The 115343-nt window shown below is 65.7% G+C and carries 95 protein-coding genes, 1 tRNA gene, 14 pseudogenes and 2 riboswitches (1 of these 112 running past the window's edge); of the genes and pseudogenes, 77 read left to right on the top strand and 33 right to left on the bottom strand.

Translation table 11 applies throughout. The annotated features are described in order from the left end of the window. Nucleotides 1-97: 97 nt before the first annotated feature. Complete coding sequence (locus OR16_RS45450) at nt 98-358, bottom strand: flagellar cap protein FliD N-terminal domain-containing protein (RefSeq protein ID WP_337459818.1); 261 nt, start codon at nt 356-358, stop codon at nt 98-100. 750 nt (nt 359-1108) lie between these two features. On the opposite strand from OR16_RS45450, the gene OR16_RS06715 reads away from it, so the two are divergent. Next, nucleotides 1109-1372, top strand: a complete 264-nt coding sequence (locus OR16_RS06715) for a hypothetical protein (protein WP_006157207.1) — start codon at nt 1109-1111, stop codon at nt 1370-1372. A gap of 19 nt (nt 1373-1391) precedes the next feature. Here the strand turns inward: OR16_RS06715 and OR16_RS06720 are convergent, their stop codons facing one another. Further along, nucleotides 1392-1856 carry a hypothetical protein gene (locus OR16_RS06720; protein WP_006157208.1) on the bottom strand — a complete coding sequence of 155 codons (465 nt, stop codon included), beginning with the start codon at nt 1854-1856 and terminating at the stop codon, nt 1392-1394. Between the two features lie 393 nt (nt 1857-2249). Here OR16_RS06720 and OR16_RS06725 point away from each other — a divergent pair. The 8 genes and pseudogenes from OR16_RS06725 (at nt 2250) to OR16_RS06755 (ending at nt 9886) form a co-directional block, all read left to right on the top strand. Continuing rightward, nucleotides 2250-3450, top strand: a pseudogene (locus OR16_RS06725) (alpha/beta hydrolase). Between the two features lie 79 nt (nt 3451-3529). Next, nucleotides 3530-3985, top strand: a pseudogene (locus tag OR16_RS45455) (AMP-binding protein); the annotation flags it as partial. A gap of 199 nt (nt 3986-4184) precedes the next feature. Further along, entirely contained in the window at nt 4185-4994 is an 810-nt protein-coding gene (locus OR16_RS45460) for an AMP-binding enzyme (RefSeq protein ID WP_237716968.1), read from the top strand. A gap of 1 nt (nt 4995) precedes the next feature. Then, entirely contained in the window at nt 4996-5868 is an 873-nt protein-coding gene (locus OR16_RS06735) for a VOC family protein (RefSeq protein ID WP_006157209.1), read from the top strand. Between the two features lie 8 nt (nt 5869-5876). Beyond that, nucleotides 5877-7034, top strand: coding sequence for an FAD-dependent monooxygenase (locus tag OR16_RS06740; RefSeq protein ID WP_006157210.1), 1158 nt, complete (start codon nt 5877-5879; stop codon nt 7032-7034). An 87-nt stretch (nt 7035-7121) separates the two neighbouring features. Beyond that, nucleotides 7122-7667, top strand: a complete 546-nt coding sequence (locus OR16_RS06745; protein ID WP_006157211.1) for a hypothetical protein — start codon at nt 7122-7124, stop codon at nt 7665-7667. Between the two features lie 112 nt (nt 7668-7779). Continuing rightward, nucleotides 7780-8963, top strand: a pseudogene (locus tag OR16_RS06750) (MFS transporter). A gap of 95 nt (nt 8964-9058) precedes the next feature. Further along, nucleotides 9059-9886: a TetR/AcrR family transcriptional regulator gene (locus OR16_RS06755; protein ID WP_006157212.1), complete on the top strand. Its 828-nt coding sequence runs from the start codon at nt 9059-9061 to the stop codon at nt 9884-9886. A 57-nt stretch (nt 9887-9943) separates the two neighbouring features. Here OR16_RS06755 and OR16_RS06760 read toward each other — a convergent pair whose 3' ends face one another. The 6 genes and pseudogenes from OR16_RS06760 to OR16_RS06785 form a co-directional block, all read right to left on the bottom strand. After that, nucleotides 9944-10390 carry a MarR family winged helix-turn-helix transcriptional regulator gene (locus tag OR16_RS06760; protein WP_006157213.1) on the bottom strand — a complete coding sequence of 149 codons (447 nt, stop codon included), beginning with the start codon at nt 10388-10390 and terminating at the stop codon, nt 9944-9946. Beyond that, complete coding sequence (locus OR16_RS06765; protein WP_006157214.1) at nt 10387-10605, bottom strand: hypothetical protein; 219 nt, start codon at nt 10603-10605, stop codon at nt 10387-10389. The genes OR16_RS06760 and OR16_RS06765 overlap by 4 nt, the downstream gene beginning before the upstream one ends. Nucleotides 10606-10619: 14 nt before the next feature. Next, on the bottom strand, nt 10620-12278 hold the full coding sequence (locus tag OR16_RS06770) for an FAD-dependent oxidoreductase (protein ID WP_006157215.1): 1659 nt from the start codon (nt 12276-12278) through the stop codon (nt 10620-10622). Between the two features lie 116 nt (nt 12279-12394). Next, nucleotides 12395-12826 (bottom strand): rubredoxin, encoded by a 432-nt coding sequence (locus OR16_RS47210; RefSeq protein ID WP_081488704.1) that lies wholly within the window; start codon nt 12824-12826, stop codon nt 12395-12397. A gap of 64 nt (nt 12827-12890) precedes the next feature. Further along, complete coding sequence (locus OR16_RS06780; protein ID WP_006157217.1) at nt 12891-13595, bottom strand: alpha/beta hydrolase; 705 nt, start codon at nt 13593-13595, stop codon at nt 12891-12893. Nucleotides 13596-13634: 39 nt separating this feature from the next. Next, nucleotides 13635-14464 (bottom strand): annotated as a pseudogene (locus OR16_RS06785) (dioxygenase). 162 nt (nt 14465-14626) lie between these two features. On the opposite strand from OR16_RS06785, the gene OR16_RS06790 reads away from it, so the two are divergent. Then, nucleotides 14627-15523, top strand: coding sequence for a LysR family transcriptional regulator (locus tag OR16_RS06790; protein WP_043418795.1), 897 nt, complete (start codon nt 14627-14629; stop codon nt 15521-15523). 130 nt (nt 15524-15653) lie between these two features. After that, complete coding sequence (locus OR16_RS06795) at nt 15654-16196, top strand: MarR family winged helix-turn-helix transcriptional regulator (protein ID WP_006157219.1); 543 nt, start codon at nt 15654-15656, stop codon at nt 16194-16196. A gap of 34 nt (nt 16197-16230) precedes the next feature. Here the strand turns inward: OR16_RS06795 and OR16_RS06800 are convergent, their stop codons facing one another. Further along, a complete protein-coding gene (locus OR16_RS06800) occupies nt 16231-17454 on the bottom strand; it encodes an IscS subfamily cysteine desulfurase (RefSeq protein WP_006157220.1) in 1224 nt (407 codons plus the stop codon). Between the two features lie 408 nt (nt 17455-17862). On the opposite strand from OR16_RS06800, the pseudogene OR16_RS06805 reads away from it, so the two are divergent. The 19 genes and pseudogenes from OR16_RS06805 (at nt 17863) to OR16_RS06890 (ending at nt 39058) form a co-directional block, all read left to right on the top strand. After that, a pseudogene (locus OR16_RS06805) lies at nt 17863-18410 on the top strand (flavin reductase family protein). Nucleotides 18411-18473: 63 nt separating this feature from the next. Beyond that, nucleotides 18474-19195: pseudogene (locus tag OR16_RS45470) on the top strand (4-hydroxyphenylacetate 3-hydroxylase N-terminal domain-containing protein); the annotation flags it as partial. Between the two features lie 75 nt (nt 19196-19270). Next, nucleotides 19271-19924, top strand: coding sequence for a 4-hydroxyphenylacetate 3-hydroxylase C-terminal domain-containing protein (locus tag OR16_RS45475; RefSeq protein WP_237716976.1), 654 nt, complete (start codon nt 19271-19273; stop codon nt 19922-19924). A 46-nt stretch (nt 19925-19970) separates the two neighbouring features. Continuing rightward, nucleotides 19971-20351: a cupin domain-containing protein gene (locus OR16_RS06815; protein ID WP_006157222.1), complete on the top strand. Its 381-nt coding sequence runs from the start codon at nt 19971-19973 to the stop codon at nt 20349-20351. Nucleotides 20352-20353: 2 nt separating this feature from the next. Then, nucleotides 20354-23242 (top strand): heavy metal translocating P-type ATPase, encoded by a 2889-nt coding sequence (locus OR16_RS47215; protein ID WP_081488705.1) that lies wholly within the window; start codon nt 20354-20356, stop codon nt 23240-23242. Continuing rightward, nucleotides 23239-23732, top strand: a pseudogene (gene cueR / locus OR16_RS06825) (Cu(I)-responsive transcriptional regulator). The gene OR16_RS47215 and the pseudogene cueR overlap by 4 nt, the downstream one beginning before the upstream one ends. A gap of 50 nt (nt 23733-23782) precedes the next feature. Continuing rightward, nucleotides 23783-24730 (top strand): alpha/beta hydrolase, encoded by a 948-nt coding sequence (locus tag OR16_RS06830; protein ID WP_043418832.1) that lies wholly within the window; start codon nt 23783-23785, stop codon nt 24728-24730. A 170-nt stretch (nt 24731-24900) separates the two neighbouring features. Then, entirely contained in the window at nt 24901-26613 is a 1713-nt protein-coding gene (locus OR16_RS06835) for a GMC family oxidoreductase (RefSeq protein WP_006157226.1), read from the top strand. Nucleotides 26614-26946: 333 nt separating this feature from the next. Then, on the top strand, nt 26947-27723 hold the full coding sequence (locus OR16_RS06840; RefSeq protein ID WP_006157227.1) for an ABC transporter ATP-binding protein: 777 nt from the start codon (nt 26947-26949) through the stop codon (nt 27721-27723). Between the two features lie 9 nt (nt 27724-27732). Further along, nucleotides 27733-28458, top strand: coding sequence for an ABC transporter ATP-binding protein (locus OR16_RS06845; protein WP_006157228.1), 726 nt, complete (start codon nt 27733-27735; stop codon nt 28456-28458). Nucleotides 28459-28553: 95 nt separating this feature from the next. Next, the gene (locus tag OR16_RS06850) at nt 28554-29762 is read left to right on the top strand and encodes an ABC transporter substrate-binding protein (protein WP_006157229.1); all 1209 of its coding nucleotides are present in this window, start codon (nt 28554-28556) and stop codon (nt 29760-29762) included. 190 nt (nt 29763-29952) lie between these two features. Beyond that, nucleotides 29953-30837 (top strand): branched-chain amino acid ABC transporter permease, encoded by an 885-nt coding sequence (locus OR16_RS06855; RefSeq protein ID WP_006157230.1) that lies wholly within the window; start codon nt 29953-29955, stop codon nt 30835-30837. 8 nt (nt 30838-30845) lie between these two features. Beyond that, nucleotides 30846-31822, top strand: a pseudogene (locus OR16_RS06860) (branched-chain amino acid ABC transporter permease). A 322-nt stretch (nt 31823-32144) separates the two neighbouring features. Next, a complete protein-coding gene (locus tag OR16_RS06865; protein ID WP_237716969.1) occupies nt 32145-32663 on the top strand; it encodes a hypothetical protein in 519 nt (172 codons plus the stop codon). A gap of 78 nt (nt 32664-32741) precedes the next feature. Then, complete coding sequence (locus OR16_RS06870; RefSeq protein WP_006157234.1) at nt 32742-33500, top strand: sulfite exporter TauE/SafE family protein; 759 nt, start codon at nt 32742-32744, stop codon at nt 33498-33500. Nucleotides 33501-33896: 396 nt separating this feature from the next. Continuing rightward, nucleotides 33897-35048 carry an ABC transporter substrate-binding protein gene (locus OR16_RS06875; protein ID WP_006157235.1) on the top strand — a complete coding sequence of 384 codons (1152 nt, stop codon included), beginning with the start codon at nt 33897-33899 and terminating at the stop codon, nt 35046-35048. 419 nt (nt 35049-35467) lie between these two features. Beyond that, nucleotides 35468-36498, top strand: a pseudogene (locus tag OR16_RS06880) (branched-chain amino acid ABC transporter permease). A gap of 10 nt (nt 36499-36508) precedes the next feature. Further along, nucleotides 36509-38296 carry an ABC transporter permease subunit gene (locus tag OR16_RS06885; protein WP_006157236.1) on the top strand — a complete coding sequence of 596 codons (1788 nt, stop codon included), beginning with the start codon at nt 36509-36511 and terminating at the stop codon, nt 38294-38296. An 18-nt stretch (nt 38297-38314) separates the two neighbouring features. Next, the gene (locus tag OR16_RS06890; RefSeq protein WP_006157237.1) at nt 38315-39058 is read left to right on the top strand and encodes an ABC transporter ATP-binding protein; all 744 of its coding nucleotides are present in this window, start codon (nt 38315-38317) and stop codon (nt 39056-39058) included. A 340-nt stretch (nt 39059-39398) separates the two neighbouring features. Here the strand turns inward: OR16_RS06890 and OR16_RS06895 are convergent, their stop codons facing one another. Beyond that, nucleotides 39399-40346, bottom strand: coding sequence for a LysR substrate-binding domain-containing protein (locus OR16_RS06895; RefSeq protein WP_043418801.1), 948 nt, complete (start codon nt 40344-40346; stop codon nt 39399-39401). Nucleotides 40347-40474: 128 nt separating this feature from the next. On the opposite strand from OR16_RS06895, the gene OR16_RS06900 reads away from it, so the two are divergent. From OR16_RS06900 to OR16_RS07000, 22 genes and pseudogenes are all read left to right on the top strand, one after another. Beyond that, entirely contained in the window at nt 40475-41470 is a 996-nt protein-coding gene (locus tag OR16_RS06900) for a tripartite tricarboxylate transporter substrate binding protein BugE (RefSeq protein ID WP_006157239.1), read from the top strand. Nucleotides 41471-41475: 5 nt separating this feature from the next. Beyond that, nucleotides 41476-42336, top strand: coding sequence for an N-formylglutamate amidohydrolase (locus tag OR16_RS06905; RefSeq protein ID WP_006157240.1), 861 nt, complete (start codon nt 41476-41478; stop codon nt 42334-42336). Nucleotides 42337-42555: 219 nt separating this feature from the next. Next, nucleotides 42556-44415, top strand: coding sequence for a tRNA uridine-5-carboxymethylaminomethyl(34) synthesis enzyme MnmG (mnmG, locus tag OR16_RS06910; protein ID WP_006157241.1), 1860 nt, complete (start codon nt 42556-42558; stop codon nt 44413-44415). Then, a pseudogene (gene rsmG, locus OR16_RS48120) lies at nt 44416-45108 on the top strand (16S rRNA (guanine(527)-N(7))-methyltransferase RsmG); the annotation flags it as partial. Beyond that, a pseudogene (locus OR16_RS48125) lies at nt 45106-45567 on the top strand (ParA family protein); the annotation flags it as partial. The pseudogenes rsmG and OR16_RS48125, both read left to right, overlap by 3 nt. Before the next feature lie 52 nt (nt 45568-45619). Continuing rightward, on the top strand, nt 45620-46522 hold the full coding sequence (locus OR16_RS06920; RefSeq protein ID WP_006157243.1) for a ParB/RepB/Spo0J family partition protein: 903 nt from the start codon (nt 45620-45622) through the stop codon (nt 46520-46522). A 435-nt stretch (nt 46523-46957) separates the two neighbouring features. Further along, nucleotides 46958-47458, top strand: coding sequence for an ATP synthase subunit I (locus OR16_RS06925; protein WP_006157244.1), 501 nt, complete (start codon nt 46958-46960; stop codon nt 47456-47458). A 245-nt stretch (nt 47459-47703) separates the two neighbouring features. Then, nucleotides 47704-48567: a F0F1 ATP synthase subunit A gene (gene atpB, locus OR16_RS06930; protein ID WP_006157245.1), complete on the top strand. Its 864-nt coding sequence runs from the start codon at nt 47704-47706 to the stop codon at nt 48565-48567. Between the two features lie 62 nt (nt 48568-48629). Further along, nucleotides 48630-48896 carry a F0F1 ATP synthase subunit C gene (gene atpE / locus OR16_RS06935; protein ID WP_006157246.1) on the top strand — a complete coding sequence of 89 codons (267 nt, stop codon included), beginning with the start codon at nt 48630-48632 and terminating at the stop codon, nt 48894-48896. Nucleotides 48897-48995: 99 nt separating this feature from the next. Beyond that, nucleotides 48996-49466 carry a F0F1 ATP synthase subunit B gene (locus tag OR16_RS06940; protein ID WP_006157247.1) on the top strand — a complete coding sequence of 157 codons (471 nt, stop codon included), beginning with the start codon at nt 48996-48998 and terminating at the stop codon, nt 49464-49466. 2 nt (nt 49467-49468) lie between these two features. Next, nucleotides 49469-50008: a F0F1 ATP synthase subunit delta gene (locus tag OR16_RS06945; RefSeq protein ID WP_006157248.1), complete on the top strand. Its 540-nt coding sequence runs from the start codon at nt 49469-49471 to the stop codon at nt 50006-50008. A gap of 49 nt (nt 50009-50057) precedes the next feature. Then, complete coding sequence (atpA, locus tag OR16_RS06950) at nt 50058-51599, top strand: F0F1 ATP synthase subunit alpha (RefSeq protein ID WP_006157249.1); 1542 nt, start codon at nt 50058-50060, stop codon at nt 51597-51599. A gap of 74 nt (nt 51600-51673) precedes the next feature. After that, nucleotides 51674-52549, top strand: a complete 876-nt coding sequence (atpG, locus tag OR16_RS06955; RefSeq protein ID WP_006157250.1) for a F0F1 ATP synthase subunit gamma — start codon at nt 51674-51676, stop codon at nt 52547-52549. 33 nt (nt 52550-52582) lie between these two features. After that, nucleotides 52583-53986, top strand: coding sequence for a F0F1 ATP synthase subunit beta (gene atpD / locus OR16_RS06960; RefSeq protein WP_006157251.1), 1404 nt, complete (start codon nt 52583-52585; stop codon nt 53984-53986). A 145-nt stretch (nt 53987-54131) separates the two neighbouring features. Beyond that, nucleotides 54132-54548 (top strand): F0F1 ATP synthase subunit epsilon, encoded by a 417-nt coding sequence (locus OR16_RS06965; protein ID WP_006157252.1) that lies wholly within the window; start codon nt 54132-54134, stop codon nt 54546-54548. 734 nt (nt 54549-55282) lie between these two features. Beyond that, a complete protein-coding gene (locus tag OR16_RS06970; protein ID WP_423739637.1) occupies nt 55283-56308 on the top strand; it encodes an RsiV family protein in 1026 nt (341 codons plus the stop codon). A 5-nt stretch (nt 56309-56313) separates the two neighbouring features. Next, entirely contained in the window at nt 56314-56736 is a 423-nt protein-coding gene (locus OR16_RS06975) for a CoA-binding protein (protein ID WP_043418836.1), read from the top strand. A 59-nt stretch (nt 56737-56795) separates the two neighbouring features. Then, nucleotides 56796-57752, top strand: coding sequence for an alpha/beta hydrolase (locus OR16_RS06980; RefSeq protein ID WP_006157255.1), 957 nt, complete (start codon nt 56796-56798; stop codon nt 57750-57752). Nucleotides 57753-57800: 48 nt separating this feature from the next. Further along, complete coding sequence (gene hemE, locus OR16_RS06985; RefSeq protein ID WP_043418803.1) at nt 57801-58898, top strand: uroporphyrinogen decarboxylase; 1098 nt, start codon at nt 57801-57803, stop codon at nt 58896-58898. Nucleotides 58899-59460: 562 nt separating this feature from the next. Continuing rightward, nucleotides 59461-61734 (top strand): primosomal protein N', encoded by a 2274-nt coding sequence (locus OR16_RS06990; RefSeq protein ID WP_043418839.1) that lies wholly within the window; start codon nt 59461-59463, stop codon nt 61732-61734. 162 nt (nt 61735-61896) lie between these two features. Next, nucleotides 61897-65898: a trifunctional transcriptional regulator/proline dehydrogenase/L-glutamate gamma-semialdehyde dehydrogenase gene (gene putA / locus OR16_RS06995; RefSeq protein WP_006157259.1), complete on the top strand. Its 4002-nt coding sequence runs from the start codon at nt 61897-61899 to the stop codon at nt 65896-65898. A gap of 145 nt (nt 65899-66043) precedes the next feature. Next, the gene (locus tag OR16_RS07000) at nt 66044-67195 is read left to right on the top strand and encodes a branched-chain amino acid ABC transporter substrate-binding protein (protein ID WP_006157260.1); all 1152 of its coding nucleotides are present in this window, start codon (nt 66044-66046) and stop codon (nt 67193-67195) included. A 135-nt stretch (nt 67196-67330) separates the two neighbouring features. Here the strand turns inward: OR16_RS07000 and OR16_RS07005 are convergent, their stop codons facing one another. After that, nucleotides 67331-68563 carry a hypothetical protein gene (locus OR16_RS07005; RefSeq protein ID WP_006157261.1) on the bottom strand — a complete coding sequence of 411 codons (1233 nt, stop codon included), beginning with the start codon at nt 68561-68563 and terminating at the stop codon, nt 67331-67333. Nucleotides 68564-68941: 378 nt separating this feature from the next. Between OR16_RS07005 and OR16_RS07010 the strand changes: the two genes are divergently transcribed. From OR16_RS07010 to OR16_RS07020, 3 genes and pseudogenes are all read left to right on the top strand, one after another. Next, nucleotides 68942-70855: a tetratricopeptide repeat protein gene (locus tag OR16_RS07010; protein ID WP_006157262.1), complete on the top strand. Its 1914-nt coding sequence runs from the start codon at nt 68942-68944 to the stop codon at nt 70853-70855. A 164-nt stretch (nt 70856-71019) separates the two neighbouring features. After that, a complete protein-coding gene (locus tag OR16_RS07015) occupies nt 71020-72234 on the top strand; it encodes a cation:proton antiporter (RefSeq protein ID WP_006157263.1) in 1215 nt (404 codons plus the stop codon). Then, nucleotides 72234-73263, top strand: a pseudogene (locus tag OR16_RS07020) (glutamate--cysteine ligase 2). The gene OR16_RS07015 and the pseudogene OR16_RS07020 overlap by 1 nt, the downstream one beginning before the upstream one ends. Here OR16_RS07020 and OR16_RS07025 read toward each other — a convergent pair. The 9 genes and pseudogenes from OR16_RS07025 to OR16_RS07065 all read right to left on the bottom strand — a co-directional run bounded on the left by OR16_RS07025 (nt 73264) and on the right by OR16_RS07065 (nt 82297). After that, complete coding sequence (locus tag OR16_RS07025; RefSeq protein ID WP_006157264.1) at nt 73264-73743, bottom strand: OsmC family protein; 480 nt, start codon at nt 73741-73743, stop codon at nt 73264-73266. A gap of 77 nt (nt 73744-73820) precedes the next feature. Further along, complete coding sequence (locus tag OR16_RS07030; protein WP_006157265.1) at nt 73821-74558, bottom strand: MBL fold metallo-hydrolase; 738 nt, start codon at nt 74556-74558, stop codon at nt 73821-73823. 53 nt (nt 74559-74611) lie between these two features. Next, on the bottom strand, nt 74612-74935 hold the full coding sequence (locus tag OR16_RS07035; RefSeq protein ID WP_006157266.1) for an EthD family reductase: 324 nt from the start codon (nt 74933-74935) through the stop codon (nt 74612-74614). Nucleotides 74936-75016: 81 nt separating this feature from the next. Next, a pseudogene (locus tag OR16_RS07040) lies at nt 75017-76322 on the bottom strand (L-serine ammonia-lyase). 31 nt (nt 76323-76353) lie between these two features. Next, nucleotides 76354-76896, bottom strand: coding sequence for a DUF421 domain-containing protein (locus OR16_RS07045; RefSeq protein ID WP_006157269.1), 543 nt, complete (start codon nt 76894-76896; stop codon nt 76354-76356). A gap of 112 nt (nt 76897-77008) precedes the next feature. After that, a complete protein-coding gene (gene gcvP / locus OR16_RS07050) occupies nt 77009-79930 on the bottom strand; it encodes an aminomethyl-transferring glycine dehydrogenase (protein WP_006157270.1) in 2922 nt (973 codons plus the stop codon). Nucleotides 79931-80031: 101 nt separating this feature from the next. Then, nucleotides 80032-80412, bottom strand: a complete 381-nt coding sequence (gene gcvH / locus OR16_RS07055; protein ID WP_006157271.1) for a glycine cleavage system protein GcvH — start codon at nt 80410-80412, stop codon at nt 80032-80034. 110 nt (nt 80413-80522) lie between these two features. Continuing rightward, the gene (gene gcvT, locus OR16_RS07060; protein WP_006157272.1) at nt 80523-81650 is read right to left on the bottom strand and encodes a glycine cleavage system aminomethyltransferase GcvT; all 1128 of its coding nucleotides are present in this window, start codon (nt 81648-81650) and stop codon (nt 80523-80525) included. Between the two features lie 99 nt (nt 81651-81749). Further along, nucleotides 81750-81889: riboswitch (glycine riboswitch) on the bottom strand. 21 nt (nt 81890-81910) lie between these two features. After that, nucleotides 81911-81998: riboswitch (glycine riboswitch) on the bottom strand. Nucleotides 81999-82066: 68 nt separating this feature from the next. After that, nucleotides 82067-82297, bottom strand: coding sequence for a glycine zipper 2TM domain-containing protein (locus tag OR16_RS07065; RefSeq protein ID WP_006157273.1), 231 nt, complete (start codon nt 82295-82297; stop codon nt 82067-82069). A 227-nt stretch (nt 82298-82524) separates the two neighbouring features. On the opposite strand from OR16_RS07065, the gene OR16_RS07070 reads away from it, so the two are divergent. Continuing rightward, entirely contained in the window at nt 82525-84630 is a 2106-nt protein-coding gene (locus OR16_RS07070; RefSeq protein ID WP_006157274.1) for a UvrD-helicase domain-containing protein, read from the top strand. A 262-nt stretch (nt 84631-84892) separates the two neighbouring features. Here OR16_RS07070 and OR16_RS07075 read toward each other — a convergent pair whose 3' ends face one another. Together OR16_RS07075 and OR16_RS07080 are read right to left on the bottom strand one after the other, a co-directional pair. Next, nucleotides 84893-85678, bottom strand: a complete 786-nt coding sequence (locus OR16_RS07075; RefSeq protein WP_043418842.1) for a protocatechuate 3,4-dioxygenase — start codon at nt 85676-85678, stop codon at nt 84893-84895. Continuing rightward, nucleotides 85668-86309: a hypothetical protein gene (locus OR16_RS07080; RefSeq protein ID WP_006157276.1), complete on the bottom strand. Its 642-nt coding sequence runs from the start codon at nt 86307-86309 to the stop codon at nt 85668-85670. The genes OR16_RS07075 and OR16_RS07080 overlap by 11 nt, the downstream gene beginning before the upstream one ends. Before the next feature lie 429 nt (nt 86310-86738). On the opposite strand from OR16_RS07080, the gene OR16_RS07085 reads away from it, so the two are divergent. Continuing rightward, the gene (locus tag OR16_RS07085) at nt 86739-87311 is read left to right on the top strand and encodes a response regulator (protein ID WP_043418806.1); all 573 of its coding nucleotides are present in this window, start codon (nt 86739-86741) and stop codon (nt 87309-87311) included. Further along, a complete protein-coding gene (locus OR16_RS07090) occupies nt 87283-88455 on the top strand; it encodes an ATP-binding protein (RefSeq protein WP_006157278.1) in 1173 nt (390 codons plus the stop codon). The genes OR16_RS07085 and OR16_RS07090 overlap by 29 nt, the downstream gene beginning before the upstream one ends. A gap of 42 nt (nt 88456-88497) precedes the next feature. Here the strand turns inward: OR16_RS07090 and OR16_RS07095 are convergent, their stop codons facing one another. Then, the gene (locus OR16_RS07095; protein WP_006157279.1) at nt 88498-89640 is read right to left on the bottom strand and encodes an ABC transporter substrate-binding protein; all 1143 of its coding nucleotides are present in this window, start codon (nt 89638-89640) and stop codon (nt 88498-88500) included. A 399-nt stretch (nt 89641-90039) separates the two neighbouring features. Here OR16_RS07095 and hemN point away from each other — a divergent pair, with 399 nt between their 5' ends. Beyond that, complete coding sequence (gene hemN / locus OR16_RS07100) at nt 90040-91320, top strand: oxygen-independent coproporphyrinogen III oxidase (protein WP_237716978.1); 1281 nt, start codon at nt 90040-90042, stop codon at nt 91318-91320. A 134-nt stretch (nt 91321-91454) separates the two neighbouring features. Here hemN and OR16_RS07105 read toward each other — a convergent pair whose 3' ends face one another. Further along, nucleotides 91455-92339 (bottom strand): c-type cytochrome, encoded by an 885-nt coding sequence (locus OR16_RS07105; protein WP_006157281.1) that lies wholly within the window; start codon nt 92337-92339, stop codon nt 91455-91457. 388 nt (nt 92340-92727) lie between these two features. Between OR16_RS07105 and OR16_RS07110 the strand changes: the two genes are divergently transcribed. Next, nucleotides 92728-92803, top strand: a tRNA-Arg gene (locus OR16_RS07110). A gap of 172 nt (nt 92804-92975) precedes the next feature. Here OR16_RS07110 and OR16_RS48130 read toward each other — a convergent pair. Continuing rightward, nucleotides 92976-93125 (bottom strand): annotated as a pseudogene (locus OR16_RS48130) (helix-turn-helix domain-containing protein); the annotation flags it as partial. A 128-nt stretch (nt 93126-93253) separates the two neighbouring features. Here OR16_RS48130 and OR16_RS07115 point away from each other — a divergent pair. The 9 genes from OR16_RS07115 to OR16_RS07155 all read left to right on the top strand — a co-directional run bounded on the left by OR16_RS07115 (nt 93254) and on the right by OR16_RS07155 (nt 98488). Further along, nucleotides 93254-94501, top strand: coding sequence for a replication initiation factor domain-containing protein (locus OR16_RS07115; protein ID WP_081488708.1), 1248 nt, complete (start codon nt 93254-93256; stop codon nt 94499-94501). Beyond that, nucleotides 94498-94779, top strand: a complete 282-nt coding sequence (locus tag OR16_RS07120; RefSeq protein WP_006157284.1) for a hypothetical protein — start codon at nt 94498-94500, stop codon at nt 94777-94779. The genes OR16_RS07115 and OR16_RS07120 overlap by 4 nt, the downstream gene beginning before the upstream one ends. Before the next feature lie 68 nt (nt 94780-94847). After that, nucleotides 94848-95048, top strand: coding sequence for a major capsid protein (locus OR16_RS07125; RefSeq protein WP_006157285.1), 201 nt, complete (start codon nt 94848-94850; stop codon nt 95046-95048). A 3-nt stretch (nt 95049-95051) separates the two neighbouring features. Continuing rightward, nucleotides 95052-95381, top strand: coding sequence for a hypothetical protein (locus OR16_RS07130; protein WP_006157286.1), 330 nt, complete (start codon nt 95052-95054; stop codon nt 95379-95381). An 11-nt stretch (nt 95382-95392) separates the two neighbouring features. Beyond that, entirely contained in the window at nt 95393-95575 is a 183-nt protein-coding gene (locus OR16_RS07135; RefSeq protein ID WP_237716971.1) for a hypothetical protein, read from the top strand. Between the two features lie 179 nt (nt 95576-95754). Next, nucleotides 95755-96786, top strand: a complete 1032-nt coding sequence (locus tag OR16_RS07140; protein WP_006157288.1) for a virulence factor TspB C-terminal domain-related protein — start codon at nt 95755-95757, stop codon at nt 96784-96786. Then, complete coding sequence (locus OR16_RS07145; protein ID WP_006157289.1) at nt 96786-97052, top strand: DUF2523 family protein; 267 nt, start codon at nt 96786-96788, stop codon at nt 97050-97052. Before OR16_RS07140 ends, OR16_RS07145 begins: the two co-directional genes overlap by 1 nt. Next, the gene (locus tag OR16_RS07150) at nt 97049-98131 is read left to right on the top strand and encodes a zonular occludens toxin domain-containing protein (RefSeq protein ID WP_006157290.1); all 1083 of its coding nucleotides are present in this window, start codon (nt 97049-97051) and stop codon (nt 98129-98131) included. The genes OR16_RS07145 and OR16_RS07150 overlap by 4 nt, the downstream gene beginning before the upstream one ends. Nucleotides 98132-98227: 96 nt before the next feature. After that, the gene (locus tag OR16_RS07155; RefSeq protein ID WP_006157291.1) at nt 98228-98488 is read left to right on the top strand and encodes a hypothetical protein; all 261 of its coding nucleotides are present in this window, start codon (nt 98228-98230) and stop codon (nt 98486-98488) included. Nucleotides 98489-98687: 199 nt separating this feature from the next. Here OR16_RS07155 and OR16_RS43435 read toward each other — a convergent pair whose 3' ends face one another. Next, nucleotides 98688-98960: a hypothetical protein gene (locus tag OR16_RS43435; protein WP_141639850.1), complete on the bottom strand. Its 273-nt coding sequence runs from the start codon at nt 98958-98960 to the stop codon at nt 98688-98690. 78 nt (nt 98961-99038) lie between these two features. Here OR16_RS43435 and OR16_RS07160 point away from each other — a divergent pair, with 78 nt between their 5' ends. Beyond that, nucleotides 99039-99638 (top strand): tyrosine-type recombinase/integrase, encoded by a 600-nt coding sequence (locus tag OR16_RS07160; protein ID WP_006157292.1) that lies wholly within the window; start codon nt 99039-99041, stop codon nt 99636-99638. A 275-nt stretch (nt 99639-99913) separates the two neighbouring features. On the opposite strand, the gene OR16_RS07165 is transcribed toward OR16_RS07160, so the two are convergent. Next, nucleotides 99914-100111, bottom strand: a complete 198-nt coding sequence (locus tag OR16_RS07165) for a DUF3562 domain-containing protein (RefSeq protein ID WP_006157293.1) — start codon at nt 100109-100111, stop codon at nt 99914-99916. 587 nt (nt 100112-100698) lie between these two features. Here OR16_RS07165 and arfB point away from each other — a divergent pair. Beyond that, complete coding sequence (arfB, locus tag OR16_RS07170; protein WP_006157294.1) at nt 100699-101103, top strand: alternative ribosome rescue aminoacyl-tRNA hydrolase ArfB; 405 nt, start codon at nt 100699-100701, stop codon at nt 101101-101103. A 16-nt stretch (nt 101104-101119) separates the two neighbouring features. On the opposite strand, the gene OR16_RS07175 is transcribed toward arfB, so the two are convergent. Further along, nucleotides 101120-102496 carry a sensor histidine kinase gene (locus OR16_RS07175; RefSeq protein WP_006157295.1) on the bottom strand — a complete coding sequence of 459 codons (1377 nt, stop codon included), beginning with the start codon at nt 102494-102496 and terminating at the stop codon, nt 101120-101122. Further along, nucleotides 102493-103161 (bottom strand): response regulator, encoded by a 669-nt coding sequence (locus OR16_RS07180; RefSeq protein ID WP_006157296.1) that lies wholly within the window; start codon nt 103159-103161, stop codon nt 102493-102495. Before OR16_RS07180 ends, OR16_RS07175 begins: the two co-directional genes overlap by 4 nt. A 246-nt stretch (nt 103162-103407) precedes the next feature. Here OR16_RS07180 and OR16_RS07185 point away from each other — a divergent pair, with 246 nt between their 5' ends. The 3 genes from OR16_RS07185 to OR16_RS07195 are packed head-to-tail and all read left to right on the top strand — an operon-like array spanning nt 103408 to nt 106162. Beyond that, a complete protein-coding gene (locus tag OR16_RS07185) occupies nt 103408-104412 on the top strand; it encodes an ABC transporter substrate-binding protein (protein ID WP_006157297.1) in 1005 nt (334 codons plus the stop codon). Between the two features lie 59 nt (nt 104413-104471). Further along, nucleotides 104472-105269, top strand: coding sequence for an ABC transporter ATP-binding protein (locus tag OR16_RS07190; RefSeq protein WP_006157298.1), 798 nt, complete (start codon nt 104472-104474; stop codon nt 105267-105269). Between the two features lie 47 nt (nt 105270-105316). Further along, entirely contained in the window at nt 105317-106162 is an 846-nt protein-coding gene (locus OR16_RS07195) for an ABC transporter permease subunit (RefSeq protein WP_043418812.1), read from the top strand. 247 nt (nt 106163-106409) lie between these two features. Here OR16_RS07195 and OR16_RS07200 read toward each other — a convergent pair whose 3' ends face one another. The 3 genes from OR16_RS07200 to OR16_RS07205 all read right to left on the bottom strand — a co-directional run bounded on the left by OR16_RS07200 (nt 106410) and on the right by OR16_RS07205 (nt 108535). Continuing rightward, entirely contained in the window at nt 106410-107534 is a 1125-nt protein-coding gene (locus OR16_RS07200) for a porin (protein WP_006157300.1), read from the bottom strand. Nucleotides 107535-107715: 181 nt separating this feature from the next. Then, nucleotides 107716-107841: a hypothetical protein gene (locus OR16_RS47220; protein WP_272942832.1), complete on the bottom strand. Its 126-nt coding sequence runs from the start codon at nt 107839-107841 to the stop codon at nt 107716-107718. Nucleotides 107842-107863: 22 nt separating this feature from the next. Beyond that, nucleotides 107864-108535, bottom strand: coding sequence for a TetR family transcriptional regulator (locus OR16_RS07205; protein ID WP_006157301.1), 672 nt, complete (start codon nt 108533-108535; stop codon nt 107864-107866). Nucleotides 108536-108779: 244 nt separating this feature from the next. On the opposite strand from OR16_RS07205, the gene OR16_RS07210 reads away from it, so the two are divergent. The 3 genes from OR16_RS07210 to OR16_RS07220 all read left to right on the top strand — a co-directional run bounded on the left by OR16_RS07210 (nt 108780) and on the right by OR16_RS07220 (nt 114502). Next, entirely contained in the window at nt 108780-112076 is a 3297-nt protein-coding gene (locus OR16_RS07210; protein ID WP_006157302.1) for a bifunctional cytochrome P450/NADPH--P450 reductase, read from the top strand. A gap of 108 nt (nt 112077-112184) precedes the next feature. Further along, the gene (locus OR16_RS07215; protein WP_043418818.1) at nt 112185-113399 is read left to right on the top strand and encodes an MFS transporter; all 1215 of its coding nucleotides are present in this window, start codon (nt 112185-112187) and stop codon (nt 113397-113399) included. Between the two features lie 62 nt (nt 113400-113461). Then, nucleotides 113462-114502 carry a GlxA family transcriptional regulator gene (locus tag OR16_RS07220; RefSeq protein ID WP_050982912.1) on the top strand — a complete coding sequence of 347 codons (1041 nt, stop codon included), beginning with the start codon at nt 113462-113464 and terminating at the stop codon, nt 114500-114502. Here OR16_RS07220 and htpX read toward each other — a convergent pair. After that, nucleotides 114492-115343, bottom strand: the 3' portion of a protein-coding gene (gene htpX, locus OR16_RS07225) for a protease HtpX (RefSeq protein ID WP_006157305.1). It continues 27 nt past the right edge of the window; 852 of the gene's 879 nt are visible here — the last part of the coding sequence; its start codon lies beyond the right edge, outside the window; its stop codon occupies nt 114492-114494. The two genes, OR16_RS07220 and htpX, sit on opposite strands and share 11 nt — an antisense overlap.

Genomic DNA, 115343 nt, shown 5'->3' on the forward strand with positions numbered 1-115343 from the left:
CCGGTCAGCGTGTTGTTGGTGCCGTTGATGTTGATCGAGGCGGGCTTGGCGGTGCCGGGCGTGAAGACGGCGCCCTCGGTGGTCCCGAATTCGATCGTTATCTTGGCGCTGCCCAGCAACTGGCCCGTGCTGTGCCCAGCAACTGGCCCGTGCTGTCGGCGATGCCGTTGGACACCAGTGTTTGCGACTGCGCCAGCTGCGACACCTTGACCGCATAGCTGCCCGCCAACGCGGACTTGTCGGCCACCACGCCCAGCACGCCGGTGTTGCTGGATGTGGTGGTGCTGCTGTTGTACAGGCTCGCCGTGCCAAGCGCGCTGGCAGCATTCTGGAACGAAGCCAGCGCCCCTTGCAGCAGACCATAAGCGCGGAGAGCTTGGTGGTGTGGACGGTGGCCTTCTTGGTCAGGGCAGTGAGCTTGGTCTCTTCCGCCTTTTGCAGATTGTCCAGCAAGGTGCTCAGGTCCAGCTGGGACCCGACTCCTATCGAGGAAATAGCCATGGTTGCAATCCCTTAATTGCGTGTTGGAGGAGGTCGGCCCGCCGAAGCGGCCCGGCTAGTCAGGAGAGCCAGTTGCGCGCGGATGGTACGGCCGGCACGCAGGGCTTCCTCGGGCGAGGTACTGATCGATGGCGTCGCCATAGGCGTGCGCTGTATTGCGACAAGCCGCTGGTTCCTGGCAGGAAATCCGGTGCCCGTCGCCTGGCTGTCGCGTCGCCCTTGATGCTGTCGACACGAGGGTAGATACGGGTACGCCGGGACAGCCATGGGACATCACCGGCCATTAAGATGTTGCTGACTTCACCCCGGATCGCTGATCTGTCGGCTGTGTGCGCCGATCTTGTCCTCGTGTCGCGCAGAAGAGGTGCGCATCGACCGAAAACCAGGGGGTAGTCCCGATCGTGTGCTTCACTCTTCACGCTCAAGATCGTAGCGGCGTGAGTCTAGGGCCAATTGAAAGAATAAGAGGTGAAATTCCGCGCATATCGTTTGGGTCGGCGCCGCGCCCCCGCGCGTTGCCAGCCACCGCGAAACCCATCGCCGGGCCTGCAGAAAAAGCACTGCGGGGCCGTTCATTTGCCATTAAGTTCGAGAGGGAGATGCCGATATGAACCGCAAGGGTTTGCTCGACGCAGCGGCGGTACTGGAAGACCTGGCTGCCGGCCTCGAGCCGGATCGCGGCCGGATCGTGGCCGGCGCGCAGGCGCTTGAGGCCATGCACGCCGATCACCCGTCGTGGCGCGACATGACCGACGCCGCGTTCGGCCTGCAGGCGCTGGCCGCGGGCGGGGCGCTTGACCTGGACGCGAAAGGGTGCGCCCGCGCTGCCCGCCTGGCGGAGATTGTCCGCAGCCTCGCCGACTCTCTGTAGGGCGCCCGGCGTCGCTCGCCTAAGCCAGCGACAGTACGATGACTGCGGCGCCGGCAACGGCAACCAGGTCTTCTATCACCGCCGCAGGCAGGTCTTGGCCAAAGATCGCCGCAAGGCGCGCGCGCGCAGCCGCGCCGCCAAGCGTGCCGATCACCGCGCCCGCGGCGCCAAGGATGCCCCCTCCCACCAGCATGCCGCCACCCGCCCCGATCGTGGCCCCGCAGAGCGCCCCCGAAAGGATGCGCGCGCCGAACTGCTGCGGCACCTTGCGGCTCGGCGTGCCGGGCAGCTTGTCGGTGATGAGTTCCACCGCCGCCAGCAGGCTGAAGATCCAGGGCGTGAACCGATATCCCATGAAGGCAAGCCAGCTACCCGACAGGTCCAGCAAGCCTGCGTGGACCGCCCAACTGACAGCGGCGGGTGCCGTCATGGCGCGCAGGCCAGCCACGATTCCGATTAAAAGCGAGAGCAAGTACAGGGTCATGGCGGCTGTTCTCAATCAAGGCTGGCAAAGGTGGCGCGCCTGACGCAGTGAGCTTAGCCCTGTGCCATGCGCGGGCACGTGCGCTAACCCACACGGCGGGTATGCCAGCGGCGCCTGCCGTGCTTGTCACCGGGCACACCTGGCACTTCCCCTTGCGGCTAACACCAATACCTGGCGGCTGCCCGTCGATATGACGGTGCGGCCACTTTTCTTGCTCATGACCGGGTGGCGGCCGCGTTGTGACTGGACAAGGTTTACCATTAATTGACATGCACTCAAATAACGCCTAGATTATTGAGACGGTAGCATTTAGACAAAGGAGACGCCGTGACGGAGCAGAACAAGGCACAGGTAACAGCGGGCATGCGTGGCGCGTCGTGGGATGCACGGCTGATGACGCGCCATTACCAGATGGTTCCCTATACGCTGGGTACCGCGGACGGCCAGCGCACGCTCGGCTTTCTCTTCACGGCGACCGGCACGGAAAGGACTGTCGTCTCCATCATGCACCCCCGCGAGATGGCGATCACGCACTATCTCGTGCCGTTCATTCTCGACGCCGGCTGCGCCTGCTCGCTGCGCCTGCTGGGTGCAGGGCCCCCGGTCGATCGGCAACGACCTGCGGCTGGAGCATGAGATCGCGCTGTTCGACGTGGCGGCAGGCATGACACACCTGCGCGAGCTGGGTTTTGAGCGCATCGTGCTGCTGGGCAATTCCGGCGGCGCTTCGCTGTACACCTTTTACAACCAGCAGGCGCTCGCGCCCGCAGCGCAGCGCATCGCCCGGACCCCGGGCGGGCGTCCGACCAACCTGGCCGCGCTGCGGATGCCCGCGGTCGACGGCATGATCCTGGTCTCTCCCCATCCGGGGCAAGGCAAGCTGTTGATGACCGGGCTCGATCCCTCGGTTGTCGATGAGAACGACCCGATGCAAACCGATGCGTCGCTCGATCCGTTCTCCGCGGCGAACGGCTTCGACGCCGCCAGCGGGCGCGGCAGCTATGCGCCGGACTTTGTCGCGCGCTACAGCACCGCGCAGCAAGAGCGGGTGAAGCGGATCGACGAGCACGCCAGGCAGTTGCTGCGCAGCAAGCAGGCCGCCCGCCAGCGTATCAAGGCAGGCGCCGGCAGCGAGTTGGACCGGCGCGTGGCCGCGCATGCGCCCATCTTCCACGTCTGGCGCACGGACGCCGACCTGCGGTCCTGGGACATCGCCCTGGACCCGTCGGACCGCCAAACGGGCACGCTGTGGGGCAAGGACCCCTTTGTTTCCAACTGGGGCAGCGTCGGCTTCGCACGCGTGGTGACGCCGGAGTCCTGGCTGTCGACCTGGTCGGGCCTGAGTTCCAACGCGTCGCTGGACAAGACCATTGGCGCGGTGCACCAGCCCACGCTACTGCTGGAATATACCGGCGACCAGTGCACGTTCCCGGCCGATATCGAGTCCATCTACGCGCAGATCGGCAGTACGGAAAAGCGCCACGTCCGCGTGCGCGGCAATCACCATGGCATGGCACTGAGCCCCGACGAGGAGCCGGGCCAGCGTATCGCCGGGGCGCATATCGTCGAATGGCTGCGCGAGCTGATGGTGTAGGAAAAGTCATCCCGCACGTCGCAGGCCAATGTGGCGCGCAGACAAAAAACAGACAACAGACAAGCAAGGGTAGACAGACATGGTGCAATCCCAATCGGTACGGCCCCCGGAATTGCTGGCGGGCGTCAGGTACCCCGACGAAGACCGGCTACGGCGCTACGTTGCCGACGGCGTGCTGACGCAAGAAACGCTGACCGGGGCCTTTCGCGCGTCGTTCGAGACCCATGCGGACCGGCTCGCGCTGGTTGGCCCGGAGGGCCGGCTGACCTACCGCGACCTTGACGAGAAGACCGAGCGCCTTGGCGCCGCGCTGCTGGCGCTGGGCCTGCAGCCCCTGGATCGCGCGGTGTTCCAGTGCGGCAACAGCAATGAGCTGCTGCTGGCGTTCCTGGGCTGCCTGAAGGCGGGCATCATTCCGCTTTGCTCGCTGCAGGCCTTCCGCAAGCTGGAAATCGGCTACCTCGGCAATCTCTGCGAAGCCCGCCTGCATGTCGTGCAGGGCGACGACGCCCGGTTCGACGACGTGGCCTTCGCGCAGGAAATGCAGGCCGAAGTACCGAGCTTGTCCATCATCGTGCAAGCACGTGGCGAGCGTCGTGGCAGCGCGGTGCTACTGGCCGACCTGATCGAAGAGATGCCGCTGGGCCGGGCGCGCGAGATCCTGGGTCACGCCAGATATCAGCGAGGAAAACCTGCGCGGCCTGGTGCGCGACTACCAGCCCACCTGGTTCGGCGTGGCGGGGCCGATCCTCACGCGCATTGCGCCGGAGCTGGCGCAGTCGGATGGCAGTGCGCGAGCGCGCAGGAATTTCATCGTGCCGAAAAACGCCGCCGGCCTGACGCGCCTGACGGGCTCGCCCGCATACCATATCTTCGGCATGACAGAAGGTGTGATCATGTTTTCGCGCAAGGACGACCCGCAAGAGATCCGCGACACCTCCGTCGGCAGCCCGGTGTCCGCGCATGACGAGGTCAAGCTCGTGTCACCGGGCACGGAGGATCCCGTGGCCGACGGCGAACCCGGCGAGGCCCTGTTCCGCGGGCCTTACACCATCCGCGGTTACTACAAATCCGAGAAGGAGGACGTGACGCGCTTCACCGCGGACGGCTTCTACCGCTCCGGCGACCTGATGACGTCGCGCGTGGTGGACGGCAAACGCTATTACTTCTTCTTCGGGCGCATCAAGGATGTGGTGGACCGCGGCGGCGAGAAGATCAATGCCGAGGAGCTGGAGAACGTCATCAACCTGCATCCGAGCGTGTTGGCCTGCGCCGTAGTGGGCATGCCCGACCGCGTCTATGGCGAGCGCGTGTGCGCCTTCGTCACACCCAAGGCGCCCGCAAGCGACCTCACGCTGGCGCAGCTGACCCGCTACCTGCAGGAGGCCGGCCTGGCCAAGTTCAAGTGGCCCGAGCGGCTGGAAGTCATCCGAGAGTTCCCGCTGACCGCATCCGGCAAGCTCAGCAAGGTGCTGTTGCGCCAGCAGATCATCCAGTTGCTCGAGGCCGAGACGGCCGGCAACACCGTAACCGAAGGGAAGTGAAATGACCGAAGCGAAACACCTTGCCGGCGTGCCGTCCGTGCGGTTGCACGGCGTGCATCACACCGCGCGTCCCACCTGGAAGCTGGCCGAGACCGTGCATTTCTACCGCGACCTGCTTGGCCTGCCGCTGGTCCACGCCATCTCGGCCAAAGGCTGGGGCCCGGACAACCATGCGGACTTCCTGCACTTCTTCTTCGATAGCGGCAACGGCAGCACCATTGCTTTCTTCTACTACATCGGCACCGAGCGGCCGGACTGGCTGGCGGTGCGCGAGCACTACCAGGATCGCGCCACGCACACTGCCTGGCGCGTGCGCGACGAAGCGGAGCTCCTGGAATGGCGCCAGCGCGTGGAAGCGGTTGGCATTGCGCTGCGCTACCAGATCCGCCACGAGGTCATCGAGTCGATCTACTTCAACGATCCCAACGGCTATCCGATCGAGATCACCTGGCAACTGCGCCCGTTCAGCGAGGCCGACGCGCTTGATGCGAGGCTGACCATCGAGGCAGCCATGCAGCTGGAGACGACGGCGGACGCTGCCACCGCGTTCACGTCCATCGAGCCGGTCTGGCAACGCAAGGCCGCGCAGATCGGCACGGCGCCGGAGCAGGCCGGCAAGGCATCGGTCTATGTGCTGGACGTGCCGGAATTTGCCGCGCTGATCGGCGTGGCGCGCACGACCGAAGGCTATGCCACCACCCCGTTGCAGAACGGCTATGTGCGCATTGACGGCAATCCGCAGATCCGCTTCGGGCGCAAGGCGCTGGGCTTCAAGCCGGCAGTCTGGTACGGCGCGCTGACCGGCGGCCTGATCGGGCGCATCGTCCAGTTCGATATGGACGCGCTGGTGATTTCCCCGCGGGAGGGGCAATGAAAGCCGCAATGAAAGTCGCCATTGTCGGAGGCGGCCCCTCCGGGCTCTTTCTCTCCATCCTGCTGAAGGAGCGGCTGGCGTCGGTGGAGATCGACATCTACGAGCAAAACCCGGAAGACGCCACGTTCGGCTTCGGCGTGGTGCTCGCGGACACCGGGCTGTCCAGCCTGCGCGCCGCATCCCCGGTGGTGGTCGACGAGCTTGCCAAGGCGATGCGCTTCAGCGACCGGCACACCATCGTGAGCCACGAGGCGCCTATCACCATGAAGCGCCCCGGCGCGGGCGGCGGCGCGATTCCTCGCATCCAGCTGCTGTCGGTGCTGCAGGCGCGTGCCCGCGAGCTCGGCGTGCGCGTGGCGTACAACAAGCGCATCAGCGGCTTTTCGGCCATCGAAGCGGACCTGGTCGTGGGCGCCGATGGGGTCAACTCGCTGCTGCGGGCGTCCAACGAGGAGGGCTTCGGCACCTCGCGCCACAACCTGACCAACCACTTTGCCTGGTACGGCGTGGAGAAGGCGTTTCCCAATCCGGCCCTGGTGTTCCGGCAGTACGAGGGTGGCTATTTTGTCGCGCACTACTACCCGTACTCGGACGCCATGAGTACGTTCGTGGCCGAGTGCGACCACCAGACCTGGCAGGATCTCGGCATGGACGCAATGTCCAACGAGGCGCGCCAGGCCCTGTTCGAGACGGTGTTTGGCGCGGAGTTGGGTGGCTACAAGCTGGTCTCCAACAACTCGAGCTGGCGGCAGTTCCCGGTCGTGATCAATCAGACCTGGCATGTCGGCAACCAGGTGCTGATCGGGGATGCGCTGACCAGCGCCCACTTCTCGATCGGCTCGGGCACCCGCATCGCCATGGAGGACGCGATCGCGCTGGCCGAGGCCATCGTCGCTTTCCCCGGGGATGTGCCGGCGGCGCTGCGGCGCTACGACGATGTGCGCCGCCCGCAAAAGGCCAAGCTCATCCGCGCCTCGGAGGCCTCGTACAACTGGTACGAGCGTATTCGCGAATGGATGAACCTGGCAACGCCGCATGAGTTTGTCTACCGCTTCATGACCCGCACCGGCCGCGTGGACGTGAACCGGCTGCGCGAGGAGTATCCCACCCTGATCGCCGAGCTGGCGGCCGCTGGCGTCACCGATCTCGGCGCGCCGCGGCCATGATGCGCGCCACCAAATACGTGCTGAGCGAGCAGCCGTTTGTGGTCCGCTCGCCGGGCCCCAGACCTAACGAGAACAAGCGACCCCAAGATGAATTACCGAATCGGCCAGATCGTCCCCAGCTCCAACATCACGATGGAGCGCGAAGTGCCCGCCATCTTTGCCGGGCGCATGCGGCAACTGCCAGAGCGTTTCTCCTTTCATTCCAGCCGCGTGCGCCTGCACCGCGTGGTGGCGCAAGAGCTGGAGCGCATGAACCGCGACATGGGCCGCTGCGCGCTGGAGCTTGCCGAACTGACGCGCACCGTGGTTGAGTACATCGAAAGCGAAGGCATCGAGGTCAAGGACGCAATCAACTTCTCGATCCTCGACAACCTGGAGGTCGGCGAGCGCGATCCGCTGCAGTTGCTGGAGGACGTGACGCGCCTGGATACCGCCGGCGTGGACACGGTGGTGCTGTCCGCCTGCGTGCAGATGCCGTCGTTCGCGGCGATCGAGCGCGCGCAGCTGGCGCTGGGCGTGCCGGTCACTTCCACGGCCGTCTGCACGGCGCGGCAGATGATGCGGCGCCTGGGCCTCGAAGCGGTGGCGCCGGATGCCGGCGCGTATCTCGGCAGCAAGGCCGGGCTGGTGTAGGCAACGGGCCGTCAGCGCCCGAGGAGACAACATGATGCAAGAAACCCATCGGACGGCGTCGCAGGTTGGACGTTGGCCTTATATCGCGGTGGTGCTGGGCGCGGCGCTTGGCATGCTGGCCGGCTATGCGCCTTTGTTCAACGCCACTGCTGGCGTGTTCGTGCGCCCGCTGGCCGCCGAGTTCGGCTGGGGCCGCTCGGAGGCGTCCCTGTCCTACGCAGCCTCGATGTTCGGGCTGGCGGTGGTGAGTCCGCTGGTTGGGACCATGATGGACCGTTACGGCATCCGGCGCGTGATCGCGGTGTCTGCGGTGGTCTTCGGCATCGCCACGGCGTGCATGGCGTGGCAGGACGGCAGCAAGGCCATGTGGGTCAGCCTGTCCGTGGTGGTAGGCGTGTTCGGCGCGGCCACGTCGGTGCTCGGCTATCTCGCCGTGTTGCCGCAGTGGTTCGACCGCCGTCTTGGCTTGGCGCTTGGCGTTGCCATGTGCGGCCTGGGGCCGGCACCGTGTTGATGCCGGCCACCGCGCAGTATCTGGTGACCGGCTATGGGTGGCGCACAGCCTACGTGGTGCTGGGCGCCGGCTCGATCGTCTTGTCCTTGCTGGCATGCTCGCTGTTGCGCGAGCGCAAGGCGGCGGGAAGGGTGCAGGGCGCCGTGCGCGGCCAGCTGGTTGACGGCGTGCCGTTCCCCGAGGCGCTGCGCAGCTATCGCTTGTGGGCCATCTGGGCGGTGTTCGTGCTGGCGTCCTCCGCCACGCTGTCGCTCGGGCCGCATCTGCCGGCGATGTTTGCCGACCGGGGCTTCAGCCCGGAGCAGGCAGCGCGCAGCGCCTCGATGGTGGGCATCGGCCTGCTGATCGGCCGCATCCTGACCGGCGTGCTGATCGACCGGATCCACGCACCATTGGTCGCCTGCGTGTTCTTTGGCGGTGGCGCGCTGGGCATCTTCCTGTTGCGCTCGGCGCATGATTACCAGGCGTTGCTGCTCGCCACCACGCTGATCGGCCTCACCATCGGCGCGGAAGGCGACCTGATCTCCTACCTGGTGCGATCGTACTTCGGCTTGCGTTCCTTTGGTGCCTTGTTCGGCATTGCGTTTTCCGGCTACGGCTTCGGCGCGGTGCTCGGCCCGATCGGGCTCGGCGCCTGGTTCGACCGCCACGGCAGCTACGATGCGCCGCTGCTGGCACTGCCCGGCATGCTGCTGCTGGCCGCCGCGCTGACGCTTTCCCTCGGCCGGTACCGGCGGGCGGGCGAACTGCCGGCCGTGGCGCCGGCGGCCGCTAGCGCCTGAGCAGGAGTCAGGACCGGACCCGGTCCGTTGACAGGTAGAATCAGCACGGGCGCAATTATCAAGCCGCGCCACCTGTGCCGATCCGCCACCGACCTATGCCAGCCGCCAAGAAATCCGCCACCGTAGCCGAAAGCCCTCCCGCCATGCCGCGCCGCCGGGGCCGTCCGCCCAAGACGGATTCGCCGATCGGCGCGGAGGCGACGCTGAGCCGGGTCGCCATCCTGCAGCGCGCCATTGAACTGACGAAGACCATGCCGCTGGACCAGATCTCCATGGTCCAGCTAGCCAAGGATTTCGGCGTGGCGCCCGGGCTCATCCACTATTACCTGGGCGGGCGGGATCAACTGGTCTCCGGTGTGCTGAATGACTACTACCGGCAGCGGCTGGGCCGGCTCTCGTCGCTCACCGGGGACTGGCGCCGCGACGTGGAGTCTTTTGTGCGGCTGAGCTTCCAGGTGGCGATCGAAAACCCCGGCGTGAGCATCTATGTCGCCTCGCACAACCGTTTCCGCCTCTTCCAGGATGTGCAGCCGGGTGAGACCGACTACGGGATGGAGTTTTTCAACCGCATGACATCGGCCATCATGCAAGGCGGCTTCAACGCGGACCAGGTCGCGCTCGGCTATCACCTGCTGGCGCAATACCTGGTGTCCGCCAGCATGGCGGAGGCTTCCCGCCAGTTGCCGGCCTACCACCAGGCCTTCATCGAGAACAAGCTGGAGTCCGTGTCGCCGCTGCAGTATCCCGGGGCCCGCTTTGTCAGCAAGTCGTTCTCGCGGCTGAGCTCGGAGACAGCGTTCGAGGAAGGGCTGCGCATGACGCTGGACGGCATCGAGGGATGGAAGCGGGACGCGGGCCTTGCCACCATGCCGGCGGCCAGCGGTGCCGCCACGCCGCGCAAGCCCCGCGCCAGGAAGGCCTGACCCCACCAGTCCTTGGGGCTCGATGACGGCGAGCGCGCATTGCGCCGGGGGGCAACCCTACAGCATCGACTCCACCTGTGTCACCAGCTTGCCCAGTGCGAGCTCCATCACCGCGCGTTCCTGGGGGGAGAGCGCGGACATCAGCGTCTCGTGCCGGCTGGAGGCGATCCGCATGATCTTCTCGAACAGCGGCTTGCCCTCGGCGGACAGCGAGATCAGCACCGCGCGGCCGTCGGTGGGTGACGGCTCGCGCTTGACCAGGCCTTGCTTGATGAGGTGATCGGCGGCGCGGCTGGCCTGGCTCTTGTCGAGGTTGGCGAAGCGCGCCAGATCGATGATCAGGAAGGGGCCGAACTCGCCAATGGCGGCGAGCGTCCTGGCTTCGCTGAGCGACAGGTTCAGCGCTTCCGAATACGCATGCGCGATGCCGCGGTCGAACTGCTTGACGATGCGGTGCAGGCGGTACGTGGCGAAGTCGGCGAGGGAGGGATTGGGGCCGCTCACGATGCGGGGTCCGGCATGTTGCTGGCTTCTTCGAAGCTCTGCGAGACCTCGTCGAGCAATCGCGCCGCATCGGTAAAGCCGGTATGGCGGCTGAGCGCCAGCAGCGCCACGCGGGCCAGGTAGAGCGAGGTGTTGTGCTCGCCGAGCGCGGTCATGCGGTAGCACATCGCCGTGTAGATTTCATCGAGCTCGGTCGGGCTCATGGTCGGTTGCATGTTGTTCTCCGGCTTCAGTCGATCTGCATGGCAAGGGCGATGGCGTCCCGCACATCGCTGGCGCGGGCTTGTCTCCAGCGGCCGCTGACGTAGCCATCCGGGCGGACCAGGTAGAGCGTACCGTCGACGGCGTCCAGTGCGCGCCTCACGGCATCGCGTGGATCGGCCAGCCGTCCCGCCGCTGGCACCGCGTTCGCAATCAGGTAGCAATCCAGTTCCAGGCCGCCGTCGCAAAGCTGGCGCAGCCCGGGCACGGCGTGCTCCAGGTCCGCGCCGGCGCCAGCAAAGCAAAACGCGGTGAAGCCCTTGCCAATGCAGCGGACCAGCGAAGTCGGCGTGCCGTCCGGGCCGACCAGCGGCATGTCAGGCAGCGTGGCGCCCGGTGCCGGGCCGGCCTTGAAGGCAGGGTCGTCCGTCGCGGCAATGGGCGAATCGGCAAAGACAGCGGGGCTGGTCTGGCGCGGGTTGATCAGCGAGCGCAGTTCCGCGTGCGCCGCCGATAGGCCCAGCACGGCTTCACGCATCAACGCAAAGGCAGGCGAGGGCGGGGCCATGAACTCCGTGCTCTTCGCGCCGAAGCGCATGTTCTCGCGCGCCGCCGCCACGCGCTCCGTGGAGTAGGAGGGCAGCAAGCCGGGGGAGGCCTTGCCGCGCACGGCAAGGGCGAGCTTCCAGGCGAGGTTGAAGGCATCGTCGAAGCCGCTGTTCAGCCCGCGCACGCCAAAGATCGGCACCAGGTGCGCGGCGTCGCCGGCAAAGAGCGTGCGGCCGTGCACGTAGCTATCCAGCGTGAGGCACTTCGCGTTGTAGATCGAGATCCACAGTGGCTCCCACGGCGCGCTCACGCCCATCATCTTGAGGTGGCTCGCCACGCGCGGCAGCACATTCTCCGGCTTGACCGCCTGCTCCGCATCCTCGTGCTCGCCGACCTGGTAGTCGATGCGCCACACCTGGTCCGGCTGCTGGTGCAGCAAGATGGTGGAGCCGGGGTTGGATGGCGGGTCGAACCATGCCAGCCGCTCGACCTCGCGCGGGGCGTCGATGGCGATATCCACGATGACGTAGCGGCCCTCGTACTGCATGCCGCGCAAGGACAGGCCGAGCGCATCGCGCACGGCGCTGCGGCCGCCGTCGGCTGCCACCAGCCAGTCCGCGCGCATGGTGTAGGCGCGTTCGCCCGCGGCTACCGCCAGCGTCACGCCGTTGCCGTCCTGCGTGACGTCGGTAACGCGGTTGTGCCAACGGACCTCGATCAGGCCCGGGTAGCGCGCGATGGCGTCGAGCAGGTATTGCTCGATGTAGTACTGCTGGATATTGACCATCGGCGGGAAGGCCTGGCCAGGCTCGTGCGGCATGGTGAAGTGCAGCACTTCGTCGTTGCGGTAGTAGCTGCGCCCGCCTGCCCAGGCGAGGCCCTTCTCGAGCACGGCGTTGGCCACCCCGAGCGCGTCGAGGATTTCCAGCGAACGCCGGGAGATGCAGATGGCCCGGCTGCCTTCGCAGGTGCCGTCATCTGCCTCCAGCACCACGCTGGGGATGCCGTGGCGGGCCAGGGCCAGCGCGACCGCCAGCCCGACCGGGCCGCCGCCGGCGATGACGACCCGGCGCGGCGCGTCCAGGCCGTCGGGGTTCAGCACCGGCAGGGATGCGGCGTGGACTTCGCGCTGGTACATGTCTGGTCTCCTGGTTGTGTGCGCAACCAGTTCAGGATAGTCCAAAATGGTTGCGTGCACAACCAGATGGCTGCTCGGACATGTTTAGCTGGATGGCCTGGCGATGCCGGTCCCGCTCAAAACGCCACCATCGCAAAGTCTTCCTTGCCCACGTCGCAGAGCGGGCAGCGCCAGTCGTCCGGGATGTCCTCCCAGCGGGTGCCTGGGGCGATGCCCTCTTCGGGAAGGCCGGCGGCTTCGTCGTAGACCCAGCCGCAGATGATGCACACCCATTGCTTGAACTCGTTGGCGGCGCTGGGCGTGGCGGCATTTTCCGCAGCGGGGGGCGCTTTTGGCGCTTCGGCCTGTTTCGCCTGCGCCGGCTCATCCAGGCTAAAGACAAGCGGCGCGGCCGTGGCTTCGCCGTTGGGTGCCAGGCGCGCCTGCAACTGCACAAGGAGCGCTTGTGCCTCTTCCGTGGTCAGGTCGATCCAGTACGGATCGCCCGCGCCGTCGTTCAAGCGTTTTGGGGAAAACTGGATCTCTACTGCGGTGCCTTTCTTGTACATGCGATCAGGGGGCGGGGTATCGGGTTTCGGGTTTCGGGTTTTCGGGTCCTGTGCAGGGTAAGGATTAGACAGGAAAAAGCACGCCGGCGAGCCATTGCTGGAAATCGGCAACCACGTCGCCGTCCAGTTCATGGCCGATCGGGTAGCGCCGGGACTGGTGCGGCACGCCCAGCGCGTCCAGCCAATGGTCCGCGCGCTCGGCCCACGCTACGGGCAGTTTGTTGTCGAGTTCGCCGTGCGCGATGAAGGCCGATAGCCCGGCAAGCGCCTCGCGCGGGGCGAGATGCGGCGCGATCTCCGGCAGGATGCGCCCGCTCAGCACGGCAAAGCCGGCCACGTCGGCCGGCGCGCTCAGGCCAACGCTGGCACTGAGGATGCCACCCTGGCTGAAGCCGGCGATCACCGTGCGCGCGGGCAGGGCGCCATCCTGTGCATGGAGGGCACGGACGAAGGCAATCAGTTGCTGGCGGCTGTGCTCCGCCTGGACTGCGTTGATGGACGGCGCGCCACCGGCGAAGCTGACCTCGAAAAAGCCATGCTGGCCGGGCCCGAAGGTGAGCGGGCCTTGCACCAGCACCACTTCGACGCGCGCGTCTATACGCGTGGCCACCGGCGCGAGGCTGGTCTCGTTGCTGCCCACACCGTGCAGCAGCAGGAGCCGCGCGGCAGGTACCGCGGCTGAATCCGCTTGCGCCTTTCGCAAGCGATAACGCAGGCCGGTCGCGGGATCTTCGGCCAACGGGCCGATTTCATTGCGGGTGGTGTTCATATCGTATCGAGTGGTGTATCGAGTGGCTGTGAAGCAGGATCAGGCCGCAACGGGCTGCGCGGCTAGCGGCTGGCATTGGCCAAGCACATACGATTCCATCGACAAGATCCCGTAGGTGATGCCGCCGTCGATCACCGCCAGCGGCTCGCCCGCCTCGGCCGCGCCGATGGCAACCAGCAGCGGCAGGAAGTGCTCGTCGGTCGGGTGCGCGCGCTCCGCGTGCGGGGCCAGTCGGCGGTAATCGATCAGCGGCTGCGAGTCGCCGGTGCGCATGGCGCTGCGCACCGCCTCGCGCACCCACTGCGTAAATGCTGCCACGTACGCGCATCGCCGCCGCCATGGCCGCGGAATTCATGGAGGTTGTGCGTCATGCTGCCGGAGGCGACGATCAGCACGCCCTGCTCGCGCAGCGGCGCCAGGGCACGGCCCAGCGCCAGCGCGCCGGCCGTGTCCAGCGGCTGCGGCAGCGACACCTGGAACACCGGCACCTGCGCATCGGGATAGAGATGGCGGATCGGTACCCATGCGCCGTGATCCAGGCCGCGCTGGGGATCGAGCCCGGCGTTGAAGCCGGCCTGTGCCAGCAGCGCCACCGTGCGCTCGGCCAACGCCGGATGTCCGGCCGCCGGGTAGCGGATCTCGTACAAGGCACGCGGGAAACCGCCGAAATCGTGGATGGTCTGGGGCTGCGCGCTTGCCGTCACGCGCACGCCGCCGCGCGTTTCCCAGTGGGGCGAGACCACCAGCACCGCCTTGGGCGGCGGCAGTGCCTGGCCCAGCGCGGCGAGTTGCGGGCCGGCCAGGCCCGGCTCGATGGCGAAGGTGGGCGCGCCATGGGAGACGAACAGGACGGGCAGTACGGTAGACATCTCGGGTTCTCCGGTAGCCACGGCAAAACGCGCGGCATGCAAGGATAAAAGGACAGAAGGGATGTTGGTAGTCTATTGATTCATATGGCGTCGATAAACTACCCTATGCGTGATATATAGTCCCGATTATCGAGATAATCCGCCAAGCGTCGAGGCAATCCCATGGACCGAGCCCTGGAAATGACCGTATTCACCGCCGTGGTCGACGCCGGCAGCTTTGTCGGCGCGGTCGAGGGCCTGCGCATGTCCAAGGCCGCGGTCTCGCGCCACGTGGATGCGCTGGAGCAGCGCCTGGGCGTGCGCCTGCTGCAGCGCACCACGCGCCGGCTGTCGCTGACCGAGGAAGGGCGCATCTTCTACCAGCGCGCGCGCGAAGTGCTGGCGGCGCTGGACGATGCCGAATCCGATATCACGTCCCGCACGCAGGAGCCCAGCGGGCTGATCCGCATCAACGTGCCGCTCACGTTCGGCATCCTGCACCTCGCGCCGCGCTGGAGCGGCTTCATGGCGGCGTATCCGCAGGTTGATCTCGATATCACCCTCAATGACCGCGTGGTGGACCTCGTCGACGAAGGCTACGACCTCGCGGTGCGCATCGGCGACATGCCAAGTTCCGCACTGATCAGCCGCAAGCTGGTCGCAACCCGCATGGTGCTATGCGCGTCGCCCACCTACCTCGCGCAGCACGGCGCGCCGACCCATCCGCATGAACTGGCCGGGCACCGCGTGCTGGCCTATACCAACTGGTCCGGGCGCGACGAATGGCAATTCGATGGCCCGCACGGCAAGGTCAGCGTGAGCACCCGCGCCCGGGTGTACGCCAACAATGGCGATACCTGCCGCGCCATCGCGCTGGCGCATGGCGGCATCATGCTGCAGCCGAGCTTCATGCTCCAGGACGACCTGCGGCGTGGGGACCTGGTCGAACTGATGCCCGAGTTCCGCGCGATCGAGATCGGCGTCTACGCCGTGTATCCGACGCGCAAGCAGTTGCCGCTCAAGGTGCGCCGGCTGGTGGATTTTCTGGTGGAGGCGTTTCGGGATGTGTCTTGGGGGTAGGAGCGAGGAGGCGGCGGGGCCTGCGCAAAAGCTAGCGCAATGCCCTATGTGTGTAGTATTTTGCAAAAAGCTAAATTAGCTAGCTAATACCTTGGCTGGCAGAGCAACGGGATAAGGGAGTCAATAAGGCATGGCAACTAACACGAAGGGCAAGGCGCTGACGATCACCAATCCGGCTTGCCTTGTCGACGGCTCGGATAGTGAATTCCGGCACCTGGTGAGCGGTCTGCTGCCGTTTGCCGCCCGCCTGCTGTCCGTGCGCGACGGTTTCGGCAGCCTGATCGGCCTGACGGGTGTCCAGTACTCCTTGATACGGTCCATTGCGCATCTCTCGCAACAGGGCGAAGTGACGGTGAACCAATTGGCGGAGCATCTTCATTTGAGTGGGCCATTCGTCACCGTCGAAACAGGCAAGCTCAAGAAGCTCGGGCTGATCGACAAGAAAGCCCACCCCGAAGACAAGCGCAAGATGCTGCTCACCGTGGCCGCGGCGGGCTCCAGGCTTCTGAATGAGCTGACGCCCGTGCAGCAGCGCATCAACGACGTCCTCTTCGAGGGCGTCACCCGCACTGAGTTCAAGGTGCTGTGCTCGGTAGTGGATCGCCTTGTTGTCAACGGGGATCGCGCCGCGCTCGATCTGGCGCATCTTCTGGCGCGCCAGCAAAAAGCATGACCGATCACCCCAAGGCGCGCCACGGCTACCGTGGTCAGTGGGCTGCCCACTTGATAGAGCCAATGTCGATGCCTTCGCGATGCATGTCCCACAGCGGGCTGAGATGGCGCAGCTTGGTGACAGTGGCCAGCAACATCTGAATCACTTGCTCCACTTCCGCCTGGGTCGTATACCGCCCAAGCGTAAAGCGAATCGAGCTGTGCGCCAGTTCATCGCTGCGCCCGAGTGCGCGCAGCACGAAGGACGGCTCAAGCGACGCGGAAGTGCAGGCCGAGCCGGAGGAAACGGCCACCCCCTTGATACCCATGATCAGGGATTCCCCTTCAACGAAGTTAAAGCTGACGTTCAGGTTGTGGGGGATGCGACTGGCCATGCTGCCGTTGACATAGACCTCATCGAGTTGCCTGAGCCCGGCCAGCAGCATGTCTCGCAGCCCTGCAACCCGGCGCGATTCGTCGGCTAGTTCCAGCCTGGCGATGCGGAAGGCCTCGCCCATGCCGACGATCTGGTGCGTTGCCAGCGTACCGGATCGCATGCCCCGTTCATGCCCGCCGCCGTGCATCTGCGCCTCGATGCGCACGCGCGGCTTGCGCCGGACGTAGAGCGCCCCGATGCCCTTGGGCCCGTACACCTTATGTGCGGTCACGGTCAGCAGGTCGATCTTGAGTGCATCGAGATCGATGGGAATCTTCCCGGCGGCCTGCACGGCGTCGCAATGAAAGAGGATGCCCTTGTCCCGGCATAGCTCCCCGATCTGCGCCACTGGCTGGATGACGCCAATCTCGTTGTTGACCATCATCACGGATACGAGGATGGTGTCGGGCCGCAGCGCCGCGCGCAGGGCGTCAAGGCCCAGCAAGCCATCCTCCCCGACGTCGAGGTACGTGACCTCAAAGCCCTGGCGCTCCAGTTCACGGCATGTGTCGAGCACCGCCTTGTGCTCCGTCTTCACCGTAACGATGTGCTTCCCCTTGCCGCTGTAGAAATGGGCCGCGCCCTTGAGCGCCAGGTTGTTCCCCTCCGTCGCGCCCGACGTCCAGACGATCTCGCGAGGATCCGCGTTCAGCAATGCCGCAACCTGCGCGCGCGCCGTTTCCACGGCCTGCTCGGCATGCCATCCATAGCTATGGCTGCGTGAAGCGGGGTTGCCGAAGTGCTGGTACAGGAACGGCACCATCTTGTCGACTACCCGAGGGTCGACAGGCGTGGTGGCGCTGTAGTCCATGTAGATGGGGGCTGCGGTGGGTTCGCCTTGCATTCCTTTGTCCTCCTGAAGCGTGTTGATGCACTTGTTGCCCTGCGGGGATAGCGATCGCCACAGGGTTTTTGCTAGGTTGAATACAGGTCAATAGTAGCATTTATTAATACATAAGTTACAAAGATAAATGCGATGCAGGAAGTGGTTGTGGCATGTGATCGCAACGACGCAAGCCGCGCCCGTGTGGGCCAAGCGAATTCAGGGGCCGCTCGTGAACCACCGGGCTACTTTCATCGGGACACTCAGCGCGCCAACACCGCAGGCTCCTTCCAAGGGTTTCCACTAGCTTGAATTTCAATCTCATATGGCATTCAATACTACCTAAGTTACAAAGGTAAAAAACAAAGACAAATAGCCGGCGGATCGTGTTGGAAGGATCCCTGGTTCGGATTATGTACAGGAGGGATGATGGCCGAAGCCAATGCAAAGCGCGAAGTGGATTCCGATGCCGAAGCCGATGCCAATGAGCAGCGTCGCTTCAGAAGCACGCTCGCCATGTTCGCCACCGGCGTGGCCGTGATCACCGCGCCCCGAAAGCACGGCGTGCCGGTTGGCATCACGGTGGCGTCGTTCAACTCGGTCTCGCTCGATCCGCCCTTGATCCTGTTCTCGGTGGATCGGCGTTGCCTGAGCCTGGAGGATCTTTGTTCCACCTCCCGGTACGCCGTCAACGTGCTCGAGGAAGGCCAGCAAGACATTTCCAACCGTTTTGCCAGGGCGAACTCCGGCAAATGGGATGGCATCGGCATGGCGGCGCAGGGTGGCGAAGCCCCGGTGCTATTGCCAGATGCGCTCGCCACGTTCGAGTGTGAGCCGTATGCGCAGCATGACGGAGGCGATCACGTCATCTTCATCGGACGCGTGATTCGCCACCAGGCCCGGCACGACGGCAGGCCACTGGTTTTTTCGGAGGCAGGTATCGCGCGCTCGAAAAGTCGCCTGCAGCCCCCGTGTGAATCAACGACAGATACGTATTTAGGAGAGAAGACATGGTCAAGACTGGTAGCCAGCATATTGAGATGCTGCGTGATGGCAGAGAGGTTTACCTGGACGGCAAGCGCGTGACGGATGTCACCACGCACGCGGCCTTCCGGAACTCGATCCGTAGTTACGCAAACCTCTACGACTTTCAGGCCCGCCCGGAGAACATCGGGAAGATGACATTCGAGTCGCCGGATACGGCGATCGCGTGAGCCGGATCTGGCAACTGCCGGAGAGCTATGACGACCTGGTTGAGCGCCGGATGGCGCTTGAGGCCTGGACCGAACTGCACTATGGCTTCATGGGCCGCTCGCCGGATCACGTGGCGTCCTGCATCTCCGGCATGTATATGGGGATCGACGTTTTCGAGCAGCATGACCGGGCGCGAGCCGGCGCCCTGCGCGAGTACTACAAGTACGCCCGGGACAATGATCTCTTCCTCACGTACGTCATCGTCAACCCGCAGGCCAACCAGTCGAAGGCGGCGCACGAGCAGGAAGACAAATACCTGGCCGTGGGCATCGTCGACCAGGATGCCGAAGGCATCACGGTGCGCGGCGCAAAGATGCTGGCCACCAGCGGCATCATGGCCAACGAGGTGTTCTGCAGTTGCATCCAGCCCTTGCGCGAGGGCGACGAGATGTACGCGCTGTCGTTCGCGGTGCCCATGAACATCAAGGGCCTGAAAGTCATGTCGCGCAAGTCGTACGAAGCCAACGCGACTTCGGTGTTCGACAACCCGCTGTCGAGCCGCTACGACGAGAACGATGCGGTGCTCTACTTCGACGACGTCAAGGTGCCATGGGAGCGCGTCTTCATAGCGGGCGATGTCGGCATGTGCGCCAAGCAGTTTCATGCCACGCCGGCGCATAGCTACCAGAACTACCAGTGCCAGGTTCGGCTGATGGTGAAGCTGCGCTTCCTGGTAGGCATTGCGCAGAAGATCACCGAGATCAACGGCACCAACGGATTCCCGCAGGTCAGGGAGATGCTGGGGCAGCTCGCCGCCGAGGCGGGCATGGTGGAAGCCTTCGTCTATGGCATGGAGTCCAAGGGGCGCATGGAGCGTGGCTACTTCATGCCGGACCGCAATCTCCTGTACGGCTCGCAGGTGATCACCCAGCAGCTCTACGCCAAGGTGCTCAATACCCTGCGCGAGCTGGCAGGCGGCGGGATGATCATGCTGCCGTCGAGCCTCCACGATTTCGAGAATCCCGAGCTGGCCAGGATCATCGAGAAGACGCAGAAATCTTCGGCCTGCAGCTCGGAGGAGCGCGTCAAGTTCTTCAAGCTGGCTTGGGACGCCGTGGGGTCCGAGTTTGCATCGCGCCACAACCAATACGAGATGTTCTATGCCGGTGCGGGCTTCGTGACCAAGGGCCACACCTATCGGACCTATGACTGGAAGAAGGCCACCGGCCTGGTCGACAACATCCTGGACAGCTATTCGCTCAGCGCGGAGCTGGGCCAGCTGGCACGCGCCGCCTGAGCGGGTAGCGGTGCACTGACATTCCCTGGCACACACGGAGATAACCATGGCGATCAACAAGCTTCACGATGAGTTCCACACCATTGACCTGGCGAGCGGCTGGGAGGTGCCGGAGGGCTATCCCGCCGGCATCCAGCAAAAGATCCTCTCAGGCTCGCTCGACGAAAGCGGCGGCCGCGGCAGCCGCACCCGCCTGCTGCGCTTCCAGCCCGGTGTATTCACCACCGCGCCGTTCGTGCATCGCTACTGGGAGGAGGTGTACCTGCTCAGCGGCGACCTGACCGTCGGCAACGACGAACAGGGCGAGGGCGGGCAGGCGTTCGATCCGCACACTTATGCCTGCCGTCCGCCGGGCGCCTTCCACGGGCCCTTCAAGTCTAACGCGGGTTGCATGCTGCTGGAAATCCACTACTTCGACCCGGCCTGATCATGGCAGCGACCGTGGATTCCGCGATGCGCCAGCTCTCGGCGGGCACCGCCGATGCGGCGTCCCTGCTGGCGGGCTGTGTCGAGCGCGCCTGCAATCCCGGCGGGGAGGGCGCCCGCGTTTTCCCGCACGGCGTGAGCATGGCCGCGTCGAAGCAGGCCAGGGCAAGCGACATGTTGCGCGGGCAGGGCGTAGCCGGGCCGCTGTCGGGCTTGCCGATCTCGGTCAAGGACCTGTTCGACGTGCAGGGCGACGTCACGCGGGCCGGTGCGCGCGTGTTGCCCGAACAGGTTGCCGCGGCGGATGCGGCCGCCATTGCGCGGTTGCGCGCGGCCGGCGCGGTATTTGTCGGCCGCACCAACATGACCGAATTCGCGTACTCCGGGGTTGGCATCAATCCGCACTACGGGACGCCCCGCAATCCGTTCGAGCGTGCGGTTGGCCGCATTCCCGGCGGTTCCTCGTCCGGGGCCGCGGTGTCGGTGACGGACGGCATGGCCGTGGCCGCGATCGGCTCGGATACGGGCGGCTCGTGCCGGATTCCCGCGGCGCTCTGCGGCATTGTGGGATTCAAGCCCACGGCGCGCCGGGTGCCGCTGCAGGGAACGGTGCCGCTGTCGCCCAGCTATGACTCGATCGGTTGCCTGGCGCGGACGGTTGCCTGTTGCGCCGCGCTCGACCGGGTCATGGCGGACGAGCCGGATGGGCCGGTGGCAGCGCGTCCGGTGCGTGGCCTTCGGCTGGCGGTGGCAAGGAATGTAGTGCTCGACGGGCTTTCCGGAGAAGTCGCCAGCGCCTATGAGCGTGCCCTTGGGCGGCTGGCGGCAGCCGGCGCGGTGCTGCGCGAAGTTGCCTTCGATAGCTGGGACCCGTTGCCGGAACTGGGCATCAACGGGGGCCTGGTGGCGGCCGAGGCAAGCGCGTGGCATGCCGAACGGGTTGCTGCCCTCGGGGATCGCTATGACCCGCGTGTGCTGTCGCGTATCCGCATGGGCGAGCAGCAGAGCGCCGCGGACTACCTGCGCACGCGCGCCCGGCGAATGGCCTTGTGCCGGGAGGCGCAGGGCGAAATGAAAGGGTTCGACGCCGTGGTGCTGCCGACCGTGCCGATCGTGGCGCCGCGCATCGCCGACCTGGCCGATGACGCTGCATTCTTTAGTGTCAACCGGCTGTTGCTGCGCAACCCCGCCATCGCCAATGTGCTCGACCTGTGCGCCTTGAGCATGCCGTGCCATGAGGCGGGCGATGCGCGCCTTGGCAAGTGGCTTGAAACGCGCGCCAAGCGCCAGACGGCGGACGCCATCCGCGCACTCGCCGCGTTGCGCCCCGATAGTGCGATTGTGCGCCGCGACGGTGTGGAGGCAAGCGTGCCGCTGGGCTCGGTACGGGTCGGAGACGAGATCGTGGTGCTGCCGGGCGCACGCGTGCCGGTGGACGCCAAGGTGATCGAGGGCAGCAGCCATGCCGACGAATCGATGCTGACCGGCGAGAGCCTGCCGGTACCCAAGGAGCCCGGTGCCCTGCTGACCGGTGGCGCCATCAACTATGAGGGCCGCCTGGTGGCGCGCACGGTAGCGGTGGGCGCGGAAACGGTGCTGGCGCGCATCATCCGCATGGTCGAGCACGCGCAGGCGGCCAAGGCGCCGATCCAGCGCATGGTCGACCGCGTGAGCGCCGTGTTCGTGCCGGTGGTGCTGGGCATCGCGCTGGCGACGCTGCTGGGCTGGGGCCTGATTGGCGGCAACTGGGAGACGGCGTTGCTCAACGCCGTGGCGGTGCTGGTGATCGCCTGCCCGTGCGCGCTGGGCCTGGCGACGCCGACCGCGATCATGGCGGGCACGGGCGCGGGTGCGCGCGCCGGCATCCTGATCAAGGACGCCGAGGCGCTGGAAGTGGCGCACCGGGTCAAGGTGGTGGCGTTCGACAAGACCGGCACGCTCACGGTGGGCAAGCCGGAAGTGGTGGCGCTGGCAGTGCCGGCGGGCGCGGGTGACGACGGGGAGCAACGCTTGCTGGCGCGCCTGGCCGCGCTGCAGGCCGGCAGCGAGCATCCGCTGGCGCACGCGGTGCTGGCAGCGGCGCGCACGCGCGGCATCCACGCGCCGACCGCTACCGATGTGCGCGCATTGCCCGGCATGGGCTTGTCCGGCAAGGTCGATGGCGTGGCGCTGCAGCTTGGCAGCGAGCGCCTGCGCGCGTCGCTGGGCGCAGCGGCGGGTACGCTCGAAGCGCAGGCGCAGGCACTGCAGCAAGCGGGCCGCACGGTATCGTGGCTGATCGAGACGGGCGCGCAGGATGCGTCGCCTGTGCCAAACCGCGTGGCAGGCCTGGTTGCCTTTGGCGACGCCATCAAGCCCGGCGCGCGCGGCGCGATCGAGCGGCTGCGAGCCGCCGGCGTGCGCACGGTGATGCTGTCCGGCGACAACAAGGGCGCCGCCGCGCGCGTGGCCGAGACGCTGGGGCTGGACGAGGTGCAGGCGGAAGTACTGCCGGCCGACAAGGCCGAGCGCGTGAACGGGCTCAAGGCGGGCGGCACCGTGGTAGCGATGGTGGGGGATGGCATCAACGATGCGCCGGCGCTGGCCGCGGCGGATGTCGGCATCGCGATGTCGACCGGCACCGATGTGGCCATGCATGCCGCCGGCATCACGCTGATGCGCGGGGACCCGGCGCTGGTGGCCGACGCGCTGGCGATTTCGCACCGCACCGTGCGCAAGATTCGCGAGAACCTGTTCTGGGCCTTCTTCTACAATGTGATCGGCATCCCGCTGGCGGCGGCCGGCCTGCTCAACCCGGTGGTGGCCGGCGCGGCCATGGCCTTCTCCAGTGTGAGCGTGGTCGGCAATGCACTGCTGTTGCGGCGCTGGAAGCCGGCGGGAGAGAAAGCATGAATATCGGCGAAGCGGCACAGGCTAGCGGCGTTTCCGCCAAGATGATCCGGCACTACGAGTCCATTGGCTTGCTGGCGGCACCGCCGCGCGCGAGGGCGGCTACCGCCGCTACGATGCGCGCGCGGTGCACACCTTGCGCTTCGTGCGGCGTGCCCGTAATCTCGGGTTCTCGCTGGACGAAATACGCGGGCTGCTGTCGTTGTGGCACGATCGCGCACGGGCCAGCGCCGACGTCAAGGCGCTCACCTTGCGCCACGTGACGGACCTGGAGCAGCGCATTGCCGAGCTTGCCGCCATGCGCGACACGCTGCGCCAGCTGGCCGAGGCCTGCAGCGGCGATGCGCGGCCCGACTGCCCGATCCTCGCGGATATGGCGCAGACGGGATCCGGCCTCGAGGTGGAGGAAGTGGAAACCGGCACCGGACCCGGCAGCGTTGGCGTGGTGCCGGCCTGCCATGGTTACGGCGAGGACAGCACCGCGGCCTCCTAGTCATGGCAGGCCGGCGGCACCGTAGCGGAACACAGATGGAGATCAACCGAATGGATCGACCGAGTACCGCTGCTCCCGCCGAGCCGGCCGCCATCGGCGCCGATGGTGCCGGCCCTGCCGTGGCGGCCCCCGCGCGGCCCGTCACCCCGATCGAAAGCCGCCAGCGCATGCGCGACGGCACGGAGCTGCTGCTGCGCACCTGGCAGCCCGATCCCGAGCTGTTCCCGGAACCCGCCGGCTCGCTATTGCTGGTGCACGGCCTGGCCGAGCATTGCGGCCGCTACCAGCACGTGGCGCAGCTGCTGTGCGGCCTGGGCTTGCGCGTGCGGGCCTACGACCAGCGCGGCCATGGCGCCAGCGGCGGTCCGCGCATGGTGGCGGAGCATGCGGATGTGTTCGTCGAAGACCTCACCGAAATTCACGACGCCGCGGTGGGCCAGTGGCAGGAGCTGCCATTCCTGCTCGGGCACAGCATGGGCGGGCTGGTGGCGGCGCGCTTCGCCACGGCGCGCGTGCGGCCCATCCGCGCGCTCGTGCTGTCATCGCCGGCCCTGGCCTTGAGGCTGTCCGGCCCGATGCTGGTCTTGCACCGCATGCTGCTGGCGCTGGTGCCGCGCCTGCGGGTGCCCAACCCGATCGATGCGCGCTACCTGTCGCACGACGCGGTGGTGGTGGCGCAGTACCGCACTGATCCGCTGGTGCAGGGCACCATCAGCGCCGGCGTGCTGGAGTCGTTCGTGCGTGGCATGGCACAGGCGCAAACCGATGCGCCCCTGCTGGAAGCGCCCATGCTGATGCTGGTGGCGGGCGACGATCGCATCGTCGACCCGGCCGGCAGCCGCCGCTTCTTCGACACCGCGCCGCCCGACCTGCGCGACGCGCGCTGGTTCGACACCGGCTACCACGAGATCTTCAACGAGGCACAGCCGCTGCGTGGTGAGGTATTCGCCGCGCTCACCGACTGGCTGCGCAAACATCTGCAACCGCCGGCCGCGTGAGCGTGCATGATGCGTTCCTGGCTGCCGTCGCCTGAACCATCGCGCGCATCCGCGGCCCAAGCCTGGCATGCCGCGCAGAGGCGCGGGCATTTGCAATCCCGGCGGGACGGTCCCGCGCGGACCCATCATCAACCTTTCCAAACGCGGCGCAAGGCATGACAAGAGAAAGCATGGAGACTTACGACTACATCATCGTCGGCGCCGGATCGGCCGGCTGCGTGCTGGCCAACCGCCTGACCCAGGATCCCGAAGTGAGCGTGCTGCTGCTTGAGGCCGGCGGGCGCGACGACTACCACTGGATCCATATCCCGGTGGGCTACCTGTACTGCATCGGCAACCCGCGCACCGACTGGATGTACCGCACCGTGGCCGAAGCCGGCCTGGGCGGCCGCTCGCTGGGCTACCCGCGCGGGCGCGTGCTGGGTGGCTCGTCGTCGATCAACGGCATGATCTATATGCGCGGGCAGCGCGAAGACTATGACAACTGGGCGCGCCTGACCGGTGACGACGGCTGGCGCTGGGACAATGTGCTGCCGCTGTTCAAGCGCAGCGAGGACCATCATCGCGGCGGCGACGAATTCCATGGCGCGGGTGGCGAATGGCGGGTGGAAGGGCAGCGCTTGCGCTGGGACATCCTGGAGCGTTTTATCGATGCCGCGGAGCAGGCCGGCATTCCGCGCACCGAGGACTTCAATCGCGGCGACAATTTTGGCGTGGGCTACTTCGAAGTCAACCAGCGCCGCGGCATTCGCTGGAATACCGCCAAGGCGTTCCTGCGCCGCGCGGCGGAGCGGCCCAACCTGACCATCGTCACCGGCGCCCAGGTGAGCGCGCTGACATTCACCGGGCGCCGCTGCAGCGGCGTGGATTATCTCGGCGGCGGCAAGCCGTTCACGGCGGCAGCGCGCGAGGAAGTCATCCTGGCGGCGGGCGCGGTCAATACGCCGCAGTTGCTGGAACTGTCTGGCATCGGCCAGCCCGAGCGGCTGCAGGCGGCGGGCATCGCGGTGCGCCACGCGCTGCCCGGCGTGGGTGAAAACCTGCAGGACCACCTGCAGCTGCGCAGCGTGGTCAAGGTGGACGGCGTGCGCACGCTCAATACGCGCGCGGGCAGCTGGTGGGGCAAGCTCGGCATCGGCCTGCAGTATGCGGTCAACCAGAGCGGCCCGATGAGCATGGCGCCGTCGCAGCTCGGCGCCTTCGCGCGCTCCGATGCATCCTATGCGCGGCCCAACCTCGAGTACCACGTGCAGCCGCTATCGCTCGACAAGTTCGGCGATCCACTGCATCGCTTCAATGCGTTCACCGCCAGCGTGTGCAACCTGCGCCCGACCTCGCGCGGCAGCGTGCATATCGCCGATGCGGATTTCCGCCATGCGCCGGTGATCGCGCCCAACTATCTGACGACCGATGCCGACCGCAAGGTCGCGGCGGATTCGCTGCGGCTGACGCGGCGCATCGTCGCTTCGCCCGCGCTCGCGCCCTACAAGCCGCGGGAATGGCTGCCGGGCCCGGCGTTCGAGACCGACGAGCAACTGGCCCAGGCCGCGAGCGAGATCGGCACCACCATCTTCCATCCAGTGGGCACCTGCCGCATGGGCCGCCCCGATGACCCCGAGGCGGTGGTGGACCAGCGCCTGCGTGTGATCGGCATCGATGGGCTGCGCGTGGTCGATGCCTCGGTGATGCCGTTGATCACGTCTGGCAACACCAACTCGCCGACCATCATGATCGCGGAGCGTGCCAGCGACATGATCCGCGAAGACCGCCGCCGGCGCATGGCCGGGATGGACGCCGCCACCGGCGCGGCAACGGGGAGCACCAGCCTGGCAACCGCCGGCGCCGCGGCGAATGCCAAGGCGGGAGCCGCGACACAGACCTGACATCTGGTTCATGTTTCATAATCAGTGCAAACCCGGATGTTTTGCGACGCAGCAGACGCACACAATAGACGCCCAGATGCCGTGCAGCACCGCTCACATTGGCGCGCCCCCCCAAGGGCGCGTCGCGCGTTCCGGGAGGGCACGGTACGGTGGCGATCAACGCAGCAAATAAAGCAATAAATAAAGACTAGCGGCGCTAACGCCGCAAGGCACGGGGAGCGCGACTGGATTGGCGTGACCTGTGCGGTAGTGGTGCGACCGGCATCACAGTTCTGACCATTTGACGGTGCCGACCAGAAGCCGGCGCCGCAGCAAGAGGGCGGGCAGGAGACCATGAATCAGCAAGAAACGATCCTGGAAACGCGGAACCTCACCAAGGAGTTCAAGGGGTTCACCGCGGTAAGCGACGTCAATCTCAAGGTGCGGCGCGGCGCCATCCATGCCTTGATCGGCCCCAACGGCGCCGGCAAGACCACCTGCTTCAACCTGCTGACCAAGTTCCTCGAGCCGACCACGGGCACGATCCTGTTCAACGGCATCGACATCACCCGTGAAAAACCGGCGCAGATCGCCCGGCGCGGCGTGATCCGCTCGTTCCAGATCTCTGCCGTGTTCCCGCACCTGACGGCGCTGGAGAACGTGCGCATCGGGCTGCAGCGCCAACTTGGCACCTCCTATCATTTCTGGCGCAACGAAACCACGCTCGACGCGCTCAACGCGCGCGGCATGGAATTGCTGGAGCAGGTTGGGCTGACCGACGTGGCGCAGACCGTGACGGTCAACCTGCCGTACGGCCGCAAGCGCGCGCTCGAAATCGCCACCACGCTGGCGATGGAGCCGGAGATGATGCTGCTGGACGAGCCGACTCAGGGCATGGGCCACGAAGACGTGGCGCGCGTGACCGAGCTGATCCGCAAGGTGGCGGTAGGGCGCACCATCCTGATGGTCGAGCACAACATGAATGTGGTTTCGTCGATCGCCGACAAGATCACGGTATTGCAGCGCGGCGCGATCCTGGCCGAGGGGCCGTACGCCGAGGTATCGAAAGACCCGCGCGTGATGGAGGCCTACATGGGCACCGTCGAAGCCGAACTGCAGGGCGCGCACTGAGGAGCCAGGATGAGCACAACGCCCGCACTAGAAATCAAGGACCTGCACGCCTGGTACGGCGAATCGCACATCCTGCACGGCGTGGACCTGACCGTGAATGCCGGCGAGGTGGTGACGCTACTGGGCCGCAACGGCGCCGGACGTACCACCACGCTGCGCGCCATCATGGGCCTGACCGGCCAGCGCAAGGGCTCGATCCGCGTCAACGGCACCGAGACCATCGGCATGCCGACGCACAAGATCGCGCACTGTGGCATCGGCTATTGCCCGGAAGAGCGGGGCATCTTCGCCAGCCTGTCGTGCGAGGAAAACCTGCTGTTGCCGCCGCTGCTGAAAGGGCAGGGCACCAGCGCGGTCACCGGCATGAGCGAGGCCGAGATCTACGAGATGTTCCCTAACCTGAAGGAGCGCCGCCAGAGCCAGGGCACGCGCCTGTCGGGTGGCGAGCAGCAGATGCTGGCTGTTGGCCGCATCTTGCGCACCGGCGCCAACCTGCTGCTGCTTGACGAGATCTCCGAGGGCCTGGCGCCCGTGATCGTGCAAGCGCTGGCGCGCATGATCCTGATGCTCAAGAAAAAGGGCTACACGGTGGTGATGGTGGAGCAGAACTTCCGCTTTGCCGCGCCGCTGGCCGACCGTTTTTATGTGATGGAACACGGCACGATCGTCGAGCGCTTCGCGGCTGCGGAGCTGCAGGCCAAGATGCCGGTGCTGAACGAACTGCTTGGGGTCTGATTCGGATCGGCGCGCGGCGCTGTCATGAATCGCAGGCATTGTTTTAGGGCAGGAACGGGTGGCGTCAGGTGCCGCCGAAACTAAGGAGACAGGCAATGAAGATGACTCGGCTGGCGGTCGCTCTGGCGGCTATCGTAACGGGCGTGGCAATGGGTTCGGCATCGGCGCAGGTCTCGGGCGATACCGTCAAGATCGGCTACATCACCGACATGTCGGGCTTGTACGCCGACATCGACGGCCCGGGCGGCCTTGAAGCCATCAAGATGGCAATCGAGGACAACGGTGGCAAGGTGCTGGGCAAGCCGATCGAACTGGTCTCGGCCGATCACCAGAACAAGGCCGACATCGCGGCATCGAAGGCGCGCGAGTGGATGGACCAGCAGGGCCTGGACGCGCTGATCGGCGGCACCAATTCCGCCACCGGCCTGGCCATGAACAAGGTGGCATCGGAGAAGAAGAAGGTCTACTTCAATATCGGCGCGGGCTCGGCCCGCCTGACCAACGAAGAGTGCTCGCCGTACACCGTGCACTATGCCTATGACACCGTGGCGCTGGCCAAGGGTACCGGCAGCGCGGTGGTCAAGCAGGGTGGCAAGTCGTGGTTCTTCCTGACCGCCGACTACGCCTTCGGCCATTCGCTGGAAAACGATACTGCGGCCGTGGTGAAGGCCAACGGCGGCACGGTGGTGGGTTCGGTGCGCCATCCGCTGTCGGCATCGGATTTCTCGTCGTTCCTGCTGCAGGCGCAAGCGTCCAAGGCGCAGATCCTGGGCCTGGCCAATGCCGGCGGCGACACGATCAACTCGATCAAGGCGGCCAAGGAATTCGGCATCACCAAGACAATGAAGATCGCCGGCCTGCTGATGTTCATCAACGACATCCACAGCCTGGGCTTGAAGAACACCGAAGGCCTGCTGATGACCGACAGCTGGTACTGGGACATGAACGACGATACGCGCAAGTTCGCCGCGCGCTTCTTCACCAAGATGAAGAAGATGCCGAGCAGCTTGCAGGCCGCCGACTACTCCGCTGCGCATACCTACCTGAAGGCGGTCGAGGCGGCCAAGACGGATGACCCGGACAAGGTCATGGCCGAGCTCAAGAAGATGAAGATCAACGACTTCTACACCAAGGGCTACATCCGCCAGGACGGCCGCGGCATCCACGACATGTACCTGATGCAGGTGAAGTCGCCGGCCGAGTCGAAGAAGCCGTGGGACTACCTGAAGGTGGTGGCCACGATCCCGGGTGAGCAGGCTTTCACCACGGTGGCGGAATCGAAGTGCGCGATGCTGAAGAAGTAAGCGTGTGAACTGAGTTGATTTGACTTGAGTTTGTGTTGAGTTGATTGAGGTATGGCGCCCCCGCCCGAGGCCGTTGCATGTTGACCGGGATCGGGAGCGGGGGCCAGTGTCTTTCTTCGCTTCATTTTGACAGCGCCTGCCTGGCGGGGAACGACGAATCCCGGCTGGTGCGCAAACGGTAACGCCTGCGATGGACATCTTCGGTATTCCTCTGCCCGCCATGCTGTCCCAGTTACTGCTGGGACTGGTCAACGGTGCCTTTTATGCGATGTTGAGCCTTGGCCTTGCGGTCATCTTCGGGCTGCTCAACGTCATCAATTTTGCCCACGGGGCGCTGTTCATGCTCGGCGCGGTCCTGGCCTGGATGGGCATGGAGTACGCCGGGCTCAACTACTGGACGATGCTGGTGCTCTCGCCGCTGGCGGTGGCCCTGATCGGCATCGCGATCGAGCGCACCATGCTGCGCTGGATCTACAAGCTCGACCATATCTACGGCCTGCTGCTGACGCTCGGCATTACGCTGGTGATCGAAGGCATCTTCCGCTCGATCTACGGGGTGTCCGGGCTGCCCTACTCGGCGCCGGAGGTGCTTGGCGGCGCGACCAACCTGGGCTTCATGATGTTGCCGAACTACCGCGCCTGGGTGGTCGCGGCGTCGCTGGTGGTGTGTTTCTCCACCTGGTACCTGATCGAGAAGACCAAGCTGGGCGCCTACCTGCGCGCTGGCACGGAGAACCCCAAGCTGGTCGAAGCGTTCGGCGTCAACGTGCCGCTGATGGTAACGCTGACGTATGGCTTCGGCGTGGCGCTGGCGGCATTCGCCGGCGTGCTGGCGGCACCGGTGATCCAGGTCTCGCCGCTGATGGGGCAGAACCTGATCATCATCGTGTTCGCGGTGGTGGTGATCGGCGGGATGGGCTCGATCATGGGCTCGATCCTCACCGGCCTCGGTCTGGGCGTGATCGAGGGCTTGACCAAGATGTTCTACCCCGAGGCCTCGGCCACGGTGGTGTTCCTCATCATGGCGATCGTGTTGATGTTGCGCCCGTCGGGGCTGTTTGGAAGGAGTCAATGATGGGAACGATGGGTCAGTCAACCAAGAACGTGTGGTACGGATTGCTGCTGGCAGCGCTGGTGCTGGCGCCGATGGCCGGGGCATATCCGGTGTTCGTGCTCAAGGTGCTGTGCTTCGCGCTGTTCGCGTGCGCGTTCAACCTGTTGGTCGGCTATGCCGTGCTGTCGTTCGGCCATGCGGCCTTCTTCGGCGGCGCGGGCTATGCGGCGGGCCATGCCATGAAAGTGTGGGGCGTCACGCCGGAAGCGGGCATGGTGCTGGGGACGCTGGCCGGCGGCCTGACCGGCTACGTGTGGGGTTGCTGGCGATCCGGCGCCAGGGCATCTATTTCTCGATGATCACGCTGGCGCTGGCGCAGATGCTGTTCTTCTTCTGCCTGCAGGTGCCCTACACGGGTGGCGAGGACGGCTTGCAGGGTATTCCGCGTGGCAAGCTGTTCGGTGTGTTGTCGCTATCCAACGATCTGACGCTGTATTACGTGGCGCTGGCGATCATCGTGGCGGCCTTCGCGCTGATCGTGCGAACCGTGCATTCGCCGTTCGGGCAGATCCTCAAGGCGATCAAGGAAAACGAGCCGCGCACCATTTCGCTGGGCTACGATACGGACCGATTCAAGTTGATGGTGTTTGTGCTGTCAGCGGCTCTTTCCGGGCTGGCCGGCTCGATCAAGGCACTGGTGCTGGGCTTTGCCACGCTGACCGATGTGCACTGGTCGATGTCGGGCTCGGTGATCCTGATGACGCTGGTGGGCGGCCTGGGCACGCTTTCCGGGCCGCTGGTCGGTGCGTTCGTGGTGGTGGCCCTGGAGAACAAGCTGGGCGACATCGGCAACTTCCTGGCCTCGACGACGGGCATCGAGTGGTTCGGCTCACTGGGCGAATCCGTCACCATGGTGACCGGCGTGATCTTCGTGATCTGCGTGCTGACGTTCCGCCGCGGCATCATGGGAGAGTTGCTTGCGCGCTTTGGGAAGCCCCGGGAGTGATCGTGGGGCGACATGCCCGCTTTTGGGGCTAGGGTTTCTTCTAGCTTGCTCGAAACGCACCGCTTCGTTACATTCCATATACGGTTTTCGCAGGTTAAATGGAGGCGGAAGCGAGGAGACGACAGGCGCGCAGTCACTAGGCTGCAGTGTCAATATAAGATAAGGGCGTTGCTGGGTGATCCTCGGCAACGCCTTTTTTAATGTCCGTTTCTATGCCCGTTTCTATGCCTGATTCTGGTGCGTGATGATTGCGCCATGCGGGATCCTCAGCAGAGCGCACCCAGTGCGCATGCGACAATGCGGCCTTGCCATTGGGCCCGCCATGCGTTCAGATTGCCCCTCTCCGCTTCCTTCCTCGCCTGAATCTGCCAGTCCCCTGGCCTCCGTACGCCTGGCCGGCACGGCCGATGCGCACAGCCTGGGTGCCTGGCTGCAGTCGCGGCACCCGTTGCCCGTAGCGGCGGCGCGCGCCCGGCAGGCGCTGCTCGAGGGGCTGCTGGCGCGGCCCGAGCGTGGGGCCTGTGTGGTGGTGGAAACCACCGCTGGTCCGCAATGGCTCGGGTGCCTGCCTGTCACGCTCGTGCCCCACCTCGAACTGGCCGGCCTCGCGGCGCTTGCCACCGAATGGTGGTGCGGCGGCGTGCTTGCGGGCCAGGACGCCGCCTTGCTGCTGGATTGCTGTGGCCTGCTGGCCGACTGGTGCCGCGCGCATGGTGTGCGCCACCTGTTGCTGGCACCGGCGCTGCTGACGGCTGCGCAAGCAGCGCCGGCGGGCTTTGTGCCGCATGGCAGCGGCTTGTGGCATCTGAATTTGTCGCCAGCGGCCAAGATGCTGGGCTGACGCTTCCAGCGCGCCGGCCGCGCCTGTTCCTGTTGCTCCCCCTGCCTCCGTTTTCTCCTCTTTCGTCTCCTCGCGTCCATGGAATTCGCGTTTCTAGCGGTTGCCGCTTTTCTTGCTGGCCTGATCGATGCTGTCGCCGGCGGCGGCGGGCTGGTGCAGATCCCCGCGCTCTTTTCGGCCTATCCCAATATGCCGCCGGCCACGCTGCTCGGCACCAGCAAGGTCGCCTCGCTGGCCGGCACCACCAATGCCGCGTTGCGCTATGGCCGCAGTGTGCGCATCTACTGGGGCGCGACGCTGCCGACGATGCTGTCGGCCTTTGCCTTCTCGATGGCGGGCGCTTATGCGCTAACGCTGATCCCCGCGGAGCCGCTGCGCAAGTCGCTGCCCTTCATCCTGGTGACCCTGCTGGTGTATACGGTGGCCAAGAAGAGCCTGGGCACCGAGCATGCACCGTCGCTCTCGGGCGGCAGGGAACGCGCCGCGGCCTTGCTGGCGGGAGCCGTGATCGGCTTCTATGACGGCGTGTTCGGGCCTGGCACCGGCAGCTTCCTGATGATCGTGTTCGTGCGCGTGTTTGGCTACGATTTCCTGCACGCCTCGGCCTCGACCAAGGTGGTCAACCTCGCCACCAACCTGGCGGCCTTGCTGCTGCTGGCGGCGAAGGGCCACGTCTGGTGGCAGCTCGGGCTGGTCATGGCTCTGGCTAACGTTGCCGGCAGCCAGATCGGCAGCCGCCTCGCGCTCAAGCATGGCAGCGCCTTCGTGCGGCGGGTGTTCATCGTGGTGGTGGCCGCGCTGATCGTGAAGACCGCCTGGGATGCCTTTGGCGGCTGAGCGTCAAGTTGCAGCCGTGTCGCTTGCATGCTGCGATGCGGGTTAATCCCGCTACCCCGGCGATATGCCTGTTGCTAGACTCGCTACGCATTCCCGACCGTGCGGTCGGTGAATGAGCGGCCGGCAAGGCGTGCCATGGAACGGTTTGGCAGGTCGTGCCGAGCGCCGCCGGGGATCACGCGCAGGACGGGAGATGGGGCAGGGCGGATTCGCATTCGGATTCGCCAATTGCCCCGGGGTAGCAGACCGGCGCCGGCGTTGCGCCTGGATACGGGCCCGCAAGGGCACCGGCACAATAAGATCGAAGACAAGACAGAGAAGACCAGATTGAGGCATCCGCGCGGCCGCAAGGCGGCGCGGATGCCTCTTCCGTTTGCCGCAATGGAAGGAGACACGATGACATTCAAGCGCGCCAGCCTGCTGGCTCTCGCCGCCGCCAGCCTGTGCGCCGGCACCGCCAGCGCACAGGTCAAAGTCGGGGTAACGCTATCGGCCACCGGGCCCGCCGCTTCGCTGGGCATTCCGGAGAAGAACACGATCTCGCTGCTGCCCAAGGAGATTGCTGGCAAGAAGATCGAGTACATCGTGCTAGACGATGCGTCGGACACCACCACCGCGGTCAAGAACACGCGCAAGCTGATCAGCGAAGACAAGGTCGACGTGATCGTCGGCTCCACCGTCACGCCCAACTCGCTGGCCATGGTGGACGTCGTCGCCGAGAACGACACGCCGATGATCACGCTGGCTGCCTCGGCCCGCATCATCGAGCCGATGGACGCCAAGCGCGCCTGGGTCTTCAAGACGCCGCAGAACGACTCGCACATGGCGACCGCCATTGCCGAGCACATGACCAACCACAACGTGAAGACGGTGGCCTTTATCGGCTTCGCGGATGCCTACGGTGACAGCTGGGCGCAGGAATTCGCCAAGGTGGGCGAGATGCGCAAGGTCAAGGTGGTGGCCAACGAACGCTTTGCGCGTACCGACACCTCGGTCACCGGGCAGGTGCTCAAGATGATGGGCAGCAACCCCGACGCGGTGCTGATCGCAGGTTCGGGTACGCCCGCCGCGCTGCCGGCCAAGGCGCTCAAGGAGCGCGGCTTCAAGGGCAAGATCTACCAGACCCACGGTGTGGCCAACGCCGACTTCCTGCGCGTGTGCGGCAAGGATTGCGAAGGCACCTTCCTGCCGGCCGGCCCGCTGCTGGTGGCCGAGCAGCTGCCGGATACCAATCCGGTGAAGAAGCCCGCCATGACCTACAAGACCGCGTATGAAAAGGCGTTTGGCGGCCAGGTATCGACCTTCGGCGGCCATGCCTGGGATGCCGGCCTGCTGCTGCAGCGAGCCATTCCCGAGGCGCTCAAGAAGGGCCAGCCGGGCACCAAGGAGTTCCGCAAGGCGCTGCGCGATGCCATGGAGCAGACCAAGGAACTGCCGATCTCCCACGGCATCATGAACATGACGCCGACCGACCACCTTGGCCTGGACCAGCGTGCGCGTGTGATGGTGGAGATCGTCGACGGCAAGTGGAAGCTGCAGACCAAGTAAGGGCGGCCTGCATTTGACGCAACGAGGGCGCATGGCCAGCCATGCGCCCTTTTTTGTTGCACACGCCACAGTACGCCACCTCACGCCACCCCACACCAACCCTTGCTTGCGTGCGGCTACAGGCAATCCCGTACTTGACACCGTAGCTGTCATGCACGATCTTTAACGTGTTAATGAATTTGGCATTGGCCCGGGTAAGCAAAACGGGATGACGGCCATGGTGCGCTGCGGATATGCTGCATTCGGCATGTACAGCGTTTCCCGCCCGCCGTGCCAGATTGCCAATGCGGCACTGCGCAATCTAAGGGTTCGTCGGGATTTCCGCTATGCGTAAGTTGTTTCATATTTCGTAATTCGTAATTTCATAAGCCAGCCGGCCTCCCTCCGCCGGCCGGACCCATCAACAATACGGGGAGACAATGGACCTCTCGATCGCCGCCATCCTGGCGCAGGACGGCATCACTTCGGGCGCCATCTATGCGCTGCTCGCGCTGGCCTTGGTGCTGGTGTTCTCGGTGACCCGCGTCATCTTCATTCCGCAAGGGGAGTTCGTCGCCTATGGCGCGCTGACCCTGGCGGCGATTCAGTCCGGCCATGCGCCGCAAAGCAGCTGGCTGCTGCTGGTCATGGGCGTGCTGACCTTTATTTACGAGACAGTCACCATCCTGCGCAGCGCCGAGCTGCGCCGGACCGCGCCAAGGCGGCTGGCGGTGCTGGCCGGCAAGTACCTGGTCTTCCCGCTGGCCGTGCACCTGCTGGCGCAGAACTTCGACGGGCAGACCATGCCCATGCTGGCGCAGATCGCGCTGACCCTGCTGATCGTGATTCCGCTCGGGCCCATGCTGTACCGCCTGCCAGCACCCTGGTACTGCTGATCGTCTCGGTCGGCGTGCACTTCGCGCTGGTGGGCCTGGGGCTGGTGATGTTCGGCGCCGAGGGCTCGCGCACCACGCCGTTCTCGGAGGCACGCTTTGAAGTGGGCAGCCTGACGATCTCCGGGCAGAGCCTTTGGGTGGTTGGCGTATCGGCATTGCTGATCGCGGCGCTGTATTTCTACTTCGAACGCACGATTGCCGGCAAGGCGTTGCGTGCCACCGCGGTCAATCGCCTGGGCGCGCGGCTGGTTGGCATCGGCACGACGCAGGCCGGGCGCCTCTCGTTCACGCTTGCGGCGGCAATGGGCGCGCTGTGCGGGATCCTGATCGCGCCGCTCACCACGGTGTACTACGAGTCGGGCTTCCTGATCGGCCTGAAGGGCTTCGTCGGCGCGATCGTCGGCGGCCTGGTGAGCTATCCCGCGGCGGCCGCCGGCGCCATCCTGGTGGGGCTGCTCGAATCCTATTCGTCCTTCTGGGCCAGTGCTTTCAAGGAGGTCATCGTGTTCACCCTGATCCTGCCCGTGCTGCTGTGGCGCTCGCTCACCAGCAAGCATGTGGAAGACGAGGAATAAGGGACACGCCATGAACACCAACCTCAAGAACCGAATCTTCCTGCTGGCCTTCGCGGTAGTGTTGGCGCTGCTGCCCGTGCTGCCCACGCCGGAATTCTGGATCACGCTGGGCAACTATATCGGCCTGTACAGCATCGTCGCCATCGGCCTGGTCCTGCTCACCGGCGTGGGCGGCATGACCTCATTCGGCCAGGCCGCGTTTGTTGGCCTCGGCGCCTACAGCACGGCCTATCTCACCACGCAGTTCGGGCTGTCGCCGTGGCTCGGCCTGCTGGTCGGGCTGGTGATCACGATGGCCTCGGCCTATGTGATCGGCCTGATCACCATGCGCATGTCGGGCCACTACCTGCCGCTGGCCACCATCGCCTGGGGCCTGTCGCTGTTCTTCCTGTTTGGCAACCTGGAATTCCTCGGCAAGTACGACGGCCTCAACGGGATTCCCGTGCTGCACGTGGTTGGCATCGAGCTTGCCTCCGGCCGCTCGATGTTCTACCTGATCTGGGCCGTGGTGCTGGTGTCGGTGATCGCCATGCAGAACCTGCTCAACTCGCGCCCGGGCCGCGCCATTCGCGCGTTGAAGGGCGGTGGCACCATGGCCGAGGCGATGGGCGTGAACACCGCATGGATGAAGGTGGTGATCTTTGTGGTGGCGGCGATGCTGGCCTGCATCTCGGGCTTCCTCTACGCGCATCTGCAGCGCGCGGTGAACCCCACGCCGTTCGGGCTGAACTACGGCATCGAGTACCTGTTCATGGCGGTGGTGGGCGGCGTTGGCCACGTGTGGGGCGCGGTGCTTGGCGCCGGTATCCTGACCATCCTGAAGGACGTGCTGCAGGGCGTGCTGCCCAAGTTGCTGGGCGCCAACGGCAACTTCGAAACCATCGTCTTCGGTGTGCTGATGGTGCTGCTGCTGCAATACGCGCGCGATGGCATCTGGCCCTTCATCAAGAAGCTGTTCCCGAGCGGCCCGCCGGTGGTGGCGCCGGCGCAAGCGCCTGCGCTGGCGCTGCGCGCCAAGCCGCAGGCCGGCGAGCTGATCCTCGATGTGAAGGCGGCACGCAAGGAGTTCGGCGGGCTGGTGGCGGTCAACGATGTGAGCTTCCAGGTACGGGCCGGCGAGATCATCGGGCTGATCGGCCCCAACGGCGCGGGCAAGTCCACCACCTTCAACCTCGTCACCGGCGTGCTGCCCGCCACGCGCGGCGAGGTGCTGTATCGCGGCGAGCAGATCTCCGGGCTGCCATCGCGCGAGATCGTCAAGCGCGGCATCGGCCGTACCTTCCAGCACGTGCATCTGCTGCCCACGATGACGGTGCTGGAGAACGTGGCGATCGGCGCGCACCTGCGCGGCGACTTCGCGCCGCAGGGCGGTGTGACAGCGGCCATCCTGCGGATGAACAAGAATGAGGAGGCAAAGCTGCTGCACGAAGCCGCGCGCCAGCTCGAGCGCGTGGGCCTGGCCGACTGCATGTACATGGAAGCCGGCAGCCTCGCGCTCGGCCAGCAACGCATCCTGGAGATCGCGCGCGCGCTGTGCTGCGATCCCGCGCTGCTGTTGCTCGACGAGCCGGCCGCAGGGCTGCGCTACAAGGAAAAGCAGGCGTTGGCCGAGTTGCTGAAGAAGCTCAAGGGCGAGGGCATGAGCGTGCTGCTGGTCGAGCACGACATGGACTTCGTGATGAACCTGACGGACCGGCTGGTGGTGATGGAGTTTGGTACGCGCATCGCGGAGGGCGTGCCCGAGGACGTGCAGAAGAACCCGGCGGTGCTTGAGGCCTACCTCGGCGGCGTGGAGTAAGGAAACAAGGAAACGACAATGAGCCTGATCCTGGAAGTAAAGGACCTCCACGTGCGCTACGGCAAGGTCGAAGCCGTGCACGGCGCCAACCTGAAAGTCGAGGCGGGAAAGATCGTCACGGTGATCGGCCCCAATGGCGCGGGCAAGTCCACCATGCTCAACGCCATCATGGGCGCGTTGCCGGTGAGCGGTTCGTCCAGCGGCGCGGTGACCTACCTCGGCCACGACCTCGCCGGCCTGCCGGTGGAAGGGCGCGTGGCGCGTGGCATGTGCCTGGTGCCGGAGAAGCGCGAACTGTTCAGCTCGATGAGCGTGGCGGACAACCTGGTGCTCGGCGCCTATCGGCGCAAGCGCGCGGGCGAGAAGCACTTCCTCGACCAGATGGAAGTCGTCTACAGCCTCTTCCCGCGCTTGAAGGAGCGCGCGAAGCAAGATGCCGGCACGCTGTCCGGCGGCGAACGCCAGATGCTGGCGGTCGGCCGCGCGCTGATGGCCAAGCCGCAGCTGCTGATGCTGGACGAGCCGAGCCTGGGGCTGGCACCGCTGATCGTGAAGGAGATCTTCCACATCATCAATGACCTGCGCAAGACGGGGGTGGCGACGCTGCTGATCGAGCAGAACGCGCGGGCGGCGCTGCAGGTGGCTGACTACGGTTACGTGATCGAGACGGGGGATATGGCGATGGAGGGGCCGGCTGCCGAACTGGCGGCTAACCCGAAGGTGATCGAGACGTATCTGGGGCTGGCGAAGAAGGCGGCATGACCTTGCGATTGTCGCGCGTCCGTTAAGTTTTGTTCGTGTGATGAATGATGGCTCGCATTTACGGGCCATTTTTATTTGTCTGGTCGATGTGGGCGGGCTCACCGGATCACGCCGGGTATGCTGGGTCCCGTAGTCAGGTCAGTCAGATCAAAGCAGCATGGCAGGCGCATTGGCCGCCGCAAGTGCCTTGGCCGCGGTTTGAGAGGGAAGCGGACTTGGAAATTCGCCTAATGAATTTATGCTTGCGAGAATGCGAGTTTTATATCCATTTGGTAGATTTATCTGCTGAGGCCCGGTAGAAATATTCTCGTGACCGCTTATTGTCGATCACGAATATCTATTAGTATTCATCCTGTAAATTATCCCGGCCAGCCTCCGCCACGTCGGGATCCTCCGCAACCGTCGCCAGCAACCACGCCCGAAACTGTGCAAATGCCGGATGGTCCCGCCGCTCACGCGGGGCGCACAGGAAGTAGCCCCGTGTCAGCCGGATCGGCAGATCGAACGGCGCCACGACGCGCCCCGCGGCGATTTCATCCCGTACCAGGCAGCGCTGCAGCACTGCCACGCCCATATCGGCCTTGACCGCCTGCACCAGGATCGAGACTTGGTCGAAGCCCTTTGAGAGCGTTGGCGCAGCACTGGGTACGCCAGCGGCCCACAGCCAGTGCTGCCAGTTTGCCGGCGCGGTGGTGTGGTAGAGCAGGGTCTCTTCGAGCAGTTCGGCGGGTTCCGACCACCGTCCTGCCTCATGGCGCGCGCGGGCGCGGTCCGGGTGGCAGATGGGTACCATCTCTCTGCCGATCACGTAGTCGCATTGCAGGCCGGGCCAGCGGTCCGTGGTGCCAGCCAGGATGGCGGCATCCGGCGCCGGGCCGGAGAAGTCCTCGTCGCGCCGGTAAGGCACGAAGTCCAGGCGGACCTCGGGATAGCGGCGATGGAAATCCGGCAGCCTGGGCACCAGCCATACGCTGGCCAGCGTGGGCACGGCCGACAGGGTCAGGTGATGCTGGCGGTCGCGGGTGAGGAGGGCGGCGCTGGCGTTCTCGATGGCCGCCAGCGGGCCGGCTACCGAGTCGAGCAGCTGGCGCCCAGCGTCCGTCAGGGTCAGGCGATGCGCATTGCGCTGGAGCAGAGACAGCCCGAAATGCGATTCCAGCCGCGCGATGGCACGGCTGATTGCGCCCTGCGTGACGCAAAGATGCTCGGCCGCACGCGTGAAACTGCCCAGCCGCGCGGCGGCGGCAAAGGCATGCAGTTCGGACATGGAGGGCGAGCGTAGCCGCATGAGGTGGGGGAGGGCTGGGCCGAGAATGAGCTTTGGTAATGTAACCGTGCAATATAGTCGTTTGTGCGCACTCGGTAAACTCCCGACACTTGGCGAGCCAACCCGTATAAATCCAAGGAGAAGTCCGCATGATCCGAGTCCAACTGCCGCGCCGGCATTTTGTCCTGTCTTGCCTGGCGGCATGCGCCAGCCTCAGTGCCGCCGGCGGTGCGCAAGCGCAGGCCAACTATCCGAACAAGCCGATTCGGCTGATCGTGCCGTTCGCTGCGGGCGGCTCTACCGACCTGTCGGCACGCCTGGTCGCGGAGTTCGGCGGGCGTGAGCTGGGCCAGTCGATCGTGGTGGAGAACAAGGGGGGCGCCGGTGGCTCGCTGGGCATGGAGCAGGTCGCCCGCGCGGCACCGGACGGCTATACCATCGGCATGGCGACGGTCAGCACGCACGGCTCCAACCCGGCTGTGTACCCCAAGCTGAACTACGACCCGATCAAGGATTTCGCGCCGATCACCAATGTGGTCGCCATCCCTAGCGTGTTCGCGGTGCACCCCAGCGTGCCGGCAAAGACCATGCAGGAGTTCGTCGCCCTGGTCCGTGCCAACCCCGGCAAGTACAGTTTTGCCTCTCCCGGCGCTGGCTCGCTCGGCCATGTGAACATCGAGAACTTCATGATGCTGGCCAAGATCGACATGCTGCATGTGCCGTACAAGGGCGCTGGCCTGGCGCTCAACGATGCGGTGGCGGGGCAGGTCAATGCCATCACCGACAACCTGTCGTCCACGCTGCCCCACGTGAAATCGGGCCGGCTGCGGGCATTGGCTGTGCTCGGCGCCACCCGCTCGCCGCTGCTGCCCAACGTGCCGACGTACGCCGAACTGGGTTACAAGGAGATGGGCGATGGCGGTTGGTTCGGCATCGTCGCACCGGCCGGCACGCCGCCGGCCATCGTCGCCAAGCTCAACGGTGCCATCCACAAGGCGATGCTGAACCCCGAGTTCAAGCGCAAGGTGGAGGAGTCGGGCGGCACGCTGGTGCCGACCACGCCGGACGGCTTCAAGGTGCAGATCCAGCAGGCGATGGCGCGCTATGCCCGCGTGGCCAAGGCCGCCAACATCAAGCTGGACTGACGGCAATGAGTGACAACTTCGAGCCCTTTGTCCGCTTCGAGCCGCAGGCGCAGTCGCTGCCGCTGGTTTGCGATTCGCCGCATAGCGGCACGCACTACCCGCAGGATTTCCGGGCAGCCATCCCCATCCAGCGGCTGCGTGCCGGCGAGGACACGCATATCGATGCGTTGTGGGAATCCGTGCCGCGTGTGGGCGGCACGCTGATCGCTGCAAATTTCCCGCGGGTCTATATCGACCCCAACCGCACCCTCGACGATCTGGACCCTGAGCTGCTGGACGGCACGTGGCCGGAGCCGCTGGCGCCAGGCGAGAAGACCCGGCTTGGCTATGGGCTGATCTGGCGCCGTATGGATGCGGCCACCCCGATCTACGACCGCAAGCTCTCGCTGCAAGAGGTACGCAACCGGATCGATCGCTATTACCGACCCTACCATCAGACGCTCTCGGGAGCAGTGGAGGACACCTATCTGCGCTTCGGTTCGGTCTGGCATCTGAACCTGCATTCGATGCCGAACAACGCCTACGAGCGGCTCAAGATTCAGAGTCCGCATCCACTGGCGGACTTTGTATTGGGCGACCGCGATGGCACCACCTGCGAGCCGGGCTTTGTCGGCCTGGTGGCGTCGGAGCTGCGGGCGTTGGGCTATTCGGTGGCGCGCAATGATCCGTATAAGGGCGTGCAACTGATCGCGCAGATTGGCCGGCCGGCTGAACGGCGCAACAGCTTGCAGATCGAGATTCGCCGGCCCCTGTATATGGACGAAGTAACGCGTGAACGTAACGCCGGCTTTGACGAGCTCCGGGCCAATCTTGGTCGGCTCGTCGAGCGTATCGGCGCTTATCTGCGTGAGCAGCGCAAGCCGTAAGTACCGCAGCCTCTGCGGAGCACAGAAGAAAGCCGGGCCAGCGTGCCCGGTTTTTTTTGTTTCACGTGGAACACACCCAGGTTATTCATGCAGCATGTTTCACGTGAAACATGCTGCGGCGCAGGGAAGCTCTGGAGATTGCCGTTATAATTCGGCATCCCGATTTATTCCCGCTAGCGTGGCCACGCCGGCACCGAAGCTGCACTCGCTGCGGCGCGTATGGGTTGCCAGACCCTGCTGCTGAGCCACAACATCGAGACCCTTGGTCAGATGAGCTGCAATCCGTCCATCGGCGGCATTGGCAAGGGCCATCTCGTCAAGGAGGTGGATGCAATGGGCGGCGCCATGGCGGCAGCCACGGATGAGTCGGGCATCCAGTTCCGCATCCTGAATTCCAGCAAAGGCCCGGCCGTTCGTGCAACCCGCGCCCAGGCGGATCGCGTGCTGTATCGCAAAGCGATTCGCACCCGGCTGGAGAACCAGCCCAACCTGATGCTGTTCCAGCAGGCCGTGGATGACCTGGTGGTGGAGGGCGACCGCGTGGTCGGCGCCGTCACGCAGGTTGGCATTACCTTCCGCGCGCGCGCTGTGGTGCTGACCGCAGGAACCTTCCTCGACGGGAAGATCCACGTGGGGCTGGATAACTACACCGGCGGCCGCGCAGGTGACCCTGCCTCGGTGTCGCTATCGGCGCGCCTGAAGGAGCTCAAGCTGCCGCAGGGCCGGCTGAAGACGGGTACGCCGCCGCGCATCGATGGACGCACCATCGACTTCTCCGTGATGGTCGAGCAGCCCGGTGATCTGGATCCGGTACCGGTGTTCTCCTTCATGGGTCGTGCGGAGCAGCACCCGCAACAACTGCCGTGCTGGATCACGCATACCAATAGCCAGACCCACGACATCATCCGTGGCGGCCTGGATCGCTCGCCGATGTACACCGGGGTGATCGAAGGGGTAGGGCCACGGTACTGTCCTAGCATCGAGGACAAGATCCACCGCTTTGCCAGCAAGGACAGCCACCAGATCTTCCTGGAACCGGAAGGGCTGACAACCAACGAGTTCTACCCCAACGGTATCTCCACGAGCCTGCCGTTCGATGTGCAGCTTGCCCTGGTGCACTCGATCCGCGGCATGGAGAACGCGCACATCCTGCGTCCCGGCTACGCCATTGAGTACGACTACTTCGACCCGCGCGCCCTCAAGGCTTCGCTGGAGTCCAAGGCAATCGGCGGTCTGTTCTTCGCCGGCCAGATCAACGGCACCACCGGCTACGAAGAGGCCGCGGCCCAGGGCCTGCTGGCAGGCATCAATGCCGGTTGCTTCGTACGGGAACGGGACGCCTGGACTCCCCGGCGGGACCAGGCCTATCTTGGGGTTCTGGTCGACGACCTGATCACCCGCGGGGTCTCGGAACCGTACCGAATGTTCACCAGCCGCGCCGAGTTCCGTTTGAGCCTACGCGAAGATAATGCCGATATGCGACTGACGGAAGCCGGGCGGGAGCTGGGTGTGGTCGATGATGTGCGCTGGGATGCCTTTAATCGGAAGCGCGATGCTGTTTCACGTGAAACAGAGCGCTTGAAGGGCACTTGGGTCAATCCGAGCATCTTGCCGGAAGCCGATGCTGTACCGCTGCTGGGCAAAGCGATCGAGCGCGAGTACAACCTGGCCGATCTGTTGCGCCGTCCCGCTGTTACCTACGAAGCGCTGATGGCATTGCAAGGTGGCAAGTTCGCTCCCGCCCTGGCACTCGATGCCGACCCGCTGCTGGTCGGGCAGATTCGCGAACAGATCGAGATCGGCATCAAGTACCACGGCTACATCACCCGCCAGGCTGCCGAAGTGGACAAGCTGGAAGCCAATGAATCCACCCGCCTGCCGGAAGGCTTCGATTACACCGAAGTACGCGGCCTTGGCATCGAGGTAGGCCAGAAGCTGAATCAGCATCGGCCCGAGACGCTCGGCCAGGCATCGCGCATTTCCGGCGTGACGCCGGCCGCGATTTCGCTGCTGTTGGTCCATCTGAAAAAGAAGGGCATGGGGCGTACCAAATCCGACTCCAGCCAAGAGGCCGCCTGAGTGAGGAGCCAACGCTACGCGGCCGTGGATGACGCCGACCAGCGCCGTCGCCTGGAGGCCGGCTTGTCCGCCATCGGCCTGGCGGCCTCCGCAAGCCAGATCGATCAGTTGTTTGCCTACCTGGCACTGCTGCGCAAATGGAACGCCATCTATAACCTGACCGCCATCCGTCATCCCGACGAGATGTTGACCCACCACATGCTCGACTCGCTGGCCGCCGTGCCGGCGCTGGCGGAAGCGGCTCGCGCCGCGGCGGTGGAAGAGGGCGGCCGTGGCCGGGTGCTGGACGTGGGCTCGGGTGGTGGCATGCCTGGCCTGCCGCTGGCCATCACGTGTCCCGACCTGTCGGTGCTGATGGTTGACATCGTGCAAAAGAAAACCGCTTTCCTGACGCAGTGCCGGGCACAGCTTGGCCTGTCCAACGCCGCTGCCCATTGGGGCCCGGTCGAAAAGCTGGAAGACGGCAACGGGTATGCCGTCATCACGTCGCGCGCGTTTGCCGAGCTGACCGATTTCGTATCGCTAGCCGGCCACCTGCTGGCGCCGGGCGGCAAGCTGATTGCCATGAAGGGCGTTTATCCTCAGCCCGAACTCGATCGCATGGAAGCGGCCGGGTTGATGGCCGAGTGGCAGGTCGAGGCGATACCGCGCCTGACCGTGCCGGAACTGGACGCAGAACGTCACCTGGTGCTGGCCGGTGCTGAAGTGGAACTGGTCGAACTGGACCAGCGCGAGAAACGTCTCAAGAACGCCATCGCCGAGGTCAATGCCCTGCTGACCCTCAACGGGCTGTGCGCGGCCCACGGCGTGATCGTGCCGATGCAGTGCGAGTACTTCGCGCTGGAAGGGCTCTCCGATCTCGTCAACACCATCAAGCAGGTTCACGCCAACCTCAATCGTGACCTGAAGGTGATCGGCCTGCTCCGTGTGATGTTTGATCCACGTGTTACATTGCAGCAACAGGTGTCGGCCCAGCTCGAGTCGCATTTTGGCGACAAGGTCTTCAAGACCGTCATCCCGCGCAATGTACGGCTGGCCGAGGCACCGTCCTATGGTGTGCCGGGCGTGGCGTTCGATCCGTCGTCCAAGGGGGCCAAGGCCTACCTCGATTTCGGCGCCGAGATGATCGCGCGCGTCAAGCAACTCGACTGAGCACCGGGTTGAGAGTCACCGGGTTGAGAATCACCGAATACAGGATACCGAGATGAGCACCGCGAAGAAGAAGGGCCTGGGCCGCGGACTGGAGGCCCTGCTGGGTGGTCCGGCCGAAATCGTCGACGCCGTGAAGCAGGAGGGCGCCCCCTCCGTGCTCCGTCTGGACCAGCTCCAGCCCGGCAAGTACCAGCCGCGCACGCGCATGGACGAAGGCGCGCTGCAGGAGTTGGCCGCGAGTATTCGCGCCCAGGGCCTGATGCAGCCGATCCTGGTGCGCCGCGTTGCCGAGCCGGACCGCTACGAGATCATTGCCGGTGAGCGACGCTTCCGCGCATCCAAGATCGCCGGACTCGACGAAGTGCCTGTGCTGGTCAAGGACGTGGCCGACGAAGCTGCAGCCGCGATGGCGCTCATCGAGAATATCCAGCGCGAAGACCTCAACCCGCTGGAAGAAGCGCAGGGCATCATGCGCCTGGTGCGCGAGTTCAATTTCACGCATGAGCAGGCGGCGGAATCGGTAGGGCGCTCGCGCAGCGCGGTGTCCAACCTGCTGCGTCTCTTGAACCTGGCCCAACCCGTCCAGACCATGCTGATGGCTGGCGATCTCGACATGGGCCACGCCCGCGCGTTGCTCTCCGTCGACGGCGCCAATCAGATCACACTCGCCAATCAGATAGTTAATAAACGTTTATCGGTGCGCGAGACCGAAAAGCTGGTAGCCTCCACCCTCAAGCCCTTTGACCTCAGGCTGCAGAAGCCGAACAACGGCACGCCGGCGCGCGATGTGGCGCGACTCGAGGAAGAGCTATCCGACGTGCTTGGCCTGTCGGTGCAGATCAAGCTGAGCGTGCGGGGCAAAGGCCAACTTACCATTCACTTCACCAGCAATGATGCGCTCGACGGTGTGCTGACACGCCTGCGCGAGCCCGGCGAAAGCCCGTCTCCCGCCTGAGCGCGGAATTTCCCAAAAATAGTGCGCGATTAACGGTCGCTGCCGGTCCGCTGCAGATCGGTGCATTTTGGTGCGGGCCGGTTTTGGCGCGGTCTGCGTGCGACTGCGCCAGGTTTGCGCTCGGCCGATAAACGACCATGGTGCGCCGCCAGCCAAGGCGGATCAATTACCTGGCGCGTTATTGGTATGCGTCGGCCGCGCGCGCACTATGGGCTCGTGGCGAATGCAAGCGGAATGCGGACTGTTGCAAGGCGTCTGTAAGCAGATTGACTCGCATGGTGCATTCCTCGTAAAATCGTGCGGTTTGAATTCCGGCCGGTCCAGAATAGTTCCGGGGCGGATTAAATGGCCGGCAAATGGCAGGCTGCTCGGTCCGTGAGCGAACGGCGCGTGAGCAAACGGCGAGCGCACGGCAATAAGCAGAGGCAATAGCAGGTGGTTTCAGATCGTCAGGATGCTGGTCGGAAGAAAGACTGGCAGACGCGTGATGCCTGGGAAGACGAGGCAGAGCGCGAAGAAGAGGCGGTCGATCCGCTGTCGCGCGTCGAGGCGGAAACGCTGTTCGGCGAGCACGCGCTGCGCCCTTCGCGCATGACGCCCGGCAGGGTCGTGCTGGCGCAGGTTGCGGTTACTTTGTTGTCGGCCATTGCCTGGCGACTGTTTGCTGGCGGCAACGCCGGCGCGGCGGGTTGGTCGGCACTGTTCGGCGGCACGGTGTGTTTCGTGCCCAGCGGTTTCTTCGCGCTGCGGCTCTGGATGGCGCGCGAGCGTCCCTCGATCAGCGGACTGGTGGTCGGCGAGGCGATCAAGGTGTTTGCCACCGCCGGACTGTTCGTCCTGGTAGTGGTGTTGTACAGCGAGTTGCGCTGGGTACCGATGCTGGTCACGTTCCTGCTTGCCCTCAAGACCTACTGGGTCGCGTTGGCGATTCGCTGAGGGTGTGCCCCAGGGCAGGCCGGCCAGGCGCGGTAGGTCGGATAAGTGTGCTTCTCGTCGAAGTGGGGCACGAAAACAGAATATCAAGATGTTTTTGCGTGGCGCGTCACAACAGTGAAGCGCGGCGTGGATAAGGTTCAAACGAGCTTGCCCGCGGTGACCAGCAGAGTGTGCTGAAGGCGGTGCAAGAAGCGTACCGGCAAAATGCCGGCAACTGGTTTCGCAATATTACGGTTCGTTTCGACATGTCAGCTGCCCAAGGCGCCGAACAGGCCCTCACCCCCTCCGGCTATATCGCCGAACACTTGCAGAACCTCAACACGGTTGGTGGCAAGCAAGCCGCCGTCGTTGACTTCAGCGTCCTCAACTATGACACCGTGTTCTGGTCGGTGCTGTGCGGTGCCATCGCCGTGATCTTCCTGTACGCCGCCGCGCGCCGCGCGACCGCTGGCGTGCCGGGCCGCTTCCAGGCCTTCGTGGAAATGATCGTCGAGATGGTCGACGACCAGGCCAAGGGCATCATCCATGGCGACCGTTCCTTCATCGCCCCGCTGGCACTGATGGTGTTCTGCTGGATCACGGTGATGAATGCCGTCGACTTGATCCCGGTCGACTGGGTTACCGGCCTGAACGGCCTGCTGGGCATCTTCCACATCCATCTGCCGCACCACCGCGCGGTTGCTACCGCTGACCTGAACGGTACGCTGGGCATGTCGTGCGCAGTGCTGGTGCTGATGATCTATTACAGCTTCAAGATCAAGGGCGTGGGCGGCTTCACCCATGAACTGCTGTCGGCCCCGTTCGGCGCCAAGTGGTACCTGGCCCCGTTCAACCTGATCCTGAACCTGATTGAATTCCTGGCCAAGGCGGTTTCGCTGGGCATGCGGTTGTTCGGCAACATGTACGCCGGCGAACTGGTGTTCCTGCTGATCGCGCTGCTGGGTTCCATCTGGACGTTCGGTGCGGACCTTTCCGCGCTGGGCTTCGTCGGTCATGTGCTGGCCGGTACGGTATGGGCGATCTTCCACATCCTGATCGTTCTGCTCCAGGCTTTCATTTTCATGATGCTGACGCTGGTGTACATCGGCCAGGCACACGATCACCACTGATTTAAGATTTTCGGTTTTTCGGTTTTTTGGTTCTAAGTCTCTTCTCAATTAAAGGAGTAGTCATGCAAGCATATCTCGCCAACATCCAGGGTCTGACCGCCATCGGTATCGGCATCATCATCGGTCTGGGCGCAATCGGCGCCTGCCTGGGCATCGCCCTGATGGGTGGCAAGTACATCGAAGCGTGCGCACGTCAGCCTGAACTGATGAACCCGCTGCAAACCAAGATGTTCCTGCTGGCTGGCCTGATCGATGCAGCATTCCTGATCGGCGTGGGCGTTGCAATGCTGTTCGCATTCGCCAACCCGCTGCTGGCTGTCATCAAGTAATTCTTTTCGGTCTGCATGATGCTGACGGGCGGCGCGGGCCACTTAGCCTGGCCGCCCTTGCGCATTTATCTGTAGTTTGATTACCGAAAGGAACACACCATGAATCTGAACGCAACGTTTTTTGCGCAGATGGTCGTGTTCTTCATCCTGTGGTGGGTAGTTGCCAAATTTATTTGGCCGCCGCTGGTGAAGGCGCTCGACGAACGCGCAAAGAAGATCGCCGATGGCCTCGCCGCCGCCGAAAAAGGCAAGGCTGAGCTCGAACTCGCCAACAAGCGTGTGGACCAGGCCCTGGCCGAAGCCCGCACCGAAGGTGCTCAACGCGTCGCTGACGCCGAGAAGCGCGCTCAGCTGACGGCTGACGAGATCAAGCAAAACGCCCAGGCAGAAGCCGCACGCATCATTGCCCAGGCCAAGGCCGAAGCCGAACAGCAAGTCACCCGCGCGCGCGAGCAATTGCGCGACCAGGTTGCCGTGCTGGCCGTCAAGGGTGCCGAGCAGATCCTCAAGCGCGAAGTGAACGCGCAGGTCCACATGGATCTGCTCAATCAACTCAAGGCTGAGCTCTAATCATGGCTGAAACCGCAACCATTGCCCGTCCCTACGCCGAGGCGCTGTTCCGCGTCGCGACCGAATCGAGCGGCAATCTGGATGCATGGTCCGAGCTGGTGTCGGAAATGGGGCAAGTTGCCGCCAATCCCGACATGAAGGCGGTGGCTGGCGATCCGAACGTGCACGGCGACAAGCTGAGCGCACTGTTCCTGTCGGCCCTGAAGTCTCCGGTCAACGACGAAGCCAAGCGCTTCGTCAGCCTGCTGGTGGATAACCACCGCCTGTCGGTATTGCCGGAAATCGCCGAGCAGTTCCATGCGCTCAAGAACGACCGTGAAGGGTCGGCTGATGTCGAGATCACGAGTGCCTTCCCCCTTGAGGGCGCAAGCCTGACCGACCTCGTCGCCGCGCTCGAACGCAAGTTCGGCCGCAAGCTGCAGCCCTCGGTTGCGGTGGACCCGTCGCTGATTGGCGGCGTGCGCGTCAAGGTCGGCGACGAAGTGCTCGACACCTCCGTGCGTGCGCGCCTGGCAGCAATGCAAGTGGCGCTGACCGCATGATGCGCGAGAAGCGCACCAGCCGACGGATTGAAGAATTAGGAGCATTGTGATGCAACTGAACCCCTCAGAAATCAGCGAGCTGATCAAGTCCCGCATCTCGGGTCTTGGCGCCGACGCTGAAGTGCGCAACACCGGCACGGTGATTTCCGTGACCGATGGTATCTGCCGCGTGCACGGCCTGTCCGGCGTGATGCAGGGCGAGATGCTGGAATTCCCCGGTAACACGTTTGGTCTCGCACTGAACCTCGAGCGCGACTCTGTCGGCGCCGTGGTGCTGGGCGACTACGAACACATTTCGGAAGGCGACCCGGTCAAGTGCACCGGCCGCATTCTCGAAGTGCCGGTTGGCAAGGAACTGCTGGGCCGCGTGGTCAACACGCTGGGTCAGCCGATCGACGGCAAGGGCCCGATCAACGCCAAAGAATCCGACGTGATCGAAAAGGTTGCCCCTGGCGTGATCGCACGTCAGTCGGTCAGCCAGCCGGTGCAGACCGGCCTGAAGTCGATCGACGCGATGGTGCCGATCGGCCGTGGCCAGCGCGAGCTGATCATTGGCGACCGCCAGACCGGCAAGACGGCCGTCGCTGTCGACGCCATCATCAACCAGAAGGGCAAGGGCGTTTTCTGCGTCTACGTGGCAATCGGTCAGAAGGCTTCGACCGTGAACAACGTGGTGCGCAAGCTCGAAGAACTGGGCGCGATGGAGTACACCATCGTCGTGGCTGCCACGGCATCGGACTCCGCCGCCATGCAGTACCTGGCTGCCTACGCCGGTTGCACGATGGGCGAGTACTTCCGCGACCGCGGCGAAGACGCGCTGATCGTCTATGACGACCTGACCAAGCAAGCCTGGGCCTACCGCCAGGTGTCGCTGCTGCTGCGCCGCCCGCCGGGCCGCGAAGCTTACCCTGGCGACGTGTTCTACCTGCACTCGCGTCTGCTCGAGCGCGCAGCCCGCGTGAACGCCGACTACGTCGAGAAGTTCACCAAGGGCGCAGTGACCGGCAAGACCGGCTCGCTGACCGCGCTGCCCGTGATCGAAACGCAAGCTGGCGACGTGTCCGCTTTCGTGCCGACCAACGTGATCTCGATCACCGACGGCCAGATCTTCCTGGAAACCGACCTGTTCAACGCCGGTGTGCGCCCCGCAATCAACGCCGGTATCTCGGTGTCGCGCGTTGGTGGTGCCGCCCAGACCAAGGTTGTCAAGAAGCTCTCCGGCGGTATCCGTACCGACCTGGCCCAGTACCGTGAACTGGCTGCGTTCGCGCAGTTCGCTTCCGACCTGGACGATGCCACCCGCAAGCAGCTGGAGCGCGGCCGCCGCGTGACGGAACTGCTCAAGCAGGCTCAATACCTGCCGCTGCAGGTGTGGCAGCTGGCCGCGTCGCTGTACGCAGCCAACAACGGCTTCCTCGACAACGTGGAAGTGAAGGACATTCTCCCGTTCGAGAAGGGCCTGCACGACCATCTGAAGACCAAGTACGCCGACCTCATCAACCGTATCGAAGATTCCAAGGATCTGTCGAAGGAAGATGAAGCCACGCTGCGTGCCGCGATCGAGGATTTCAAGAAGTCCGCCGCGTTCTAACCGCGCAATTCCACGAAACTGTGCTGGCACCGTTGCCATGACGGTGCCGGTGCGGCACGAATGGAGAGGAAGATATGGCCGGAACGAAAGAAATTCGAACCAAGATCAAGAGCGTGCAAAACACGCGCAAGATCACCAAGGCGATGGAGATGGTCGCCGCGTCCAAGATGCGCAAGGCGCAGGAACGGATGCGCAACGCCCGTCCCTACGCTGAGAAAGTGCGCAATATCGCGGCGCACCTGGCTGCGGCCAACCCCGAGTTCAAGCACCCGTTCATGGTGGCACGCGAGATCAAGCGCGCCGGCATGATCGTGGTAACGACGGACAAGGGGCTGTGCGGCGGCATGAACACGAACGTGCTGCGTGCGGTAACCAATGAGCTGCGTGAGCTGCAAAGCCGCGGCGTGGAGGTGCAGAGCACCGCCATTGGTTCCAAGGGCTTGCAGTTCATGGGCCGCATCGGCGCCAAGGTGCTCTCGCACGTGGTGCACCTCGGTGACACCCCGCATCTGGAAAAACTGATCGGTGCCATCAAGGTCCAGCTCGACGCCTTCACCAATGGTGAAGTCGATGCTGTGTACCTGGCTTACACCAAGTTCATCAATACGATGAAACAGGAGCCGATGGTGGAGCAGCTGCTGCCGCTCCCCGCCGACAAGTTTGCCCAGACCGAAGATGAAAAGCGCGCCTACTCGTGGGATTACATCTACGAGCCCGACGCACAGACCGTAGTGGAAGAGCTGTTGGTCCGCTACGTCGAAGCGCTGGTGTACCAGGCCGTGGCCGAAAACATGGCGTCCGAGCAATCGGCGCGCATGGTGGCCATGAAGGCGGCATCCGACAATGCCAAGAACGTGATCGGCGAACTGCAACTGGTCTACAACAAGACCCGTCAGGCAGCGATTACCAAGGAACTGTCGGAAATCGTCAGCGGTGCCGCAGCCGTCTAAGGCGTCAAGTATTCAAGCTATCGGAGATACGAAATGAGTATCGGAAATATTGTGCAGTGTATTGGCGCCGTGGTGGACATCGAGTTCCCCCGCGACGCGCTGCCTAAGGTCTACGAAGCGCTCGTGCTGGAAGACAGCAACGAAGCCTCGTTCGCCGAGAAGGGCCTGACCTTCGAAGTGCAGCAACAGCTGGGTGACGGCGTGGTGCGTACCATTGCCCTCGGCTCGTCGGATGGCCTGCGCCGCGGCATGGCAGTGAAGGGCACTGGTGCTCCGATCTCGGTGCCTGTTGGTCACGGCACGCTGGGCCGCATCATGGACGTGCTGGGTCGTCCCATTGACGAAGCCGGCCCGATCGCTTCGGACGAACTGCGCTCGATCCACCAGAAGGCCCCGAAGTTCGACGAACTGTCGCCTTCGGTCGACCTGCTCGAAACCGGCATCAAGGTGATCGACCTGGTGTGCCCGTTCGCAAAGGGCGGCAAGGTGGGTCTGTTTGGTGGCGCCGGCGTCGGCAAGACCGTGAACATGATGGAGCTCATCAACAACATCGCCAAGCAGCACAGCGGTTTGTCGGTGTTCGCCGGCGTGGGCGAGCGTACCCGTGAAGGGAACGACTTCTACCACGAAATGAAGGACTCGAACGTTCTCGACAAGGTGGCCATGGTGTTCGGCCAGATGAACGAGCCGCCGGGCAACCGTCTGCGCGTGGCACTGTCCGGCCTGACCATGGCCGAGAAGTTCCGCGACGAAGGCCGTGACATCCTGTTCTTCGTCGACAACATCTACCGCTACACGCTGGCCGGTACCGAAGTGTCCGCACTGCTGGGCCGTATGCCTTCCGCAGTGGGTTACCAGCCGACGCTGGCCGAGGAAATGGGCAAGCTGCAAGAGCGCATCACCTCGACCAAGACTGGCTCGATCACGTCGATCCAGGCCGTGTACGTGCCTGCGGATGACTTGACCGACCCGTCGCCTGCTACCACCTTCCTGCACTTGGACTCGACCGTCGTGCTGTCGCGTGACATCGCCGCGCTGGGTATCTACCCGGCAGTCGATCCGCTCGACTCGACCTCGCGTCAGCTGGACCCGCAAGTCGTGGGTCAAGAGCACTATGACGTGGCCCGTCGCGTGCAGCAAACGCTGCAACGCTACAAGGAACTGCGCGACATTATCGCGATTCTGGGCATGGACGAACTGTCGCCGGAAGACAAGCAGTCGGTGTCGCGCGCTCGTAAGATCCAGCGTTTCCTGTCGCAGCCCTTCCACGTGGCGGAAGTGTTCACGGGTTCGCCGGGCAAGTACGTCTCGCTGAAGGAAACCATCCGCGGCTTCAAGATGCTGGTGGACGGCGAGTGCGATCACCTGCCGGAGCAAGCGTTCTACATGGTCGGTTCGATCGACGAAGCCTTCGAGAAGGCCAAGAAGCTCCAGTAAGCGGCGTCTTTCGCTGCCAGCGTCGTAGTGGCGGCCTAGCGACGGACAGCAATGTCCGGGGCGGGCGGCCGCATTTGGCCTGGCAGCGGAATACTTGCTTCCTGGCAACGGGAAGCCGAAGCTTTCAGGGACTAAAGGAATTCACATGGCAACCATTCTTGTAGACGTCGTCAGCGCCGAATCGTCGATCTTCTCCGGTCAGGCGAAGTTCGTGGCGCTGCCGGGCGAGTCGGGCGAGCTGGGTATCCTGCCGGGCCATACGCCGCTGATTACGCGTATCCAGCCGGGCGCGGTGCGCATCGAGAAAGCAGACGGCAGCGAAGAGTTCGTGTTCGTGGCCGGCGGGATTCTCGAAGTCCAGCCCAAGCATGTCACCGTGCTGGCGGACACCGCCATCCGCGGCGGCGACCTCGACGAAGCCAAGGCGCAGGAAGCCAAGCGCGCCGCCGAGGAGTTGATGCAGAACCAGAGCAGCGATCTCGACCTGGCACGTGCGCAGGGCGAGCTGGCTGTGGCTACTGCGCAACTGGCTGCCATCGCGCGCCTGCGCCGGAAACGGTAAGAAAACAAGGCCGCCCAACCGGGTGTCTTTTGGCGGTGGCGAAAAAAAGGCAGCTGCGAGGCTGCCTTTTTTTTATCCCAACGACTATTCTGTCGGCTCAGGACAAAAAAAAAGCGCGCGGGCCGGGGAGGCACCGCGCGGACGGGAAAATCCCTTCGAGGGGTCAATTCGAAGGAACGGGTAAGGTCCAGGTCAACCAACAGGCGCTAACCACTCTCTTTGTGGTTCAGCACTCGGTCAGGCGGTATTGATCGCATTCAGACGATCCAACCAGCCGGAACCGGCAAGCGCCAACATCATCTCAACCTGGTACACCGATCACAGGCGTCGCCTGCGATCCGGTCAATCTGGGTGGGAATGCTTCCTTAGGCTTTCTTCACTGACGCCCTCCCTTTCTGTTTGGGGGAGGGAGCGCCTTTCACAAAAACTGATTGTGTTAAAGCATTGTGGGGGAAACTTTTGGGGATGGCAGTAACAAAATGTATCGGTTTGCAAGAAGTTGAAAGCGCGGTAACCAAATAAATGTCTAAATAGGCATGTTAATCCACATGCTACCGCACTCGCCGTCAGGCGGCGGGAACATCACCACGCGGCGCGGGTCCGATAGTTTTTGCTGATTCGCCATCCGCCTTGCGGTCCGGCCCTCGATTGCCATGCCGCGCTCCTTCTCCGTTTTCCCCTTTCCCCAGGCCCCGCGCCGTATCGCAGAACGCCTTGTCCAGCATAGGCTGGCGGTGTTGCTGGCCACGTCTTTCATCGCGCTTGGCCAGGCTGGCGCGGCCGAGGCACAGGCCCCCGCCGGTGTGCTGTGGCAAGGGGAACTGGACGGCCACGTCCAGGTATCGCTGACGATATTTCCGCGCGCGGGGACCGAAGCGATCGACGGCACCGCCCGTTACGATTCAATGCTTGCCGCCGCGCCGCGTCAACTCGATGGCCAATTGACATCCGACGGACGGTTGATCGTGCGCGAGCGCGATACCGGCCAGGAGCCGGTTGCGTATCCCCAGGCTCGCGACGGCGCACGTTTCGAGGGCATGGTCTCCGCCGATAGGTTGAGTGTCAGCGGGGAATGGATGAATACCGACGGGACCGGCCGCCAGGCATTAACGCTAACACGCAAGGCAATCTATCGCGAGCGCACCGTGGATGTGGCTGGGGCGCGGCTTACCGAACGCTATCCCGAAACGGGTCGCCCGCGCCTGGATGCCCTGATTGCGTCACTGCGCGCCGGCGGCTGCGGAGCGGGCGAGCAGGAATGCCGCAGCGCGATCGAGCTGACGCGGCTGGATGCCGGCAACGTCAGCCTGCTGCGTACCACCTGGCGCTACAGCGGTGGCGCGCATGGCAGCCTCGACTATGTGAGTGGCAACTGGCGGCGCCAAGCCCCGCAAGGCGCAACGGCGTCCGCGCCAGCTCCCCAGCCGGTCTATCGCCGGGTCGCGCTAGCCGATCTCCTGCGGCCCGGCGACGCTTGCCTGCGAACATTCAACGATGAGCTACAGGCTGCGCTGAAGCGGCAGGGCGCAGCTGAACCCGCGCGTGGCGTGCTCGACGCACAAGCTCTGCAGGAATCACGGCTCCCGTTTACCCTGTACCGCGGTGGCGTGGTGTTGCACTATGCCCCCTACGCGGTCGGCCCGTTTGCGCAGGGCTCTTACCAGGTGGCGGTGCCGTTCGCGCGGCTGGGCAGTTGTGCCCGCCCGGCCGCTACCGGCCGCGACAATTCCCCCGAACCCTTTGAGAAGGAATCGACGTGAGCGAGATGCAGACAGCCATTCGCGGCATGCTGGCGATGAAGACGGTAGCCGTGGCCGGCCTGTCCGGGCACCCGGACCGCCCCAGCCATGAGGTAGCCGCCTACTTGCAGCGCCAAGGCTATCGCATTGTCCCCGTCAATCCGCGCCATGCGGGCGAGCGCATCCTGGGCGAGACCTGCTACGCCAGCCTGGCAGATGCGGCCGCGGCGCTGGCCGGGATCGGGCAGCGCATCGAATGGGTCGATATCTTCCGCCGTGCCGTCGATGTGCCACCGGTGGTCGAGGATGCCATCGCGATCAGGGCCCGTGGCGTCTGGCTGCAGCTCGGCATTGTCAATGACGAGGCTTTCGGTCGGGCCACTGCCGCCGGGTTGCTGGCGGTGCAGGACCGCTGCAGCAAGATCGAGCTGATGCGCCGCGCTGCCTGAGCCCGCTAAACTAGCCACCTCAGGTCCCAATCCAGCCCTCAATCCAGCCCAACGCAGCCATGGCCATCGATCCCCAGCTTCTCGACTACTACCGCCGGCTTTCCGAACGCTACGCCGGCCAGCCTGAGCCGGCCGGTGCCGCGGACCGGCGAGCGCGCTTCGCCGAGATCGCGGCGACCTCGGTCGTGCCCGACCCGGAAGGCATCAAGGCCACCGACATGGAGCTGGCGTTGCCCGGCCGCACCCTCGCGGCGCGGTTGTTCCGCCCGGAAGGCGTGGCCGAGCCGCGTCTGATCGTCTATTTCCACGGTGGCGGCTGGGTGGTGGGCTCGCATGACACGCATCACAGCGTGGCAGCGCTGCTCGCGGCCGACACCGGCTGCGCGGTGGCCAGCGTGGACTACCGGCTGGCGCCGGAGCATCCGTTCCCCGCGCCGTGCGACGACGCGCTGCAGGCGGTGCTGTGGTTCGCCGAGCAGCGCGTGCGCTTGCGCCTGGACGCGGGCTTCCTGGCCGTGGCGGGCGACAGCGCGGGCGGGCACCTGGCCGCGCAGGCCGCGCGCTGGGCCAATGCGCACGGACGCCCAGGCCTGGTCAACGCCCAGTTGCTGATCTATCCCGTGGCCGCGCCGGTGCTGGCTAGCGAAAGCTATCGCGCCTTCGCGGATGGCCCCGGCCTCACGCGCGACGAAATGGCCTGGTTCTGGACGGAATTCATCGGTGCCGAGCGCCTTGCCGCCGGCGCCGCCATCGAAGACACGCGCATCCACCTGATGGGCGCCGCGCCACAGCACCTGCCCCCGGCCAGCGTGGTGATGGTGGCCGCGCACGACGTGCTGCGCGACGATGGCCTGGCCTACGCCGACTACCTGGTGCGCTACGGCGCGCCGGTGATCACGCTGGAGGCAAGCGGCATGACGCACGGCTTTGCCCGCCTGCAACCCGACGCCCCGCGCGCGCGCGAATGGATGCGCCGCGCCGCGCAGGCCTTCAAGGAACTGGCGGCGGACATCTAAGCTGCCGGCAGCGGCCGGCCCATCCCGTAAAATGGCGGTCTTACGAGGATGACCATGACCGCATTGCAGAACGATACCTTCCTGCGCGCGCTGCGCCGGCAACCGACCGAGTACACCCCGCTGTGGCTGATGCGCCAGGCGGGGCGCTACCTGCCCGAATACAACGCTACGCGCGCTCGTGCCGGCAGCTTCCTCGGCCTGGCCAAGAACCCGGCCTATGCCACGGAAGTTACCCTGCAGCCCCTCGAGCGCTATCCGCTCGACGCGGCCATCCTCTTCTCCGACATCCTGACCGTGCCCGATGCCATGGGCCTCGGGCTGTCGTTCGCGCAGGGCGAGGGTCCGCGCTTTGCCCACCCGTTGCGCACCGAAGGCGACGTCAAGAAGCTGGCGGTGCCCGACATGGCCTCCCTGTCCTACGTGTTCGACGCGGTCAGCGAGATCCGCCGGGCACTGGTGCAGGATGGCCGCCAGCGCGTGCCACTGATCGGCTTCTCGGGCAGCCCCTGGACGCTGGCCTGCTACATGGTCGAAGGCGCCGGCTCGTCCGATTTCCGCACGGTCAAGGCCATGATGTACAGCCGCCCCGACCTGATGCACCGCATCCTGGAGATCAACGCGCAGGCCGTGTCGGCCTACCTGAATGCGCAGATCGAGGCAGGTGCCCAGGCCGTGATGCTGTTCGACACCTGGGGCGGCACGCTGGCCGACGGCATGTACCAGGCGTTTTCCCTGGCCTATATGCGTCAGGTGTTGGCCGGACTCAAGCGCGAGCACAACGGCGAGCAGGTGCCGGCCATCGTGTTCACCAAAGGCGGTGGCCTGTGGCTGGAAGCGCTCACCGAGATCGGCGCCGATGCGCTCGGCCTGGACTGGACGGTCAACCTGACACAGGCGCGCCGCCGCACGGGTGGCAAGGTGGCCCTGCAGGGCAATATCGACCCCAATGTGCTGTTTGCGCCGGAAGCGGCGATTCGCGAGCAGGTGCGTGGCGTGCTCGACAGCTACGCCGCCGCTGGCGGCAGCGACGGACACGTCTTCAATCTCGGCCACGGCATCTCCCAGTTCACTCCGCCCGAGAATGTGACGGTGCTGGTGGATGAGGTGCATCGCTACAGCCGACAACTGCGCACCGCTGCAAGGTGACAGCCGGTGCACGTCTTCCCTCCCACCCGGGGGTACCGCCTGTGCGGCGCAGCGAGCCGCCCTCGCGCGCCGCACCCGGACGGGCGGGTGCCGGGGGAGGCTTGCCCGAAGCGCTGTCAAGTAAACTATTTTGCAATATTTCTCCCTTTCGGTGCCGGTTCGCGCTTGTCAAGGCTTGACTTATGCACATCAATGGGTTTTCCGCAGTGCAAGAGCGGGTTAGTCCTTAACTCATCTGAGGGGGGTCTCCAAGTCCTTGATTTACAAGGGATTGCATCTAGCCATGCACAGGCTGGAATGCCAGTGGGAGCCTTGTTTTACGGGGCTTGGCGGGAACACCGGACGAGTTTTCAACAAAGTTATCCACAGGCGGTGCCCGGGGCCGGGAAAACCAGCCATCTATCATCCACCGCACACTGAATTTGTCTGGAAAGCGGCTCAGCCTCGGTCTGCACATGCATTGGGCTTTCTCGCCCCAATCTGGACCGTACCCATCGCTGCGCTGGACGATCGGCCCAGGAGGCCCGGCGTGACGTTGCCAACGCTCCCCGAGCAAGCCGGACTGGCTGCGGAACCCGCCGACGGCGCACCGCTTGCCGTCGTGCAGGTGGCGCTCGATACGCCGGCTGACGATGTCTTCGATTACCTTGCCGGGCCGGAAGTCGCGCCCGGCGAACTGGTCACGGTGCCGTTCGGCCGCCGTACGCTGGTCGGCGTGGCCGTATCGCGTTGCGCGCACTCCGATGTACCCGCCGACAAACTTCGCGCCGTGGCGCAGCGCCTGGACTGGCTGCCGCCGCTTGGTGCCCACTGGATCGCGCTGGCGGGCTTTGCCGCTCGCTATTACCACCGCTGCCTCGGCGAAGTCATGCTGCCCGCGCTGCCACCGGCGCTGCGTGAAGCCGACGGCTGGGCACGGCTGGCGCTGCGCGCGCGCAGCGAGCATTACCGCGTAGCGCCGGGGCAGGGCGAGGCCCTGCTGGCGGCGGTGCCGCCGCGCGCCCGCACCGTGCTGGCGCTGGCGCAGGCGCTGGTGGCGGCAGCCGGCCAAGGGCAGGCGATCTCTGCCGCCGAGGCGCGCGTGCTGTGCAGCGCGGCGCCGGCGCGCCTGGCGCAGTGGGCCGAGGCGGGCTGGGTGAGCTCCGAGCGGGCCGACCAGCCCTTGCTGGGCGCGCCCTCGGCCGCAGCGCCGTCCCCCGCGCCGCCGCTGCACGAAGAGCAGCGCGTGGCCGTGGAGGCGATCGGGCAGGCCAAGGGATTCGCGCCTTTCCTGCTCCATGGCGTCACCGGTAGCGGCAAGACCGAGGTCTACCTGCACGCCATGGCCGAAGTACTGGCGCGGGACGCGCAGGCACAGGTATTGATGCTGGTGCCCGAAATCAACCTCACCCCGCAGCTGCAGGGCCGCATTGCCTCGCGCTTTCCCCATTTGCCGCTGGCGGTGCTGCACAGCGGCCTGGCCGACCAGGAGCGCACCCTGCAATGGCTGGCGGCGCACCGCGGCGAGGCCCGCATCGTGCTGGGCACGCGGATGGCGGTGCTGGCTTCGCTGCCGCACCTGGCGCTGATCGTGGTGGACGAGGAGCACGACACGTCCTACAAGCAGCAGGAAGGCCTGCGCTACTCCGCGCGCGACCTGGCCGTCTGGCGTGCCAAGCAGCTCGGCACGGCCGTGGTGCTGGGCTCCGCCACGCCGTCCATGGAGTCCTGGTGGCGCGCCGAGCAGGGCACCTACCGCAAGCTGGTGCTGCGCGAGCGGGCCCAGACCGACGCCACGCTGCCCACGGTACGCCTGATCGACATCAACCAGGAGCGTCAGCGCCAGCGCGCGCTCTACGAAGGCTTGTCGGTGCCGCTGCTCAACGCAATCGAGGCCCGCCTGCAGCGCGGCGAACAGAGCCTGCTGTTCCTGAACCGGCGCGGCTACGCCCCGGTGCTCGCCTGCGACAGCTGCGGCTGGCTCTCCGGCTGCCCGCGTTGTTCCGCCTATATGGTGCTGCACCGGCCGGAGCGCCGCCTGCGCTGCCACCACTGCGGGCTGGAATCCCCTGTGCCGCATCACTGCCCCGATTGCGGCAATGTGGATGTGGCGCCGCTTGGAAGGGGTACCCAGCGCATCGAGGAGGCCCTCGCCGCGCGCTTCCCGCAAGCGCGCATCGCCCGCATCGATGCCGACTCCACGCGCCGCAAGGGCAGTGCCCAGGCCATGTTCGATGAAGTCCACGCAGGCGAGGTCGACATCCTGGTCGGCACCCAGATGGTGGCCAAGGGGCACGACTTCCAGCGCGTGACCCTGGTCGGCATCGTCCATCCGGACGCCGCCATGTTCAGCCATGATTTCCGCGCGGCCGAGCACTTGTTCGCCTCCCTGATGCAGGTGGCCGGGCGTGCCGGGCGGGCAGGGCTGGCGGGCGAGGTGCTGATCCAGACCCGCTATCCCGATGCATCGGCATTGCAGGCATTGGTACGCCATGACTATGATGGATTCGCGGCGACGCAGTTGCGCGAGCGTCGCCAGGCCGGGTTGCCCCCGTTTGCCTACCAGGTGCTCGTCACGGCCGACCATGCCGAACTGGAGCGCGCGCTGGCCTTCCTCCAGAGCGCGCGGAACCGGGCCGATGCGTGCCGGCTGGCACCTGAGGTGCAACTCCACGACCCGGTGCCGATGTCGATGGTGCGGGTGGCTAACCGGGAGCGCGCACAGATGTTGGTGGAAAGCACGTCACGCCTTGCGTTGCAACGCTTTATCAGCGAGTGGGTGCAAACTTTCGGCGCGGCGCTGGCGGATGCCAAGGGCGTGCGCTGGCAACTGGAGATCGATCCATTGCGAATCTGAGTGGCACGCAGCGCCAGGTACGGTGCAACCACGTATTCCAGTGAAACCAGGTGGTTGTACCTAGTTGCACCTTTGGTTTGCCCCGGAGTATGATCGCGCCGATCTGCAGGTTTCCTCGCAGGAACGGAAACCGGCGTCCGCGTCTTACGGAGAATCAAGCGCATGGCCACCACCACCCTCGGCGTCAAACTCGACGACGCCTCTCGCGAGCGCCTCAAGCGCGTCGCGCAGTCGATCGACCGCACGCCGCACTGGCTGATCAAGCAGGCAATCTTCACGTATCTGGAGCAAGTCGAGCGGGGCAACATCCCGCATGAGACGAGTGCCGCCGGTACGGCGAGCGAGGGCGCGGCGGACAGCGCGGACGGTTTTGACGGCGCGGCTGGCGACGGCGCGACGCAGCCTTTCCTGGAGTTTGCCCAGAGCGTGCATCCGCAATCGGTGCTGCGCGCGGCCATCACCGCCGGCTATCGCCGCCCGGAGTCCGAGTGCGTGCCGGTGCTGCTTGAGCAGGCCCGCCTGCCGCATCAGCAGGCCGAAGCCGCTCTCGCCATGGCCCGGACCCTGGCCACGCGACTGCGCGAGCGCAAGGTCGGCACCGGCCGCGAAGGGCTGGTGCAGGGGCTGATCCAGGAATTCTCGCTGTCCTCCCAGGAGGGCGTGGCGTTGATGTGCCTGGCCGAGGCGCTGCTGCGCATTCCCGACAAGGCCACCCGCGACGCACTGATCCGCGACAAGATCAGCGGCGCCAACTGGCAGTCGCATCTGGGCCAGAGCCCGTCGGTGTTCGTCAACGCCGCCACCTGGGGCCTGCTGTTCACGGGCAAGCTGGTGGCCACCCATACCGAAGCCGGCCTGTCCAAGGCGCTTACCCGCATCATCGGCAAGGGCGGCGAGCCGTTGATCCGCAAGGGCGTGGACATGGCGATGCGCCTGATGGGCGAGCAGTTCGTCACCGGCGAAACCATCTCCGAGGCGCTGGCCAACGCACGCAAGTACGAGGCCGAAGGCTTCCGCTACTCGTACGACATGCTGGGCGAGGCGGCCATGACCGAGGCCGACGCGCAGCGTTACCTGGCCTCCTACGAGCAGGCCATCAACGCCATCGGCCAGGCTTCGCGCGGGCGCGGCATCTATGAAGGCCCGGGCATCTCGATCAAACTCTCCGCGTTGCATCCGCGCTACAGCCGCGCGCAGCACGAACGCGTTGTCAGCGAGCTGTACGGCCGCCTCAAGTCGCTGACCTTGCTGGCCCGCCAATACGACATCGGCATCAATATCGACGCCGAGGAAGCCGACCGGCTGGAAATCTCGCTCGACCTGCTCGAGCGCCTGTGCTTCGAGCCTGAGCTGGCTGGCTGGAACGGCATCGGCTTCGTGGTGCAGGGCTACCAGAAGCGTTGCCCGTTCGTGATCGACTACCTGATCGACCTGGCCCGCCGCAGCCGCCACCGCCTGATGATCCGCCTGGTCAAGGGCGCGTACTGGGACAGCGAGATCAAGCGCGCCCAGGTGGACGGGCTGGAGGGCTATCCGGTCTACACGCGCAAGGTCTATACCGATGTGTCCTACGTGGCCTGCGCGCGCAAGCTGCTGTCGGTACCGGATGTGATCTACCCGCAGTTCGCCACCCACAACGCCCATACGCTGGCGGCCATCTACCAGATCGCCGGCCACAACTACTACCCGGGCCAGTACGAGTTCCAGTGCCTGCACGGCATGGGCGAGCCGCTGTACGACCAGGTGGTCGGCCCGTTGGCCGACGGCAAGTTCAACCGCCCGTGCCGGATCTACGCGCCAGTGGGCACGCACGAGACGCTGCTGGCCTACCTGGTGCGCCGCCTGCTGGAAAACGGCGCCAACACGTCCTTTGTCAACCGCATCGCGGACGACACCATCTCGCTGGACGAGCTGGTGGCCGATCCGGTGGCCGTGGTCGAGCAGATGCACGCCGAAGAGGGCACGCTTGGCCTGCCGCATCCGCGCATTGCGCAGCCGCGCACCCTGTATGGCGAATCGCGCGCCAATTCCGCCGGCATCGACCTCTCCAACGAGCATCGCCTGGCCTCGCTGTCGTCCGCGCTGCTGGCTGGCACGAGCGAGGCGGTCAGCGCCGTGCCGCTGCTGGCCACGGAAGCCGCCGCCAGCGCCGACGCCAATCAGCCGGCCCCCGTGCGCAACCCGTCCGACCTGCGCGACGTGGTCGGCCATGTCACCGAAGCCAGCATGGCCGAGGTGGAGGCCGCGCTGCAGGCCGCGGTGAACGCCGCGCCGATCTGGCAGGCGACCCCGGCCGATGTGCGCGCCGCCGCGCTGGAACGCGCCGCGGAACTGATGGAAGCGCAGATGCAGTCCCTGATGGGCATCATCGTGCGCGAGGCTGGCAAGACCTTCTCCAATGCCATCGCCGAAGTGCGCGAGGCCGTGGACTTCCTGCGCTATTACGCCGCGCAAGTGCGTGAAACGTTCTCCAGCGACACCCATCGCCCGCTCGGGCCGGTGGTCTGCATCAGCCCATGGAATTTCCCGCTGGCCATCTTCACCGGTCAGGTCGCGGCCGCGCTGGCTGCCGGCAACACCGTGCTGGCCAAGCCCGCCGAGCAGACCCCGCTGATTGCCGCCCAGGCCGTGCGCCTGCTGCGCGAGGCCGGCGTGCCGGCCGGCGCGGTGCAACTGCTGCCGGGCCGTGGCGAAACCGTGGGCGCCGCGCTGGTGGGCGACACCCGGGTCAAGGGTGTGATGTTCACCGGCTCCACCGAAGTGGCGCGCCTGCTGCAACGCAGCGTGGCCGGCCGCCTGGACGCCGCCGGCCGCCCGGTGCCGCTGATCGCCGAGACCGGCGGCCAGAACGCCATGATCGTGGACTCCTCCGCGCTGGCCGAGCAGGTGGTTGGCGACGTGGTCAACTCCGCCTTCGACTCGGCCGGCCAGCGCTGCTCCGCGCTGCGCGTGCTGTGCCTGCAGGAAGAAGTGGCCGACCGCGTGCTGGAAATGCTCAAGGGCGCCATGAACGAGCTCGCCATGGGCAACCCGGACCGCCTGTCCACCGACGTCGGTCCGGTCATCGACGAGGAAGCGCGCAACAACATCGTGCGCCATATCGATGCCATGCGCGCCAAGGGCCGCCGCGTCCACCAGGCCGATCCGAACGGCGCGGCCAGCGCGGCCTGCCGCAATGGCACCTTTGTGTCGCCAACGCTGATCGAGCTCGACAGCATCGAAGAGCTGCAGCGCGAAGTCTTCGGCCCCGTGCTGCACGTGGTGCGCTACCAGCGCGCCGCGCTCGACACCCTGCTGGCGCAGATCAACGGCACCGGCTACGGCCTGACCATGGGCATCCACACCCGCATCGACGAAACCATCGAGCACATCGTCGAGCGCGCGGAAGTGGGCAACCTCTACGTCAACCGCAATATCGTGGGCGCGGTCGTGGGCGTCCAGCCCTTCGGTGGCGAAGGCCTGTCCGGCACCGGCCCCAAGGCGGGCGGCCCGCTGTACCTGCACCGCCTGTTGTCGGTCTGCCCGCAGGATGCCGTGGCCCGCGTGGTGCGCGCCTCCGACACCCTCGGCGGCGCGGACGAGACCGGCCCGGTGCGCCGCACGCTGACCGAGGCACTGGGCACGCTCAAGGAATGGGCGCAACGCGAGAGCGCGGCACTGCCCGAACTGGCGGCGGCATGCGAGCGCTTTGCCGCGGCCTCGGCGGCCGGCCTGTCGGTCACGCTGCCCGGCCCGACCGGCGAGCGCAACACTTACACCCTGCTGCCGCGCGCTGCCGTGCTTTGCCTGGCCCAGCAGGAGGCCGACCTGGCCATGCAGCTGGCGGCGGTAATCGCGGCGGGCAGCCAGGCCGTGTGGGTTGAAAGCCCCATGGCCCGGACGCTGTTTGCGCGGCTGCCGAAGGCAGTACAATCGCGCGTCCGCCTGGTGGCCGACTGGTCGGCCAGCGACACCGGCTTCGACGCGGTCCTGCACCATGGCGACTCCGACCAGCTGCGCGCCGTGTGCGAACAGCTCGCCACGCGCCCCGGCCCGATCATTTCGGTGCAAGGCCTGGCGCACGGTGAACCGAATGTCGCCATCGAGCGTTTGTTGATCGAGCGCTCGCTGTCCGTCAATACGGCGGCTGCGGGCGGCAATGCCAGTTTGATGACGATCGGCTAACCGCCGGGCGTCGATCGAAGCGACGCGAGGTAGCGGTGATCCCGCAGGCCTTGCGTATTTGAAAATCGGGGAGCGTTTCGCGCCACACCCGGACGCGTCCAAAAACGCAGCAAAGGCTATAGAGAATAGCTACCAAGGAGAACAGATGAACTCGACTTTCCACAAGACGGCCCTCACCGTTGCCCTGTCCGTCGCTGGCCTGTGCGCCACCTCGGCTGCCTTCGCCCAGGCGCAGGAAATCAAGCTGGGCTTTGCCGCGCCGATGACCGGCGGCCAGGCGCAATATGGCAAGGACATGCAGAACGGCGTCGTCCTCGCCATCGAGGAAATGAACGCGACCAAGCCCAAGATCGGCGGCAAGGACGTCAAGTTCGTACTGCTCTCCGAAGACGACGCGGCCGACCCCAAGACCGGCTCGGTAGTCGCGCAAAAGCTGGTCGACAACGGCATCCAGGGCATGCTGGGCCACTTCAACTCCGGCACCAGCATCCCGGCGTCGATGGTCTACAACCGCGCTGGCATCCCCCAGATCGCCATGGCAACGGCGCCTGAGTACACCCACCAGGGCTTCAAGACCACCTTCCGCATGATGACCTCCGACACCCAGCAGGGCTCGGTGATCGGTGCCTTCGTGGTGAAGAAGCTGGGCGCCAAGAACATCGCCATCGTCGACGACCGCACCGCCTACGGCCAAGGCCTGGCCGACGAATTCGAGAAGGCCGCCAAGGCCGCCGGCGGCAAGATCGTGCGCCGCGAGTTCACCAACGACAAGGCGGTGGACTTCAAGGCCGTGCTGACCAACATCAAGCGCAGCAACCCGGACGTGATCTTCTTCGGCGGCGCCGAGACGCAATCCGCGCCGATGGCCAAGCAGGTCAAGGAACTCGGCATGAAGTCGCCGGTGGTGTCGGGCGAAATGTCGAAGACCGACAACTTCCTCAAGCTGGCCGGTCCTGCCGCCGAGGGCACGGTCGTATCATTGGCCGGCCTGCCGCTGGACCAGATGCCTGGTGGCTCCACCTACGAGAAGAAGTACGAGAAGCGCTTCGGCGGCAAGGTGCAGACCTACTCGCCGTACGCCTATGACGGCGCCACAGCGTTGATGACCGCCATGATCAAGGCAGGCTCGGCCGATCCGGCGCGCTACCTGCCGGTGCTGGCGGCCACCAACATGCAAGGCGTGACCACCAAGACACTGGCCTACGACGCGCGCGGCGACCTGAAGGACGGCGGCATCACCGTCTACAAGGTGGTTGGCGGCAAGTGGACCGTGCTGGAGACGGTTGGCGGCAAGTAAGCCATTGCGCTCAGTAGGGCGCGATCAACGTCCGGTATCTGACGCCATCTCATTGAGATGGCGTTTTTTTGTTTTCGTGGCCTGCGAATTCACCGAGCCCGTCGGATAGCATGGCGCGGCCAGCCTCGCGTGAAGTTACGGCTGCCGTTGCACGATGCGGTTTTGAGCCTCTTCGATCATGCGGAGTACGGTGACATCATTGGGGGCGCCTAGCGCTAGCTTGGCGAGCCGTTGCCGGGCCGCTTCCGTCTGTCCGCGCTGCGCCAGGATATGGATCACCTGTTCCGCCGAAGGTGAAGCGACAATTGCGATAAGCCCACGTGGATCCGCATTCTCTCGCATGACAAGCGTGGCGATGTGAGCGGCCGCGCTGCCGCCTGAGAGCCTCGCTTCGATCGCGGCGCTGGCGGACAGCCAGTCGCTGTAGCGGGCTAAGTCGAGAAAATCAATCAAGCCGGCGTTGTTGGCGAAAGCTGGTTGGCCTTGCGCGAGGAGATCCTGGAGCGGGCGTAGTGTCTCCGCGTGGAGCGATGAAAGCGCATGCGGCAACAGGACCATAGCGGCAAGGTCCTCCGCAAGGAGCTCACTGGGTACGCCCGCATGCCAAATGGCCTGTAGCGCCTGACGTTGTGCCTCGGGTTCCTGGATCAAAGGCAGGAGGAAACCCATTTCCTTCGCGTACTCGGCTCGGCTTATGGCGCCGCCTGATAGCGCCGCATCCAAAATTGGGATGCTATCGGGGAACAAGCCCATTCGCGCATACTGCATGACTGCCTGATGTGCAATTTCGGTGTCTGACGAGCGCGCTGCCTTTGCGAGCATGGCCGCGACCTGAGGATTCGCCCCGAGGCGGGATTGCTCCGCGACAGACAAGGTCAGGTCGGTCTCGTATTGCGATGCCAGCAGGTTGACCAGAGAGCGTTTGACCGGCTCTGCGTGGACGGTCCACAAGCTGGCTTCTATCCGCGCCGCTGTCGCAGCGCTGGGCGGAAGTGATAGCAATCTCATCGTATCCAACAAATACTGGGCGGTTGTCGGACTACGATGAGTGGATTCAAAGTCACGCCAGAGCAAGTCGAATTTTTGCTCGGGTGTGAGGGTTGCGTCCGAGATTATGCGTTGCCCGTAGCGCTGAAGGCTTTCGAGATCGGCTCCCTCGGCAAGAGCCGCAGGATTCGACGCCAGTGTTGCGACAGCGCTTTGCTGTGCAGTGGTGGTCGGTGTGTCAATCACAGATCGCCGGGCTGCCAATGCCCGCGCATCGGACTCGTTGGGCGAGCCTTTCGTTGACAATGCGCGTATGCCGACTATCGCCACAATGACGGTAAGCCCGCCGACGGCTAGCTGGATCAGTTTATTCTTCCGCATTTTCTATTTCTTCTTCAACTCAACGCCTCTCTCGTTGAGCATAGTGAAGAGATTCTCTGACGTCGTAGATTTGAACAGGCTAGTCCACAAGGCAGGATTCCCACTGCTGAGTGGCCTGGGCCGCCGAGGCGACTAGCAGGCCAGGCAATATCGCGAGCAGCAGCGTTATTGAGTATCCGAGTATGCGCATTGAAGAATCCCCCAAAAGGACAGATGGGCATATGCCGCCTATTTGATTGGGTAACAGGAGCAGCCCCATCTGTACAAGGTAGACGCGTCGCCCTCGGCCGCTCTATCGGCACGGTCCGAATTTGGGACATGAAACTTCCGCATGGCGCATAATCCCGCACTCGCACATCCACCCCGAAGGAGCAGTCCGTGTCCGTGCAGGAAGTCAGCTACGACCACGCCATCGAGCTAGCCAACGCAGAGCGCTACGATGAAGCGCTGGTTATTCTCGACCAGCTTTCGCAGGCGCAGCCTCAAGTGGTGGATTTCGATTGCCTGCGGGCACGCCTGCATTTCGACCGCGGCGACGCGCAAGCCGCCTTTGCCGTACTCGATGCGGCGCTGGCCAAGCTGCCCGGGCTGCCGCTGCACCCGGCGCACCGCTGGTCCTCGCGCGGCGTGATCGCGCACCGCTACGGCATGCTGTTGATGGGGATGGAGCGCGTCCAGGAGGCGCTGCCCTGGCTGGAAGAGGCCGCGCTGCGCAACGGCTTGTCCTCCGGCGAGTGGAGCGCCCGCCTGCATGCCGGGCTGGCGCATTACCGGCTGGGCAATTTCGCCGCGGCCGGCGCTTATTGGTATGACCTGCTGTATCGCGCGCCGGATCTTGGCGCCGCAGACATCCTGGGCCAGGCGCTGGCCCACGTGAATGCCGCCGGCGGCGAGGCCGAGCCGATGCTGCGCCTGTGCCTGGCGCGGATCGGCCTGGACAACCCGGACCTGCTGGAGCTCGATGAAGCCGCGGGTGATGCCCTGGCCGCCGAGCAGGCCGCCATCGTGCTTTCCAGCCAGCCGGACCACCCGCACGCCCGCCGCATCCGCGCGCCACTGCGCTACCGCGCGGGCGAGCTCGACGGTGCGTGGGACGACTTCGCCACCTACCAGCGCAAGGCGCCGGACCCCAAGGCGCAGGTGCGCGAGCTCGAATGGCGCCACCAGTCCGGCGAGGCCGAGCCTTGGCTGCGCTTCGCCTTCGTCGAGGGCGCGACGGATGCGACCGGCTACTACAATGCCGGCGTGGCGCTGGCCGAGTTCATGGACGCGGTGCCGGCCGCCGAGGCCGCGTTGATGCCGCACCTGATCAAGGCCTATCGCCTGGGCCTGGCGCGCTTCGAGGCCTACTTCGCCACCGGCGAGGGCGGCTACGACGACGCCGATCCCCATATCTATTCGTTGCTGTGCCACAACCTGGCTACCCGGCTGGAAGGCGACGGCAACCGCGCGGAGCGCATCGCGCTGCACGAAAAGGGCATCGCGGTCAGTGAATTCATTGAGCACTGGATCGACCTGCTCGCATGCCTGGAGGCGGCCGGGCAGCACGGAAAAGCCGTGGAAGTCGCCGGCGACGTGCTCAATCGGTATCCGCTCGAGCGCGATCCCGCTAATGTAGGCTGGATCTTCAGCCGGCTGATGAGCACCTGGAAGGCCATCGGCGGCCCTGAAGTGACGTCGGCGGCCCGCGATGCGCTGGCGCATATGGATGCCCGCGCCGACGCCTTGCCCGTGGAGGAACGCAGCCAGACCGCCCACGCGCTGGCCCACGCCCGCGCGCACTTCGCGGGGCTCCTGCGCAACGCCATGGGCAGCATGGACCAGCATGACCGCACCGACGCGCAGGCCGAGATCGAGGCCCTGCAGCGCCGCGCGCTGCTGATCGAGGACGCGTGGCTGTGCAACCAGTTCGGCATGATCTGGCGCGACCTGGGCGCACCGGAGCGCGCGTTGCCGCTGTTCGAGCAAGCCATCGCGCTGACCGCCGACGATCCCGTGGACCAGGCCTCCCCGCGCCTGCAGCGCGCGCTGATCCGCAACGGCGAGAAGCAATACGCCGAAGCGCTGACGGACTTCGAGGCCGCCTTTGCCGCGCGCGACGGCTGGGACGGCGAGGCTTACCTCGGCGCGGTCGAGGCGGCGCTAGGGCTGGAGCAGCGTGAGACCGCGCTGGGCTACTTCGACAAGGCGCGCGCCAGCGGTGCCGCGCAGGGCAAGTCGCGCTCGCTCTATGCCCGCATGGAAACCGGGCTGCGCGCGACCCGGCCCGGATGGAAGTTCTGGGGCGTGTAGCCTGCGCAGCCAGCCGCATCCGCGGCTCCGTCACGATAAAAAACGCCATCCCGGCAAGATGGCGTTTTTTTACGTGTGAATGCATCACGTTGGCAGCAGCTTCCGCGCCTCTGTCGGACAAACTCCGACATGGAATGTCATGTGGCTCCGCTACCATATAGTCCATGAATGGACTGAGCCAATTGTTTCCAAGCCTGCCCCTGGCACCCGGCGGGCTTTTCTGGGTCGGGCTGGCGCTGGTGGGCGCCGGCCTGGCGGGTGAGATATGCCGCACGTACCTGAGGCTGCCCCGCATCGTCGGCTATGCCGCCACGGGCCTCGCGGCCGGCATGCTCGGCCGCGGCATCGTGGACGAGGACATGATCGCGCAGACCCGCATCCTGATCGACATGGCGCTGGCGCTCGCCCTGTTCGAGCTCGGGCACCGGCTCTCGCTCACCTGGCTGCGGGCCAACCGCTGGCTGCTCTTCACCAGCGCCTTTGAAAGCCTGCTGACCTGGGGCCTGGTGGCGGCGGTGCTGCAATGGATCGGCGTGAGCCCGGCGGTCGCCATCCTGGCCGGTGGGATGGCGGTCAGCACCTCGCCCACCATCGTGCTGCAGCTGAAGAACGAGCTGCGCGCGGAAGGGCAGGTGACCGAGCGGCTGCTCGCCATGGCGGCGCTCAACAGTATTTACGCCGCTGCCATTGTCCAGGTCGCTACCGGCTGGCTGCATTCCGAGTATGGCAACCTGGGTGCGGCGCTGCTGCATCCGCTCTACCTGCTGGTGGGTTCCTGCCTGCTGGCCTGGGTCGTCGGCAAGCTTGGCCACGCGATCTATGCGCGCATGGAAACGGACGATCACTACAGTTTCCTGGTGCTGGTGGGGCTGGTGCTGTTCACCCTGGCGCTCACGCGCGTGCTCAAGCTGTCGATGCCGCTCACGCTGATGCTGGCCGGTGTGGTGTTCAAGCACCAGGACAGCCAGCCGCGCGTGTGGCCGGCGCACTTCGGCAGCGCGGGCAGCCTGTTGATCATCGTGATGGTGGTGTCACTTGGCCTGCCGCTGACCGCGCATGACTGGGCCATTGGTGGTGGCGCGGCCTGTGTGCTGGTGCTGCTGCGCCACTTCGCCAAGCTGGTGGGCGTGGCCTCGCTGGGTTCGTTCTCCGGCCTGAGCATGAAGCAATGCGTGGCGCTTGGGCTTGCACTGGCACCCATGTCGGGCCTCGCGTACTTGCTGATGAGCGATGTCGCGCTGCTGTATCCGACCACCGGCGAGCCACTGGCGGCCATCATCCTGTGCGCGCTGGCGATCGAGCAGTTGCTGGGGCCCACGCTGGCGGCCTGGGCACTTCGCTATGCGGGCGAGGTCAGAAGCAATGGAGGAGGGCGCTGATGTCACTGGAACCGTTCAAGCACTCCGAAGCGCTGACGTTTGGCGTGGAACTGGAGCTGCAACTCGTCAACCGGCATGACTATGACCTGGCGCCATTCGCGCCGGATCTGCTGCGTGCACTGAAAGGTGCGCAACACGCCGGCGACATCAAGCCCGAGATCAGCCCTTCGATGATCGAGATCAGCACCGGCATCTGCAAAAGTTATGCACAGGCGCTGGATGAGCTCGGCACGATGCGTGACCTGATGGTCGAGGCCTCGCACTCGCTCAATCTCGGCATCTGCGGCGGCGGCACGCACCCCTTCCAGCAGTGGGCCGACCGCACCATCTCGGATTCGCCGCGCTACCAGTACATCTCCGAGCTCTATGGCTACCTGGCCAAGCAGTTCACGGTGTTCGGCCAGCACGTGCACATCGGCTGCCCGAGCGCGGATGAGTCGCTGTTCCTGCTGCACGCCATCGGCCGCTACGTGCCGCATTTCATCGCACTGGCCGCCTCGTCGCCCTACGTGCAAGGCGTGGACACCGGATTCGCCTCGGCACGGCTGAATTCCGTCGCCGCCTTCCCCATGAGCGGGCGCGCGCCGTACCTGCTCACCTGGGACGCCTTCACCACGTATTTCAACACGCGTGATGGACACGCCGCTGACCGTCGGGCGGGCCTGCGATATCGCCGCCTACATCCAGGCGCTCGCGCGCTACCTGTTGCTGTCGCGCCCCTTCATGCCGCAGGAAGACGACTATCTGGTCTACACCTTCAACCGCTTCCAGGCTTGCCGCTTCGGGCTGGAAGGCGAGTACGTGCATCCCAACGAGCTGACCAGGAGGCCCATCGCCGACCACATCATCTCGATCTGCGACGCGCTGGTGCCGCATGCCGAAGCGCTGGGCTCGCTCGACGCGCTGGCCAATATCCGCGCGCTGGCGCAAAGCCGCAACGGCGACGCGCAGCACGTGCGCCAGATCGAAAGCACCACGCGCAGCCTGCGCGAAACGGTGCGTCAGACCTGCGACAGCTGGGCCAGCTGACTACGCCTGCGCGCCCACGTACACCGGCTCGCAGCGCACCTCGGACTTCACCGAGTTGGCAATGAAGCAGGCCTCGTGCGCCGTGTGGTGCAGGTGCGCGAGTTCCTCCCTTGTCGGCTGGCGCTCGCCGGAGAAGGTGACCTGCGGCCTGAGCGTGACCACCGTGATGGCCATGCGGCCTTCCGCGTTCTTCGCCATGGTGCCGACCGCGGCATCCAAGTAGCGGTCCACGCAGAACTTGTGCTTGGCGGCGGTGGAGAGGAACCACAGCATGTGGCAGCTGGAGAGCGAGGCAACGAAGGCCTCTTCGGGGTCGACGGCGGTGGCGTCCGACATGGGCAGCGGCACGACATGGGGCGACGAGGATCCGGGTACTTCCACGCCACCGTCGAATCGCAACAGGTGCTTCCTGCTATAGCGGTTGCCGAGGAAATCCTGTTCGCCACGTTGCCAGAGGATTTCTGCGGTGTACTGGGCCATGTCTTTTCTCTCTATCTATCCATCTATCAATCATTCTTAATTGAAGCGCATGCGAAGGCCGGTAGCCAGCGCGCGCGTCACGCCCCGTGCGGCACGCTTTCGCCATCCCGCAGCCCGAGCCGCTGGTTGGCGGGGACCGCCACATCGAGCATCTTCGGTTTGGGCAGCTGCAACTGGCCCATCATCTCGATGAACTGGGTACGCGTGCGGCCGGCTACGCGGCTGTTGTTGGCGCGCTCGAAGCCGATCGTGGATGCGGTGCGGCCCTTGTAGTCGTGGGCGGGATAGACCACGGTGTCGTCGGGCAGGGCGAAGAGTTTCTGCGTGAGGCTGTCGTACAGCGTGCCGGCGTCGCCGGACTGGAAATCGGTACGGCCGCAGCCGTCGATCAGCAGCGCATCGCCGGTGAAGATGCGGCGCACCGGGCCGGCGGGCGTGGCTTCTTCCCACAGGTAGCTCATGCTGCCTGCGGTGTGCCCCGGCGTATGGATGGCGCGCAGCGTTTGCGTGCCGAACTGCAGCGTGTCGGCGTCGATCAGCTGCTTTTCCGCGGGGCGGATGTCGCAGCCCGAGGGGGCCGCGGTGCGCGCGCCGGTTTGCAGTGCAACATGGCCGGCAGAGGTGATGTGGTCCGCATGGGCGTGGGTCTCGACCACCCACGCGAGTGTGGCGCCGCTGGCCTGCAGCAGCGCCAGGTCGCGCTCGAGCTGGTGGTCTACCGGGTCGATCAGCAGGGCCTGGCGCGTGGCGGCATCGATCAGCAGGTAGGTGAAGGTGGACGAGGTTTCGTCAAATAGCTGATGGAAGGTCTGCATGCTCGTGGCCGCCGGTTGGGGAACGCCACATGATAACGCTGCTTGCGTGCGCGTCAGCCGATCTTCAGCACCTCGCTGATCTGCACCACGGGCACCGCATCGGTGTAGTTGGGGATATCGAGCTGCAGCTCGTTGCCGGCAGCCTTGGCGGCGGCCACGAAGTCCGGCACCGACTCGAACAGGAAATGGAACATCACGGTGTAGGCCGGATCCGAGCCCGGCGCGCCGCCGCCCAGCCCGCGTTCCACGGCCACGCCCCGGAAGCCGGGTTGCACGCCGAATAATTCGACTGCGCGCGGCACATGGCGCTGCAGGTAGTAATCCATGTCGAACTTGCCGCCTTTGCTGTGCGGGTAGAGAAAGCTGACCTTGATCATGCCGGGCTCCAGGTAAGTGAGGGTGGATGCCCGGCAAGCCTAGCAGAAAGCGTGCGATCGGATTTGCCCGTGGCGGCGGCTTCAGCACTCCACGATATTCACCGCCAGCCCGCCGCGCGCCGTTTCCTTGTACTTGGTCTTCATGTCGGCGCCGGTCTCGCGCATGGTCTTGATCACGGAGTCGAGCGACACATAGTGCATGCCGTCGCCGCGCAAGGCCATGCGCGCCGCATTGACGGCTTTCACCGACGCCATGGCATTGCGCTCGATGCAGGGGATCTGCACCAGCCCGCCGACCGGGTCGCAGGTCAGCCCGAGATTGTGCTCCATGCCGATCTCGGCTGCGTTCTCGACCTGCTCCGGCGTACCGCCCATCACGGCGGCAAGCGCGCCGGCGGCCATCGAGCAGGCCACGCCGACCTCGCCCTGGCAGCCGACTTCGGCGCCGGAGATCGAGGCATTGAGCTTGTAGAGCATGCCGATGGCGCCGGCTGTCAGCAGGAAGTCGATCACGCCTTGCGAGTTGGCGCCGGGCACGAAGCGGTCGTAGTAATGCAGCACGGCCGGGATGATGCCGGCGGCGCCATTGGTAGGCGCGGTGACCACACGGCCGCCGGCCGCGTTTTCCTCGTTGACGGCGATCGCATACAGGTTGACCCAGTCGATCACCGAGAGCGGATCGGCCAGCGAGCGCTCGGCGTGCTCGGTGAGATTGCGGAACAGGTCGTGGGCGCGGCGCTTGACCTTGAACGGGCCGGGCAGCTCGCCGTCGGTGCGGCAGCCGCGCGCCACGCAGGCCTGCATCACCGCCCAGATCTGCAGCAGGCCGGCGTTGACCTCGGCCTCGCTGCGCCACACGCATTCGTTTTCCATCATGAGCCGCGCAATGCTCTTCTTGCTGGCGGTGGCCATCTCCAGCATGGCGCGTCCGCTGCGGAAGGGGTGCGGCAGTTGATCGGCCTTCGCGCAGCGTCTCGCCGCCGGCATTGAAGGCGTGGAATTTCATGCCGTTGGGATGCTCGGCCATCGCCTCGCGGCGGTAGAAGACGATGTGCTCTTTCTCGATGAAGGGTACCGGGTGCGTGCCCAGCAGCGAGAGCGTGCGGCTGGCGCGCAGCGCGGCCAGCCGCACGTCGATGGCGTCGGGGTCGACGGTGTCGGGGGCCTCGCCCAGCAAGCCGAGTATTACGCCCTTGTCGGTGCCGTGGCCGCGGCCGGTGGCGCCGAGCGAGCCGTACAGCTCCACGCGCACGCTGGCCACCTGTGGCAACAGGCCGTCGCGCGCCAGGCCCTGGGCGAACATCAGCGCGGCGCGCATCGGACCAACGGTGTGCGAGCTCGATGGGCCGATACCCACCTTGAACAGGTCGAAGACGCTGACAGCCACGGTAGGCTCCTGGGGCAGGCTAGCGCCGGAATCAGACCGGCGCGTCCATGTCGTAATTGATGGGGGCGCGCCAAAGCGAGCCCGGTGCATTGGGCGGCGCGGACGGCACGTCTTTCTTTACCAGCACGCTGATGGTGCCGTCATTCTCGAGGATCGCGAAATGCACATCGGCGACACGTTCGCAGCCCGCATGGCGCAGTGCCTTATGCAGGTCGTCGCGCGTCACGAAGGCACGCTTCATCACGTCACCGAAGACCATGCCGTCGTGGATCAGTATCTGAGGGCGCCCCTCGACGACGCTCTCGAAGCGCCGGCTGCGCCAGCTCAGCCACGCCAGCACAAGGTTGGCGCCGACCAGCGTCACCGCCAGGATCAACCCGGCCGTGACGGAGTTGTCCCCGGCATTCATTGAGTTCTGCACGGCGTTGGACAGCACTAGCAGCAGCACCAGGTCGAGCGAGGTGAGCTGCCCGATCTGGCGCTTGCCGGACAGCCGCAACAGCACCAGCAGGCTGCCGTAGACGATCAGTCCGCGCAGGACGAATTCCCACCATGGGGCGCTGAGATTCCACATGCGTGCTCCGTTTGCCGGCACGGCCGGGTGGCCGCGCATCCACACCGAGCATAGCGCGTTGGCGACACGCCGGGGTTGCCGCGAAGAGCGGCGGCCCCGGCCTCATGCCAGCTTACTCTTCAGCGTACTCGCTCATCGGCACGCAGGCGCAGAACAGGTTGCGGTCGCCATACACGTTGTCCGCGCGGCCAACCGGCGGCCAGTACTTCTGCGTGCGCAGCGCGGCCACCGGGTAGGCGGCTTCCTGGCGCGTGTACTTGTGCTCCCACACGTCGGCGGTGATCACCGCGGCGGTGTGCGGCGCGTTCTTCAGCGGGTTGTCCTCGCGGTCGAAGCTGCCGTCTTCCACGCGAGCGATCTCGGCGCGGATGGCGATCATCGCGTCGATAAAGCGGTCCAGCTCGTGCAGCGCCTCGCTCTCGGTCGGCTCGATCATCAGCGTGCCCGGCACCGGGAAGCTCATGGTGGGGGCGTGGAAGCCGTAGTCCATCAAGCGCTTGGCCACATCCTCGTTGGAGATGCCGGTGGTCTTCTGCAGCGCGCGCACGTCCAGGATGCACTCGTGCGCCACCAGGCCGTGCTGGCCGGTGTAGAGCACGGGGAAGTGCGGGGACAGGCGGCGGGCCACGTAGTTGGCGGCCAGGATGGCGTTCTCGGTGGCGGCGGTCAGGCCGGCCGAGCCCATCATGGCGATGTACATCCACGAGATCGGCAGGATGCTGGCCGAGCCGAACGGCGCGGCGGACACGCCGCCGATGCCCTGGTCGTCGCGGCGATAGCCCACGCTGTCCTGGTTGGGCAGGAAGTCCGCCAGGTGCGCGCCGACCGCCACCGGGCCAACGCCCGGGCCGCCGCCGCCGTGGGGGATGCAGAAGGTCTTGTGCAGGTTCAGGTGGGACACGTCGCCGCCGAACTGGCCCGGCGCGGCAGTGCCGACCATGGCGTTCATGTTGGCGCCGTCCACGTAGACCTGGCCGCCGTGCCGGTGCACGATCTCGCAGATCTGCTGCACGCCCTGCTCGAACACGCCATGCGTGGACGGGTAGGTGATCATGATGGCGGCGAGGTTCTTGCTGTGCTGCTCCGCCTTCTTCGCCAGGTCTTCCAGGTCGACGTTGCCGTTCTCGTCACAGGCCACCACCACCACCTTCATGCCGGCCATCTGTGCCGAGGCCGGGTTGGTGCCGTGCGCGGAGGAGGGGATCAGGCAGATGTCGCGATGGCTTTCGCCACGGCTGGCGTGGTACGCATGGATGATCAGCAGGCCGGCGTACTCGCCTTGCGAGCCGGCGTTGGGCTGCAGGCTCACCGCGGCGTAGCCGGTCGCGGCGCACAGCATGGCTTCGAGCTGGTCGATCATCTCGCGGTAACCCACGGTCTGGTCGAGCGGCGCGAACGGGTGGATCTTGCTGAATTCGGGCCACGTCACCGGGATCATTTCGCTGGTGGCGTTGAGCTTCATGGTGCACGAGCCCAGCGGGATCATGGTGCGGTCCAGCGCCAGGTCCTTGTCGGCCAGCATGCGCAGGTAGCGCAGCATTTCGTGCTCGGCGTGGTGCGTGTTGAACACCGGATGGGTCAGGTAGGCGCTCTGGCGCGCCAGGCCCGCCGGGAACGCGTCTTGCGCGGCGGCTTCCAGCGTGTCGAAATCAGGCACCGGCTTGCCGTGCGCGAAGATCTCCAGCAGGGCGACGACGTCCTCGCGCGAGGCGGTCTCGTCCAGCGAGATGCCGATGCGGGTGGCGCCGGCGTGGCGCAGGTTGATGCCCCGCGCGGTGGCCGAGGCGTGGATGGCTTCCGTGTTGAAGCCGGTTTCCAGCGTTAGCGTGTCGAAATAGGTGGCATTGGTGCGCGCGTAGCCCAGCCGCTCCAGGCCGCCGGCCAGCGTGGCGGTCAGGCGGTGCACGCGCTGGGCGATGCGCTTGAGGCCTTGCGGACCGTGGTACACGGCGTACATCGAGGCCATCACGGCCAGCAGGACCTGCGCCGTGCAGATGTTCGAGGTGGCCTTCTCGCGGCGGATATGCTGCTCGCGTGTCTGCAGGGCCAGGCGATAGGCCTTGTTGCCTTGCGCGTCGATGGTCACGCCCACCAGGCGGCCGGGCATGGAGCGCTTGAAGGCATCCTTGACCGCCATATAGCCGGCGTGCGGGCCGCCGAAACCGAGCGGCACGCCAAAGCGTTGCGAGTTGCCCACCGCCACGTCGGCGCCCCATTCTCCAGGCGCGGCGATCAGGGTCAGCGCCAGCAGGTCCGCGGCAGCCACCACCAGGCCGCCGGCAGCGTGCACGGCATCGGCGATGGCGCGGTAGTCGGCCACATCGCCGTTCACGCCCGGGTACTGCAGCAGCACGCCGAAGGCATGGGCGCCAGCGGCTTGCGCGGCAGGGCCGACCTTGACGTCGATGCCCAGCGGCAGGGCGCGGGTGCGTACCACTTCCAGCGTTTGCGGCAACACGTCGTCGGCCACAAAGAAGGTGGTGGAGGCGTGCTTGTTGACGCGCTGCAGCAGCGTCATCGCTTCGGCGGCGGCGGTGCCTTCATCCAGCATCGACGCGTTGGCGATGTCCAGGCCCGTCAGGTCGGTCACCATCTGCTGGAAGTTCAGCATGGCTTCCAGGCGGCCTTGGGAAATCTCGGGCTGGTAAGGCGTGTAGGCGGTGTACCAGGCCGGGTTTTCGAAGATGTTGCGCAGCACCACGCCCGGGGTCAGGGTGTTGTAGTAGCCCTGGCCGATAAAGCTCTTGAGCACGCGGTTCTTGTTGGCCAGTCCACGCAGCTTGGCCAGCGCGGCTTCTTCGGTCAGCGGCGCGGTGAACTCGCCCAGCAGCATGCCGTCGCGGCGGCGGATGGCGTCGGGAATGACGGCGTCGATCAGCGCGGCGCGGCTGTCATAGCCGAGCACCTTGAGCATATGTTGTTGCTCGGCGGCATCGGGGCCGATATGGCGGGAGGCGAAGGCGTCGCGCGCCTCCAGTTCGGCCAGCGTGGGCCGGGCAACTTGGGCGGCAGTCATGGGCAGGGGAGCGTTCATGGCAAGAATCTCGTGGGGCGGTGCGGCGGGTGGTCGGCCCGGTGCGCTTCGCGTCAATCTTTGCGCGCCACTCCCGCACGTGGCGGGAATGGCGCAGGGCATTACGCGCCGACGTTGGCCTTATAGGCGTCAGCCGACATCAGGCCGTTCACGTCGTCGCTGTTGGCCGGCTTGAGCTTGAACAGCCAGGCGTCGAAGGCGTCGGCATTGACGCTTTCCGGCGCGGCGGCGGCGGCGTCGTTGATGGCGATCACTTCGCCTGCCACCGGGGCGTAGATGTCGGATGCGGCCTTGACCGACTCCACCACGGCCAGCGCGTCGCCGGCACCGACCGACTTGCCCACTTCCGGCAGTTCCAGGAAGACGATGTCGCCCAGCGCGTCCTGCGCGTGGTCGGTGATGCCGATGGTCAGGGTGCCGTCGGCTTCGACGCGCACCCACTCATGGGACTCGGTGTATTTCAGGTCGGCGGGGAAATTCATGGGATTGCTCCAGATTCAATTTGTTATTCAGCGCCAGCCGGGCGGAGGTTCCGATACATGATGATCGATGGGTAACCGCCGGCGGGCGCGCTGTGACCGGGTGCGAGCGTTCAGCTCACGAGTGCCTTGCCATTGCGCACAAACGGCAGTTTAACCACAGTCGCGGCGAGTTTGCGGTCGCGGATCTCGACCAGCACCTCGGCGCCGGGTGCAACGTCGAGCGGCAGGCGGGCAAATGCGATGGATTGGCTGAGCGAGGGGCTGAAGGTGCCGCTGGTGATTTCGCCCTCGCCGGCGGGGGTGATCACCTTCTGGTGGGCGCGCAGCACGCCGCCCTTGTCACGCAGGATCAGGCCGACGAACTGCTGGGTCTTGCCGCCGGCGGCCAGTGCCGCCTTGCCGGTGAAGTCCCGCTCGCTCTGCAGGTCCACGGTCCAGCCCAGGCCCGCATTGAGCGGCGAGGTGTGGATATCCATGTCCTGGCCATACAGGTTCATGCCGGCCTCCAGGCGCAGCGTGTCGCGCGCGCCCAGGCCAGCCGGGCGCACGCCCTCGGCGATCAGCTTTTCCCACAGGCCGGCCACGTTTTCGGCCGGCACCACCAGCTCGAAACCGTCTTCGCCGGTATAGCCGGTGCGTGCCACCATCACTTCGCCAAGCGCGGGATCCTGCACCACCACGGCGTTGAACGGCTTCAGGGCTTCGCTGAGCTGGGTCGCGGGAAACGCACTCCACACCTTGGCGCGGGCGTTCGGGCCCTGCACGGCGACGATGGCCAGCGGGACCACGCCATCGGGCGCGTTGTCGTGGCGGCGCGGCGTGATGCGCACGCCGCTATTGGTGGCGGCGTTGCGTGCGGCGATCCATTCGATATCGTTGTTGGCGGTGCCAGCGTTGACCACCAGGCGGAAGTGATCCTCTGCGAAGAAGTAGACGATCAGGTCGTCGATGACGCCGCCCTTTTCGTCGAGCATGCAGGAGTACAGCGCCTTGCCCGGCGTTTGCAGCTTGTCCACATTGTTGGCCAGCAGGCCGCGCAGGAAGCCACGCACATGCTCGCCGTTGAGATCGACCACACACATGTGGGAGACGTCGAACATGCCGGCATCGCTGCGCACGGCGTGGTGTTCCTCGATCTGGGAGCCGTAGTTGACCGGCATGTCCCAGCCGCCAAAGTCGACCATGCGGGCGCCGAGAGCGCGGTGGATGGCGTTGAGGGGCGTGGCCTGGAGCGTCATGGAATCCTCGGGGGAAGGCTAATCTCGGTTCGAAAACGAAAAAAGGGCCATCCGCCGCAGGATTCGGCGCGCCATAGCGCTGCCAGATCCGCTGCGGCGGATGACCCCTCTGTCCTCGATACCTGAGAGATTACAAGGCGGCCCTGTCTAAACCAGGACCCAGGCCTTGCGCGCCCCTTCGGTGGGCACGCTCACCATTGATTCCGCAATGGCGGGTGCCGCTCTCCAGAGTACGGCGTGCATCGTGTGCATGTTGCAAGCCGATCCGACCAGTCCATGGTGCCTGAGAGTTTTCGGGTGATACCCCTTCGGCGGCGCAAGATCTGCGCGCTCTCCCGGTCGGATGCGCGCAATTTACGGGAGCGTCCTGGCTTTGTCAACGCATCCGGCTGGCGCCGCCGTCCTGCTGCTGCGCACTAGCGCCTGCGATGATTGTCGGTCGTGACGTTACCGATCACACCGCCTACCGCGGCGCCGCCCAGGGTGCCTAGCGCGTCACCGCCAGTCAGCACGGCACCGCCTACTGCGCCGACGCCGGCACCGATCGCCGTGTTGCGCTGCTTTGGCGTCATATCGGCGCATCCCGCCAAGCTCGCTACCGCGATACCGACCAGGACCGCCTTGCTCAAGGAATGCAGGGTGTTCATGATTCCCTCCAACGTATCGTGAAGTGCATCCGGCACCGGGCACACTCCTGCCGGGCATAGAAATTAGACGGGGCAGAAGGCTTGCGGCTCCCGGCCTTACGAAGTGTTACCGGTTCCGTGATGGCCACTTAGTGCTTGGGGCTGGGGCATGGCCGCGTGTTAACATCCAGCCTCCGCCCAGCAATCGCGCACGCCGCGTTGCGCATCCGTCACCCCCCCCCTCTTGCATGACCCACGGACTCAATCCCGCCCAATCCGAAGCCGTTCGCTACCTCGACGGCCCCTGCCTGGTACTCGCCGGCGCCGGCTCGGGCAAGACCCGGGTGATCACGCAGAAGATCGCGCACCTGATCGAGGACAAGGGCTTCCAGCCCAAGCACATCGCCGCGGTGACCTTTACCAACAAGGCCGCCAAGGAGATGCAGGAGCGGATCGCCAAGCTGATGGAGGGCAAGACCACGCGCGAGGGCAAGCGCATCCCCATCAAGCAGATCACGGTGAGCACCTTCCACTCGCTGGGCGTGCAGATCCTGCGCGCCGAGGCGGAGCACGTGGGCCTGAAGCCGCGCTTTTCCATCATGGACTCGGACGATTGCTTCGGCATGGTGCAGGAGCAACTCGCCAGCACCGACAAGAAGCTGATCCGCAGCGTGCAGAGCACCATCTCGCTGTGGAAGAACGGCATGGTCGATCCCGAGACCGCCATCGCCCAGGCCGAGAATCCCGACGATCACCAGGCGGCGCTGATCTACCGCAACTACGTGGCGACGCTGCACGCCTATCAGGCGGTGGACTTCGACGACCTGATCCGCCTGCCGGCCGAGCTGTTCGCGCGCAACGAAGAGGTGCGCATGCGCTGGCAGAACCGGCTGCGCTACTTCCTGGTGGACGAATACCAGGACACCAACGCCTGCCAGTACCAGTTGCTCAAGCAGCTCGCCGGCGGCTCGCACCTGCGCGCGCCGGCCTTTACCGCGGTGGGCGACGACGACCAGGCCATCTACGGCTGGCGCGGCGCCACGCTGGACAACCTGAAGCTGCTGCAGACCGATTTCCCCGACCTCAAGGTGGTCAAGCTGGAGCAGAACTACCGCTCCACCGTGCGCATCCTGGAAGCGGCCAACGCCGTCATCTCCAACAATCCCAAGCTGTTCGACAAGAAGCTGTGGAGCGAGCACGGCATGGGCGACCCCATTGCCATCAACCCGATGAACGATGAGGAGCACGAGGCGGAATCCGTGGTGTTCCGCCTGTCGGCGCACAAGTTCGAGCGGCGTGCGCAGTTCCGCGACTACGCCATCCTGTACCGCGGCAACCACCAGGCGCGCCTGTTCGAGCAGATCCTGCGCCGGGAGCGCATTCCCTATGTGCTGTCGGGCGGGCAGAGCTTCTTCGACAAGGCCGAGATCAAGGACATCTGCGCCTACCTGCGCCTGATCGCCAACCCGGACGACGACCCCGCCTTCATCCGCGCCATCACCACGCCCAAGCGGGGCGTGGGCAACACCACGCTGGAAGTGCTGGGCACCTTCGCCGGCCAGGCCAAGGTCTCGCTGTTCGAGGCCGCCATGATGGGCGGCATCGAGGGCAAGCTGCAGCCGCGCCAGCTGGAGCCGCTGCGCGTGTTCTGCGAGGCCATGGTGCGCCTGGCCGGGCGCGCCGCCAGCGATCCGGCCACCCAGGTGCTCGACGACATGATGGAGGGCATCCACTACGAGGCCTATCTGTACGACACCTTCGACGAGCGCCAGGCCCAGTCGCGCTGGACCAATACGCTGGAATTCCTCGACTGGCTCAAGCGCAAGGGCACCAAGCCGGAAGCCACGGGCGAGGGAGAAGAGGCTACCGGCTTCGACACCGCCGATGGCTTTGGCGACGAAGGCAAGAACCTGCTGGAGCTGACCCAGACCGTAGCCCTGATGAGCATGCTCGAAGGCCGCGAGGAAGATCCGGATGCGGTGCGCCTGTCGACGCTGCACGCCTCCAAGGGGCTGGAATACCCGCACGTGTTCCTGGTCGGCGTGGAGGAGGGCATCCTGCCCCATTGCCGCGAAGACGAAGACATGAGCGACGAGAAGATCGAGGAAGAGCGCCGCCTGATGTATGTGGGTATCACGCGCGCCCAGCGCAGCCTGCACATCAGCTGGTGCAAGAAGCGCAAGCGCGCCCGCGATACCTACTCCTGCGAGCCCTCGCGCTTTATCGGCGAGATGAAGCTCGAGGAGGCGCCCGCGATCAAGGACGAGACGCCAGCCATGAGTCCCAAGGACCGCCTGGCCGGGCTCAAGGCCTTGCTGGGAACGCCCGGCACGCCAGGCAAGACGCCGGCATGACCGGCGCCGGCATGGCCTTGATGCCCCATTCCGGTGCCAATCGTACAAAGTCGATACATAAGCCTACAAGCGAGACATGACCCCCGCGCGATGTCTGTCTAACATGGCCAGCGCCTGGCCCGACTTACTGGACCGGGCGCCGCGCCATTCCGTCCCTTCGGAGCGGCGTGGCCGGGCATCACGCCCGACTTCTTCCCTGTTCAGCGCCTCCGCACTTTAGTCCGGGGGCGTTTTTTTTGGATACCGCCAGACCCCGTGGCTGTCAGGCACGCGCGATGCCCAGGGTGAACTCGCCTTCCAGCGTGCCGTCCGCATCCCGCAGGCGGCGTACCCGCAGCAGGTTGGGGCGCGCGCCGGCAATGCCGTCCTGCGCGTTTTGCACCGGCGAAGCACCCCGGGCCCGATACGCGGCGTGCTGGAGATGCACCTCGCGGCTGAGGGCATCGTCGAAGAACAGCTGTGTGGTCAGCACCTCGGTCTTGCCCAGGTGGATCTTCAGGTGGATATGCACCGCGCGTGGCGCATACCAGCCCGGGTAGATGGTGAGGAACTGCGTGGCGCCATCGGGGCCGGTAGGCTGCACGCCGCGCAGGAAGCGGGCGGCGCTGGCGGGCACGGCGTGCATGCCACCGCCGTCCGGGCCAGCGCCCGGTCCCCGTCCCTGTCCTGGGCCGCCCGCAGGCGGCGGCGGCATGCTGCCCTGGTCGTAGCCGCTGTAGCTGCCGCCGGCATCGCAATGCCAGATGCTGGCCAGCGCGCCATCCACGGGCGCGCAGCCACGGTCGGTGTCCACCACGACCAGCCTCAGCTGCAGCAACTGGCCCGGCCGGCCATCGCGGATATCGCGGCGCAGCAGCGCCTGGTCGATATAGAACGGACCCTCGGTCAGGGCCGGCGTGAGCAGGCAGGCGGCTGGTCGCGCGGCGGCATCGCCCGCCAACCCCATCAACCCGGTGCCGAGGGATCCCCCCAGTACACCGCCGAGGAAGCGGCGGCGGCCGTCATCGGCCGCTATCGGGCCTGCGTAGGCGAGGGGCTTATTGGCCATCTGGCGCTCCTTGCCGGCGAAGTCCCGCAGCACCGGGTACGCCGAACGGGCCGCTCGCGCCGAAGGCGCAGGGCATGGGCGCCGGTCCGTGGCCCGGCATGGAGCCTGCCATCGCGCCCGGGAACGGGTGGGGACCCGGGCCGAAGGGGCTCGGCCGCGAACCCGGCAAGCGATCCTCCGGCATGTCGCGCAGGCGCTCGCGCTGGCCGGCATCCAGGCTCTCTTCAAACGCGAGCCAGCGATCGCGCGCGGCGCGGCGGTCCTTGTCGAGCGCATCGTGCAGGTGGTCTTCCCGCTCCGCGCGGGCGCGCAGCGACGACTCTGGCCCCTCCGGCCAATCCGGCCAATCGGGGCCGCCGCCCTCGCGGATAAAGCGCGCTCGCAGTTCCAGGGCGTGCGCTCGAGCCTCGCGCGCCGCGGCTCGGGCAGCCTGCCAGAGGGTGGCCTGGGCAGGCGAGAGCGCCAGCGCTTCGCGCAGCGATAAGGGTGCCGCTGGCTGGCCGGGGCCGGCAGCGGCCGGTGCGCCGGTCTGCAGCGCGTGCGCCGGCAGCGTCAAGGCGCACGCGCCACACAGCACGGCGAGGGACAGCAGGGAGCGGATGCGGGGCAGCAAGGCTTGGGGCTGGTTCACAAGGATTCTCCATGGAGGTCATGCGGGGAGAGGCCCGGGATTGCCGACGTGATGCCGATGGCTTCAAGCATAGCGGGGGCGCCGGGCTGCCGTGGCCTGCCGGTCAGGGACTGGCAGGCGCAAAAGCGGCGGGATAACGACATGACATCTTAGAAAGGCTCGCCCCCTGTTGCTTGAGCGCTTGGTCAGCGCGCGGAAGCAATGCGGTACAAAGCCGGCTCCCGGGCGCGCTGTTTTGTATCAGGCCCGGTACAAAGCGGCCACACCTTGCCTATCAGGCCGCCACGCCGGGCTGGTAGAGTGAATCCCTGGCGGTGGCCGCTTGCGGGGCCGCTCCAATTCGCCCAAATCCGCTGCAATACCGGCATGCCGGTGCACAAACCTGCCGCGAACGACGCGGCGAACCGCTGCAAAGCACGACGAAACCCGATGGACCATTCTCCCGCCTCGCCTCTTCATTTGCTGATCGTCGACGACGATCCGCAGATCCGCTCCATGCTGGCCGAATACCTCGCCACCTTTGGCATGGAAGCCGACGGCGCCGAGGGTGGCGCCGCCATGCGCGCCGCCATGGCCACGCGCGACTACGACCTGGTGGTGCTCGACCTCTCGCTGCGCGGCGAAAACGGCCTGGCGCTATGCCGCGAGATCCGCGAGCACGGAGACCTCCCGGTGATCATGCTCACCGCGCGCACCGAACTGGCCGACCGCGTAGTCGGGCTGGAGGTGGGCGCCGACGACTATGTCACCAAGCCCTTCGAGATGCGCGAACTGGTGGCGCGCATCCACACCGTGCTGCGCCGCACCCGGGGTGGCGGCGTGAAGCGCCCGGCAGCGGTGGGTGGCCACGAGTTGCGCTTCGGCAGCTGGCGCCTCAACCGCAGCATCGACCTGCTGGTCTCGCGCCTGCGCCAGAAGCTGCGCGACGATCCGCGCGACCCAACACTGATCCGTACCGTGCGAGGCGAGGGCTATGTCTTCACCGGCGCCGTCGAAGCCTGAGCGCGCGGGCTGGGTGGCCCGCCACGACTCCATGTTCATCCGGCTGTTCCTGGTGATGGCCGCGATCATGCTGGCCGTGCACCTGCTCGGCGTCACGGTCATCGAGAGCGTGTTCCCGCGCCCGGGGCATACCGGGTTCACCTTCGTCCCCGGCGACGAGCCACCGCCGCCACCGCCGGGCGAAGAGGGGCAGCGGGGCGAGCCGCCGCCGCCACCGGATACCGGGGCGCGCGCGGACAATGCTCACGCCGGCGCACCCGCGCCGCCACGCCGCCAGCGCCGCACCAATGGTTTCGGGCCGCCCCGCCTGGGGCTGCTGTTCCAGCTCGCCGCCATCGTGGCCGCGTCGTGGGTGGGCGCGCGCCTGCTGGCCAGGCCAGTGCAGCGTCTGGCCAGCAGCGCCGGCCGGCTCGCCCAGGACGTGCATGCCTCGCCGCTGGACGAGGACGGCGGCCCGGTCGAGGCCCGCGCGGCGGCCAAGGCCTTCAACCACATGCAGCAACGCATCCGCACGCAACTGGCGCAGCAATCGCGCTTCCTGGCCGCTGTGTCGCACGACCTGCGCACGCCGCTCACCCGCATGAGCCTGCGCATCGAAGGCGTGGACGACAACCAGGTCCGCTATCGCCTGCGCCAGGACCTGGCGGAGATGAACGGGCTGATCGATGCCACCCTGTATTACCTGCGTGAGCGCGACGGCGCCGCCGCGCCGCGCCAGCGGGTGGATGTGCATGCCTTGCTGCAGGCTGTGGTGGACGATGCCACCGAGATCGGCCAGGACGTCACCCTGTCCGGCGACGCCGAGCCGCTGCTGGCCTATCCGGCCGAACTGCGCCGGGCGGTGGTCAACCTGGTCGAGAACGCGCACCGCTACGGCGGCAGCGCGCATATCGAACTGGCCGACAGCGCCGAGCGGGTGGTGATCGATGTGAGCGACAACGGCCCCGGCATTGCGCCGGAGGAAATGGCGCGTGTGCTGGAGCCGTTCTACCGGCTCGAATCCTCGCGCAACCGTGCCACCGGCGGGGTCGGCATGGGCCTGTCGATCGCCTCGGATATCGTCTCGCGCCACGGTGGCGAGCTCAGCCTGGCCAACCGGCCGGAGGGCGGCCTGCGGGTGCGCATCGTGCTGCCGCGCGCCTGAGTGGCGCGCGCCCAGGTCGCGCCCAGGTGCCGGCGCCGGCGCTCACCGCGCCGTGCCGCCGCCCATCGCCGCGAGCTGCACATACTGCGAGCCGCGCGCGCCATGCGTGAAATCCAGCACGAAATCGCCCAGGTCGACGCGGGCCTGCAGCGCGCGCCGCAGGTCCGCCGGCGTAGCGCCGCGCGGCCCGGACAACGCCGTGCGCACCAGCCAGGCGGCGCCGATATAGCCGGCTAGCGTGGCCGGCGAGGCGGGCTCGTCCAGGAACTGCTTCATCCGGCCCACGTGCTCCTTGACCACCCGCAAGGTCAGGTCCTGCGGCCCCGGGGCGATCTGCGTCAACACGATGCCGCCGATGTAGCCGGCGCCAAGGATCTCCCGCGCCGCCAGCGAATTGACCGCCGACAAGCCCACCAGGAAGCCGTACCAGCCCCGCGCCGCCAGCGCGCGGCCGAGATTGGCATAGGCCAGCGTATCGCCCGCCACGATCACCGCGGCCGGGCGCGCGGCGGCGATGCGTTGCGCCACCGCGCTAGTCTCGCCGGCTTTTCCCGCTTCCAGCGTGAGGGCCTGCAGTCCCGTCTCTTGCTCGAGCTGGCGCCGCCAGGGCGTGCCGCTAGCCAGGCTGCCGGCCGCAAAATCCGGCGCCACGGCCAGCACCATCTGCTTGAGGCCATAGCTGCGCAACTGCCGGATGGCCGCGTCCAGCTCGGTGCGGTAGTCGGCCCGCGTGTACCAGACGTGATCCGCCGCGAGCGACAGCCCGGACAACGGCGCCACGATCTGCACGCCGCGCCGGGCCAGCTCGGGCGAGGCGGCTAGCACTGGCAGCAAGGCGTCGCTCGGGCCGAACAGCAACTCAGCCCGCTCGCCGTCGACCAGCGACACCGCTTGCGCGGTGGCCGCGCGCGGATCGGCGTCGACCTCGCGCACCACATGCAACACGCGCGGTTCGCGCGCGCCGGCGTTGGCCGCGTCGAACATCACCTTGGCCCCCGCCAGGTAGTCGCGCGCCAGGTCGGCTTGCGCGCCGCCCCGGTCCACCAGGTGGCCGATCACCAGCGGGCGCCGTGGCGGCACCTGTGCCAGCAGGGAGGCGGGCGCCAGCATGGCGCTGCCAAGTGCGGCCAGGACCCGGCGGCGCGGCAGCCGCGCGGGGTTGGCATTCAGGGAAGAAATATGCATGGGAACCCGCGTGGCCAGGTGCAGAGGAATTGCGTGATTGGGGAAAGCGCCGCGCAGCCTACCTGTTCCAGGTGACGCTGGCATGACGCCCGGCACGCCTGGCTGCGGCGCGTTGCGATGTCATGGGCCGCGGCTTGACCCCGGTCAACGCAGTCGCGAGCGGCGCGCCCTACGATGGGCCATCGAATCCACGACAAAGGCCGCCCCATGGCTGCGACTGCCCCCGCCGCGTTCTCCAACGCAATCGCCACTTCCATCGCCACCTCCATCGTCGTTCCGGGCCAACCCCGCACCTGCTCCGGCAAGTGCGGCGCTGCCTGCACCGGCCAGCCGGTGCGACGGGCTGCGGCAGCGCCGGACCGGCACGCCTTGTCGGACTTTCGCGCGCTGGCGGGCCGCATGGATATCAACGGCCCGCGCTACACCTCGTATCCGACGGCCGACCGTTTTCACGGCGGCTTCGGCGAGCAGGACTACCGGCAGGCACTGGCCGACTGCGCCACCAACGCCGCCGCGCCGCTCTCGCTGTATGTGCATGTGCCGTTCTGCGAGAACATCTGCTACTACTGCGGCTGCAACAAGATCATCACCAAGGACCACCGCCGCAGCGCCCGCTACGTGGACTACCTGGCGCGCGAGATGGCGCTGGTGGCGCAGCAGCTCGGCGTGCGGCGCGAGGTGGTGCAGTCGCACTGGGGCGGTGGCACGCCGACTTTCCTCGATCCAGCCGAGATGCGCCGCGTGATGGGCGCGCTGCACCAGCACTTCCGCCTGCTGCCCGAGGGCGAGCACTCGATCGAGATCGACCCGCGCCGCATCGGCGACGCGCAGATGGCGCTGCTGGCGGAACTCGGTTTCAACCGCATCAGCCTGGGCGTGCAGGATTTCGACGCCGAGGTCCAGCGCGCCATCCACCGCGTGCAATCGCTGGCCGAGACGCAGGCCGTGGTCGACGCCGCGCGCCGGCTGGGTTTCCGCTCGGTCAGCATGGACCTGATCTACGGCCTGCCGCACCAGACCACGGCGCGCTTTGCCGCCACCGTGGAGCAGGTGCTGGCGATGCGCCCGGACCGGCTCTCGGTGTACAGCTACGCGCACCTGCCGCACGTGTTCAAACCGCAGCGGCGCATCGACGAAAGCGCGCTGCCGGCCGCCGCCGAAAAACTCGACATCCTGGTCGGCACCATCGGGCAGCTCACCGCCGCCGGCTACGTCTACATTGGCATGGACCACTTCGCGCTGCCGGACGATGCGCTCGCCGTGGCGCAGCGCGAGGGCCGGCTGCAGCGCAACTTCCAGGGCTATTCCACCCACGCCGGCCATGACCAGCTCGGCTTCGGCGTCTCGTCGATCGGCGCGGTGGCGGGCCGCTACGTGCAGAACGCCCGCACGCTCGATGACTACTACCGTGGCCTCGACGCCGGCGTGCTGCCGGTGATGCGCGGCTTCGCCATGCGCGATGAAGATCACTTGCGGCGCGATGTCATTGGCGCCCTGATGTGCAATGGCGTGCTGGATGTCGCGGCGGTCGAAGCGCGCCACCGCATCGATTTCGCGGCGCACTTTGCCACCGAACTTGCGGAACTGGCGCGGCTGGCCGAAGACGGGCTGGTGCGCTGCGAGCCCGGCCGCATCGAGGTGACCCCGCTCGGGCGCTTGCCACGCGCAGCGCTGATGTAGGTACGCCCTTGCCGATGCCGCAGCGCTACTCTCGGGTGGTTTAAGCTACAGGCAACGCAGTGACCGGAAAGCAAAAAGCCCACGGCATGCCGTGCACGGCATGCCGTGGGCTTTTTGTTGAGAGCGGCTTGCGCTTACTTCGAAGCGTTGGCCATGTAGTCCACCGCGGCCATCACGTCGGCGTCGGGGCCGGCGTAGCCACCCTTCGGCGGCATCACGCCCTTGCCCTTCAGGGCGAAGGCGTGCACGGCGTCCATGCCTTCCTTCAGGCGCGGTGCCCAGGCAGCCTTGTCGCCGAACTTCGGCGCACCGGCAACACCAGCCGCGTGGCAGGCGGCGCAGACTTGTTCGTAGACTTTCTTGCCCACTTCGGCGGAAGCCGGCGCGGCGGCTGCAGCAGCCGGTGCGGCAGCGGCCGCGGGGGCAGCTGCGGGAGCGGCCGGGGCAGCGGCTGCGGCAGGCGCCGCGGTGGCGTCCGAAGCGGCAGCCGTAGCCGGAGCAGCGGCAGGCGCGGCGGGTTCCGGGAACTTGGCGCCACCGGCGTCCGCCATGTAGACCACGGCGCGGCCGAGTTCGTAATCGCTGTAGTCGTCGGCGGTAGTGCCGGCGCGGGCCTGCATGGCGCCCTTGCCGTGCAGCACGGAGTTCAGCAGGCCGGCAAAGCCCTGGCCGATGCGCGGAGCCCAGTCACCGGCGGTGTTGTACTTGGGCGCGCCGGCAGCACCGGTGGCGTGGCAGGCGGCACAGACTTCCTTATAGACCTGCTCGCCGGTCTTGTAGACGCGCGGTGCGTTCGGGTCCTTCAATTCGAGCGAGGCGACCGGCTTGATGCGGTCATTGACGGATTCCGCGCTAGCGGTGGAACCCGCACCTTCCTTGGCACCGTGTCCGACAAAGTTGACCAGCAGGATGATCACGATGATTGGCACCAGGAAGGCGGCAATCACCACAGCGATCAGCTGCTTGGGGGTCTTGATGGGAGACTCGTGTTCGTCTTGTGCGTTGTGGACGTCGCTCATACTCAACTCTCAATTTTGCAGGAAACCTGTGGCCGCTCGCGATCGGCTGCTTATGTGGCCGCTTGCTCGGTGGCCAATTCCTCCTGGCCAATTGCGCGCATCGGACTATTATCCGGTGCCAACTGCCCCGAAACGGGCCAGCCAGCAGGGCGCGGCACCATCATCCCCGGACCTGATGTGGACGTTGCGCAGCCCCGTTTTTACACAAATAACTCGCGATTATAGCCTCAAAGATCTACCGCATGGAGGCAAAAGCGGCTTGCAAGAGACGTCATCTAGCCGCACTTTTCAGCCCGGCGTGGACGTCTCTCGCCAAACACGGTATGCTATGCGACTTTCCGGCAGCGGCACTCGCGCGCTGCCTATGTCGTACCCCGTCATACCCTGTGCGCCCGTAGCTCAATGGATAGAGTACTGCCCTCCGAAGGCAGGGGTTGCTGGTTCGATCCCAGCCGGGCGCACCACTTGCTGTGCCTTCGCATCAGCGGCACCGCCCATCACCCCCGACACAGTCATCACTACCGTAGCTGCGACAGCGCCGGCGTGCCTTAGCACAACTGCACTCTTCGTCTGCTTTTTCCGAGCAGCTTCGGCCGCGAGGATCTGGAATGCTTCCGCCTCTCCAATTCCTGCCTCATGCGCCAGGCGCAGAGCGTCGTCGTAATCGGGTAGGCGGTCGCCTCGGGCGTAGCGGTTGAGCGTGGTCTGTTGCATGCCCAAGTCCTTGGCGGCTTGGTTCACGCTTCGGCCATGCAGTGCCATTTCAATCAATTCACGGTAACTCATAGCTATCCCCTATTTGCGCGCCTAGGCCGAATGGCCTAACCTTCGGTCCTAATTAGGCCGATTGGCCTAAGGTCGATTGGCCTTAAGCCGAACGGAATCATAGTTCGTAAACCGCAAGGGGTAAACGAATGGCGCAAGCAGGGTTGTTTCTAGCTGTTGCAGCGGGCGTGGGTGCAGCCGCCGCTGTGGGTGCGTGGGTGGGGCTGTGGATCGCTACCGGCATGGATCGCTACCGGCATCGCCTCGGCCATCGTGGACGTCCGGAGGGGTGCGTGATGGCGAAGAGTCTCGGTCCTGTTCTGGATGCGGTTGTCGACATGGAGACGGGCGAGATTCTCGTCTCGCCTATTGCTGGCGCTGTTGCGGCTGCGCTTGCGTCGGCCCCGGGTTCTTCCCCCCGTCCTGTAACACGGGGGGAACTTGAACTTGCCGAGGGTATCGATTGTTTTAAAACAAAGATCGACTGGCTGCACGCTTCGTGGGAAATGAAGGGCGCGGAAGGGGACCCGGTGTGGGTGCGCGACATGATTTTCTGCGACGGTTTCCGCTTCATGCGGCAAGAGGGCAAGGGGCTGTTCGGCTTCGCAGAGTCCGAGGACGTGCTGTATCAGGTCGGCGGCGAGTGGCAGCGCGTCGCGGTGCTGGCATGGGGCGGCAGAGAGCGGCAAGCCAACATGGCTTTCCTGCAGGTCACTGGCACGGGCTGCAACGCGCTCAAGCTCAACGAGGATCGCCTCGACCGGGAGAATCTGCGCATCGTGCTGCAGTCGGTACAGGCCACCATCACGCGACTGGATATTGCGTTCGACACCGAAGCGCTCGGCGTGATGGATTGCTGGGACGCCTACCAAGCGGGGATGTTTCAGCGCCAGTCGTCGCGGCCTAGCTACGATCAGGCAGGCGACTGGCTGGAGCATCAGGGCAGGGGGCGCACGCTCTATATCGGCAAGGCCAAGAACGGCAAGCTGATTCGCTGTTACGAGAAGGGCAAGCAGCTTGGCGATCCTGAGTCGCCGTGGCTGCGCATGGAAGTGCAGTGGGGAAATCGGGACCGAGTGATTCCTTATGACGCGCTGGTCGATACCGATGCGTACTTCGTCGGTGCTGCGCCTTTTTTCTCCACTGTCTTGGCTACCGTCCCGCGCATGGTCAAGACGATTGCTAAGGGCGCGGCCATCGTGGCGGAAAAGCTGGCGGACTGCGGGCGGGATGCCTACGGGCGCTTCATCAATCAGCTTGTGCTGGCGAAATTCACTGCAGAGCAAATCATTTCTTTGCTTCGGCGCGAGGGCGCACCGAAGCGCATGGTGCCGTTCGTCCTGAAGGGCGCTGGCACGTTCTTTCCGGGTAGTTATTTCCAGGGGGTTACATCATGAGTCAAGCAGTCGAATCGGGTACGTGCCAAGCGATCATCGCGGGCCGTGTGGAAGAGGTAACGGCGCTGGAGAACGGCGGCTTTGACACGGCCATTGCGCTGCCTGCGGAGGATGAATTCTCGTCCCCTGGCTTCGTGCACGTGTACTCGGAAAAGCGCATCGGCCAAAAAGGCGAGATGGTGCGTCAGGTGGTGAAGGTGTCGGGCTTCCGCCAGCGCATCCAAGGCAAGCAGGGCATGTGGATCAAGTACACCAACGTGCTGCGGGCAGTGCAGTAACACCAGTTTCTTCCTGCTCGGCCTGAACAACCGGGCGGGTTTTCCAACCCTCACATAAGGGGTCAATCATGTTCAAGTTCGGTAAGAAGGCAAAGCTCTCGGCTCTGGCCGCCCTGTCGCTGGCTGCTGGTCAAGCAATGGCAACGGTGCCGCCCGAGGTGTCCTCGGCCATGTCGGACGGCAAGGCAGACGCGCTGACGGTCGCTGGTCTGGGTCTGGTGATCATCATCGCGATCGCGGCTTTCAAGTACATGCGCAAGGGCGTCTGAGCGATGGCCGGGGCGCTACTCGGTGCGATGTGCTACGCCTCGCCAGATGCGGCGGCGGACGCGTACTACAGCGGGGCAGCGCCCTCGCAGACTCCGGGAGGTACGTCGTACCTCTCGGCGTTTGTCAAAGACGCGGGCGTGTGGAAGTTGCGGCGGTATCAGGTCAATAGTGCTGGGGAGGTTGCGACGCTGACGGATGCGGTATTGCCAACCATGACGTTTCCGGCGTGCGACCCGCTGGAGAATTTCAAGGACGGCATGACGGTCGGTTGGGGCGTGGTGGCGGCGATGGTGCTTGCGTGGGGTGTGACGGTGCTTCGTAGGGGACTGTGATGGAGTGGTTTGTGTACGTGATCTTCGCGACGATGCGTGCCGGTGGTCAGCGCAAGTTTGAAGTCAACGCTCCGAGTTCGGAGTCGGCTATCGAAGGCATCCGTTGTTTGCTGAGCGGGCAGGGTGCCGAGCAGCCGATTGATATCACCGTGGCCTCTTCGAGGCCGATGTGGGGGAAGCATGTTAGCCACTGATTTCTGGCTGTGGGTCGGGTTTCTACTGCCGGTGCTCCCGGCAGTAATCATTTTGAAAACCCTGTAGGGAATAACCGTGACGTGTCACGATAAATAGGAGGGCGTATGCGGTTCCTGCTGCTGGTAGGCTGACCACGCAGGTGGCGGGCAAGGCGGTGACGGTGCCTGCAACGTGGCGCATGGCTTCGAACGCGGGGCAGATTGCGGTGGGCGCCCTGCGCATCAATCCTGCGGGTCTCGCCACCTCCGTGGTGCTGTCCTGGGCGGCGCAGTACGGCTTGCAGAAGTGTGCGACGGGGGCCTGGGACTGGTGCCATACCTCGCAGCCTGCGCAGACCCCGACCGAGGGCTGGGACTGGTTCACCACCGGGCTTCAGATGCATGCTTCCAGCATCGAGGACGCCGCTGTCAAGGTCATGCCGTTGTACAGCGCGAAGAGCTACGTGGTGGATGAAAGCTCTAGCACCACCTTCGTGATTGGGCTGTTTAACGCGAACGGCAACCGTATCACTGGGGTGCGCTTCAACAAGCAACCCGGGTGTGCCTCCGGCTATGTGTTGCAGGCGAACGGCACCTGCTTGAAGCCGGCGCAGACCCTTCCTGCAGTGGATGCTGATTGGCAGGCGGCGGCCTCGGCGATGACTGATGCGCTGGCGATGGAAATCATGAAGGGTAACGTGTCGTTGCCGCTCGATTCGCCCATGGTCGACACTAAGCGGCAAATCGTTCCGCTGTCGAATCCGTACTACGACCCGGTCACCGGCAAGACCTTCCAGGACGTGGGCTATGTGACGCCCAACAGTGATGGCAAGACAGCGGATTTGCAGGTAGCCAAGCAGGAGGTGGACCCGGCCACAGGGGAGCCGGCGAAGGACGCTTCCGGGGTGGCAGCGCAGCCGCAGAAGGCGGATGACCCGTGCTTGGGGCACGAGAAGTGGCTCGGGTGCATGGAGCTTGGTGACGTGCCGACCGGTCCCGACCTCGGCAAGAACAGCAAGACGATTTCGATCACGCCTGATGGCGGCTGGGGTGCCGACACGATGGCGTGTCCGGCAGACCTGACCACCACGCTTCGCAACGGCGGTACCACGGTCGCTTACTCGTTCAAGCCAGCTTGCGATGGGGCTGATATGTTCCGGCCCATCATCATCGGGATGGCTTGGGTTGGTGCAGTACTGATCGCGCTCGGTGTCGGGCGGAAGGGGGACTAATGGGCGCGTTTCTGATGGCATTGGCTGGGCCTCTTGCACGTCAGGTGCTGGTGGCGCTCGGCATTGGACTGATCACGTATCTAGGGCTTGATCTCGCGGTGTCGGCGGCGCTATCGGCTGCGAAAAGCAGTCTCGGCGGAATGCCTGCCAGCGCGGCGGCGATCTTGGCGCGGGGCGGGATTTTCACGGCAATGTCCATCCTCGCGGGTGGGGTCACAGCACGCGTGTCGATGATGACGATGAAGAAACTCGGGGTGACAGGATGAGTGCAGGCACGCAACCCATTACGCTGATCACGGCGACACCGGGCGGGGGCAAGACCGCCTTGGCGGTGCAGTTGATGCAGGAGGCGGTGGCGAAGGGGCGTCCGCTCTTCCAGCTTGGGATTCCTGAGCTCAAGTTGCCCTACATTCCCACGCCGCCTATCTCGGATTGGACCGAGATGCGGATCGACCCGGAGGATCCGGACAAGAACGAGCTTCCGTACTTCACCTTCCCCGAGAATGCGCTGATCGTGCTGGATGAAGCTCAGCGGATTTTCCGGGTGCGGTCGAATGGGGCCAAGGTGCCGGACCATGTGGCGGCGTTCGAGACGGTGCGGCATACCGGGGTTACGTTCTTGCTGATGACGCAGAATCCGACCTTTCTGGATTCGCACATTCGCAAGCTGGTGGGGCAGCATATCCATCTGCGTGATGTGGGCCTGCTCGGTCGGTGGTACTACGAATGGCCGGAGTGCGGCAATCCTGATTCGTTTGCTACTGCGCCGATCAAAAAGAAGTGGGCGTTGCCCAAAGCCAGCTTTGGCCTGTACAAGTCGGCGAGCTTGCACATCAAGCGCAAGTACACCTTGCCGCCGGTGATGGTGATGTTCATCGTCATGCTGCTGATTGGCGTTGTCGCCATCTGGCGCGTCTATGGTTCGATTTCCGCCAAGGTGCATCCAGAGGCAGCGTCAGCACAGATCGAGGCCGCCAAGGGGCCGTCTGGTCCGTCTGGTGGGCCTTCTGTGCCGCCACCTGTGAAGCCAAGCACGGTCGCGGACGGTGGCGAGTATCTTGCGTCGTTCACGCCCTTGGTGCCGGGTCGTCCGGAGTCGGCCCCGGCCTATGCTGATTTGCGCCAGGTGAAGGCGATGCCGCGGGTCGTCGGCGGGGCCTGCAACAAGCGGGGCTGCAAGTGCTACAACCAGCAGGGCCGCGATGCGGGGCTGGATGAGATGCAGTGCCGGGATTGGCTTCGCAATCCGCCGTTCGATCCGTACAAAGAAGAGGAGAGCGCTGGGGGCAGCGACGTGCGACCCGTAGCGGAGCGAGGGGCGGGCGGCGCTGTTCCCGGTGCTTGAGGAGGATGCGGAGGGTAGAGGGCGGTTGACCGGGTGAAGCCCATTGCAATTAGCGTGACTTGTCACGATAATTAAGACTCCTGATTGGGGGGGGCGATGAAAGACACGGATGACAAGGTGACGGCTGAACTCGTGGACCTGCCGAAGCGCGGGCGGGGTCGGCCTTCGACGGGGCAGGCGATGACGGCAGCGGAGCGCAAGGCTGCGCAACGGGCGCGGGCTGGCTTGGTGCCGGTCACGGTTGAACTTCCGGTTGAGCTGGTGGATGCGTTGAACGATTACCTGCGGTACAAGGACATGACGAAGAACGAGGTATTCGCCAAGCTGCTTCGCACGCAACTGCTGAGGAAACGTTGATGAAAGACCCGCTCGCTGTGATCGCGCTCGTTTGGGTGGGCGTCTGTATGGTCATCTATCTGCACAACCATCTTTGACGCTTGCGGGGCCGCTGTAGCCCCTCTTCCATGCAAGCCGGGCCGAAGGCCTATTCCCACGGAGGTCGTGACCTGCGGGCGTTGCTCTGAGAGCCTGTAGCGTCCTTGCGTTCAGATCGGTTCTACAGGCGCATTCCCATTGCTAACTTTGCGGCAAGGTAGAGCAGCATTGCGCACCATCCAAGAAAGACAACCTTAATCGACCAGTGCCAGCCGGAACCCGGTAGATCTGGTGGATTCACGAGAGGCTTAGCGGGCTTTGATGTGGCGGCCCTGCGTGTTTTCTCTCCGCGAAACTCTCGGGGATTGTAGATGGCGCGCTTGGCAGCGTCTTCGCTGGTCTTGGTTTGCTTGTTATAACGCTCGCGCCACCAGTCCCGGTCGTAGATTCCCATGATCGTTCCTCTTTTCGAGGCATTCTAGCGGTCTTTTGTTTCGCTACAATCGATTCAAAAACACAAGGTGTCGGGTCGATGATTTTCGAGGATGTAGTTGGGATTTATCTGTCGGGGTCGAATCACCGCAGCAAACAGCGGGATCATTATTCGCTACAGCGGTTACAACCCTACTTCGGGGGTAGATCGGTTGCCGATCTGCGTCGCGTAGATGTGCGGTCGTATATCGCTCTTAGGCAATCCGAGGGGGTGAAGGAATCCACCATCGGGCGTGAGTTGCGCTTTTTCTCTGCTGCCATTAATTTCGTTCGTCTGGAGCACGATAGGCCTGAGTTGGCCAACCCGGTGCAACGCTTGGGCCTTGACTCTTCCGAGGGGCGTGTTCGATGGATAACGCGGGATGAGGCGACTAGCCTTGTGGATGCTGCGGAATTGCACGCGAGGAGGCCTCATCTGCCGTGTTTCATTCGGCTCGCATTGAACACTGGGGCGCGCAAGTCGGAGCTGCTCAAGTTGACGTGGTCGAGGGTCGACAGGGATCGTCGTTTTTTCTTGCTGGAGGCTGGAGATACCAGTACTGCCCTCCGAAGGCAGGGGTTGCTGGTTCGATCCCAGCCGGGCGCACCAAGTCTTGCAACGATCTCCATCGTTTCCCAACCGCGTTTCCCAGCCGCCTAGTTCCTTTAGCCCCCCCACGTGCGTTCCGCATTACACCGGCCAGCTTGCCCCGGTAGTCACGCGCGCGCCAACGGAAAGAAGGCCGGCATCCAGCTGTTGCCCGTGCCGGAGGTGTTCGCACGCAACGAAGCGAGGCCATCATTGCGGGAATGGTCAACGAAAGGGTGGCGCGCGTCGATAGCTGCGCGCTGCGTGGCGGCGTCCGAAGCGAATAGGGTGGGGGACCTGAGACAAGCGGGCATGCCGGCATGCTTCCGCTTTCGCACACGCGCTCGCTAGACTTGGCCCTTCTTTACCTTGAGCAAGTCCTCGGTGACCCTCTTTGCGACGAACAAAGGCAGGTAGTCGTGGATCTTCGCACTTGCATAAAGCTCGTCCCAGGTGGAGCAGAAAGCGCGCTCCACGTCAGCGACAGGCATTTGGGTCACGTGCGCGATCTTTGCGATCAGTTCCGCTCGAGATTCGGTTCTCATGGCTTTCTTCGGGGCGGCTGCAACCAGGGGCCGCTGACAGGCGTGGAGATCTGCATTGCGCCCCCAGGTCAGAGGCCATGATGCGGCCGGCGAGCATAGGGAAAGAGTAGACGAGTGGCAGCCCTGCTGTGGAAGGGAAAAAAGAGAAGTGGCATAGCGCACGCTTGCATGCCTTTGCCCTGCCCTATTTGGAGCGCCTGCTCACGCCCTGCTCATCGAGCAAAAAAGCTGTGAATGCAAACGCCTCGGACCAAGCCTTGTTCTGGTCGTAGTGACTGGCGAATCGCATTGCGAGCCGCCCGGCCGGCATTCCGAAATCGCCCACTCGAACATCCGCTGGCGATGCTGCCGCCCGCGACGGGCAATGGCGAACTCAGTGCGCCGCGGGTGGGGCACACCGCCAGGGCCAGGATGAAAGCACCGCCCGCGCAGGAACGCAAGAGCCTTGTGCCTGTGGTGCGCCTGGTAGTCTCCACGCGCGCAGCATCCAGCGGATCCTGGTGGCCTGGGGCAAGCTGCCGCCCGCCCGCTAGCCCACGGGCTGCGCTTGGGAGCGGGCTGCACTGGCCCTTGCTATCATGCGCCCCATGCTGCCCGACATCACCATCCCCCACACCGAATACGAGATCACCGCGATCCGCGCGCAAGGCGCCGGCGGGCAGAACATCAACAAGGTGTCCAACGCGGTGCACCTGCGTTTCGATGTCCGCGCCTCGTCGCTGGAAGAAGGGCACAAGGCGCGGCTGCTGCAACTGCATGACCACCGCATCACGCGCGACGGCGTGGTGGTGATCAAGGCCCAGCAGCACCGCAGCCTGGAGATGAATCGGGAAGAGGCCGTGCAGCGCCTGCACGACCTGGTGCGCAGCGTGGCCACGCCGCCGCGCACGCGCCGTCCCACGCGGCCCACCTTTGGCTCGAAGATGCGGCGCCTCGAAGGCAAGAACCAGCGCAGCCAGGTCAAGGCGCAGCGCGGCAAGGTGGTGGACTAGGCGCGACGCTCGGCGCTCAGGCTGCCAGGGGCAGGCGTACCGTCAGCGTGACGCCGCGCCCGCCGATGCCCGGGCTCAGGCTTATCTGGCCTTGTGCCGTCAGCACGATCTCCTTGACAATGGCAAGCCCCAGGCCGCTGCCTTCCTGGTTTGGCAGCGCGTTGCGATAGAAGCGATCGAATATCTTGGGCCGCGCTTCCGCGGGAATGCCGGGACCGTCATCGCTCACCGCGAGGACGGCACAATCCGCTTCGCGCGTCAGGGCCACGGTGACCTGGCCTTGCGCCGGCGTGTAGCGAATCGCGTTGTCGACCAGGTTGGATACCACGGCCGCCATCATCCACTCGTTGGCGCCTACGCGTGCGCAGTCGAGCGCCAGCTCGGCGCCCAGGTCGATGCCCTTGCGCTGAGCCAGCACTACCATGTCTTCCAGCACGGCCGTTACCAGCGGCACCAGGTCCGTGCCTTGTTGCGCCGCGCCGGCATTGCGCGCGGCTTCGGCCTGCGACAGCAACAGCAGTTTGTTGGCCAGGTTGGTCATGGCCTGCGTGCTGGTCTTCATGGAGCCGAGGATCTCGCGCAGCCGCGCCTCATCGTCCACCCGCGCGGCAAATTCCAGCTGCGCGCCCAGCACCGCGAGCGGCGTGCGGATCTGGTGCGCGGCATCGGCGATAAAGCGCTTTTGCTGGCGAACATATTCGTTCAGGCGTTGGATGCACTGGTTGATCGCCTCGACGATGGGCCGCAATTCCTGCGGCAGGTCGCGTGCGCCCAGCGGCACCAGATCCATCGGGTCGCGTCCCGCCACTTCGTCTTTCACGCGCAGTAGCGGGCTCAGCTCCACCGTGAGCCCGATCATCACCAGCCCCACCGCCAGCACCAGCATCACCACTTCGCGCAGCAGCGCCGGCATGCGCAGGCTACGGACCAGCTCGCGGTTGCCGAGCAGCGTCTGCCCCACGGTGACGGTGACCTTGCGGGCCTCTCCGGAGTCGAACATCGTGCGGGTGGCCTGCACTACCCGCACCGGCTGCGACTGGAAACGGGAGGAGTAGAACACGGGGCTGGCGGCGCCAGGCATCGGCGGTTGCTCGAACTGCGGATTGCCGGCCAGGATCCGGCCGCGATCGTCGACCACATTGTAGAAAACGTGGTCGCCATAGGGCGAGTCGAACAGGGACAGCGCCGACGGCGGCACCTGCACCGTGATGCGCCCGTCCGTCCACGCGATGTGGCCCGCGATGACATCGGCCGAAGCCTGCAGCGCGCGGTCTTGCACGCGGTTTGCGGTATCGGCCGCGCTCAGGTAAGCGGCGTAGCTGCTGATGCCCACAAAGGCCGCCAGCGGCACCAGCAGCCATAGCAGCAGCCGTCCGCGCAGGCTGTGGATCATTGCTTTTGCTGCAGCAGGTAGCCGAGGCCGCGCAGCGTCATGATGGTGGCCTGGCAGCCCTCGAGTTTCTTGCGGATGCGGTGGATATAGATCTCGATGGCATCCTCGCTGGCCTCCTCGTCGAGCGAATACACGCCCGACATGAGGCTCGCCTTGGACACGGTCTTGCCCAGCCGCATCATCAGGATTTCCAGCGCGGTGTGCTCTTTCAGCCGCAATGAAAGCAGTTCCCCCGCGACGTAGAACTGTCGCGTGTCGGTGTTGTAGGTGAGGTCGCCGCAAGCCAGTTCGGCTTGCTTCTCTCCGGTCTGCCGCCGCGCCAGGGCCTTGATGCGCGCAACCAGTTCGCGTATCTCGAAAGGCTTGACGAGATAGTCGTCGGCGCCCAGGCCCAGGCACTCCACCTTTTCGTCCACCGACGCGCTGGCGGTTACCACCAGCACCGGCACGTTGTTGCGGCGCGAGCGCAGCCGGCGCAACACGCTCTTGCCGGCCAGGCGCGGGATCTGCAGGTCGAGCAGCACCACGTCGTAGCTCTGCGTCTGCAGCAGCTGGTCGGCGTACTCGCCGTCCAGCGCGGTATCGACCATGAAGCGCTCTTCCTTCAGCAGCCTCGCGAGCCAGTGGATGAGCGAAGCGTTGTCTTCGATCAGCAATACCTTCATGAACCGCTCTGGTTGGGACCTACTGTTACCGGGGTCTCCTTTTACCACCGCCCGCCCTGCCGCAGGACATCGTGCCGTATCGGGATATTCCCTGAGAGGCGGCGAAAGCTGCGTGAAGGTTTGCGCTGCCTAGAATGCTTCGACCCCCTCGCCGTGGCCGGCGAGCGCGGGGGCATCCCACTACCAGAGAGCCCAATAATGGCCGGGCCACCAAGATCTGGCGTCGGCAAAACCAGGGAGACAACGATGAATCCATACAGGAAGGGCGCGCTCGCCGTCGCCTTTGCGGCACTTGCGGTAGCGCACACGGCGCAGGCGGCCGATGCGAAGCTGTCGATCATGGTCGGCGGCGCGACCAAGATCATCTACCTGCCCGCCAGGCTGACCGAGCAACTGGGCTACTTCAAGGACGAAGGGCTGGACGTCGAGATTCTCTCGCAACCGGCCGGGGTCGACGCTGAAAACGAACTGCTGGCCGGCGCGGTGCAGGGCGTGGTGGGCTTCTACGATCACACCATTGACCTGCAAAGCAAGGGCAAGGAAGTGATGGCCGTGGTGGTCTTCGGCAAGGTGCCTGGCGAGGTGGAGATGGTGGCCACGCGCGCGGCCGGCCAGCTCAAGAGCATGGCCGATGTGAAAGGCAAGACGCTCGGCGTGACCGGCCTGGGCTCGTCGACCAACTTCCTGACACAGTACCTGGCCTTCAAGGCGGGCGTGCCGCCCAGCCAGTACACGGTATTGCCGGTCGGTGCCGACAACAGTTTCATGGCCGCGATACGCCAGAGCCGCATCGATGCCGGCATGACCACCGAACCCACCATCTCGCAATTGCTCAAGACCGGCGAGGCGCAGGTGCTGGTCGACATGCGCACGGCCGAGGGCACCACCCAGGCGCTGGGCGGGCTCTACCCGGCCTCGAGCCTCTATATGCAGCGCGCCTGGGTGGAGGGGCACAAGGAGCAGGTGCAGAAGCTGGCGCGCGCCTTCGTCAAGACCATGCGCTTTATCAAGACCCACAGCGCCGAGGAGATCGCGCAAAAGATGCCCAAGGACTACTACGGCAATAACCGCGAGCTCTACGTCAAGGCCTTGGACGCCTCGCGGGCCATGTTCACGGACGACGGCAGGATGCCCGCCGGCGGTCCGGAAACGGTGCTCAAGGTGCTTGCCTCGTTCGATCCGACCGTCAAGGGCAAGCACATCGAACTGGGCCGCACGTTTACCAACGAGTTCGTCGACCACGCCAAGTAAGGCGCCAGGCGAACATCCGGTCCGCGCCGCGCGGCGCGCGCGGACTGCAAGGAACCATCATGACCAATACCGTGCCGCAAGACGTGCCAGCCATCGAATTCGAGCGTGTCTCCTGCCGCTTTATCGCGCCCGATGGCACCGCCACCGTGGCCTTGCGCGACTTCTCCATGCGTGTGGGCAAGGGCGAGTTCGTCGCCATCGTCGGACCGACAGGATGCGGTAAATCGACCACGCTCAGCCTGATCACCGGCTTGCTCAAGCCGAGCACCGGCGAGGTGCGGCTCATGGGCAACCGCGTGAACGGCATCGACCCGCGCATCGGTTTCGTGTTTCAGGCCGATGCGGTCTTCCCGTGGCGCTCGGTGCTGCATAACGTGGCGGCGGGGCCGCTGTTCCGCGGCGCCCGCCGTGACCAGGCCTATGGCCTTGCCGAAGAATGGGTGCGCAAGGTCGGGCTGGCCAAGTTCGGCAACCACTACCCGCACCAGTTGTCGGGCGGGATGCGCAAGCGCGTGGCGCTGGCGCAGACCTTCATCAACAACCCGCAGATCCTGCTGATGGACGAACCCTTCAGCGCGCTGGACATGCAGACCCGCACGCTGATGCAGGACGAGTTGCTGCAGCTCTGGTCGCAGAACGCCGGCTCGGTGGTGTTCGTCACGCACGACCTGGAAGAAGCCATCGCCATGGCCGACCGGGTCTTCGTGCTCACCGCGCGTCCGGCCACCCTCAAGCGTGTTTACGAAATCGACCTGCCGCGCCCGCGTGTGACTTCGGAGATCCGCTACGACAAGCACTTTGTCGAACTGTCGCGCGAGATCTGGGCCGATCTGCGCGAGGAAGTCCACATCGACTGAAGCGGCTTCGCCAACCGTAGCCACCGTCAACGCCAATGAATATGAATATGGAAGCAAACACGGCCCTGGCCGACGAACTCGACGCCTTTGAACGGGAAGCCAGGCTAGCCATCCGGCGGCGGCGCCAACTGATCATCACCCTGCGCATCGCCTTGCTGGTAGTGACGCTGGGCGGGTGGGAGCTGGCGGGCCGGCTGCAGTGGATCGACCCGTTCTTTTTTTCCATGCCTTCGTTGATCGCGGAACAGATCTACGACTGGTTCGTCAACGGCACCTCGCAGGGACCCCTGCTGGCGCAGGTGGCCGTCACGCTGGAAGAGACCGGGCTGGGCTTTCTGATCGGCTCGGTCGCCGGCGTGATCTGCGGCATCGTGCTCGGGCGCAACAAGCTGCTGGCTGATGTGTTCAGCATCTACATCCAGATCGCCAACTCCATCCCGCGCGTGGTGCTGGGCTCGATCTTTGTGATCGCGCTAGGCCTTGGCATGGCCTCCAAGGTGGCGCTGGCGGTGGTGATGGTGTTCTTCGTGGTGTTCGGCAATGCCTTCCAGGGCGTGCGCGAAGCCGACCGCTACCTGATCGCCAATGCGCAGATCCTCGGTGCCTCCAAGCGCCAGTTGACCTTCGCCGTGGTGGTGCCGTCGGCGTTGAGCTGGATCCTGGCCAGCCTGCACGTCAGCTTTGGCTTCGCGCTGGTCGGTGCGGTGGTCGGTGAGTTCCTGGGTTCCAAGCAGGGCATCGGCCTGCTGATCGCCACCGCGCAGGGCGCCTTCAATGCCAGCGGCGTGTTCGCGGCGATGATCGTTCTGGCCGTGGTGGCACTGGCGGCCGACTTCCTGCTGACCACGCTGGAAAACCGCCTGCTCAAATGGAAGCCGGGCAACCTGGCCTGAGCGTCACGGCGCTCTCTATCTCCCTTGCCCACGCCGACTCCCCGTCGGCGTGGGCTTTTTTACTTCGGGCGGTGGATGACTTGGGAGCGCTCACCCTCTCCCCCGGCCCCTCTCCCACAAGTGGGAGGGGGGAGCAAACCTGAAGCACTGAACGCAACGTCCGGACGAAAAAAACCCGGCTTGTGGCCGGGACAAGGAAAGTTCGGAGCCAGGCCCGCGCCGCGAGGCGCGGGCCGATGCAGCAGGATCAGAAGCGTGTGCGCATACCCACGGCGAACTCGCTCTGATGCGCGAAGCCGTTCGATTGCGCGGCATGGTAGCCGTGCTGCAGGAACATGTAGTCCGCCGCCAGGTAGACCTCGGTGCGCTTCGAGAAGTGATAGAAGACCGAGCCGTACACCGTGTTCTTGCGGCCGCTGTCGGTCGCGGTGGAGTTTGTGGTGTTGCCGTAAGCGTTGATCGTGAAGCCATCGGCATTCAGGGCGGCGTGGCCGGCCTTCATCATCTGGTAGCCGATCTCGTAGTCGAAGGCGCCTGCCGGGTCGATCTTGAGCGACACGGTGTAGGCATCGTCCTTGCGCTGGCCCAGCGCGCCCTGGTCCGCGGTGTAGTGGAAATAACCCGCGTTGGCGCGCACGATGCCCCACACATAGTTGCCACCCACCGAGTAGGTGCGGTTGCGGTTGCCCGCGACGTTGGCCGTGGTAAAGAAGCTGGAGAGGTGGAAATTGCCGCCGTTGTAGCCGAGGGTGACCGTTTCGGTGGTGTTGCGCGACGGCGCGCCCGGCACTTCGCCGAACTGATAGCCCGCGCCGGCGGTCAGGCCGTTGTCGAACAGCTTCTTCCACACCACGCCATTGTCCATGCGGGTGCCGGTGGCGCTGCCTGCATAGAACACCAGCTGCTTGAAGTTGTTGTTGTTGGTGTAGCCGCCTTCTTCCGTGGTGATGGCCGCCGGGCCGTAGGGATCGCCATAGAGGCCGGAGGCCATCGGGTCGCGCCCGAGCGCATTCTGGCGGCCGAAGGTCAGCTTGCCGAAGACGTCGCTGTTGATGCCGACCCAGGCGTCACGGTTGAACAGCACGCCGGGGGTGTCCATCTTGCCGTCGTAGCTGGTGAACTCGCTCTCCAGCTTGAAGATCACCTTGGTGCCAAAGCCAATGTCTTCCGCGCCGGTCAGGCCCCAGCGGTTGCCGCTGAACCAGGCAGGCTGGTGGTAGCCGGTGAGGCGGTGGCCGCTGGCATCGGCATTGCTGATGGTGCTGATGGTGGTGTCGATGAGGCCGTAAAGCGTCACGTTCGATTGTGCGTTGGCGTGGCCGGCAAAGGCCGCGCCGATCGCCAGCGCGAGGGCTGTGTATTTCGTTTTCAAGATGGTCTCCTCGGGGGCTCGCTAGTCTTGTCGATGATTCGGGGCTGCTCACGGGCCGCGCACATGTCACGGCCATGAGAGAAGCCCCTGCATCGTAGGCATGGCAAGCCTTCATCCAGCTTTCCCGCCGTTGCGCGGCCGGCTCAGGGAAAATACCGAGGAAACCCGGCTGGGCAGGTATTCAGCCGCCTGCCACCCGCGTTGCAAACGCAGCCGCGTAGGGCGGCGCGGCGAGCGGCTCCGTGGCAACGGTGGCGTCCAGGTACAGCCGCGCCCCACGGCCGATGGAGTCGCCGTGGAACATCACGCCGTGATGATCGTTGCTGAGTTCAATGCGGCCGGCGTTCCGTCGGCTTGCGCTTGCGCGCAGGTGCGGGTACGGGCGCCGGTTGATCCTGCGCCCGCTGCTGTTCGGCCGCGCCGCGAAGCAGCCAGCTGATCAGCTGCCTGGACTGCTGGATGCGCAGGCGGCGTCCCTTGGCGTTATCTTCGAGATAGTCCGTGGACAGGTGGAACAGGTAGGACACCACATAGCCACAGAGGTCGTCGATGATGGGGCGCGACAGCCCGGGACAGAGCGCCAGCCGTTCGATGTCTTCCGCCATCTCGGCAGCGATATCCGCCAGTACCTGGCGCACCGCTTCGCGCAGCGCCGGCTGCGGGCCGGTGCTGCCGCACACGCCGACAAAGAAGGCGCCGGGGTGGGCATCGGCGTAGGCGAAGAAGGCGTCGCAGGCGCGGGTGGCGACCTCGCCGGGGCTGTCCTGCGCCACGGCCCAGCGCACCGCGCGCAGCATGGGCCGCAGCTCGTTGCCGACCTCGGCCACGGCGCTCAGCGCCAGGTCTTCCATGTCGCGGAAGTGGCGATAGAAGGTGTTGGGGTTCAGCCCCGCCTCACGCGCCAGCTCGCGCAGGCCGAGGCCGGCGAAGCTGCGCCTGGCTGCGGCCAGGCGCAGCGCCGCGTCGATCAGTTTGCGTTTGCCGCCGGCAACGTCTTCCATGGTGTCAGGCAAAAAGTTAAGGCCGGGATACCCCGGCGTGAGCGCATCCGGTTTGGAATTGACACTCGGTCTACATTCGTCTACTTTGCTGCAAAAGTAGACGTTTGTCTACGCCGGTTTGCACAGGAAAAGCCATGCACCCGGCAAAAATCAGAACAATGAGCAAGAGACTCAAGACGGCGCCTGGCGCCCCTTGGCCCGATCCTGGCGTTTCGCCCGCCGATAACCATCTGGTGACCTGAACATGCAGCGCGTCTCCACTCCCGCCTCCACCGCCCCGGCCGCTCCTGCCACCGCCGCGCCTGCCGCGCACCCCGCGCGCGCGCTCGAACCGATCCCGCGCGACCCGGGCTGGCCGCTGGTCGGCAACCTGCTGCAGGTCACGCCGGGCAAGATCGGGCAGCACCTGCTGGCGCGCAGCCGCGCCTTCGATGGCATCTTCGAGCTGGATTTCGCCGGGCGCCGCGTGGCGTTCGTGAGCGACGCCGCGCTGGTGGGCGAGCTGTCGGACGGGCAGCGCTTTCGCAAGATCGTCGGGCCGCCGCTGTCTTACCTGCGCGACCTGGCTGGCGACGGCCTGTTTACCGCGCACGCCGAGGAAGAGAACTGGGGCCGTGCCCACCGCATCCTGATGCCAGCCTTCAGCCAGCGCGCCATGAAGGGCTACTTCGACGTGATGCTGCGCGTGGCCAACCGGCTGGTCGACAAGTGGGACCGCCAGGGCGCCGACACCGACATCCCGATCGCCGACGACATGACCCGGCTCACGCTGGACACCATCGCGCTGTCGGGATTCGGCTATGACTTCGATTCGTTCGCGCGCGAGCAGCTGCATCCCTTTATCAACGCCATGGTCGGCGCGCTCGAGGAGGCCATGGGCAAGCTCACGCGTTTCGCGCTGCAGGACAAGTTCATGCACAAGGCGCACCGCAAGTTCGCCGATGATATCCAGTACATGCGAGAGCTGGTGGACGACGTGGTGCGGCAGCGCCGCGCCGCGGCGGGTAAGGACGCCAGCCAGCCGCCGCCGCACGACCTGCTCAACCTGATGCTGGAGGCGCGCGACCCCGATACCGACCAGCGCCTGGACGACGTGAACATTCGCAACCAGGTCATCACCTTCCTGATCGCGGGGCACGAGACCACCAGCGGCCTGCTCACGTTCGCGCTGTATGAGCTGCTGCGCCATCCCGGCGTGCTGGCGCAAGCCTACGCCGAGGTGGACGCGGTGCTGCCGGGCGACGCGCCGCCGGTCTATGCCGACTTGGCGAAGCTGCAGGTGATCGACCGCGTGCTCAAGGAAACGCTGCGCCTGTGGCCCACGGCGCCTGCGTTTGCGGTGGCGCCGTTCGAGGACACGGTGATCGGCGGGCGCTACCTGATCCGCAAGGACCGCCGCGTCTCGGTGGTGCTCACCGCGCTGCATCGCGATCCGAAGGTGTGGGCCGATCCGGAGACGTTCGACATCGACCGCTTCCTGCCCGAGAACGAAGCGGAGCTTCATCCGCATGCCTACAAGCCGTTCGGCAACGGCGAGCGCGCCTGCATCGGCCGCCAGTTCGCGCTGACCGAAGCCAAGCTGGCGCTGGCCCTGATGCTGCGCAACTTCCAGTTCAGCGATCCGCATGACTACCAGTTCCGCATCAAGGAAACGCTGACCCTGAAGCCGGATGCGTTCACGCTGCGCGCGCGGCGGCGCCGTGCGCATGAACGCATCGTCACCGCCGCTGCGGCCAGCATTGCCAGCGCGCAGTCGCAACCGCCGGTGGTGCGCGGCAATGGCCAGCCCCTCTCCGTGCTGTGCGGCTCCAGCCTGGGCACCGCGCGCGAACTGGCCGAGCAGATTCATGCCGGTGCGCTGGCGGCCGGCTTTGCCGCCACGCTGCGTGACCTCGACGAAGCGGTGGGCGCGTTGCCTACCGATGGGCTCGCCGTGATCGTGGCGGCCACTTACAACGGGCGCGCACCCGATTCAGCGCGGCGCTTCGAAGCCATGCTCGATAGCGGCGATGCCGGCGGCTACCGCGCAGCGAACCTGCGCTTTGCGCTGCTCGGCTGCGGCAATTCGCAATGGGCTACGTACCAGGCATTCCCCAAGCGCCTGCACGGCTTTTTCAGCGCGGCCGGCGCGGTGCCTTTGCTCGCACGTGGCGAGGCGGATGGCAATGGCGATTTCGACCACGCTGCGGAGTCGTGGCTTGCCGCGCTGTGGCAATCGCTGCAAGCGCTGCGCGTGGAGCAGGGCGCGGCACCCGATGCGGCGGGCGCGAGCCAGATCGCGGTGCGGCTGCGCGATATCGCCACCATCCGCGCGAGCACGCTGCCGCCGTCGACGCAAGCCTTCACGGTGCTGGCCAACACGGAACTGGTGAACGATCCGGCGGGCCTTTGGGACTTCGCGCTGGAAGCGCCGCGCACCGCCACGCGCGACATCCAGCTGCGCCTGCCGGGCGGCGCAAGCTACGCGACCGGTGATCACCTCGCGGTTTATCCACAAAACCATCGCGCCACCGTGCGGGACCTGTGCGAGCGGCTCGATCTCGATCCCGATGCCATGGTGACGCTGTCCGCCGCGCACGCGGGCGCCGCGCGCGGCTTGCCGCTGGACGAGGCACTGCCCTTGCGCGAGCTGCTGACGCATTTCATCGAGCTGCAGGACGTGGTGTCGCGCCAGACGCTGCGCACGCTGCTGCAATACACGCGCTGCCCGGTCACGCGCGCGGCGCTGGAGCGGCTCGGCTCGGACCACGCGGACGACGGCTACGCGGCACAGGTAGCGGCCCGGCGGATGGGGCTGGTGGACGTGCTGGTGCGCCATCCCGCCATCGAGCTCACGCTGCCGGGCTTGCTGGCCTGCACCGTGGCAATACGGCCGCGTTTCTATTCGATCGCTTCGTCACCCCTGGTCTCGCCGGAGGTGGCGACCATCACCGTTGGCACCGTGTGGTCGCCCGCGCTGTCAGGGCGCGGCATGTTCCGTGGCGTGGCATCCACGTGGCTGCAAGGGCTCGCGCCGGGCGCGGTGGTGGCGGCCGCCATCCGCACGCCCAACCCCCCGTTCGCGCCGGATCCCGATCCGGCGCGCGCGATGATCCTGGTGGGGCCGGGCACCGGCATTGCGCCGTTTCGCGGGTTCCTGGAAGAGCGCGCGGCGCAAAAAGCAGCCGGGCAAGCGGTGGCCGCCAGCCAGTTTTACTACGGCTGCAGGCATCCGCAGCACGACTGGCTGTACCGCGATGACGTCGCGCGCTGGCAGTCCGAAGGCGTGGTGCAGGCGCATGCGGCGTACTCCACTAGCGCCGCCCCGGACCAGCGCTACGTGCAGCACCTGCTATGGCGCGATCGGCAAGCCGTGTGGGCGATGCTGCGGGACGGCGCCACGATCTACGTGTGCGGCGACGGGCGGCAGATGGCGCCGGCGGTGCGGCGCACGCTGATCGAGATCGCGGCGCAGCAGGGCGGCATGAGCGAGGCCGCGGCCTCCGACTGGCTGGCGGGCATGGTGGCACGAGGGCATTACCGGCAGGACGTGTTCAACTAGCCCAACCAGGAGCCGGTTGGCAGGATTCTGCGGATCGTTGTCAGCCGGCATGGTCCCGCTTCTCGTACGCTCGATGCCATCCCCGCCTCTTTCCTACCGGAGCGCCCGATGGCACGTCCCGCGATGTCGCAAGCCCGGGTCCTGGTACTCTGCCAGGCCTTGTTCACCTCGGCCCTGTCGGTCGACCTGACCCTGACCGGGCTGGTCGGCTACACGCTCGCGCCCGACAAGGCGCTGGCCACGCTGCCGTTCGCGCTGATCACGGTGGCGTCGGCGCTGACCGCCATCGCGGCCGCCTTCCTGATCGAGCGGCTGGGCCGCCGTATCGCCTTTTCCCTCGGCGGGCTGGCGTGCTGCGCGGGCGGGTTGGTGTCGGTGTGGGCCATCTCGCATCATGACTTCGTGGCGTTCTGCGTCGGTACGGCGCTGGTCGGCGTATTCCAGGCATTCGCGCGCTTCTACCGGCTGGCCGCGGCGGACGCCGCCGCGCCTGTGGATAAGCCGCGCGCCATTTCCACCGTGCTCACCGGCGGCGTTGTGGCCGCGGTGTGCGGGCCCGCCATTGCCGCGTGGAGCAGCGACCTGATGGTGGCGCAGCCCTTCGCCGGATCGTATGCGGTGGTTGCGCTGTTCGGGATGGCCACGGTCGTGCTGCTGGCATTTGGCTATCGGGAGCCGAACCCGCACGCCGCTGCGGCGCCAGCCGAACCGGGCGCCACCGCGCTGCCCGCGCGCCCGCTCGCGCAGATCGCGCGCCAGCCGGTGTTCCTGGCGGCGTTCGCCAACAACGGCATCGGCAACGCGGTGATGATGTTCGTGATGACCGCCACGCCGATCGCCGCGGTGGCATGCAGCCATACGATCGCGCAAGGCGCGCAGATCATCGAGTGGCACCTGGTGGGGATGTACGCGCCGTCGTTCTTCTCCGGCTGGCTGCTGCAGCGCTTCGGGCGCGGGCCGATGCTGATGTGCGGCATCGCGCTCGCTGCCATGGGTTCGCTCGTGGCCCTGGCATCGACGGCGCTGCCGGCCTTCTACGCGGCCTTGCTGTGCCTGGGCATCGGCTGGAACTTCATGTTTGTCGGCGGCACCACGCTGCTGGCGGAAAGCTACCGGCCCGCCGAACGCGCGCGGACCCAGGCGTTGGCCGAATTCTCCGCCGCCGCGCTGACCGCGCTGGCCACGCTCGCGGCCGGGCAGGTGCTCTATCGCTATGGCTGGCAGGCGGTCAACCTCGCTGTGCTGCCGGCACTGGCGGTGGCGCTGCTGCTCACGCTGGGCTGGCAGCGCAGCGCACCGCGCGCGGTGGTGCTGGCCGGATAGGCACCACCGCCAGTATGATCTGCGGCAACCGCATCTACACTTTCGCCCCCGGGTCACCGTCCATGCCGCCCCCCATTCCCCTGCCAGGCGATCCGCCACGCATCGTCGTGCTCGTCGCGCCGGACCCCGCGCAGGAACTTGATGTGACCGGGCCCAGCGCGGTATTTGGCCATGCCAACCGGCTCCCCGGCCGGGCCTCGCCCGCCTACGACATCCGCATTGCCAGCGTGCGGGACGACAGCCTGGTGCACACCGAAAGCGGCATCCGGCTGCTGGCCGACGCGCCATACCACCGCATCGGCACGATGCTGCCCGGGCCTATCGATACCTTGCTGATCGCCGGCGGCTCCGGCCACGCGGCGGCGGCCGACGACGCGCGCCTGATCGGCTGGATACGCGAGCAGGCACCACGCGTGCGCCGCCTCGGCGCGGTCTGCACCGGCGCCTTCGTGCTGGCGCGTACCGGGCTGCTGGACAGCCATCGCGCAACCACGCACTGGCGCCACGCCGCGCGGCTGGCCGAGCGCCATCCGCTGGTGGAGGTGGACCCGGATCCGATCTGGATCCGCGCGGGCGATCTGTACACCTCGGCCGGCGTTACCGCGGGCATGGACCTGGCGCTCGCGCTGGTGGAGGACGATCTGGGCCATGCCGCTTCGCTGGCGGTGGCGCGCGAACTGGTGCTATTCCTGCGCCGTCCCGGCAGCCAGGCGCAGTTCTCCACGCTGCTGCAGGCGCAGAGCGCGCAGAGCCCGGAGTTGCGTGAATTGCAGGGATGGATGGCCGAGCACCTGGCGCGTGACCTGTCGGTGCAGGTGCTGGCAGAACGCGTGGCGATGAGCCCGCGCAACTTCGCGCGCGTGTTCGCGCGGCAGGTCGGCGAAACGCCGGCGCGCTACGTGGAGCGGCTACGCGTGGAGGCGGTGCGCCGGATGCTGGAGGACGACGGGCGACGCCTGGATGGCATCGCCCGTGCTACCGGATTTGCTAACGCCGACGTGATGCGCCAGGCGTTACAGCACCATGTGCAGACCACGCCGGAACGCTACCGGGCAGCGTTCCGGGCGAAGCCGGAAGTGCCCGGCAAGGATCTCAGCCCTTAGCCTGCAGCGCGGCAATGCGCTGCTCGATCGGCGGGTGGCTGGAGAACAGCGACAGCCACGACTTGCCACCGGCGATGCCCATCGCCTGCATGTTCTGCGGCAGGCCATCCGCCTCCAGGCCGCCCAGGCGGCGCAACGCCGCCACCATCGGCGTGGGGCTACCCATCAGCTTGGCCGCGCCGGCGTCGGCGCGGTACTCGCGATGGCGCGAGAAGGTCGCCACGATGATGCTGGCCAGGATGCCGAACACGATCTCGCACACCACCACCGTGATCATGTAGCCGATGCCTGGGCCGCTCGATTCTTCATCGTTCTTGCGCAGCATCGAATCCACGAAGTAGCCGACGATCCGCGCCAGGAAAATCACGAAGGTGTTCACCACCCCCTGGATCAGCGTGAGCGTGACCATGTCGCCATTGGCGATGTGGGCGACTTCGTGCGCGAGCACGGCCTCCACTTCATCGTGCGACATGGTCTGCAGCAGGCCCGTGGATACGGCGACCAGAGAGCTTTTCCTGGTGGCGCCGGTGGCGAACGCATTGGCTTCGCCCTCGTAGATGGCCACTTCGGGCATCGGCAGGCCAGCGCGGTCGGCCAGCTTTTGCACGGTCTGCACCAGCCAGACTTCGGTGCCGTTGCTGGGCTGGGTGATGACCTGTGCACCGGTCGACCACTTGGCGATGGTCTTCGACATCAGCAGGGAGATAAAGGAACCACCGAAGCCCATCAGCGCGGCGAATGCCAGCAGCATGCCAAGGTTCAGGCCATTGCCGCTCAGGAAGCGATTCACGCCCAGCAAGCTGGCGGTGAAGCTGAGGACAAGCATGACGGCGAGGTTGGT

The sequence above is a fragment of the Cupriavidus basilensis OR16 genome, assembly GCF_000243095.1.
GTDB classification, from domain to species: domain Bacteria; phylum Pseudomonadota; class Gammaproteobacteria; order Burkholderiales; family Burkholderiaceae; genus Cupriavidus; species Cupriavidus basilensis_D.

Bases quoted from the DNA above. Each gene is read 5' to 3' on its own strand.
- OR16_RS07180 (WP_006157296.1), bottom strand. From the start codon at position 103,161: ATGAAGGTATTGCTGATCGAAGACAACGCTTCGCTCATCCACTGGCTC.
- gcvP (WP_006157270.1), bottom strand. From the start codon at position 79,930: ATGAACGCTCCCCTGCCCATGACTGCCGCCCAAGTTGCCCGGCCCACG.
- gcvT (WP_006157272.1), bottom strand. From the start codon at position 81,650: ATGACGCTCCAGGCCACGCCCCTCAACGCCATCCACCGCGCTCTCGGC.
- OR16_RS07000 (WP_006157260.1), top strand. From the start codon at position 66,044: ATGAACTCGACTTTCCACAAGACGGCCCTCACCGTTGCCCTGTCCGTC.
- OR16_RS07015 (WP_006157263.1), top strand. From the start codon at position 71,020: ATGAATGGACTGAGCCAATTGTTTCCAAGCCTGCCCCTGGCACCCGGC.
- OR16_RS06980 (WP_006157255.1), top strand. From the start codon at position 56,796: ATGGCCATCGATCCCCAGCTTCTCGACTACTACCGCCGGCTTTCCGAA.
- OR16_RS06720 (WP_006157208.1), bottom strand. From the start codon at position 1,856: ATGACCCTGTACTTGCTCTCGCTTTTAATCGGAATCGTGGCTGGCCTG.
- OR16_RS07215 (WP_043418818.1), top strand. From the start codon at position 112,185: ATGGCACGTCCCGCGATGTCGCAAGCCCGGGTCCTGGTACTCTGCCAG.
- OR16_RS06765 (WP_006157214.1), bottom strand. From the start codon at position 10,605: ATGCAACCGACCATGAGCCCGACCGAGCTCGATGAAATCTACACGGCG.
- OR16_RS06770 (WP_006157215.1), bottom strand. From the start codon at position 12,278: ATGTACCAGCGCGAAGTCCACGCCGCATCCCTGCCGGTGCTGAACCCC.
- OR16_RS07025 (WP_006157264.1), bottom strand. From the start codon at position 73,743: ATGGCCCAGTACACCGCAGAAATCCTCTGGCAACGTGGCGAACAGGAT.
- OR16_RS06850 (WP_006157229.1), top strand. From the start codon at position 28,554: ATGAAGATGACTCGGCTGGCGGTCGCTCTGGCGGCTATCGTAACGGGC.
- OR16_RS06815 (WP_006157222.1), top strand. From the start codon at position 19,971: ATGGCGATCAACAAGCTTCACGATGAGTTCCACACCATTGACCTGGCG.
- OR16_RS07220 (WP_050982912.1), top strand. From the start codon at position 113,462: ATGCCGCCCCCCATTCCCCTGCCAGGCGATCCGCCACGCATCGTCGTG.
- OR16_RS06905 (WP_006157240.1), top strand. From the start codon at position 41,476: ATGAGTGACAACTTCGAGCCCTTTGTCCGCTTCGAGCCGCAGGCGCAG.
- OR16_RS07165 (WP_006157293.1), bottom strand. From the start codon at position 100,111: ATGAGAACCGAATCTCGAGCGGAACTGATCGCAAAGATCGCGCACGTG.
- OR16_RS07195 (WP_043418812.1), top strand. From the start codon at position 105,317: ATGGAAGCAAACACGGCCCTGGCCGACGAACTCGACGCCTTTGAACGG.
- hemN (WP_237716978.1), top strand. From the start codon at position 90,040: ATGGATATCAACGGCCCGCGCTACACCTCGTATCCGACGGCCGACCGT.
- OR16_RS07120 (WP_006157284.1), top strand. From the start codon at position 94,498: ATGAGTCAAGCAGTCGAATCGGGTACGTGCCAAGCGATCATCGCGGGC.
- OR16_RS07115 (WP_081488708.1), top strand. From the start codon at position 93,254: ATGGCGCAAGCAGGGTTGTTTCTAGCTGTTGCAGCGGGCGTGGGTGCA.
- OR16_RS06965 (WP_006157252.1), top strand. From the start codon at position 54,132: ATGGCAACCATTCTTGTAGACGTCGTCAGCGCCGAATCGTCGATCTTC.
- OR16_RS45475 (WP_237716976.1), top strand. From the start codon at position 19,271: ATGTGCGCCAAGCAGTTTCATGCCACGCCGGCGCATAGCTACCAGAAC.
- OR16_RS06875 (WP_006157235.1), top strand. From the start codon at position 33,897: ATGACATTCAAGCGCGCCAGCCTGCTGGCTCTCGCCGCCGCCAGCCTG.
- OR16_RS06715 (WP_006157207.1), top strand. From the start codon at position 1,109: ATGAACCGCAAGGGTTTGCTCGACGCAGCGGCGGTACTGGAAGACCTG.
- OR16_RS07210 (WP_006157302.1), top strand. From the start codon at position 108,780: ATGCAGCGCGTCTCCACTCCCGCCTCCACCGCCCCGGCCGCTCCTGCC.
- OR16_RS47215 (WP_081488705.1), top strand. From the start codon at position 20,354: ATGGCAGCGACCGTGGATTCCGCGATGCGCCAGCTCTCGGCGGGCACC.
- OR16_RS47210 (WP_081488704.1), bottom strand. From the start codon at position 12,826: ATGTACAAGAAAGGCACCGCAGTAGAGATCCAGTTTTCCCCAAAACGC.
- OR16_RS07090 (WP_006157278.1), top strand. From the start codon at position 87,283: ATGTCTTCACCGGCGCCGTCGAAGCCTGAGCGCGCGGGCTGGGTGGCC.
- OR16_RS07030 (WP_006157265.1), bottom strand. From the start codon at position 74,558: ATGCAGACCTTCCATCAGCTATTTGACGAAACCTCGTCCACCTTCACC.
- OR16_RS06780 (WP_006157217.1), bottom strand. From the start codon at position 13,595: ATGAACACCACCCGCAATGAAATCGGCCCGTTGGCCGAAGATCCCGCG.
- OR16_RS07190 (WP_006157298.1), top strand. From the start codon at position 104,472: ATGACCAATACCGTGCCGCAAGACGTGCCAGCCATCGAATTCGAGCGT.
- OR16_RS07150 (WP_006157290.1), top strand. From the start codon at position 97,049: ATGAGTGCAGGCACGCAACCCATTACGCTGATCACGGCGACACCGGGC.
- OR16_RS06945 (WP_006157248.1), top strand. From the start codon at position 49,469: ATGGCTGAAACCGCAACCATTGCCCGTCCCTACGCCGAGGCGCTGTTC.
- OR16_RS06800 (WP_006157220.1), bottom strand. From the start codon at position 17,454: ATGCAAGGCGAACCCACCGCAGCCCCCATCTACATGGACTACAGCGCC.
- OR16_RS07035 (WP_006157266.1), bottom strand. From the start codon at position 74,935: ATGATCAAGGTCAGCTTTCTCTACCCGCACAGCAAAGGCGGCAAGTTC.
- OR16_RS06900 (WP_006157239.1), top strand. From the start codon at position 40,475: ATGATCCGAGTCCAACTGCCGCGCCGGCATTTTGTCCTGTCTTGCCTG.
- OR16_RS06795 (WP_006157219.1), top strand. From the start codon at position 15,654: ATGGCAACTAACACGAAGGGCAAGGCGCTGACGATCACCAATCCGGCT.
- OR16_RS07065 (WP_006157273.1), bottom strand. From the start codon at position 82,297: ATGAACACCCTGCATTCCTTGAGCAAGGCGGTCCTGGTCGGTATCGCG.
- OR16_RS06830 (WP_043418832.1), top strand. From the start codon at position 23,783: ATGGATCGACCGAGTACCGCTGCTCCCGCCGAGCCGGCCGCCATCGGC.
- OR16_RS06845 (WP_006157228.1), top strand. From the start codon at position 27,733: ATGAGCACAACGCCCGCACTAGAAATCAAGGACCTGCACGCCTGGTAC.
- OR16_RS43435 (WP_141639850.1), bottom strand. From the start codon at position 98,960: ATGGGAATCTACGACCGGGACTGGTGGCGCGAGCGTTATAACAAGCAA.
- OR16_RS06865 (WP_237716969.1), top strand. From the start codon at position 32,145: ATGCGTTCAGATTGCCCCTCTCCGCTTCCTTCCTCGCCTGAATCTGCC.
- mnmG (WP_006157241.1), top strand. From the start codon at position 42,556: ATGGGTTGCCAGACCCTGCTGCTGAGCCACAACATCGAGACCCTTGGT.
- OR16_RS06855 (WP_006157230.1), top strand. From the start codon at position 29,953: ATGGACATCTTCGGTATTCCTCTGCCCGCCATGCTGTCCCAGTTACTG.
- OR16_RS07155 (WP_006157291.1), top strand. From the start codon at position 98,228: ATGAAAGACACGGATGACAAGGTGACGGCTGAACTCGTGGACCTGCCG.
- OR16_RS07205 (WP_006157301.1), bottom strand. From the start codon at position 108,535: ATGGAAGACGTTGCCGGCGGCAAACGCAAACTGATCGACGCGGCGCTG.
- OR16_RS06740 (WP_006157210.1), top strand. From the start codon at position 5,877: ATGAAAGTCGCCATTGTCGGAGGCGGCCCCTCCGGGCTCTTTCTCTCC.
- OR16_RS06870 (WP_006157234.1), top strand. From the start codon at position 32,742: ATGGAATTCGCGTTTCTAGCGGTTGCCGCTTTTCTTGCTGGCCTGATC.
- OR16_RS06755 (WP_006157212.1), top strand. From the start codon at position 9,059: ATGCCAGCCGCCAAGAAATCCGCCACCGTAGCCGAAAGCCCTCCCGCC.
- OR16_RS06940 (WP_006157247.1), top strand. From the start codon at position 48,996: ATGAATCTGAACGCAACGTTTTTTGCGCAGATGGTCGTGTTCTTCATC.
- atpE (WP_006157246.1), top strand. From the start codon at position 48,630: ATGCAAGCATATCTCGCCAACATCCAGGGTCTGACCGCCATCGGTATC.
- OR16_RS07125 (WP_006157285.1), top strand. From the start codon at position 94,848: ATGTTCAAGTTCGGTAAGAAGGCAAAGCTCTCGGCTCTGGCCGCCCTG.
- OR16_RS07185 (WP_006157297.1), top strand. From the start codon at position 103,408: ATGAATCCATACAGGAAGGGCGCGCTCGCCGTCGCCTTTGCGGCACTT.
- OR16_RS06745 (WP_006157211.1), top strand. From the start codon at position 7,122: ATGAATTACCGAATCGGCCAGATCGTCCCCAGCTCCAACATCACGATG.
- OR16_RS06840 (WP_006157227.1), top strand. From the start codon at position 26,947: ATGAATCAGCAAGAAACGATCCTGGAAACGCGGAACCTCACCAAGGAG.
- arfB (WP_006157294.1), top strand. From the start codon at position 100,699: ATGCTGCCCGACATCACCATCCCCCACACCGAATACGAGATCACCGCG.
- OR16_RS07175 (WP_006157295.1), bottom strand. From the start codon at position 102,496: ATGATCCACAGCCTGCGCGGACGGCTGCTGCTATGGCTGCTGGTGCCG.
- atpD (WP_006157251.1), top strand. From the start codon at position 52,583: ATGAGTATCGGAAATATTGTGCAGTGTATTGGCGCCGTGGTGGACATC.
- OR16_RS07045 (WP_006157269.1), bottom strand. From the start codon at position 76,896: ATGTGGAATCTCAGCGCCCCATGGTGGGAATTCGTCCTGCGCGGACTG.
- OR16_RS06835 (WP_006157226.1), top strand. From the start codon at position 24,901: ATGGAGACTTACGACTACATCATCGTCGGCGCCGGATCGGCCGGCTGC.
- hemE (WP_043418803.1), top strand. From the start codon at position 57,801: ATGACCATGACCGCATTGCAGAACGATACCTTCCTGCGCGCGCTGCGC.
- OR16_RS06885 (WP_006157236.1), top strand. From the start codon at position 36,509: ATGAACACCAACCTCAAGAACCGAATCTTCCTGCTGGCCTTCGCGGTA.
- OR16_RS07070 (WP_006157274.1), top strand. From the start codon at position 82,525: ATGACCCACGGACTCAATCCCGCCCAATCCGAAGCCGTTCGCTACCTC.
- OR16_RS07095 (WP_006157279.1), bottom strand. From the start codon at position 89,640: ATGCATATTTCTTCCCTGAATGCCAACCCCGCGCGGCTGCCGCGCCGC.
- OR16_RS07130 (WP_006157286.1), top strand. From the start codon at position 95,052: ATGGCCGGGGCGCTACTCGGTGCGATGTGCTACGCCTCGCCAGATGCG.
- OR16_RS06890 (WP_006157237.1), top strand. From the start codon at position 38,315: ATGAGCCTGATCCTGGAAGTAAAGGACCTCCACGTGCGCTACGGCAAG.
- OR16_RS06790 (WP_043418795.1), top strand. From the start codon at position 14,627: ATGGACCGAGCCCTGGAAATGACCGTATTCACCGCCGTGGTCGACGCC.
- OR16_RS07160 (WP_006157292.1), top strand. From the start codon at position 99,039: ATGATTTTCGAGGATGTAGTTGGGATTTATCTGTCGGGGTCGAATCAC.
- OR16_RS07105 (WP_006157281.1), bottom strand. From the start codon at position 92,339: ATGAGCGACGTCCACAACGCACAAGACGAACACGAGTCTCCCATCAAG.
- atpG (WP_006157250.1), top strand. From the start codon at position 51,674: ATGGCCGGAACGAAAGAAATTCGAACCAAGATCAAGAGCGTGCAAAAC.
- OR16_RS06975 (WP_043418836.1), top strand. From the start codon at position 56,314: ATGCAGACAGCCATTCGCGGCATGCTGGCGATGAAGACGGTAGCCGTG.
- OR16_RS07075 (WP_043418842.1), bottom strand. From the start codon at position 85,678: ATGGCCAATAAGCCCCTCGCCTACGCAGGCCCGATAGCGGCCGATGAC.
- OR16_RS07085 (WP_043418806.1), top strand. From the start codon at position 86,739: ATGGACCATTCTCCCGCCTCGCCTCTTCATTTGCTGATCGTCGACGAC.
- OR16_RS07145 (WP_006157289.1), top strand. From the start codon at position 96,786: ATGGGCGCGTTTCTGATGGCATTGGCTGGGCCTCTTGCACGTCAGGTG.
- atpA (WP_006157249.1), top strand. From the start codon at position 50,058: ATGCAACTGAACCCCTCAGAAATCAGCGAGCTGATCAAGTCCCGCATC.
- OR16_RS06735 (WP_006157209.1), top strand. From the start codon at position 4,996: ATGACCGAAGCGAAACACCTTGCCGGCGTGCCGTCCGTGCGGTTGCAC.
- OR16_RS07140 (WP_006157288.1), top strand. From the start codon at position 95,755: ATGGCTTCGAACGCGGGGCAGATTGCGGTGGGCGCCCTGCGCATCAAT.
- OR16_RS06895 (WP_043418801.1), bottom strand. From the start codon at position 40,346: ATGCGGCTACGCTCGCCCTCCATGTCCGAACTGCATGCCTTTGCCGCC.
- gcvH (WP_006157271.1), bottom strand. From the start codon at position 80,412: ATGAATTTCCCCGCCGACCTGAAATACACCGAGTCCCATGAGTGGGTG.
- OR16_RS06920 (WP_006157243.1), top strand. From the start codon at position 45,620: ATGAGCACCGCGAAGAAGAAGGGCCTGGGCCGCGGACTGGAGGCCCTG.
- putA (WP_006157259.1), top strand. From the start codon at position 61,897: ATGGCCACCACCACCCTCGGCGTCAAACTCGACGACGCCTCTCGCGAG.
- atpB (WP_006157245.1), top strand. From the start codon at position 47,704: ATGTCAGCTGCCCAAGGCGCCGAACAGGCCCTCACCCCCTCCGGCTAT.
- OR16_RS07005 (WP_006157261.1), bottom strand. From the start codon at position 68,563: ATGCGGAAGAATAAACTGATCCAGCTAGCCGTCGGCGGGCTTACCGTC.